Source organism: Marinobacter sp. EN3, assembly GCF_000475315.1.
Lineage (GTDB): Bacteria > Pseudomonadota > Gammaproteobacteria > Pseudomonadales > Oleiphilaceae > Marinobacter > Marinobacter nauticus.
On the sequence record NZ_AXCC01000030.1, the window covers coordinates 56,719 to 172,061 of the forward strand.

General features: G+C 57.3%; 105 protein-coding genes, 3 tRNA genes and 1 pseudogene (2 of these 109 only partly in view). 57 read left to right on the top strand and 52 right to left on the bottom strand.

Annotated features, from left to right (window positions below):
- Positions 1–984, top strand: partial view of an HDOD domain-containing protein gene (locus Q675_RS30530; RefSeq protein ID WP_014420656.1) — the 3' portion only. Its footprint begins 270 nt before the window's first position; the window shows 984 of its 1,254 coding nt (coding positions 271–1,254); its start codon lies off the left edge, out of view; its stop codon occupies positions 982–984.
- Between the two features lie 44 nt (positions 985–1,028).
- The gene (locus tag Q675_RS30535) at positions 1,029–1,610 is read left to right on the top strand and encodes an LON peptidase substrate-binding domain-containing protein (RefSeq protein ID WP_023011446.1); all 582 of its coding nucleotides are present in this window, start codon (positions 1,029–1,031) and stop codon (positions 1,608–1,610) included.
- Between the two features lie 3 nt (positions 1,611–1,613).
- Here Q675_RS30535 and Q675_RS30540 read toward each other — a convergent pair whose 3' ends face one another.
- The 3 genes from Q675_RS30540 to Q675_RS30550 are packed head-to-tail and all read right to left on the bottom strand — an operon-like array spanning position 1,614 to position 5,079.
- A complete protein-coding gene (locus tag Q675_RS30540; protein ID WP_023011447.1) occupies positions 1,614–3,065 on the bottom strand; it encodes a bifunctional DedA family/phosphatase PAP2 family protein in 1,452 nt (483 codons plus the stop codon).
- Positions 3,062–4,060 carry a GGDEF domain-containing protein gene (locus Q675_RS30545; RefSeq protein ID WP_023011448.1) on the bottom strand — a complete coding sequence of 333 codons (999 nt, stop codon included), beginning with the start codon at positions 4,058–4,060 and terminating at the stop codon, positions 3,062–3,064. Before Q675_RS30545 ends, Q675_RS30540 begins: the two co-directional genes overlap by 4 nt.
- Positions 4,057–5,079, bottom strand: a complete 1,023-nt coding sequence (locus Q675_RS30550) for a GGDEF domain-containing protein (RefSeq protein ID WP_022991970.1) — start codon at positions 5,077–5,079, stop codon at positions 4,057–4,059. The genes Q675_RS30545 and Q675_RS30550 overlap by 4 nt, the downstream gene beginning before the upstream one ends.
- A gap of 136 nt (positions 5,080–5,215) precedes the next feature.
- On the opposite strand from Q675_RS30550, the gene Q675_RS30555 reads away from it, so the two are divergent.
- From Q675_RS30555 to lipB, 10 genes are all read left to right on the top strand, one after another.
- Positions 5,216–6,472, top strand: a complete 1,257-nt coding sequence (locus Q675_RS30555) for a glutamate-5-semialdehyde dehydrogenase (RefSeq protein WP_011785876.1) — start codon at positions 5,216–5,218, stop codon at positions 6,470–6,472.
- 4 nt (positions 6,473–6,476) lie between these two features.
- Positions 6,477–7,127, top strand: coding sequence for a nicotinate-nucleotide adenylyltransferase (nadD, locus tag Q675_RS30560; RefSeq protein WP_011785875.1), 651 nt, complete (start codon positions 6,477–6,479; stop codon positions 7,125–7,127).
- A gap of 93 nt (positions 7,128–7,220) precedes the next feature.
- Positions 7,221–7,571, top strand: a complete 351-nt coding sequence (gene rsfS / locus Q675_RS30565) for a ribosome silencing factor (protein WP_011785874.1) — start codon at positions 7,221–7,223, stop codon at positions 7,569–7,571.
- Positions 7,572–7,573: 2 nt separating this feature from the next.
- Positions 7,574–8,044: a 23S rRNA (pseudouridine(1915)-N(3))-methyltransferase RlmH gene (gene rlmH / locus Q675_RS30570; protein WP_011785873.1), complete on the top strand. Its 471-nt coding sequence runs from the start codon at positions 7,574–7,576 to the stop codon at positions 8,042–8,044.
- A gap of 8 nt (positions 8,045–8,052) precedes the next feature.
- On the top strand, positions 8,053–9,951 hold the full coding sequence (gene mrdA, locus Q675_RS30575; RefSeq protein WP_023011449.1) for a penicillin-binding protein 2: 1,899 nt from the start codon (positions 8,053–8,055) through the stop codon (positions 9,949–9,951).
- Entirely contained in the window at positions 9,951–11,093 is a 1,143-nt protein-coding gene (gene rodA / locus Q675_RS30580) for a rod shape-determining protein RodA (RefSeq protein WP_011785871.1), read from the top strand. Before mrdA ends, rodA begins: the two co-directional genes overlap by 1 nt.
- A 110-nt stretch (positions 11,094–11,203) precedes the next feature.
- Positions 11,204–12,091: a septal ring lytic transglycosylase RlpA family protein gene (locus Q675_RS30585; RefSeq protein ID WP_011785870.1), complete on the top strand. Its 888-nt coding sequence runs from the start codon at positions 11,204–11,206 to the stop codon at positions 12,089–12,091.
- A 57-nt stretch (positions 12,092–12,148) separates the two neighbouring features.
- Positions 12,149–13,312: a D-alanyl-D-alanine carboxypeptidase family protein gene (locus Q675_RS30590; RefSeq protein WP_022991966.1), complete on the top strand. Its 1,164-nt coding sequence runs from the start codon at positions 12,149–12,151 to the stop codon at positions 13,310–13,312.
- Between the two features lie 32 nt (positions 13,313–13,344).
- Positions 13,345–13,623, top strand: a complete 279-nt coding sequence (locus tag Q675_RS30595; protein ID WP_394132853.1) for a YbeD family protein — start codon at positions 13,345–13,347, stop codon at positions 13,621–13,623.
- Positions 13,624–13,625: 2 nt separating this feature from the next.
- Positions 13,626–14,264 carry a lipoyl(octanoyl) transferase LipB gene (lipB, locus tag Q675_RS30600; protein ID WP_011785867.1) on the top strand — a complete coding sequence of 213 codons (639 nt, stop codon included), beginning with the start codon at positions 13,626–13,628 and terminating at the stop codon, positions 14,262–14,264.
- On the opposite strand, the gene Q675_RS30605 is transcribed toward lipB, so the two are convergent.
- Positions 14,252–15,346 (bottom strand): GGDEF domain-containing protein, encoded by a 1,095-nt coding sequence (locus Q675_RS30605; RefSeq protein WP_023011450.1) that lies wholly within the window; start codon positions 15,344–15,346, stop codon positions 14,252–14,254. The genes lipB and Q675_RS30605 overlap by 13 nt on opposite strands.
- 253 nt (positions 15,347–15,599) lie before the next feature.
- Here Q675_RS30605 and Q675_RS30610 point away from each other — a divergent pair, with 253 nt between their 5' ends.
- Entirely contained in the window at positions 15,600–17,006 is a 1,407-nt protein-coding gene (locus tag Q675_RS30610; protein WP_023011451.1) for an ABC1 kinase family protein, read from the top strand.
- Here Q675_RS30610 and Q675_RS30615 read toward each other — a convergent pair.
- Positions 17,003–17,428, bottom strand: a complete 426-nt coding sequence (locus tag Q675_RS30615; protein WP_031211453.1) for a YqaA family protein — start codon at positions 17,426–17,428, stop codon at positions 17,003–17,005. The genes Q675_RS30610 and Q675_RS30615 overlap by 4 nt on opposite strands.
- 58 nt (positions 17,429–17,486) lie before the next feature.
- Here Q675_RS30615 and Q675_RS30620 point away from each other — a divergent pair, with 58 nt between their 5' ends.
- Both Q675_RS30620 and Q675_RS30625 read left to right on the top strand, forming a co-directional pair.
- On the top strand, positions 17,487–19,613 hold the full coding sequence (locus tag Q675_RS30620) for a methyl-accepting chemotaxis protein (protein ID WP_031211454.1): 2,127 nt from the start codon (positions 17,487–17,489) through the stop codon (positions 19,611–19,613).
- A gap of 154 nt (positions 19,614–19,767) precedes the next feature.
- Complete coding sequence (locus Q675_RS30625; protein ID WP_011785863.1) at positions 19,768–20,022, top strand: GrxA family glutaredoxin; 255 nt, start codon at positions 19,768–19,770, stop codon at positions 20,020–20,022.
- Between the two features lie 72 nt (positions 20,023–20,094).
- Here Q675_RS30625 and Q675_RS30630 read toward each other — a convergent pair whose 3' ends face one another.
- Positions 20,095–21,357 (bottom strand): 6-phosphofructokinase, encoded by a 1,263-nt coding sequence (locus tag Q675_RS30630; RefSeq protein ID WP_011785862.1) that lies wholly within the window; start codon positions 21,355–21,357, stop codon positions 20,095–20,097.
- 144 nt (positions 21,358–21,501) lie between these two features.
- Here Q675_RS30630 and mpl point away from each other — a divergent pair, with 144 nt between their 5' ends.
- The 4 genes from mpl (at position 21,502) to Q675_RS30650 (ending at position 26,855) form a co-directional block, all read left to right on the top strand.
- Entirely contained in the window at positions 21,502–22,896 is a 1,395-nt protein-coding gene (mpl, locus tag Q675_RS30635) for a UDP-N-acetylmuramate:L-alanyl-gamma-D-glutamyl-meso-diaminopimelate ligase (RefSeq protein WP_023011454.1), read from the top strand.
- The gene (locus Q675_RS30640) at positions 22,889–23,512 is read left to right on the top strand and encodes a flavin prenyltransferase UbiX (RefSeq protein ID WP_014420676.1); all 624 of its coding nucleotides are present in this window, start codon (positions 22,889–22,891) and stop codon (positions 23,510–23,512) included. Before mpl ends, Q675_RS30640 begins: the two co-directional genes overlap by 8 nt.
- Before the next feature lie 122 nt (positions 23,513–23,634).
- Positions 23,635–24,774, top strand: coding sequence for an acyl-CoA dehydrogenase family protein (locus tag Q675_RS30645; RefSeq protein WP_014420677.1), 1,140 nt, complete (start codon positions 23,635–23,637; stop codon positions 24,772–24,774).
- Positions 24,775–24,920: 146 nt separating this feature from the next.
- Positions 24,921–26,855: a hypothetical protein gene (locus Q675_RS30650; protein WP_031211455.1), complete on the top strand. Its 1,935-nt coding sequence runs from the start codon at positions 24,921–24,923 to the stop codon at positions 26,853–26,855.
- Between the two features lie 149 nt (positions 26,856–27,004).
- Here Q675_RS30650 and Q675_RS30655 read toward each other — a convergent pair.
- Positions 27,005–27,091, bottom strand: a tRNA-Leu gene (locus tag Q675_RS30655).
- Positions 27,092–27,364: 273 nt separating this feature from the next.
- Between Q675_RS30655 and rnr the strand changes: the two genes are divergently transcribed.
- The 8 genes from rnr (at position 27,365) to alr (ending at position 35,474) form a co-directional block, all read left to right on the top strand.
- Positions 27,365–29,812: a ribonuclease R gene (gene rnr, locus Q675_RS30660; protein WP_011785851.1), complete on the top strand. Its 2,448-nt coding sequence runs from the start codon at positions 27,365–27,367 to the stop codon at positions 29,810–29,812.
- Positions 29,813–29,837: 25 nt separating this feature from the next.
- Positions 29,838–30,575, top strand: a complete 738-nt coding sequence (rlmB, locus tag Q675_RS30665; RefSeq protein WP_023011456.1) for a 23S rRNA (guanosine(2251)-2'-O)-methyltransferase RlmB — start codon at positions 29,838–29,840, stop codon at positions 30,573–30,575.
- A 245-nt stretch (positions 30,576–30,820) separates the two neighbouring features.
- Complete coding sequence (rpsF, locus tag Q675_RS30670; protein WP_011785849.1) at positions 30,821–31,234, top strand: 30S ribosomal protein S6; 414 nt, start codon at positions 30,821–30,823, stop codon at positions 31,232–31,234.
- A 24-nt stretch (positions 31,235–31,258) separates the two neighbouring features.
- A complete protein-coding gene (rpsR, locus tag Q675_RS30675) occupies positions 31,259–31,489 on the top strand; it encodes a 30S ribosomal protein S18 (protein WP_011785848.1) in 231 nt (76 codons plus the stop codon).
- Positions 31,490–31,514: 25 nt separating this feature from the next.
- Positions 31,515–32,378: a hypothetical protein gene (locus tag Q675_RS30680; RefSeq protein ID WP_023011457.1), complete on the top strand. Its 864-nt coding sequence runs from the start codon at positions 31,515–31,517 to the stop codon at positions 32,376–32,378.
- Between the two features lie 20 nt (positions 32,379–32,398).
- Complete coding sequence (gene rplI, locus Q675_RS30685) at positions 32,399–32,845, top strand: 50S ribosomal protein L9 (RefSeq protein ID WP_011785846.1); 447 nt, start codon at positions 32,399–32,401, stop codon at positions 32,843–32,845.
- A gap of 149 nt (positions 32,846–32,994) precedes the next feature.
- Positions 32,995–34,401 (top strand): replicative DNA helicase, encoded by a 1,407-nt coding sequence (gene dnaB / locus Q675_RS30690; RefSeq protein ID WP_023011458.1) that lies wholly within the window; start codon positions 32,995–32,997, stop codon positions 34,399–34,401.
- On the top strand, positions 34,401–35,474 hold the full coding sequence (gene alr / locus Q675_RS30695) for an alanine racemase (protein ID WP_023011459.1): 1,074 nt from the start codon (positions 34,401–34,403) through the stop codon (positions 35,472–35,474). The genes dnaB and alr overlap by 1 nt, the downstream gene beginning before the upstream one ends.
- Here the strand turns inward: alr and Q675_RS30700 are convergent.
- Entirely contained in the window at positions 35,443–35,805 is a 363-nt protein-coding gene (locus Q675_RS30700; RefSeq protein ID WP_022991953.1) for a hypothetical protein, read from the bottom strand. The two genes, alr and Q675_RS30700, sit on opposite strands and share 32 nt — an antisense overlap.
- Positions 35,806–35,974: 169 nt before the next feature.
- Here Q675_RS30700 and Q675_RS30705 point away from each other — a divergent pair, with 169 nt between their 5' ends.
- Positions 35,975–36,847 carry an SDR family oxidoreductase gene (locus Q675_RS30705; protein ID WP_014420686.1) on the top strand — a complete coding sequence of 291 codons (873 nt, stop codon included), beginning with the start codon at positions 35,975–35,977 and terminating at the stop codon, positions 36,845–36,847.
- A 30-nt stretch (positions 36,848–36,877) separates the two neighbouring features.
- Here the strand turns inward: Q675_RS30705 and fnr are convergent, their stop codons facing one another.
- Positions 36,878–37,624, bottom strand: coding sequence for a fumarate/nitrate reduction transcriptional regulator Fnr (gene fnr, locus Q675_RS30710; RefSeq protein ID WP_023011460.1), 747 nt, complete (start codon positions 37,622–37,624; stop codon positions 36,878–36,880).
- 260 nt (positions 37,625–37,884) lie between these two features.
- Positions 37,885–38,808, bottom strand: a complete 924-nt coding sequence (gene ylqF / locus Q675_RS30715) for a ribosome biogenesis GTPase YlqF (protein WP_023011461.1) — start codon at positions 38,806–38,808, stop codon at positions 37,885–37,887.
- Positions 38,809–39,044: 236 nt separating this feature from the next.
- On the opposite strand from ylqF, the gene Q675_RS30720 reads away from it, so the two are divergent.
- On the top strand, positions 39,045–39,494 hold the full coding sequence (locus Q675_RS30720; RefSeq protein ID WP_023011462.1) for a Spy/CpxP family protein refolding chaperone: 450 nt from the start codon (positions 39,045–39,047) through the stop codon (positions 39,492–39,494).
- Positions 39,495–39,737: 243 nt separating this feature from the next.
- Positions 39,738–41,792, top strand: a complete 2,055-nt coding sequence (locus tag Q675_RS30725; RefSeq protein ID WP_023011463.1) for a BCCT family transporter — start codon at positions 39,738–39,740, stop codon at positions 41,790–41,792.
- A 51-nt stretch (positions 41,793–41,843) separates the two neighbouring features.
- On the opposite strand, the gene Q675_RS30730 is transcribed toward Q675_RS30725, so the two are convergent.
- The 5 genes from Q675_RS30730 to Q675_RS30750 all read right to left on the bottom strand — a co-directional run bounded on the left by Q675_RS30730 (position 41,844) and on the right by Q675_RS30750 (position 49,368).
- Positions 41,844–44,321, bottom strand: a complete 2,478-nt coding sequence (locus Q675_RS30730) for an efflux RND transporter permease subunit (protein ID WP_023011464.1) — start codon at positions 44,319–44,321, stop codon at positions 41,844–41,846.
- A gap of 48 nt (positions 44,322–44,369) precedes the next feature.
- Positions 44,370–45,590 carry a methyl-accepting chemotaxis protein gene (locus tag Q675_RS30735; RefSeq protein ID WP_023011465.1) on the bottom strand — a complete coding sequence of 407 codons (1,221 nt, stop codon included), beginning with the start codon at positions 45,588–45,590 and terminating at the stop codon, positions 44,370–44,372.
- Between the two features lie 9 nt (positions 45,591–45,599).
- Complete coding sequence (gene lipA, locus Q675_RS30740) at positions 45,600–46,646, bottom strand: lipoyl synthase (protein WP_023011466.1); 1,047 nt, start codon at positions 46,644–46,646, stop codon at positions 45,600–45,602.
- Positions 46,647–46,776: 130 nt separating this feature from the next.
- Positions 46,777–48,054, bottom strand: coding sequence for an O-acetylhomoserine aminocarboxypropyltransferase/cysteine synthase family protein (locus tag Q675_RS30745; RefSeq protein WP_023011467.1), 1,278 nt, complete (start codon positions 48,052–48,054; stop codon positions 46,777–46,779).
- 117 nt (positions 48,055–48,171) lie between these two features.
- Positions 48,172–49,368 carry a serine hydrolase domain-containing protein gene (locus Q675_RS30750; protein WP_023011468.1) on the bottom strand — a complete coding sequence of 399 codons (1,197 nt, stop codon included), beginning with the start codon at positions 49,366–49,368 and terminating at the stop codon, positions 48,172–48,174.
- Between the two features lie 117 nt (positions 49,369–49,485).
- On the opposite strand from Q675_RS30750, the gene Q675_RS30755 reads away from it, so the two are divergent.
- From Q675_RS30755 to Q675_RS30765, 3 genes are all read left to right on the top strand, one after another.
- Positions 49,486–50,187, top strand: a complete 702-nt coding sequence (locus Q675_RS30755) for a transporter substrate-binding domain-containing protein (RefSeq protein WP_023011469.1) — start codon at positions 49,486–49,488, stop codon at positions 50,185–50,187.
- A 25-nt stretch (positions 50,188–50,212) separates the two neighbouring features.
- A complete protein-coding gene (locus tag Q675_RS30760) occupies positions 50,213–51,085 on the top strand; it encodes a substrate-binding periplasmic protein (RefSeq protein ID WP_227499565.1) in 873 nt (290 codons plus the stop codon).
- Between the two features lie 207 nt (positions 51,086–51,292).
- On the top strand, positions 51,293–52,933 hold the full coding sequence (locus Q675_RS30765) for a methyl-accepting chemotaxis protein (protein WP_023011471.1): 1,641 nt from the start codon (positions 51,293–51,295) through the stop codon (positions 52,931–52,933).
- Between the two features lie 137 nt (positions 52,934–53,070).
- Here the strand turns inward: Q675_RS30765 and Q675_RS38525 are convergent, their stop codons facing one another.
- The 4 genes from Q675_RS38525 to Q675_RS30790 form a co-directional block, all read right to left on the bottom strand.
- Positions 53,071–53,373, bottom strand: a complete 303-nt coding sequence (locus tag Q675_RS38525; RefSeq protein WP_023011472.1) for an excalibur calcium-binding domain-containing protein — start codon at positions 53,371–53,373, stop codon at positions 53,071–53,073.
- A 378-nt stretch (positions 53,374–53,751) separates the two neighbouring features.
- Positions 53,752–54,114, bottom strand: a complete 363-nt coding sequence (locus tag Q675_RS30775) for a hypothetical protein (RefSeq protein ID WP_023011473.1) — start codon at positions 54,112–54,114, stop codon at positions 53,752–53,754.
- Positions 54,086–54,628, bottom strand: a complete 543-nt coding sequence (locus tag Q675_RS38640) for a helix-turn-helix domain-containing protein (protein ID WP_081698868.1) — start codon at positions 54,626–54,628, stop codon at positions 54,086–54,088. Before Q675_RS38640 ends, Q675_RS30775 begins: the two co-directional genes overlap by 29 nt.
- A gap of 471 nt (positions 54,629–55,099) precedes the next feature.
- The gene (locus Q675_RS30790; protein WP_023011475.1) at positions 55,100–55,522 is read right to left on the bottom strand and encodes a hypothetical protein; all 423 of its coding nucleotides are present in this window, start codon (positions 55,520–55,522) and stop codon (positions 55,100–55,102) included.
- Positions 55,523–56,070: 548 nt separating this feature from the next.
- On the opposite strand from Q675_RS30790, the pseudogene Q675_RS37905 reads away from it, so the two are divergent.
- A pseudogene (locus Q675_RS37905) lies at positions 56,071–56,353 on the top strand (tyrosine-type recombinase/integrase); the annotation flags it as partial.
- Here the strand turns inward: Q675_RS37905 and Q675_RS30800 are convergent.
- The 10 genes from Q675_RS30800 to Q675_RS30845 all read right to left on the bottom strand — a co-directional run bounded on the left by Q675_RS30800 (position 56,290) and on the right by Q675_RS30845 (position 63,999).
- Positions 56,290–56,736, bottom strand: a complete 447-nt coding sequence (locus Q675_RS30800; protein ID WP_023011478.1) for a PACE efflux transporter — start codon at positions 56,734–56,736, stop codon at positions 56,290–56,292. The pseudogene Q675_RS37905 and the gene Q675_RS30800 sit on opposite strands and share 64 nt — an antisense overlap.
- 156 nt (positions 56,737–56,892) lie before the next feature.
- Positions 56,893–56,969 (bottom strand) — tRNA-Met (locus Q675_RS30805).
- Between the two features lie 91 nt (positions 56,970–57,060).
- A complete protein-coding gene (gene ychF, locus Q675_RS30810) occupies positions 57,061–58,152 on the bottom strand; it encodes a redox-regulated ATPase YchF (protein WP_023011479.1) in 1,092 nt (363 codons plus the stop codon).
- Between the two features lie 83 nt (positions 58,153–58,235).
- The gene (pth, locus tag Q675_RS30815; RefSeq protein ID WP_011785830.1) at positions 58,236–58,826 is read right to left on the bottom strand and encodes an aminoacyl-tRNA hydrolase; all 591 of its coding nucleotides are present in this window, start codon (positions 58,824–58,826) and stop codon (positions 58,236–58,238) included.
- A gap of 21 nt (positions 58,827–58,847) precedes the next feature.
- Entirely contained in the window at positions 58,848–59,486 is a 639-nt protein-coding gene (locus Q675_RS30820; protein ID WP_011785829.1) for a 50S ribosomal protein L25/general stress protein Ctc, read from the bottom strand.
- Between the two features lie 165 nt (positions 59,487–59,651).
- Positions 59,652–60,602 carry a ribose-phosphate diphosphokinase gene (locus Q675_RS30825; protein ID WP_011785828.1) on the bottom strand — a complete coding sequence of 317 codons (951 nt, stop codon included), beginning with the start codon at positions 60,600–60,602 and terminating at the stop codon, positions 59,652–59,654.
- 52 nt (positions 60,603–60,654) lie between these two features.
- A tRNA-Gln gene (locus Q675_RS30830) sits at positions 60,655–60,729 on the bottom strand.
- A gap of 22 nt (positions 60,730–60,751) precedes the next feature.
- Positions 60,752–61,615, bottom strand: coding sequence for a 4-(cytidine 5'-diphospho)-2-C-methyl-D-erythritol kinase (ispE, locus tag Q675_RS30835; protein ID WP_023011480.1), 864 nt, complete (start codon positions 61,613–61,615; stop codon positions 60,752–60,754).
- 3 nt (positions 61,616–61,618) lie between these two features.
- A complete protein-coding gene (gene lolB / locus Q675_RS30840) occupies positions 61,619–62,245 on the bottom strand; it encodes a lipoprotein insertase outer membrane protein LolB (RefSeq protein ID WP_023011481.1) in 627 nt (208 codons plus the stop codon).
- Positions 62,242–63,999, bottom strand: coding sequence for a tetratricopeptide repeat protein (locus Q675_RS30845; RefSeq protein ID WP_023011482.1), 1,758 nt, complete (start codon positions 63,997–63,999; stop codon positions 62,242–62,244). The genes lolB and Q675_RS30845 overlap by 4 nt, the downstream gene beginning before the upstream one ends.
- A 234-nt stretch (positions 64,000–64,233) precedes the next feature.
- Between Q675_RS30845 and hemA the strand changes: the two genes are divergently transcribed.
- The 4 genes from hemA to Q675_RS30865 are packed head-to-tail and all read left to right on the top strand — an operon-like array spanning position 64,234 to position 68,213.
- Positions 64,234–65,523 carry a glutamyl-tRNA reductase gene (gene hemA, locus Q675_RS30850; RefSeq protein WP_011785824.1) on the top strand — a complete coding sequence of 430 codons (1,290 nt, stop codon included), beginning with the start codon at positions 64,234–64,236 and terminating at the stop codon, positions 65,521–65,523.
- Positions 65,520–66,611 (top strand): peptide chain release factor 1, encoded by a 1,092-nt coding sequence (gene prfA, locus Q675_RS30855; protein WP_011785823.1) that lies wholly within the window; start codon positions 65,520–65,522, stop codon positions 66,609–66,611. The genes hemA and prfA overlap by 4 nt, the downstream gene beginning before the upstream one ends.
- Positions 66,598–67,455 (top strand): peptide chain release factor N(5)-glutamine methyltransferase, encoded by an 858-nt coding sequence (gene prmC / locus Q675_RS30860; RefSeq protein ID WP_023011483.1) that lies wholly within the window; start codon positions 66,598–66,600, stop codon positions 67,453–67,455. Before prfA ends, prmC begins: the two co-directional genes overlap by 14 nt.
- 11 nt (positions 67,456–67,466) lie before the next feature.
- The gene (locus tag Q675_RS30865; RefSeq protein ID WP_023011484.1) at positions 67,467–68,213 is read left to right on the top strand and encodes a HesA/MoeB/ThiF family protein; all 747 of its coding nucleotides are present in this window, start codon (positions 67,467–67,469) and stop codon (positions 68,211–68,213) included.
- 143 nt (positions 68,214–68,356) lie between these two features.
- On the opposite strand, the gene phrB is transcribed toward Q675_RS30865, so the two are convergent.
- Positions 68,357–69,748 (bottom strand): deoxyribodipyrimidine photo-lyase, encoded by a 1,392-nt coding sequence (phrB, locus tag Q675_RS30870; RefSeq protein ID WP_023011485.1) that lies wholly within the window; start codon positions 69,746–69,748, stop codon positions 68,357–68,359.
- 151 nt (positions 69,749–69,899) lie between these two features.
- On the opposite strand from phrB, the gene Q675_RS30875 reads away from it, so the two are divergent.
- The 6 genes from Q675_RS30875 to Q675_RS30900 are packed head-to-tail and all read left to right on the top strand — an operon-like array spanning position 69,900 to position 74,518.
- Entirely contained in the window at positions 69,900–70,712 is an 813-nt protein-coding gene (locus tag Q675_RS30875; RefSeq protein ID WP_014420707.1) for a hypothetical protein, read from the top strand.
- 20 nt (positions 70,713–70,732) lie between these two features.
- On the top strand, positions 70,733–71,620 hold the full coding sequence (locus tag Q675_RS30880) for a mechanosensitive ion channel family protein (protein WP_023008868.1): 888 nt from the start codon (positions 70,733–70,735) through the stop codon (positions 71,618–71,620).
- Positions 71,601–72,092 (top strand): ATP-dependent zinc protease, encoded by a 492-nt coding sequence (locus Q675_RS30885; RefSeq protein ID WP_011785817.1) that lies wholly within the window; start codon positions 71,601–71,603, stop codon positions 72,090–72,092. The genes Q675_RS30880 and Q675_RS30885 overlap by 20 nt, the downstream gene beginning before the upstream one ends.
- 2 nt (positions 72,093–72,094) lie before the next feature.
- Entirely contained in the window at positions 72,095–73,000 is a 906-nt protein-coding gene (rimK, locus tag Q675_RS30890; protein ID WP_011785816.1) for a 30S ribosomal protein S6--L-glutamate ligase, read from the top strand.
- A 6-nt stretch (positions 73,001–73,006) separates the two neighbouring features.
- Positions 73,007–74,074, top strand: coding sequence for a succinylglutamate desuccinylase/aspartoacylase family protein (locus tag Q675_RS30895; RefSeq protein ID WP_023011486.1), 1,068 nt, complete (start codon positions 73,007–73,009; stop codon positions 74,072–74,074).
- Between the two features lie 18 nt (positions 74,075–74,092).
- Positions 74,093–74,518 (top strand): secondary thiamine-phosphate synthase enzyme YjbQ, encoded by a 426-nt coding sequence (locus tag Q675_RS30900; protein WP_023011487.1) that lies wholly within the window; start codon positions 74,093–74,095, stop codon positions 74,516–74,518.
- A 3-nt stretch (positions 74,519–74,521) separates the two neighbouring features.
- Here Q675_RS30900 and Q675_RS30905 read toward each other — a convergent pair whose 3' ends face one another.
- The 6 genes from Q675_RS30905 to Q675_RS30930 form a co-directional block, all read right to left on the bottom strand.
- On the bottom strand, positions 74,522–77,620 hold the full coding sequence (locus Q675_RS30905; protein WP_023011488.1) for a type I restriction endonuclease subunit R: 3,099 nt from the start codon (positions 77,618–77,620) through the stop codon (positions 74,522–74,524).
- Positions 77,617–78,654 (bottom strand): virulence RhuM family protein, encoded by a 1,038-nt coding sequence (locus tag Q675_RS30910; RefSeq protein WP_023011489.1) that lies wholly within the window; start codon positions 78,652–78,654, stop codon positions 77,617–77,619. Before Q675_RS30910 ends, Q675_RS30905 begins: the two co-directional genes overlap by 4 nt.
- 34 nt (positions 78,655–78,688) lie before the next feature.
- Positions 78,689–79,840 (bottom strand): AAA family ATPase, encoded by a 1,152-nt coding sequence (locus Q675_RS30915; RefSeq protein ID WP_023011490.1) that lies wholly within the window; start codon positions 79,838–79,840, stop codon positions 78,689–78,691.
- A 1-nt stretch (position 79,841) separates the two neighbouring features.
- On the bottom strand, positions 79,842–81,059 hold the full coding sequence (locus Q675_RS30920) for a restriction endonuclease subunit S (protein ID WP_023011491.1): 1,218 nt from the start codon (positions 81,057–81,059) through the stop codon (positions 79,842–79,844).
- A gap of 2 nt (positions 81,060–81,061) precedes the next feature.
- Entirely contained in the window at positions 81,062–82,618 is a 1,557-nt protein-coding gene (locus Q675_RS30925) for a type I restriction-modification system subunit M (protein ID WP_023011492.1), read from the bottom strand.
- Positions 82,619–82,956: 338 nt separating this feature from the next.
- On the bottom strand, positions 82,957–83,997 hold the full coding sequence (locus Q675_RS30930; protein ID WP_023011493.1) for a threonine aldolase family protein: 1,041 nt from the start codon (positions 83,995–83,997) through the stop codon (positions 82,957–82,959).
- Between the two features lie 222 nt (positions 83,998–84,219).
- On the opposite strand from Q675_RS30930, the gene Q675_RS30935 reads away from it, so the two are divergent.
- The 5 genes from Q675_RS30935 (at position 84,220) to Q675_RS30955 (ending at position 92,591) form a co-directional block, all read left to right on the top strand.
- Positions 84,220–85,197: a TAXI family TRAP transporter solute-binding subunit gene (locus Q675_RS30935; RefSeq protein WP_022991005.1), complete on the top strand. Its 978-nt coding sequence runs from the start codon at positions 84,220–84,222 to the stop codon at positions 85,195–85,197.
- 84 nt (positions 85,198–85,281) lie between these two features.
- Entirely contained in the window at positions 85,282–87,477 is a 2,196-nt protein-coding gene (locus Q675_RS30940; protein ID WP_023011494.1) for a TRAP transporter permease, read from the top strand.
- A 107-nt stretch (positions 87,478–87,584) separates the two neighbouring features.
- Positions 87,585–89,399: a sensor histidine kinase gene (locus tag Q675_RS30945; protein WP_023011495.1), complete on the top strand. Its 1,815-nt coding sequence runs from the start codon at positions 87,585–87,587 to the stop codon at positions 89,397–89,399.
- Positions 89,396–90,748, top strand: coding sequence for a sigma-54-dependent transcriptional regulator (locus Q675_RS30950; protein WP_011785810.1), 1,353 nt, complete (start codon positions 89,396–89,398; stop codon positions 90,746–90,748). The genes Q675_RS30945 and Q675_RS30950 overlap by 4 nt, the downstream gene beginning before the upstream one ends.
- A 148-nt stretch (positions 90,749–90,896) precedes the next feature.
- On the top strand, positions 90,897–92,591 hold the full coding sequence (locus Q675_RS30955) for a methyl-accepting chemotaxis protein (protein ID WP_014420716.1): 1,695 nt from the start codon (positions 90,897–90,899) through the stop codon (positions 92,589–92,591).
- Between the two features lie 69 nt (positions 92,592–92,660).
- Here the strand turns inward: Q675_RS30955 and Q675_RS30960 are convergent, their stop codons facing one another.
- From Q675_RS30960 to Q675_RS30970, 3 genes are read right to left on the bottom strand one after another with little or no spacing between them, the layout of a single operon-like run.
- Positions 92,661–94,319: an acetolactate synthase large subunit gene (locus tag Q675_RS30960; RefSeq protein WP_023011496.1), complete on the bottom strand. Its 1,659-nt coding sequence runs from the start codon at positions 94,317–94,319 to the stop codon at positions 92,661–92,663.
- On the bottom strand, positions 94,316–95,503 hold the full coding sequence (locus Q675_RS30965) for an L-lactate dehydrogenase (RefSeq protein ID WP_023011497.1): 1,188 nt from the start codon (positions 95,501–95,503) through the stop codon (positions 94,316–94,318). Before Q675_RS30965 ends, Q675_RS30960 begins: the two co-directional genes overlap by 4 nt.
- Before the next feature lie 4 nt (positions 95,504–95,507).
- Complete coding sequence (locus Q675_RS30970; RefSeq protein WP_023011498.1) at positions 95,508–97,121, bottom strand: FAD-binding dehydrogenase; 1,614 nt, start codon at positions 97,119–97,121, stop codon at positions 95,508–95,510.
- Positions 97,122–97,211: 90 nt separating this feature from the next.
- Here Q675_RS30970 and Q675_RS30975 point away from each other — a divergent pair, with 90 nt between their 5' ends.
- Complete coding sequence (locus tag Q675_RS30975; protein WP_011785805.1) at positions 97,212–98,219, top strand: AraC family transcriptional regulator; 1,008 nt, start codon at positions 97,212–97,214, stop codon at positions 98,217–98,219.
- Between the two features lie 3 nt (positions 98,220–98,222).
- Here the strand turns inward: Q675_RS30975 and Q675_RS30980 are convergent, their stop codons facing one another.
- The 3 genes from Q675_RS30980 to Q675_RS30990 all read right to left on the bottom strand — a co-directional run bounded on the left by Q675_RS30980 (position 98,223) and on the right by Q675_RS30990 (position 100,933).
- Positions 98,223–99,608, bottom strand: a complete 1,386-nt coding sequence (locus tag Q675_RS30980; protein ID WP_011785804.1) for a PhoH family protein — start codon at positions 99,606–99,608, stop codon at positions 98,223–98,225.
- Positions 99,609–99,632: 24 nt separating this feature from the next.
- The gene (locus Q675_RS30985) at positions 99,633–100,124 is read right to left on the bottom strand and encodes an HPP family protein (RefSeq protein WP_014420722.1); all 492 of its coding nucleotides are present in this window, start codon (positions 100,122–100,124) and stop codon (positions 99,633–99,635) included.
- Positions 100,125–100,207: 83 nt separating this feature from the next.
- Positions 100,208–100,933 (bottom strand): START domain-containing protein, encoded by a 726-nt coding sequence (locus tag Q675_RS30990; protein WP_022991015.1) that lies wholly within the window; start codon positions 100,931–100,933, stop codon positions 100,208–100,210.
- Between the two features lie 137 nt (positions 100,934–101,070).
- Here Q675_RS30990 and Q675_RS30995 point away from each other — a divergent pair, with 137 nt between their 5' ends.
- On the top strand, positions 101,071–102,078 hold the full coding sequence (locus Q675_RS30995; RefSeq protein ID WP_011785801.1) for a DUF2804 domain-containing protein: 1,008 nt from the start codon (positions 101,071–101,073) through the stop codon (positions 102,076–102,078).
- 14 nt (positions 102,079–102,092) lie between these two features.
- Here Q675_RS30995 and minE read toward each other — a convergent pair whose 3' ends face one another.
- The 5 genes from minE to Q675_RS31020 all read right to left on the bottom strand — a co-directional run bounded on the left by minE (position 102,093) and on the right by Q675_RS31020 (position 104,639).
- Positions 102,093–102,344: a cell division topological specificity factor MinE gene (minE, locus tag Q675_RS31000; RefSeq protein ID WP_011785800.1), complete on the bottom strand. Its 252-nt coding sequence runs from the start codon at positions 102,342–102,344 to the stop codon at positions 102,093–102,095.
- Between the two features lie 3 nt (positions 102,345–102,347).
- On the bottom strand, positions 102,348–103,160 hold the full coding sequence (gene minD / locus Q675_RS31005) for a septum site-determining protein MinD (protein WP_011785799.1): 813 nt from the start codon (positions 103,158–103,160) through the stop codon (positions 102,348–102,350).
- 65 nt (positions 103,161–103,225) lie between these two features.
- Positions 103,226–103,975 (bottom strand): septum site-determining protein MinC, encoded by a 750-nt coding sequence (gene minC / locus Q675_RS31010; protein WP_023011499.1) that lies wholly within the window; start codon positions 103,973–103,975, stop codon positions 103,226–103,228.
- Positions 103,972–104,361 carry a HopJ type III effector protein gene (locus Q675_RS31015; RefSeq protein ID WP_023011500.1) on the bottom strand — a complete coding sequence of 130 codons (390 nt, stop codon included), beginning with the start codon at positions 104,359–104,361 and terminating at the stop codon, positions 103,972–103,974. The genes minC and Q675_RS31015 overlap by 4 nt, the downstream gene beginning before the upstream one ends.
- Complete coding sequence (locus Q675_RS31020; protein ID WP_011785796.1) at positions 104,361–104,639, bottom strand: DUF1244 domain-containing protein; 279 nt, start codon at positions 104,637–104,639, stop codon at positions 104,361–104,363. Before Q675_RS31020 ends, Q675_RS31015 begins: the two co-directional genes overlap by 1 nt.
- A 112-nt stretch (positions 104,640–104,751) precedes the next feature.
- Between Q675_RS31020 and dinB the strand changes: the two genes are divergently transcribed.
- Both dinB and Q675_RS31030 read left to right on the top strand, forming a co-directional pair.
- Positions 104,752–105,813 (top strand): DNA polymerase IV, encoded by a 1,062-nt coding sequence (dinB, locus tag Q675_RS31025; protein WP_023011501.1) that lies wholly within the window; start codon positions 104,752–104,754, stop codon positions 105,811–105,813.
- Between the two features lie 161 nt (positions 105,814–105,974).
- Entirely contained in the window at positions 105,975–107,384 is a 1,410-nt protein-coding gene (locus Q675_RS31030; protein ID WP_023011502.1) for a pectin acetylesterase-family hydrolase, read from the top strand.
- Here Q675_RS31030 and Q675_RS31035 read toward each other — a convergent pair.
- From Q675_RS31035 to Q675_RS31045, 3 genes are all read right to left on the bottom strand, one after another.
- Complete coding sequence (locus tag Q675_RS31035; protein WP_023011503.1) at positions 107,372–108,034, bottom strand: hypothetical protein; 663 nt, start codon at positions 108,032–108,034, stop codon at positions 107,372–107,374. The two genes, Q675_RS31030 and Q675_RS31035, sit on opposite strands and share 13 nt — an antisense overlap.
- A gap of 66 nt (positions 108,035–108,100) precedes the next feature.
- On the bottom strand, positions 108,101–108,649 hold the full coding sequence (locus Q675_RS31040; protein ID WP_031211463.1) for a phosphatase PAP2 family protein: 549 nt from the start codon (positions 108,647–108,649) through the stop codon (positions 108,101–108,103).
- Positions 108,615–109,862 carry a glycosyltransferase family 4 protein gene (locus tag Q675_RS31045; RefSeq protein ID WP_081432101.1) on the bottom strand — a complete coding sequence of 416 codons (1,248 nt, stop codon included), beginning with the start codon at positions 109,860–109,862 and terminating at the stop codon, positions 108,615–108,617. The genes Q675_RS31040 and Q675_RS31045 overlap by 35 nt, the downstream gene beginning before the upstream one ends.
- 104 nt (positions 109,863–109,966) lie before the next feature.
- Here Q675_RS31045 and Q675_RS31050 point away from each other — a divergent pair, with 104 nt between their 5' ends.
- The 4 genes from Q675_RS31050 (at position 109,967) to Q675_RS31065 (ending at position 114,421) form a co-directional block, all read left to right on the top strand.
- Positions 109,967–111,004: an NADP(H)-dependent aldo-keto reductase gene (locus Q675_RS31050; RefSeq protein ID WP_023011505.1), complete on the top strand. Its 1,038-nt coding sequence runs from the start codon at positions 109,967–109,969 to the stop codon at positions 111,002–111,004.
- Between the two features lie 233 nt (positions 111,005–111,237).
- Positions 111,238–111,591: a hypothetical protein gene (locus tag Q675_RS31055; protein WP_023011506.1), complete on the top strand. Its 354-nt coding sequence runs from the start codon at positions 111,238–111,240 to the stop codon at positions 111,589–111,591.
- Positions 111,592–111,731: 140 nt separating this feature from the next.
- Complete coding sequence (locus Q675_RS31060) at positions 111,732–113,945, top strand: acetyl-CoA hydrolase/transferase C-terminal domain-containing protein (RefSeq protein ID WP_022991025.1); 2,214 nt, start codon at positions 111,732–111,734, stop codon at positions 113,943–113,945.
- Positions 113,945–114,421: an FKBP-type peptidyl-prolyl cis-trans isomerase gene (locus tag Q675_RS31065; RefSeq protein WP_022991026.1), complete on the top strand. Its 477-nt coding sequence runs from the start codon at positions 113,945–113,947 to the stop codon at positions 114,419–114,421. Before Q675_RS31060 ends, Q675_RS31065 begins: the two co-directional genes overlap by 1 nt.
- On the opposite strand, the gene Q675_RS31070 is transcribed toward Q675_RS31065, so the two are convergent.
- Positions 114,381–115,088 (bottom strand): lysophospholipid acyltransferase family protein, encoded by a 708-nt coding sequence (locus Q675_RS31070; protein WP_227499566.1) that lies wholly within the window; start codon positions 115,086–115,088, stop codon positions 114,381–114,383. The two genes, Q675_RS31065 and Q675_RS31070, sit on opposite strands and share 41 nt — an antisense overlap.
- A gap of 126 nt (positions 115,089–115,214) precedes the next feature.
- Positions 115,215–115,343, bottom strand: the end of a protein-coding gene (locus Q675_RS31075; RefSeq protein WP_023011508.1) for a GNAT family N-acetyltransferase. The gene runs 633 nt beyond the window's last position; 129 of the gene's 762 nt are visible here — the last part of the coding sequence; its start codon lies beyond the right edge, outside the window; its stop codon occupies positions 115,215–115,217.

Here is a 115,343-nt window from a genome sequence, read left to right on the forward strand (position 1 = left end):
CGGATGTATGACGTTACTGCGGTCAAACCCTGCGAGTTTCTGGTGATCGAGCAGGAAGTGCTGAACCAGATGCTGAGGGCGGCGCCCATTTCCCAGGTGGAAATGGACTCGTCCGATCACGACGAAGACCAGAGCGAAGAGCACCATCTGTTGATGGAGTTCTACTCTGAGCTGCGGTCCAATCAGGTCCAGCTGCCGAGTGTGCCGGATGTGGCCTGGAAAGTCCGGCGGGTGGTGGACCGGGAGGACTCGTCGGCCACCGAGGTCGCTTCTGCGGTGTCGGCAGACCCGGCCATGGCGGCCAAGCTGGTACGTTCCTGCAACAGTCCGCTCTATCGCGGTTTCAGCGATGTCCGCAATGTGCGTGAGGCCGTGGTTCGTCTGGGCATGCGAACCACCCGGCAATTAGTGACGGTGTTCGCCATGCGCGAGGTGTTCAAGACCCGTCGGGCGCCATTGCAGAAAGAAATGGAGCAGCTATGGCGCCATTCCCGGGAGGTGGCGGCGCTGTGCTGGGTGCTGGCGGACCACGCCACACGCATTGATCCTGAGGAAGCCTTACTGGCGGGGTTGCTGCATGATATCGGGGTGGTTCCTGTACTGGTGCAGGCCGAGCACCACGTCAATCTGTTCGCCGATGACAGAAACCTGCACCATGCCATCGACGAACTCCGCGCCGATGTCGGGTGTGCGGTACTTGAGAACTGGGCGTTCCCGAAAGCCTTCGTGGAGGCGGTGCGTCATGCGGAAGACTGGCATCATGAGTGCCGGGAAACTGCGCCCCAACTGGTTGATGTGGTGATTGTTGCCCAACTGCATTCGATGATTGGCTCCAGCCAGAATGAGGGGCTTCCAGCCTTTGATCAGGTGCCGGCATGGCGCCGGCTGGGCGAGCTGGAATTGAATGCTTCCAGAAGCCTGCAACTGCTGAGTGAGGCCCGGGAACGGGTGGACGAAGTGCAGAAACTTCTTTCTATTCGATAAACCAAGCCGCAGCAGGAGCCTGGCCGGTAGTGACTGACAAACTTATGAACGTACCGCTGTTTCCATTAAATTCAATTATCCTGCCCGGGGGGCGTATCCCCCTGCAGCTGTTTGAGCCCCGCTATATCGACATGCTTACCCGTTGTCTGAAGGAGGACCGCGGCTTTGTGGTGGTTTTGTTGCGGGAAGGCGGCGAGACCGAAGCCCGGGCTTCGTTCTACGACATTGGCACCTATGTCCGGATCATCGATTTCCAGCAACTGGATAATGGTCTGCTGGGCATCACGGTTGAGGGTGATTGCAAGGTTTCCGTCGTCCGCAGCTGGCAGCAGGAGGATGGCCTCAATGTCGGCGATGTGGAGTGCCTGATTGCCGAGGCTGAGAGCGATGTGCCGGAACGTTACCACGAGTTGCCCTCGGTCTTGCGCGCGCTGTTCCGGCATCCGGTGGTCAAGGATCTGGAGATGGACGTGGATTACGACGATGCCCGCCATATTGGCTGGAGGCTGACCGAATTGCTGCCGCTGGATAAGCAGGAAAAACAGCGGCTGGCGGAATTGCAGGATCCGCTTGAACGGCTTGACCGACTGCAGCAGTTGCTGGAAGCGCTGGAGCAGGGCGGCTGACAATTATAGCTGGGGTGCGTAACTCACCACGGCTGTTTCCCAGTTACCCATCATGTACATGGCCACGAAAACCAGCCAGCCGATACCAGCGGCCCAGGTCAAGCTGTCCGGGCTCAGCGCCACCCTGTCGTATCGGCTGTAACTGGCCCGTGTCGCACCGGTGATCGCGAGCCCCAGAAACAGGCCTCCAAGCACATCCGTGAACCAGTGCACGCCGAGATACAGTCGGCTCAGCGCTACCGGTAGCAAGGGTAGTGACAGAAACAGGTAATGTTGCCAGCGCTGGTGTTTGCGGTTTTCGCCGGCGACGAAGCTGGCGGCCAGGGTAACCAGAACGGTCATACCGGCCGTATGCCCGCTGGGGAACGCGCCGGAGCTTGGTGCCGAGAGCACCTGATCTGGCCGGCTGATGCCGATGCCCGCTTTCAGCAGCCAAACGCTGATCCCGGTGATGGCTGCGGCACTGGCAATATGAATGGCGGCTGCGTAGTAGCCCCGGAACGCCAGCAACAAAACGGCAATCACGGCGGCAGCGAACAGGACCGGGGGATCGCCCAGCAAAGTGAGTGCTACCATGGGAAAATCCAGCAGGGGTTGGCGCAGAGCGCTGAACCACTGCAGCACTTGCTGGTTCATAGAGGCCAGCTCATCACTGACTCCGACCAATTGCGCGAGCCCAAGAAACAATGCGAGCGAGGAGGCCGTCATTAGCAGAGAGGGCAGAGGAAATTCCCCCTGCTGAGCCGGCCGCTCGCTGCTGTACAGACGCCAGAACCGGTGTGTTGCGTCGTATTGACTCATCCGGGATTCCAGCCATTGATAGAGCCAGCTCCCTTCACCAACGCCGAGCCGAATCCGCAAAACAATCAGATAGACAACCACCAGCGCCGCACCACTGATCGCAAGTACCAGATAGAAATGGGGTGGGGGTTTGATCTCGCTGCCCATAGCCGAGCCTACGAAAAATCCCGGCAGGATATACACCAGGGCCCAGCCCGTGGCTGATAGCAGATTGAAGGTGAGAAAACGCTGCCAGGACATGGTCAGCGCACCGGCAATCAGGGGAATGACCGGGCGTATCGGCCCAACAAAACGGCCGATGACCACGCTCTTTCCCCCGTGGGCGCGAAAAAAGCGCTCTCCGCGGGCAATGAGCCCCGGGTATCGACTGAATGGCCAGACGGTATCCAGGCGCCCCTTGAGCAGTCGGCCGATGGCGAAGCTGATCGCATCCCCTGCCACGGCACCAAGGCCGGCCCACAGCAGGGCGTCGGACAAGGGCAGGCCGCTCTTGCCGGCAAGCGCGGCAAATGCGAACAATAAAGCCACTCCAGGTATGATAATGCCGGCAACCGCCAGCGATTCTATCAGCGCGGTCAGGAACAGGGCGGCAATCAGCCAGCCCGGATTGGCGGCTACCCAGGAAGTAACGTCAGTGAGCCAGGTCGCGGTCATGCCTTGACGGGCTCTCCCGGGCTGAACCAGGCAGAATGCGCTCCTCGCTTCCTGGCTTCGAGCATGGCGGTGACGGCGCGGTCACGCAATGAATGGGTGCTGGTGTCGCCGTTGCCCCGGGTGGTGCAGCCGAGGCTGACCGAGATCTTGCCAACCTGGGCCCAGTCATGTTCGCTGAGCATTCTGCGAATGCGCTCTGCAATGACCCGTACCCCTTCCTCCGGCGTAAACGGCAGGATCAGGAAGAACTCCGATCCGTTGATACTGTAGAGCGAATCCCCGGCCCGGATGATTTCAAACAGGGTGCCTGTGACGTCGCGCAGCAGCGTTTGCAGGCCGGCCTTACCGTGCAGGTCGCGAATTTCGTCGGCATGGTCGATGTTCAGGCTGATCACCGACAATGGGTGGCCGGTGGCAATGGCACGACTGATTTCCTTCTGCAGTGTCTCATCCAGAAAGCGCGCGTTATGGGCTCCGGTGGCGGGGTCGGTAATGGCAAGATCCTGGGCCGATTGCGCCATGTGGTCATAGTGCCAGATATACAGGGCGGTCACTGCCAGAAGTGCTATAAGGCCGGCTGTCGTCATCAGGGCTGTGTCTATGGGTGTCGACAGCCAGGCGACAACCAGCACCGGAACCAGTAGCATCGCTGAGAGCATTAGCCCATGCCGCAGGGGCAGAATCAGCAGGTTCAGCGAAAGCAAAGGCATGGCCCAGTGGCTGATGCCCGGGGCATCCATTGTCAGTACCGCTGCAACCAGGCCACTGTTAAGGCCGGCGAGAATGACCAGGTGGCCGGGTGCGGAAAGCTGCTGGCGACGGCATAGCCAGGTGTAGACCAGGCCGGCAACCAGTAAGGCGGTCATGGCCAGGGCCAGATAGAACAGCTGGTAAAAGCCGTAACGCAGGTTCTGCAGTGCCAGCGCGGCGGTGAACAGCGCCGCCAGGCCGTAGCCAAAGGCGTGGGTCCAGGTTCGGAGTCGGGTCTCGGTCATTGCGCTGCCTCCCGGTCGGAAGGTTCAGCCGGCCAGCTGGCCTCTGGAGGCACCGGGTTACTGTATGTCTGGGTTCGGTTTCCGCCCTGCTGTTGGGCCCGTCGCAGGGCGTTGGCAACGCTCTGTTGCAGGCTGTCGGCATCGTCGCCGATGTTGAGCCCGGCCACGCCGGTACTGACCGTAAGCTTCAGGCCGTGCGAATCCATCAGCGTGCACAGGCCGCGGCGAACCTGTTCTGCTGTTCGGGCAGCCTCGGCAGTATTGGCGCCGGGGAGAATCACCAGAAACTGAAGGTCGGCCACCCGGTAGTACGTATCGAAATCCCGAAGCTGGGAGTGCAGGTAGCGGCCGATGCGTGGCAGAATCGCACGAATGTCTTCGTCCGGATCGACGTCGCTCAGGTGAGTATCCAGCCCGATCATCATCACCGACATGTTGGTGCCTTCCCGCTCGCTGCGTTGTATTTCCTTGTGCAGGTCGGCTGACAGGTATTCCCGGCTGGCTGCCTGGGTAAGCTCATCGGTACGGCGCAGGGGCGCAAGCTGCCGGGATTTGTACTCGCGCATGAACACCAGAATGGCTCCTAGGAGCGTGGTCAGTACCAGTGCAGTCATCATCTGGTGCCTGTCCGGGAGGGCTATCGCCCACTGGGTGCCGGCCAGCACCAGGAAAATGAAGATAACAGTAACAATGGCGGCCAGATAGACCGGCGCCATGGCAAACAGTACCAGCGGTAGGGCATAGAGCCAGTGGCTGAGTGGCCAGGGGCCCAGCCAGATGGCCGATACCAGCGCCAGAACCAGGGCTGTCAGAAAGAATGCCCGTAATTGTGGCCAGGGGGCATTTTGATGTGTTTTGCCCTGATGGGTGCCCGCAAGGCAAAGGCCAGCCGCAGCTGCAGCTGCTACTGCCGCCAGCAGTTCCCCCATGAACAGACAGAGCCCGGTGGTCAGGCCAAAGGCAATAAACCCGCTGCGGGAAAACTTGCCGGGAAGAAATTTTTCGGCGGTTTGGGGCATTGAGTCTGTCCTTTGCTGGCGCATCCATTTGAACCTGTGCAGCGCTATAATAGTCGTTTGGGGTGCGGACTTGAAACGGGAAAGGTAAAGTAACCCTCCCGTTTTGGAATCAGCTTGCAGAATTAAGGGTAAATCAATGGATGTAGCAGCCTACATGACGGAGCTCGGCCAGCAGGCCAGGGCCGCTTCCCGGGAAGTCGCCCGGTCCTCCACTGCCGTGCGGAATCAGGCACTTCTGGCCACCGCCGCCGCCCTGGACGCCGCCAGATCCGAGCTTGCCACGGCTAACAGCAAGGATCTGGAGCGTGGCCGGGAAAATGGACTCGATAGTGCCATGCTGGATCGCCTGGAGCTTACCTCTCAGCGCATCGATGCCATGATTGAGGGTTTGCGCCAGGTGGCTGCGCTCCCGGACCCTGTGGGTGTGATTACCGATATGACCTATCGCCCGTCGGGTATTCAGGTAGGCAAGATGCGGGTGCCACTGGGGGTAATCGGTATAATTTACGAGTCGCGGCCCAATGTCACGGTCGAGGCTGCCAGTCTGTGTCTGAAATCCGGCAATGCGACCATTCTGCGCGGCGGCTCCGAGGCGATCCACTCCAACCAGGCCATTGCCCGTTGTCTCAAACAGGGTCTGAGCGAGGCGGGGTTGCCGGAAACTGCAGTCCAGGTGGTCAGCACTACCGACAGGGCCGCTGTGGGTGAGCTGATTACCATGCCTCAGTTCGTGGACGTGATTGTTCCTCGCGGCGGTAAGGGCCTGATCGAGCGTATCAGTCGGGACGCCCGTGTGCCGGTAATCAAGCATCTGGATGGTGTGTGTCATGTTTACATCGACAGCCATGCCGACCCGGAGAAGGCGCTGAAGGTAGCGGTTAATGCCAAAACCCAGCGTTACGGGACCTGCAATACCATGGAAACCCTGCTGGTTGATGACGAGGTGGCGGAGGACTTGTTGCCGCTGCTGGCGGAACAGTTCCGAAGCAAAACCGTGGAGTTGCGGGGGTGCCGGCGCACCTGTGCCATTCTCGGAGATATTGTCGAAGCCACCGAGGAAGACTGGCACGCGGAATACCTTGCCCCCATTCTGGCGGTGAAGGTGGTTGATGGACTGGATGGTGCCATTGAGCATATCAATCGCTACAGCTCCCAGCACACCGACAGCATTATCACCGAAAACTACACCCGTGCCCGTCGGTTCCTGACGGAGGTGGATTCCAGTTCTGTCATGGTCAATGCCTCAACCCGATTTGCCGATGGCTTCGAGTATGGCCTGGGCGCTGAGATTGGTATTTCCACCGATAAGATCCATGCCCGTGGGCCGGTCGGTCTTGAAGGGCTTACCTCACAGAAGTACGTGGTGTTCGGTGACGGCCATATCCGGACCTGACACCATGCATGTGATCTACGGCGGCACCTTTGACCCGATTCACCACGGTCACCTCCGGCTGGCACTGGAAGTGTCCGAGGCGCTGGAGGTGAGCCGGGTACATCTGGTGCCCAGCCATATCCCTCCGCATCGGGGTAGCACCGGAGCCAGTTCAGCGCAGCGTCTGGAGATGATCCGGCAGGCCATCGCCGGCGAACCCGCGCTGGCGCTGGACGAGCAGGAGGTGCACCGGGGCGGAGCCTCATACACCGCCGATACATTGCGCCAGCTTCGGGCCGAGCTGGGGCCGGATTGTCCTCTGGTGATGGTGGTTGGTACCGACGCTTTCTCATCGTTTGACCGCTGGCGCGAGTGGCAGGAGATCCCCGGGCTTGCCCATATCGTGGTGGTGCGCCGCCCCGGCTCGGAACTGCCGGTGGGCAGCGAGGCAGCGCAGCTGGTAGCAGAGCGCTGTGTGGGTTCAGCTTCGGAGCTGCATTCGCGGCCGGCGGGCCTGGTACTGGAGCTGGCGCCGCCGTTGCTGGACATTTCCGCCACTGGTATTCGACGGCGTATCGCGGCGGGTCGGTCGCCACGCTACCTCACCCCGGATGATGTCTGCCAGAGTATCCGCGCCTGGGGGCTCTACGGTGCCCGGCCCGTTGAGGGCCAATAGGAGTTATTCACAGGCGTCTTTGATGCTACAATCGCGTTTGAATATCATTGATCGGGTGGCCATACCGGCCAGTACCCGTACTACAGGGTAATTATGCAGGCTGAACAACTGAAAGATCTGGTCGTTAACGCACTGGAAAATATCAAGGCTCAGGACATCAGTGTGATTGATGTTCGCGACCGCACCAGCGTGACCGATTTTATGGTTCTGGCATCCGGTACCTCCAACCGACATGTAAAATCCCTCGCGGATTCGGTGGTGATCGAGGCCAAAGAGCAGGGTGTACGTGCATCCAACGTTGAAGGTGAAGGCGGCAGTGACTGGATCCTGGTTGATCTGGGTGACGTGGTTGTTCACGTGATGATGCCTGCTACCCGGGAGTTCTACGATCTGGAGCGCTTCTGGCGTGATGCTCCGGATCTCGGTGCTGCGGGCAGCGAGTAGTCATGCGCCTGCGTCTGATCTGTGTGGGGCAGAAAATGCCCGACTGGGTCAGTGCGGGGTACAACGACTACGCTCGCCGGATGCCGCCCGAGTTGCCCCTTGAACTGACTGAAATCCCCATGGCCCACCGGGGCAAAAATCCCGACATCTCCCGACTGATGCAGCGGGAAAGCGACGCTATCCTGTCTGCGGCAGGCACCCGTGACCGCGTGGTGGCTCTGGAGGTGGGTGGGCGCCCCTGGTCAACGGAAAAACTCGCCTCACAGCTGGAAAACTGGCAACAGGACGGCCGGGATGTCGCTTTTCTGGTCGGCGGCCCCGACGGCCTGGCGGATGCCTGTCGACAGCGGGCGGATCAGCAATGGTCACTTTCGCCTCTTACCTTGCCCCACCCTCTGGTGAGAATCCTCTTGGCTGAGCAACTCTACCGGGCCTGGACCATCACCCGTAACCACCCTTACCACCGGGCCTAGGAACAGACATGGTCTGGGGCGAACTGAAAAATACCGCAGCGGAGCGCCGGCTGTTCCAGCGCCGGGCCATGGTGATGCTGGTGTTCGTCCTGGTGCTGATGACCGGGTTGCTGGCGCGGATGTACCAGTTACAGATCGTTGAGCACGAGATATATACCACACTGTCTGACAAAAACCGGGTTCAGGTACAGTCGGTACCGCCACCCCGAGGTCTGGTGTACGACCGGAATAACGTTCTGCTGGCGGAGAATCGCCCGGTATTCAGCCTGACGGTGGTGCCGGAGCGCGTTGGCGACATGGATGCAACCCTGGCGCGCCTGAGCGACATCCTGAGTATTGCCGATGAAGATCTGGAACGATTCCAGCGCCGACTGCGGGAGCCGCGACGTCCGTTCCAGGCGATCCCCTTGAGTTACGATCTCGACGAAGCCGAAATTGCCCGCATGGCAGTGCACCGGCATCAGTTTCCGGGGGTGGAAGTTGAGGCCGAACTGGTTCGCTACTATCCCCATAGCGAGCTGACCGCCCATGCCCTGGGGTTTGTCGGCCGTATCAATCGCGACGAACTTCAGCGTATCGATCCGGTCAATTACGCGGGGACCAACTACATCGGCAAATCCGGGATTGAGCGTTTCTACGAGGAGGCGCTTCACGGTCAGGTGGGCTACCAGCATGTAGAAACCAACGCCCGTGGCCGGATCTTGCGGGTGCTTGAGCGAGTAAATCCTGTTCCGGGCGAAGACCTCCAGCTCCATCTTGATTTGCGGCTCCAGCGTCGGGCGCATGAGCTGATGGAGGGCAGGCGAGGTGCGATCATTGCTATCGAGCCCAAGACCGGCGGGATTCTGGCGCTTGCCAGTGTGCCCGGTTTTGATGCCAATAAATTTGTGACCGGTATCAGTGTCGATGATTATCGCGAATTGAGTCAGAGTATCGATAAGCCATTGTTTAACAGGGCGCTCCGTGGCCAGTACCCCCCTGCGTCGACCATCAAGCCCATGATGGCTGTTGCAGCGCTGGACAGCGGCGCAACGGATAAAGACCGTAGAATCTGGGACCCGGGATACTTCCAGCTCCGTGAGGGCGGGAGGCGTTTCCGGAACTGGAATCGCTCTGGCGATGGCTGGGTAGATCTTAAGTACTCCATGGCGAGATCCAATGATGTTTACTTTTACGAAGTGGGCGTTGATATGGGGGTGGATGTCATGTCTTCCTATCTGGCCCGGTTCGGCTTTGGTGAGGATGCCACCCTGGATGTGTCCGGTGCTTTGACCGGGTTGTTGCCGACCGCAGACTGGAAAAGGGCCGTGAGAAATGAACCCTGGTATCCCGGAGACTCAGTCAACATGAGCATTGGGCAGGGTTTTTTGCTGGCAACGCCCATGCAACTGGCAACGGCTACAGCATTGATTGCCAATCGCGGAGCCTGGGTTGAGCCCAGGTTGCTTAAGGATGTTCACGGCGACAGTCCAGTGGAGGAGTTCCTGCCGGAGCAGACGCATGAACAGCTTGAACTGAAGGATCCTGACGATTGGGAATATGTCGTCGATACCATGGAAGAAGTGATGCATGGTGCCCGGGGGACGGGTCGAAGCGCTGGTCGAGGCGCAAGCTACCGAATGGCCGGTAAAACCGGCACGGCCCAGGTATTCAGTCTTGGTCAGGATGAGGAGTACGACGAAGAGCAGATAAAGGAACGGCTTCGGGACCACGCGCTGTTTGTCGGGTTTGCGCCAGCGGATGACCCCAAGATCGCAGTGGCGGTTATCGTTGAAAATGGTGGCAGTGGCAGCGGCGCCGCGGCTCCGGTTGCCCGCGCCTTGTTTGATGCCTGGCTGGAGGAGTTTCCGGCGGAGCAGGCAGAACCTGTGATCAGCGATTCCAGCGCGGCCGGGGGAGACAACTGATGGCCGGCAGCAAATTGTGGAGTAGTCAGACTAGGAGCGATCTGGGGCGCAACCGCAGTATCTGGTCAGCGTTGCATCTGGACCCGATTCTCCTGGGGCTTCTGTTGTTGCTCGTCGGTGGCGGCCTTTTTGTGCTTTACAGTGGTGCTGACCGGAATATTGATGTGGTCAAGGCACAGGGTATTCGCCTGGGCGTTGCCTTTGTGGTGATGTTCGTATTCGCTCAGTTGGATCCGGCGGTCTTTCGCCGATGGGCGCCCTGGCTCTACGGCTTGGGGCTGATCGGCCTGGTCGCCGTGTTGCTGGTGGGTGTCGGTGCCAAAGGGGCGCAACGCTGGCTGGCGTTGCCTGGCCTGCCCCGGTTTCAGCCTTCCGAGTTCATGAAGCTGGTGGTGCCGATGATGGCAGCCTGGTATCTGTCTCGCTATTACCTGCCACCGACCTTCCCCAGGGTGATGACGGGGCTGGTGATCGTTCTGCTGCCGATGTTCCTGATCATCCAGCAACCGGATCTCGGTACCTCCCTGCTGGTCGGCATGGCCGGCATTTTCGTGGTGTTTTTTGCCGGTATCAGCTGGAAGTTGATTGCCGCGTTCCTCGCCATGGTCTCGGTTTCTGCCCCGCTGATGTGGTTCTTCGTCATGCGGGAATATCAGAAGCAGCGGGTATTGACGCTGTTGGACCCTCAGAGTGATCCGCTCGGAGCCGGCTGGAACATTATCCAGTCGAAAACCGCGATCGGTTCCGGCGGTATGGAGGGCAAGGGCTGGTTGCAGGGTACCCAGTCACACCTGGAGTTTTTGCCGGAAAGCCACACCGACTTTATTGTCGCGGTGCTGGCAGAGGAGTTCGGTTTTATCGGTATGTTACTGCTGTTGACGGTGTACTTCCTGATTATCCTGCGTTGTCTCTATATCTCTGTTACCGCCCAGGACTCCTTCAGCCGGTTGGTGGCCGGAGCGCTGACGATGACCTTCTTTATCTATATCTTCGTCAACATCGGAATGGTGAGCGGCCTGTTGCCAGTGGTCGGTGTGCCTTTGCCGTTGATCAGCTATGGCGGCACCTCAAGTGTCACTTTGATGGCGGCGTTCGGCGTGCTGATGTCGATTCACACCCATCGCCGGATGATCACCGCCTGAACCAGTAATGATGGCTGCCCGGTAATGGTGTATACACAAGGGAACCCGTTACAATGTTGCTGGTCAGTAATGGCGGTATCAATACACAGGTTTTGGGGTAGTGAACAGACATGGTCAAGGTCTCTGACAAACGGATTCCCGCACTGGCTTTAGCTGCCTTGCTGGCCGGCTGTGCCAGCAGTCCTGAAGTTGACCACTCGTCACGCTACACCATTAAGCAGGATCGGGCTCCTTCGGGCAGCTTTGACGCCAGCGGCCTGGCCGATGCCACACCCCGTTATGAGCAGCCACGGACGGCTGGCAACAAGTCGCCCTATACGGTCTGGGGCAAGCGCTATCATGTGATGGACAGTAACGACGGCTACGTGCAGCGCGGCACCGCGAGCTGGTATGGCGAGAAATTTCACGGCCACAAGACCTCCAACGGTGAAGTGTTCGACATGTATGCCATGTCGGCGGCACACAAATCCCTTCGGATTCCGGGTTACGCGCGAGTGACCAATCTCGACAACGGCCGCTCGGTGATTGTCCGTGTGAACGATCGTGGCCCCTTCCACGGGGATCGGCTGATCGATCTGTCCTATGCCGCGGCCAAGAAGCTCGGCTATCAATCCCGTGGTACCGCCAGGGTTGAAGTGGCCGCTATTACGGTGCGTCCGGACGGCGCCATGTTTCTGGCTGGCAAGCCGTTTGATGCCGCTGGCCAGGCTCCGGTGGTTGCCTCACAGGCTTCCGGAACAACAGAGCTGGCCGCCGGTGAGGGGCTGTTTGTCCAGCTCGGCGCATTCAGTCAGCGGGATCCGGCTGAGGCCATGCGTGAGCGTCTGCTGGGAGTGCTGGATAATCCTGTGAGGGTCCGGGAGATCACCACTGATAATGGCCGGTTCCATCGGGTTCAGGTGGGGCCATTCAAGAGCGAGGGCGACGCGCGCTACGCTCAGAACCTTCTGGAATCCAGAGGGTTCCGGCAGTCCATTGTACTGACCGATTCGCACTGAACCGACTGAGTTCAGAACCAACATAAGACAAGCATCTGACGACGAATGAAACTATCCATGGCTTTCAAGACTGTAACTCGAACCCTGTTTCTGGTTTTCTCCCTGTTGCTGATGAGCGGGCAGGCCTCGGCGCAGGCGGTACTGATCCCGTCGCCGCCGCAGATTGCCGGTAGCTCCTGGGTATTGATGGATCCGCTCAGTGGTCGTGTGATCATGGAGCACAACAGTAATGAGCGTTTGCCACCAGCGAGCCTGACCAAAATGATGACGGCCTATATTGTCGAGCGCGAGCTGGATGAAGGCCGTATCTCCATGTCGGATATGGTACCTATCAGTGTCAAGGCCTGGCGCACAGAGGGGTCCCGAACCTTCGTGCAGGAAGGCACCTCGGTGTCCGTTGAGGATCTGCTCAAGGGTGTGATTATCCAGTCTGGCAACGATGCGTCTGTGGCGTTGGCCGAGTTTGTGGCCGGCAGTGAAGGGGCTTTCGTGGACATCATGAACCAGCAGGCGCAACTGCTGGGCATGAAAGATACCCACTTCGAGAACGCCACTGGCCTGCCGTCCGCAGACCATTTCTCAACCGCCTACGATCTTGCGGTCCTGGCACGGCATATTATCCAGGACTATCCGGAAAACTACCCGCTGTATGCGCAGAAGCACTTCACCTACAACAATATTCGTCAGCCCAACCGAAACAGCCTGCTGTGGCGGGATGACAGCGTTGATGGTTTGAAAACCGGGCACACGGAAGAGGCCGGTTATTGCCTGGTGGCATCGGCCAAGCGGGGTGAGACCCGGCTGATTGCTACGGTTATGGGAACCAGCAGCTCTGAGGCCCGGGCCCAGGAAGTGCAGAAAATGCTCAACTACGGCTTCCGCTACTTTGAAACCGAGCGGCTGTTCCGTGCCGGTCAGGAGCTGATGGCGTCCAGAGTGTGGGGCGGTCAGGCGGATGAGGTGTCGGTAGGCATGCCGGAGGATGTCTATGTCACCATTCCCCGTGGCTCCCGCGAGCAACTGGAATCGGTGGTCGACCTTGATTCCGTGATAAAAGCGCCCATTAAGGTGGGAGATGAGCTGGGCCGTGTTCGTGTGGTTCTGGATGGTGAAACCCTGGTGGATGAGCCGGTGCTGGCACTTACCGAAGTGCCTGAAGGCGGTTTGTTCAAGCGCATCTGGGATGCCATCAAGCTGTTTTTTGTTCAACTGTTTAACTGAGGTTGAGGCGCTGTTTGCCTTAGCCGGGAGTAATGTGCGGCATGACTGAGCCGAAAGCACCAAAAATCGAGTTTCCCTGTGACTACGTCATCAAGGTCATTGGCCATGCCGCGCCCGATTTCACCGAATTTGTGGTGGAGGTCGTTGAGCAGCATGCTCCGGGACTGTCTGAAGCGGACATCTCGGTGACCGACAGCAGTAAAGGCCGGTTTTCTTCGGTTCAGCTGAAAATTGTGGCGACCGGTGAAGATCAGCTCAAAGCACTCTTTGAAGAACTGAAGGCCAGTGGCCGTGTTCACATGGTGCTGTAACCGTGGCTGACCTCATCGTGCGGTCACTGGGGCAACAGCCCTACATGGAAACCTGGGAAGCGATGAAATCGTTCACCGCCAACCGGGACGAGACCACCGTGGATGAGCTCTGGTGCCTGGAGCATCCCCGGGTGTTTACCCAGGGGCAGGCGGGTAAAGCCGAGCATATCCTTCTGCCAGGAGACATTCCGGTGATTCAGGTGGATCGAGGTGGCCAGGTGACCTACCACGGCCCAGGGCAGTTGGTGATCTACCTGCTGATTGATCTGACCCGGCATAAACTCGGGGTGCGTAACCTGGTCAGTGCCATTGAGCAGGCGATTGTCCGTACCCTGGCCCAAGGCGGCATAGAAGCAGCACCGCGGTCAGATGCGCCGGGTGTCTATGTGAACGGCGCCAAGATTGCGTCCTTGGGTTTGAGGGTCCGCCGGGGCTGCTCCTTCCATGGACTGGCTCTGAATGTGAACATGGACATGGAACCCTTCTCCCGAATCAACCCTTGTGGCTACGCGGGCATGTCCATGTGCCAAGTCAGTGATTTTGAGGCCGGAGCCTCGGTCTATGACCTGGAGCGCCGGCTGGTGAGCGAGCTGGTCGAAGGTCTTGGCCACAGTCAGGTGGAGCAACGTCAGGGCTGGTGAAGCGCCTCAGTAGCCTGACACACGCGATTTCTCCCCAGCGTCTTGGCCTGATACAGCGCCTCATCGGCCCGTTGTAGCAGGCGATCAATCGACTCTGAGCCCTGTATACAGGCCACGCCGATACTGATGGTGGCGGTCACTCGCTTGCCCGCGCAGTCGATGGCCTGGCTCGCCACGGCAGAGCGAATCCGCTCCGCCGTGGCAGCGGCTTCGGTCAGGGCGGTTTCGGGGAGTAGTACCAGAAATTCTTCTCCGCCCCAGCGGGCAATGGTGTCCACTTTGCGGCTCTGGTCGGTCAAGGTGCGGGCAACCAACACGATCATGTCGTCGCCCGCCTGGTGACCGTAGCTGTCGTTTACATTCTTGAACAGGTCGATATCCATCAGCAGAACCGAGAAGCTGCGACCGTTACGCAGGTAGCGCTGATACTCTGTTTCCAGTTGTTCCAAACCTTCGCGGCGATTGGCCAGGCTGGTGAGTGCGTCGTGCTTGGCGGCGTACTCGAATTCTGCGGCCAGCCGGATCAAGCCTAGCTTGCTCCGCCGCCGGCTCTGGTCGAGGATGTAGCAAGTGGCCATTTCGAAAGCCAGCACGATGATCATGGAAAGCCGGAAGCTGGTACTGTAGGGCGAGTCAAAAACCATATCCCCCAACGGACTGAACAGGAATAATACGGCCAGCCATCCGCCCACACAGGCCAGTATGCCGACTCTGGCTTCACTGATGTAGAAGATTATGGGGGGATAGGCGAACAGCCAGATGATGGCCGAGCCGTCTTCAACCGCCTGAATGGCCAGGTAGGTAAACAGAGCGATAATCAGGGTAATGAATGCCCGGCGCTGGAGGGTTTTGTGGCCCAGGCTCAGAAAGACGATCGCATTAATGGCCAGAAGGGCGGCGAAGGCCAGCAGCAGCCGTGAAGTTAACGGGTCGCCGTGGCCGGACGAGCGCCAGGCGAAAAACACTAGCAACGGCACTGCCGCACAGGTGAGGCCGTTGATCAGGGCCGGTACCGGTATTTCGCCTTTAACGCGAAACTGCGACAGCTCGGCGTCTGGCGTTCTTGAAGCGGGCTGATTCATGTGTGGGTGGTATTGTTGTAGTTGATAAATATCACAGAAACCCTGTCAACCAATACTAGACCGCTTTGTGATCTGTGACTGTGTCAAAACGTAACCGATGTCACGAACTCTGTTAAATTGGTCGAAGTTTATACACATTGGCTGCAGGGGCAGCGCCGGCGCGACGACTGGGTTAGGTAGTCGCGCGCCCAGATCCGTATAATGGTCAGATGCATTGCAGGCGTTCACATTTCCTGACAGAAACAGGTCTTTCATGTCTTCCAGCCGACCCGGAAAATCCGTCTCCCGTATCAAGACCGGCAGCTTTGAGCGCAGGTTGTCGCTGACCAGAGCCGGACTGTTCGCAGGCACGCGCATGGCGTCCAATATGGCGACTAACTGGTTCAGCAACAAGGAAACCCGGGAGCAGCGGCATCGGGCAATGCTCTCCAGTCAGGCCCGGTTTCTGGTGGACGAACTTGGCCGGCTCAAGGGCAGTGTGGTCAAGATCGGGCAGGTCATGGCGCTGTACGGCGAGCATTTTCTCCCCGAAGAAGTCACTGAGGCGCTGCACACTCTGGAAGACCAGACCACCTCTCTGGAGTGGCCGGCCATCGAGCGGGTGCTCAAAGCCGAACTGGGGGAGAGCCGGCTTTCTGAACTCGATATTGACCCGGAGCCTATAGGAGCCGCCTCACTTGGCCAGGTTCATCGTGCGGTACGCCGTAGCGACGGGTTGGAGCTTGTGCTCAAAGTGCAATACCCGGGTGTTGCCGATGCCGTCGACAGTGATCTGAACGCTGTGGCTCATCTGCTGAAAGTGGCGCGGCTGGTCAGCTTCGGCCCTGAATTCAACGACTGGCTGGAAGAAGTCCGGGAAATGATGCACCGGGAGGTGGATTACCGGCTGGAGGCCCGTACCACCGAAAAGTTCCGCCAGATGCTAAGCCATGATCCACGCTTTGTGGTGCCAAGAGTGCTGGCAGAATTTTCAACGGATCATATTATTGCGTCGACCTATGAGCACGGCCATTCGGTCAGTTCAGTGGCGGTTCGTGAATTGCCACTGGAGCGACGCAGTGCCCTGGGCCAGGCAGCCCTGGAATTATTTTTCCGGGAACTATTTGAATGGGGTGAGATCCAGACCGACCCGAATTTCGGCAACTACCGGATTCGTATTGCGGGCGAACAGGGTGGTGATTCGGAAACTGACCGGATTGTCCTGCTGGATTTTGGCGCCGTGCAGAGTTACTCGTCTGACTTTCTGAAGCCGGTCATCCAGATGATCAGGGCTTCCTATGAGGAAGATCTGGAGCAGGTTGTTGAGGGCGGAATCAAGCTCAGATTCATGAGCCGGGACTGGCCGGCGGAGGTGCTGGACAAGTTTGGCAAGGTCTGTATGTCAGTACTGGAACCCCTGGCGAAGGATCGCAGTCAGTGGCCGGATTATGCCGTCAACAGCCATGGCCAGTACCGCTGGAAGCAGAGCGATTTGCCCTCAAGAGTGGCCAAGCAGGCGGCGCGGTCGGCTATCAGCCGGTATTTTCGGGTGCCTCCCAAGGAGTTTGTGTTCCTCAATCGAAAGCTGATCGGGGTCTACACGTTTATCGCGGTGTTGCACTCCGAGTTCAACGGCGAGGATTTGTTGAGAAAATACCTCTATGACGACGCCGGCGTTTAACCAGACGCGGTCAGCACTACCCAGATGACAAAGGCATAGCGAATCCCCTTGCCGATCCCCACCAGGACAATGAAATTCAGCCAGGGGACCCGCATAATGCCGCCCACCAGAGTCAGTGCATCGCCGCCAATGGGCAACCAGCCCAGCAGGAGCGACCACTGACCATATCGATTGAACCGGTTTCGTGCCTTGTGAAGTTGAAGTTCACTGACGGGAAACCAGCGTTTGTGCTTAAAACGATCCACTTGCCGGCCGATAAGCCCATTAACCACTGACCCCAGAGTATTTCCCATGGTTGCCCAGAACCACAACCAGAACAGGGGATAATTCTGGCTGACCAGGGTGCCGAGCAATATTTCCGAATACGCGGGCAGCAGCGTTGCCGCGGCAAAAGATGTCAGGAACAGGGTCAGGTAGGCCAAAAACGCCTCCATGCTCTAGGATGTTGGTTAAGCCTCACAGAAAAAGGTTTCGATGTACATGAAACAACTCTCTCTGCGCGTAAAACTCTACGCCCTGGTGATTGCACTGCTGCTGACCATGGGGGTGAGTATTGTCATCACCGCCCAGCTTTCCCTCAGTTCCATGGAGGAACGGCTGACCCGGGAAACCCGGGGCACGGTACAAAGTATCGTCATGGATCAGCTTAGCGCTACCGCAGGGAAATACGGTGAGCTGGTGACCGGGGTATTCGAAACCGCCTACCAGACGCCTGAAGTGGTTCGGAGCCTGATTACCCGAAATATCGAAGCGGACAGTTCGGGACGGATCAGCCGGCGGGATCTGCAGGAAACTATTGGCACCGTTCTTGAAGAGCAGTCCCACCTGAGCTCGATCTACGCTCAGTTTGAGCCGGATGGTTACGACGGTCAGGACATCTACTTTACCGGCGGCGTGGAAGAACACAGCAGTGATGAGGGTACGCTGGAGATCTACTACTATCGGGACCGGGCCGGCAATGTGGTATTCAGCAGAACCGAAGACCCTGCGACCAAATACCTGGACAATCGGAATGAGTTCGGCATTCGTGAAGCCGAGTGGTATTTGTGTTCCCGCGATTCTCGGAAGCCCTGCCTGATGGAGCCCTACGACTATGAGATTGAAGAGGGCTACTCCGAGCTGATGACCAGCCTGGTGGTGCCGGTGATCAATGACGGCGAGTTTGCCGGGGTGGTGGCGGCTGATATCAACCTGTCGACACTGCAGTCGACCATTGCCGGTGTCAGCGAGGAACTGTTCGACGGGCAGTCACGAGTCACATTATTGAGCGAGAAAGGCCTGATTGCGGCTTCCAGTCACTATCAGGAACACCTGGGGCGGCCGCTGCGGGAAGCTCTGCCGGATCTGGCCGGCGAATTTACGTCGCTGCACCGCAACGGAGGCAGCTTCGACAACGGTGAGATCCTCGCCGTGTCCTATCCCATCAAGGTGGCGTTGCCGGGCGCCGAGTGGTCGCTGTTGATCGAACTGCCCCGTGATACGGCTCTGGCCAGTGTGAATGAAATAACCGCTTTGCTGTCAGACGAAGTAACCAGCACTGCTACCCGCCAGACCGTGGTGGGCATTGTGGTGGTCGTACTTGCGATTGCTGTGTTGGTGCTACTGGTGCGTTCGGTTACCCGGCCGCTGGACGAAATCCGGAAGCGCATGCGCAATCTGGCCAGTGCCGAGGGCGATCTTACCCGTGAGCTGGATATCGATACCCATGCCGAGCTGATTGACCTTGCGGGCGGTTTCAATGCCTTCCTGGCCCGACTGAGGGAAATGATCAACGACCTTAAAGACGTGAATGCCCAGGTGCGGGGGCAGGCCTCGGATGTTGGCGCCATTGCACGGGATACCGATGAACAGACCGCCCGCCAGCACCAGGATATCGACAGTGTGGTGACCGCCATGAATGAAATGTCGGCGGCGGCCGGGGAAGTGGCCGGCTTTGCTGGCGAGGCAGCGGATAATGCCTGGGCTGCGCGGGATGGCATTAAATTTACCCAGGATACTCTGGGTACGGCGTTGCGGGGTGTGGATGCACTGGCCGGCGATATGGATCAGGCCAGCTCGGCCATTGGCCATGTTGCCCAGCGCAGTGAGGAAATTAACCGGATTCTGGAAGTGATCCGTGGCATTGCCGAGCAGACCAATCTGCTGGCACTGAATGCGGCTATCGAGGCTGCCCGGGCCGGAGAGCAGGGGCGTGGCTTTGCGGTGGTGGCCGATGAAGTGCGCACACTGGCGTCCCGAACCCGCGAATCTACGGATGAAATCAGTGGCATGATCGAGCGCCTGAAAGGAGACGTGGACGGTGCGGTAACGGTCATTGGAACCGGTGTCGAGCGGGCCACCAGCGCGGTAGAGGGTACCCGGGAAGCCAGTCACTCGCTGGCCACAGTGGTTGAGCGTATTGCCACGATTGTTGAGCATGTGACCCAGGTGGCCACCGCCGCTGAGGAGCAGAGCTCGGTGAGCGAGGAAATTAACCGGAACCTGACCCACATTGGCGATGCGGCCAACGACCTGCGGGAATTGGCGCAACGGGTCCGGCAGAGTGGCGATGCACTCGATGGCCAGGTCCAGGTGCTCGACCGCGAACTGGGCCGCCTGAAAACCTGAGGCTGGCCCTTCCTCGGGCGATATCGGTATCGTCAGCTACTATCACGATCATGGCGAGGATCAATTTTCAATTGGTGCTCGCCATGCCATCATTGCGACATTATAGATGCGAAGAGTGCCAGCCACTCGCTACCCTTTGAGTCAGGAGGTATGTATGGAGCAGGTCACGATTTATGGCCGTTCAAGCTGTGGTTTTTGCGTTCGTGCAAGGGACCTGTGTGAATCCAGAAACATCCCCTACGTGTGGGTGGACATGATCGAGAAAGGCATGAGCAAACAGGACATTGCCGACCGTATCGGCCATCCGGTCTACACGGTGCCCCAGATTCTGGTGGGTTCCGAGTATGTGGGTGGTTTCGACGATTTCTCGGCGTATGTGCGCCGCCATGAGGCGCAAACGGCCAGTTAGGTCGCAGCCGTTTGTAGCGTAAAAAAGCCCGGCAATTTTGGCCGGGCTTTTTTGTAGGGCTGCAGGGCAGGATCAGAGTTCGAACTCGGTCCTCAGTTTCTTCTCCACCAGCTGGTTCTTCAGCTTGGCCACCCTGGGCAGACCGTCGTCAAACGGCGGGAAGCTTTCGCCGGCGATCAGCGGCTGCAGGTAATCCCGGCAATCCTGAGTGATGCCAAAGCCGTTGTCTGTGATGTAATGGATCGGCATTTTCTTTTCCTGGTTGGCGACCTCGCTGAGGTTGGCCTCGCCGATTGACCAGCGATAAGGCTTGGCCTGATCCCGCACGATGGTGGGCATCAGAGCCTGTTTGCCTGCCAGGGCCATTTCCACCGCAGCCTTGCCAACCGCGTAAGCCTGCTCCACATCAGTGGCCGAGGCAATGTGCCTGGCTGCACGCTGCAGATAGTCTGCCACTGCCCAGTGGTATTTGTGGCCCAGGGCCTGTTTCACCATATTGGCCAGGGCCGGGGCAACACCACCAAGCTGGGTGTGGCCGAAGGCATCCTTGGCGCCGGCATCGGCAACGAAGCGGCCGTCTTCGTATTGGGCGCCTTCAGACGCCACCACCACGCAGTAACCGTAATCCCTCACGCACTGATCTACTCGCTCCAGGAATTTCTCCCGGTTGAAGGGAATTTCCGGGAACAGGATGACGTGAGGCGGCTCGCCTTCGCTCTGTCCGGCCAGTCCGCCAGCGGCAGCAATCCAGCCGGCGTGGCGACCCATCACTTCCAGAATGAAGACCTTGGTGGAGGTTTCACACATGGATTTGATATCCAGGCTGGCTTCGAGGGTGGATGTGGCAATGTACTTGGCCACGGAACCAAAGCCGGGACAGCAGTCGGTGAAGGGAAGGTCGTTGTCGACCGTTTTGGGCACGCCAATGCAGGTGATCGGGTAACCCATACGATCGGCCAGTTGGGAGACCTTATAGGCGGTATCCTGGGAATCGCCGCCGCCGTTGTAGAAGAAGTAACCGATGTCGTGGGCCCGGAACACTTCAATCAGGCGCTCGTATTCGCGCTGGTTCTCGGAAATGTTCTTGAGCTTGTAGCGGCAGGAACCAAAAGCCCCGCCGGGCGTGTGGATGAGGGCCTGGATGGCGTCGTCAGATTCCAGACTGGTATCAATCAGCTCTTCTTTCAAAGCACCGATGATGCCGTTGCGGCCGGCATAGACCTTGCCGATCTGGTCCGGATGTTTGCGTGCGGTCTGGATAACACCGCAAGCACTGGCATTGATAACGGCGGTGACCCCGCCAGACTGGGCATAAAATGCGTTCTTGATAGCCATCTCGGGCTGAAGCCTCCTGCTGGTTCAACGATGGCGCAGATGATACGCCAAACACCGCGGTTTTTCATGAGCATATGCCGGCTCTTGACCGCGCAGAAAGTATGGTAGAGGCTTGGCAGGTTTCAAACCGGAGGCACAACCTTAATGCATATACATATTCTGGGCATTTGCGGCACGTTCATGGGCAGTCTGGCGGTGATCGCCCGGGAGCTGGGGCATAAGGTGACCGGTTCGGACCAGGGCGTTTACCCTCCCATGAGTACTCAGCTGGAGGCCCAGGGCATTGCGTTGACAGAAGGTTACCGGCCCGAGAACCTGGAGCCGAAACCGGATCTGGTGCTGATCGGAAATGCCATGTCCCGGGGTAACCCGGAAGTGGAAGCAGTGCTCAACCGGCGCATTGATTATATGTCTGGCCCTGAATGGCTTGCCCGGGAGGTCCTGCGCCACCGTTGGGTGATGGCCGTAGCCGGTACCCATGGCAAAACCACCACAACGGCCATGTTGCTGTGGATTCTCGACCAGGCCGGCTTTGATGCCGGTTACCTTATAGGCGGTGTGCCCCAGGACTTTCCGGTGTCTGCCCGGCTGGGCAGCAGTGATTTCTTTGTGATCGAGGCGGATGAGTACGACAGCGCGTTCTTTGACAAGCGCTCCAAGTTTATACATTACCGACCCAATACCCTGATTCTCAACAACCTGGAATTCGATCACGCGGACATTTTCGATAATGTCGAAGCCATTGAACGCCAGTTTCATCATCTGGTGCGCACTGTGCCATCCCAAGGCCTGATCGTTCGTCCGGCTCGGGATCGGCATCTGGATAATGCCCTGGAGATGGGGTGCTGGAGCCCGGTGCAGGATACCGCCATCGGCAGCGAGATCAGCCGCACGGCGGACTGGCGGGCTGAGCTTCTGGCTGAGGACGGCAGCCGCTTCATGGTCATCCACCATGAGCAGCCGGTGGCGACCCTGAAATGGAACCTGACCGGCTTGCACAATGTACGTAATGCCCTGTCGGCGATTGCCGCTGCCCGCCATGTGGGCGTTACGCCTGACCATGCGGTGGCTGCGCTGTGCCGGTTCTCCGGTGTTAAGCGCAGAATGGAACTGGTGGGCGAAATCGGCGGTGTGCGCGTATATGACGACTTTGCCCATCATCCAACCGCGATTGCGTCCACCCTGGAGGGGTTGCGCAACCGGGTGGGGGATGAGCCAATCCTGGCCATTATCGAACCCCGCTCCAATACCATGAAGCAGGGTGTGCACAAGCAGACGCTGATTCCGAGTGCCGCACTGGCAGACCGGGTGCTCTGGGGTAACCTCAGTGATATGGACTGGCTGCCGGAACTGGTGGGGAGCTGGCAGGCGGAACATGGTGAGCTGGATCATCACAGGGTGGAGGCGTCGGTGGAGGAGCTGATTGAGAAGGCCCTGGAGGGACTGCCAGAGACCTGTCATATCGTAATCATGAGTAATGGCGGTTTTGGCGGCATTCATCGGAAACTGGTGGCGGAACTGGAGAAGCGTCGTGGCTGAACAATCACCGGTTGTTAATCTGGCGTTTACCGGCGCGTCGGGAGCCCAGTACGGGCTTCGTCTGTTGCAGTGCCTGGTAGCCAACGGTTGCCGTGTGAACGTGATGATCAGTAAGGCGGCCCAGGTGGTGATCGCGACTGAAACCGATTTTCGGCTGCCGGGTTCTACGCCTGCCATGGCAGAGGCCTTGTCGGACTTCGCCGGTGCGCAGCCCGGTCAGGTGCAGGTCTTTGGCCGGGAGGAGTGGTTTTCTCCACCGGCTTCCGGTTCCGGCGAGAAGGCGCCGCTGGTGATATGCCCCTGCAGCACTGGTACGCTCTCGGCCCTGGCGACCGGGGCCAGCAATAACCTGATCGAGCGCGCCGGCGATGTGGCCCTGAAGGAGCGCCGCAAGCTGATTCTGGTGTTACGGGAGACGCCCTATTCTGAGGTGCACCTGGAAAACATGCTCAGGCTTACCCGCATGGGTGCGGTGATGATGCCGGCGAGCCCCGGGTTCTATCACAACCCGCAGTCGGTGGATGATCTGGTCGATTTCATGGTTGCCCGGATTCTCGACCACCTGGATTTTCCGCAGACCCTGGTACCCCGCTGGGGCGAGAAGAAAGCCGACTGACCCGTTCCGGGGCGATGGTTTTGGCCAAAGCGATTGATGGTTTTCACCATTGAGCGAAACCCCGCCCCGCCACAGACTTGCTGAACACAACGATAAACCAACCCGTTCACCGAGGTTCAGCAATGATTCCACGTACTCTGTTCGATGCCGATCTTGAAGGCTTCCGGGACTCCGTTCGCAAATTCCTGGAACAGGAAGCCGCTCCGTATCACGACCAATGGGAAAAGGATGGCCAGGTCAGCCGGGAGCTCTGGAAAAAAGCGGGCGAGCTGGGGTTCCTATGCCCCATGCTGCCGGAAGAGTACGGCGGTGTGGGGGCCGATTTCCGTTACTCGGCGGTGATCATGGAAGAAATCTCCCGGGCCGGATTGTCCGGCATTGGCTGGGGGCTGCACTCCGATATCGTGGCGCCCTATATCCTGAACTACGGCTCGGAAGAGCAGAAGCAGAAGTATCTTCCCAAAATGGCATCAGGTGAAATGATCACTGCCATCGCCATGACCGAGCCTGGGGCAGGTTCCGATCTTCAGGGCGTGAAAACCACGGCCATCCGCCAGGGTGACCATTACATTCTGAATGGCTCAAAAACCTTTATCACCAACGGTCAGCTAGCGGATCTGGTGATTGTTGTTGCCAAGACTGACCCCAAAGAAGGTGCCAAGGGCACCAGCTTGTTGCTGGTCGAAACCGCCTGGGAGGGCTTTGAAAAGGGCCAGAATCTGAACAAGGTGGGCATGAAGGCCCAGGATACCTCTGAGTTGTTCTTCCAGGACGTAAAAGTTCCGGCAGATAATCTGTTGGGCAGCATGGAAGGACAGGGATTCTTCCAGTTGATGCAGGAGTTGCCGGCAGAGCGGCTTCAGGTGGCCCTGACCGCCGTCGCTGCCGCCGAGGCCGCCTGGCAGTGGACCCTGGATTACGTGAAAGAACGCAAAGCCTTCGGTAAACCGGTCATCGCGTTCCAGAACACTCGTTTCAAGCTGGCCGAGCTGAAAGCCGAAATCACGGCAGCCCGTGTCTTTACAGACCGCTGCCTGGAGCTGCACCTCGACAAGAAGCTGGATATCCCGACGGCGGCCATGCTCAAGCAGCACACCACCGACCTTCAATGCAAGGTGATGGACGAATGCGTTCAGCTGCACGGTGGCTATGGCTACATGTGGGAGTACCCGATTGCCCGGGCGTGGGCCGATTCGCGCGTGCAGCGGATCTACGCCGGTACCAACGAAATCATGAAAGAAATCGTGGCGCGGTCGTTCTGACGAATTGCCCCGATTTGCAGGCCCCGGCACATTCCGGGGCCTGCTCGTTACTAAACTTTACAATTTGCCAAGCCTGTCAAGGTCTCCCGGCGGCACATCTCCTAAAGTAGCGGCACAACCTCTAACAAGGATAAATGGTTGCCGCGATGAAACGTCTGATCAGTGTTACCGTTCCTCTGCTGTCACTTGCGATCGCCGGCTGTGGCGATGAATCCGATGAGCTGCCGGTTGATGGCCGGGAGTTCGATGGTGTTACCTACAGCGAGCGGGCGCCCTACCAGGGGCGTGTGATCGACGGATACCTCAACAATGCCCGGGTCTGGCTGGATCTTGACGACAATGGCCAGTACACCGCAGGGCCGGTGGAGATTGAGCTGGACAGCGGTAATACCCACATACTCGAGGACGGCGAGCCAACCGTGATGAGCGGTCCCGGCGGGCGGTTTTCCATGGACGTTTCCGCACTGGATGTTCCGCCATCGATCGGCGCAAACCTGGACCCCAGGGATTATCCGCTTTATGCCCTCGCGATTCCCGGCCAGACACTGGAGGAGCGTAGCTACGGCGATGAGCCGGTCAGCCGGGCGTTTTTGATGTCAGCCAGCCCCGGCGTAACCAATATTACCCCCCTGACTACGCTGGCCCGTTTCCGGAGCCTGGCCGGGCAGTGGAATACTGAAAATCCGATTCCGGATAACCGCTTTGCGGATCTGGACGGTATCAATCTGTGGAAGGACTATATCCTTGCCAATGACGACCGCGCTCACGCCTATGCCCGGGCGCTGGCGCGGTTCATGGCCAGCCAGATTCCTGATGGCTACAACGATTACCTGGCAGGGAATGGCAGTGACGGCAGCGAAGCCAGTCTGTTACCGCGTGACGGGGTGTACCTGCTTGGTTATTCGGTGGTGCAGAACGTTGATGAGGTTATTGCCATTGTCGATGCCGCTGTGTCCGGTGGCAACTACGGCAATGTGGATACCGATACGCTGGTACTGCCGGATGTTGATGTGGAAGTAAGCAATCCCAGGCTTCTGGTGAGTCAGCGGATTTCGGCACGGCCAACCCGATCAGACGTACTGCCTACCAATACCTCTGATCTCGGTGCCTCGGCTGAGCTGTCTTTTGAATACAGTGAAGGTGGCAGGCTGCTGGCCGTATCCAGCCGGGGCTGCATGGGTATCTCGTTGCCAGAGATGGCCCGCCTGTTTCAGGCCGATGGCTATATGACCAATCTGAAGACTCAGTGGCTGCCATCTTCCTCCCTTTCGCCCCAAAGTGCCGTCTGGTACGACGAGGAGGGCGTGCACGAGCGTCTGGAGTTTGCGTGGGAGAATGGCACGGCCAGTCTCGATACCGTCACTACGTGTCACGAGCAGACGCTCGGGGTAACGCCAGGGGGAACCGAGCTGGATGGTATCAGTGACATCAGCTGGGTTTGGGATGAGCAGACCGGGACTCTGCTGGAATCCGTGCCCGGCAGAGCTGATGATCGCGTGCTGACATTAGAGGAGGCCAATTCGCCAGCGGACATTCTGGATGGCGAGCAGTCGCAACGGGATCTGGTCAGTGGGTATCGGCTGACCGCGGGCGGTGGCCTGGAAGCAGCCGTTGAGTTTGCAGGTGGTGGAGCCTCCTGCGCGCCCCAGGGTGTTGCGCCTAACGATACCGAGCGCAACGGCCAGTATGCGACCCGGCTGTTTCCCTTCTCATTTACCAGTGACGTTGCCGCTTCCGATCTTTTCGGGGCTGGTGCCTATGAATACGATATTGATGAGCGTAATGGCGTCTCTTTTGCCCGCTTGCTCCGGTTCCCGTTCCTGGATCGGGCGACCGCAAATAGGCCAGAAGTGGATTCTGCGAACGGGGCGTTCCAGTGGCAGCTGTTTTACGACGCACTGAACAGCGAAGAGCTGGATATGCAGCGTCCGAACCTGCTCAAGACGGCGTATCTGGTCGATTTCGTCGCCACATCCGATTGCGGTGACGGTCCTCTCGACCGGCCGGGCCGGGCGTATTCCACAGTGGAGTACGAGTACCAGAGCCTCTCGGACTATCTGTTGGACAGGCTGTCGGAGTAAGGCGGTTTGCGGAAAGGGCGATGGATGTTCTGTCTGTCGTCCTTCCAGACAGCACAAAATGCTCGGCGTAAATACGGCGAGTTCGACGTCAGATGCTGCTGATTTTTTCGGGATTTTTAATTTCTTAGGCCATTTTCTGGGGAAGAAAATGGTGCCGAGGAGAGGACTTGAACCTCCACGGGGTTGCCCCCACTAGCACCTGAAGCTAGCGTGTCTACCAATTTCACCACCTCGGCAGGTGATTTGCAGATTCGCGTATAGTTTATTGAAAACCTAGCGTTTCTGCCAGTTGTGAGGAGTTGCCCCTCAACCGATGGCGCGTACTTTAATGATTCGTTCAGGTGCTGTCAAACATTTTTTTCAAAAAAGTTTCGGCGGCAGAGTCTGACGATTTCAGGGTATTTGTGCCTATATTGGCGCCCTTGTTAGGCAGCATTCCCATCCCAACGTTATACTGCATCAAACATGAATGATGCCGCACGGTTTGCGGTGAGACAGAAAGGATCCGAATGGTTTCCAGGAAGAACAAACAAAGTGACCCTCATGCCCAGCGTGAGGCCCAGAAATATGACAACCCCATCCAGAGTCGGGAGTACATTCTCCAACATCTGAAAGAGCGGGGCGCGCCGGCCACGCACGAGACCCTGTGTCAGGAACTCGGGCAGACGTCCGCGGAAGGGATTGAAGCGTTGCGCCGTCGTCTGATTGCGATGTGCCGTGATGGACAGTTGATCTGTAACCGCCGTGATGCGTTTCTGCCGATAGAAGAAGCGGATCTGGTCACCGGGCGTGTGGTTGGACATCGTGATGGTTTCGGGTTTCTGATCCCCGATGATGGTGGCTCCGATCTGTTTCTGACCGCCCGGCAGATGCGCCAGGTGTTCCACGGTGACCGGGTGGCCGCCCGGGTGGATCAGGTGGATGATCGTGGGCGCCGGGAAGGCAAGATTGTGGAAGTGCTGGAGCATCGTACTTCCCAGATTGTCGGTCGGTTCTTTAAAGAAAGCGGCATCGCTTTTGTGGTGCCGGAGAACGCCCGGATCAATCACGAGATACTGGTTCCGGATGAGCAGGCGGGTAAGGCGGTTCACGGCCAGTATGTTGTGGTGGAAATCATTCGTCAGCCGACGATTCGAACCCAGCCCACCGGCCAGGTTATCGAGATTCTGGGCGAGCACATGGCGCCGGGAATGGAAATCGATGTGGCCATTCGTTCCTACGAAATCCCGCATAGCTGGCCGCCCGCGGTCGGTGAACAGGCCGCCTCGATTCCCGCGGAAGTGGCAGAGAAAGACAAGGCAAACCGGGTGGATATCCGCAACATGCGCCTGGTGACCATCGACGACGAGAGCGCTCGTGACTTCGATGATGCCATTTACTGCGAGCCTCGTCCCCGTGGTGGCTATCGGTTGGTGGTGGCCATCGCTGATGTCTCCCATTATGTCCGCCCGGGGTCGCCACTGGATGAAGAGGCCATTCAGCGCGGTAACTCGGTGTATTTTCCGGACCACGTGGTGCCCATGCTGCCGGAGAAGCTCTCCAATGGCCTGTGTTCCCTGAACCCGGATGTCGACCGTCTGTGCATGGTGGCCGACATGACCATCAGTGCCGCCGGTAACATCAGCGGCTACACCTTCTATCAGGCCGTAATGCGCAGCCATGCCCGGCTGACCTACAACAAGGTCAGTGCCATGCTGGAGCATCCGGATACGGAGCAGGGCTACAAACTCAGCGCCCACTATGCGGATCTGCTGCCGCATCTGCACAACCTGTATGACCTCTACAAGTTGTTGCGAAAGGCTCGCACCGAGCGTGGGGCCATTGATTTCGAGACCACGGAAACCAAGATTGTTTTCGATGCCCAGCGCAAGATTGAGGAAATTGTTCCGGTGCACCGGAACGATGCCCACAAGATTGTCGAAGAGTGCATGCTGTGCGCCAATGTGGCGACGGCCCGCTTCCTCAAGAAGCACAAGATTCCGGCGCTTTACCGGGTGCACGACGGGCCTTCGGAAGAGCGTCTGAGCAATCTGCGCCTGTTCCTGGGTGAGCTGGGATTGCAGCTGGGCGGCGGCGACAAGCCGTCATCGGCAGATTACCAGGCCTTGCTGGGTCAGGTGGCCGACCGCCCGGATGCCAATGTCATCCAGATGGTGATGCTGCGCTCTCTGAGCCAGGCTGTGTACAGTCCTGAGGAAGCCGGGCATTTTGGTCTTGGCTTCGCCAGTTATACCCACTTCACGTCGCCAATTCGACGTTACCCGGACCTGATTGTGCATCGGGCCATCAAGTCCCGGATCCATAATCCCGAGGCAACCAAAGATCTGGTGTCCCCGAAGGTGCACGATCCCGAATTGGCTGAGTATCCCTACGATTATGCCCGTATGGAGCAGTTGGGTGAGCATTGCTCCATGACCGAACGCCGGGCCGACGATGCCACACGGGATGTCATGGCCTGGCTCAAGTGCGAGTTCCTGCGCGATCACGTGGGCGAGGAGTACGATGGCATTATCGGCGCGGTGGTGCCGTTTGGCTTCTTTGTTGAGTTGTCCGATATCTACATCGAAGGTCTGGTACACGTCTCCACGCTCAGTGGTGACTACTTCCATCACGATGCCGTCAAGCATCGTCTGATTGGTGAGCGCACGGCGGTCAGCTTCCGTCTGGGTGACGAAGTGCGTGTCCGCGTGGTGCGTGTCGATCTGGAAGACCGCAAAATCGATCTTGAGCTGGTAAGTACCCCCAGGCGCCGGAAGGCAGACCGCGATGCGCTGGAAGTGTCCAAGCGCGAGCCGCGGGGCAAGGGCAAGGGTGATCGCTCCGGTAAAGGGCGAAAAACCGGTAAGCCGGCCAGCGCCAAGGAAAAGCTGGCAGCAGAGGCTGCCCGGGAGGCCCGGTCCAAATCGGCCAAAGGTAAACCGTCAGGCTCGGGCCGTAAGCGCAAGAGTCGCAAATAACACGTTACGCAGGAATTGATTGTCAGTGTCTCAGGAATATGTATTCGGCTGGCATGCCGTAGATGCCGTGCTGAAAAGAGAGCCGGAGCGGTTGCAAAGGGTCTGGATTCAGACCGGTCGTCAGGACAAGCGGGTGAAGTCGGTTACCGATGCCCTTGACGGTCTGGGGGTGCCCTGGAAAGTGGTGCACCGGAAAGAGTTGGATGAGCGGGTGTCGGGTGTCCACCAGGGTGTTGTTGCTGCCGTTGCGGAAAGCCGGGAGTGGACCGAGGATGATCTTCTTGCCCAGTTGGCCGCCAGCGACAAGTCGCCATTCCTTCTGGTGCTGGATGGCGTGACGGATCCCCATAATCTGGGTGCGTGCATGCGTACCGCCGATGCGGCGGGAGTGCAGGCCGTGATTGTGCCCAAGGATAAATCTGCCTCGTTGACACCGGTTGCCCGAAAGGTCGCCTGTGGGGCGGCAGAAACGGTACCGTTTGTCCGGGTGACCAATCTCGCCCGTTTCCTTCGGGAGTTGAAGGACCAGGGCGTGTGGTTGATTGGTACGGCCGGTGAGGCGGATGCCACCTTGTATCAGGCTGATTTCAAGGGGCCGGTTGCTCTGGTGATGGGCGCCGAAGGTAAAGGTATGCGCCGGCTGACCCGTGAACATTGTGACCAGTTGATCAACATCCCGATGCTCGGCCACGTCGACAGTCTGAATGTGTCTGTGGCGACCGGTGTCTGTCTTTACGAGGCGCTGCGCCAGCGCCTCGGTTAAACCTTGCACAAACAGGCCTGCGGGCCTAGAATACGTCACCCCTTTTTCAAGGGGTGGTTTTTTATTGCCTGTTTCATGGCAATAAGGAGCTTCGCTTTTGATCAAGCCTTTCTTGTAAAGCCTTATTGATAAAGCAAAAAAGAAACCGGCAGCAATTGCTGTCACCTCCTTGCTTTCACGCTCCGGCCACAACCACTGGTATGGCCAGCAGGAGAAGAAAGCTGTTTAAACCGTAGGGAGAACTCATGCGTCACTACGAAATCGTTTTCATGGTACATCCGGATCAGAGCGAGCAGGTGCCCGCGATGATCGAGCGTTATACCAGCGTCATCACTGAAGATGGCGGCAAGGTACATCGCCTGGAAGATTGGGGCCGTCGTCACCTGGCTTACCCGATCAACAAGATCCACAAGGCTCACTACGTGCTGATGAACATCGAATGTTCACAGGCCGCGATGGACGAGCTGACTCACAACTTCCGGTTTAACGACGCCATCATCCGTGACCTGATTCTGCGTCGCGACGAGGCCGTTACCGACCTGTCTCCGATGAAAGCCGCTGAGTCCCGTGAGGACCGTCGTTCCGGCGGAGACGATCGTCCACGTCGTTCAGCTGACTCTGAAGAGCGTCAGAGCGCATCCCAGGACGAAGAAGAGTAATTAACCGGAGTTAGGAGTTACGTTATGGCTCGTTTTTTCAGACGTCGTAAGTTCTGCCGCTTCACGGCAGAAGGTGTTAAAGAGATCGATTACAAGGATCTGGACACCCTGAAAGGCTACATCACTGAAACCGGCAAAATCGTGCCCAGCCGCATCACCGGCACCAAAGCACGTTATCAGCGTCAGCTGGCTACCGCTATCAAGCGTGCCCGCTACCTGGCACTGCTGCCGTATACGGACGGTCACGACCACTAAGTTTTAACGGACAGGACCCGGGACCATGCGTGCACTGGCACAGTATGTAATGCGCGGTCCCCTGCAGGCTGGCGGGGTTGCAGCGGTTACCACCGCAGTACCCTTACTGTTCTGGATTGGCGCAGCGGTAACTGGCCTGGTCGTTCTTCGACTGGGCATTCGCCAGGGGCTCAATATTGGCCTCTGGGCTTTGATTCCGGCGATCGGGTGGGCCGTTTACGGCCAGGATCCCACGGCGCTGGCGGTGCTGCTGCAGGTGATGCTGATGGCATCCATTATCCGGACGACGTTGTCCTGGGAAAGAGCGCTGTTGTCCGGTGCCTTTCTGGCGATACTGACCGGGCTGATGTTGCCTATGATGTATCCGGCGCTGCTGAACGATCTGGTTCAGGCTGGTGTCGAGGTTTACGAGCAGTACAACACTGAAATGGCCCGTGCGCTGGGTGGTGAACTGGAACAGGTTATCCGGGACACCATGAACGCCAGCATGGCCGGTACCTACTTTGCCACCGCCATCGGTATGACGATGCTGGCAAGGTCGTGGCAGGCGGGGTTGTATAACCCCGGTGGATTCCGCAAGGAATTCCATGGCCTCAGGTTATCGCCGGCGGTAGCCGTAGTGTGCGCCATCACCATGGTGGTCGGCCCGATTCTTGGGCTGAATGCCATACTGCTGGCCTGGGCTGCGGGCACCCCGCTGGTTCTGGCCGGGTTGGCTCTGGTGCACGGTGTGTTTGCTCGAAAGCAGTGGAGCGGAAACTGGCTGGCAATGTTTTACGTTGCTCTGGTTCTGCTGGGTCCCAATCTGTTGATGCTGTTAGTGGTTCTGGCTTTTGTGGATAGCTGGCTGGATATCCGGGGGCGTATACCCGCCGGTCCGGCTGAATAAAGCACGAAGAGGTTAACGAGATGGAAGTTATTCTGCTCGAGAAAGTCGCAAACCTTGGCTCCCTGGGTGACAAGGTAAAGGTTAAGGCCGGTTACGGTCGTAATTTCCTGCTGCCGTACGGCAAGGCCGTTCCTGCTACGGAAGCAAACGTAAAGGCGTTTGAAGAGCGTCGCGCTGAGCTGGAAAAAGCTGCTGCTGAGAAGCTGGCTGCTGCCCAGGCCCGTGCCGAAGCTCTGGAAGGCGCTTCCTTCACCATCACCTCCAAGGCCGGTGAAGAAGGCAAGCTGTTCGGTTCTATCGGTGTTCGTGACATTGCCGACGCAGTGTCTACCGGTGGTACTGAAGTCGAGAAGAGCGAAGTTCGTCTGCCGGAAGGCCCGATCCGGGTGACTGGCGAGTACGACATCGAACTGCAGCTGCACACAGACGTTGAAGTGACCATCAAGCTGGCGGTTGTTGCCGAGTAATCGGTAGCCCAGTGACAGGTCGATTCAACCAGCACTGAAGCCGCAGGTTTCTGTGCTGAAAAACGGGCCCGAGCCGGAGACGGTTTCGGGCCCGTTGCTTTCTGGTATTCTTGTCATCTCGTTTGTTCATTTCCCTGATGTCGGTGTCTATGGCCAATCCCACTCTGAAACCTGCTTCTATTGATCCGGAAACCAGTCGCATCAAGGTCCCGCCGCATTCGGTCGAGGCTGAACAGGCGGTGCTCGGCGGCCTGATGCTGGACAACCGTCGGTTTGACGAGATCGCCGAAATTATTTCAGCGGCTGATTTTTACCGGCAGGACCATCGCCTGATTTTCGGCGCCGTGGAGCGCCTGGCCAGCGAGAGTGAGCCGCTGGATGTGGTTACCCTGGCCGAGTTTCTGGAACGGACCGGCGATATCGAGGATGCCGGTGGCCTGTCTTATCTGGCTGAACTGGCCGAGAAAACACCCGGCGCCGCCAACATTCGGGCCTATGCTGACATTGTTCGTGAACGCTCCATTCTGCGGCAGTTGGTGGAGGTGTCCGGCAAGATCTCCGATTCCGCCTTCAACCCGCAGGGGCGGAAAAGTAACGATATCCTGGACGAAGCCGAGCGCAGTGTGTTCCAGATTGCCGAGGCGCGTACCAAAGAGGGCTCTGGCCCCAAGGCCATTAACCCCATTCTGGCCACCACACTCAGCCGCATTGAAGAGCTGTTTGAGTCTGGCGAGCAGACGACCGGTTTGACCACCGGATTCCGGGATCTGGACGACCAGACCTCCGGTATGCAGCCGGCCGACTTGATCATTGTGGCGGGGCGGCCCTCTATGGGTAAGACCACCTTTGCCATGAACATTGTTGAGAACGCCCTGATCAGCACCGGCACCCCGATACTGGTGTTCAGTATGGAGATGCCCGCAGATGCGCTGGCCATGCGTATGCTGTCGTCGCTTGGTCGCATTGATCAGACCAAAGTGAGGGGCGGCAAGCTGGAAGAGGATGACTGGCCCCGGCTTACCTCTGCCGTCAGTCTGTTGAAGGATAAGCCGCTTTATATCGATGACACTCCGGGGCTGAGCCCGACAGAAATGCGCTCCAGGGCCCGTCGGGTGGCGCGGGAGAACGGCGGCAAGATTGGCCTGATCATGGTCGACTACCTGCAGTTGATGCGGGTGCCGGGTAACACTGAAGGCCGGACTGCGGAGATTTCTGAAATCTCACGCTCACTCAAGGGTATTGCCAAAGAACTGGGCTGCCCGGTTGTGGCGCTGTCCCAGTTGAACCGGAGTCTGGAGCAGCGCCCCAACAAACGCCCGGTCAACTCGGACCTGCGGGAATCCGGTGCGATCGAGCAGGATGCCGATGTGATCATGTTCGTATACCGGGATGAGGTCTACAACGAGGATACGCCGGATAAGGGCATTGCCGAGATCATTATTGGTAAGCAGCGGAATGGCCCGATCGGTACCATCCGTCTCGCGTTCATCGGTAAATACACCAAATTCGAAGACCTGGCGCACGGCGATTACAGCGATTACGGTGGGGATTATTAATGCCACGCCCCACCGTTGCCCGCATTGATCTTGACGCCCTGAAACACAATTTCCGCCGGGCCCGGGAACTGGCCGGAACCGCCTATGCCATGGCGGTGGTCAAAGCCGATGGCTATGGCCATGGCATTCGCTCGGTTGCTGATGCTCTGGCCCCGGAGACCAGCCGGTTTGCGGTGGCCTGTATCGAGGAAGCCATAGCCATTCGCGGTGCCGGCCATCGACACAGCGTGGTGCTGCTGCAGGGCACCCATCAAAAGGATGATCTGGCCGAATGTGAGCGGTCGGGTTTTGAACCGGTGCTCCACTGTCAGCAACAGTTATCGTGGCTCGGTGTGGGGCGTTCTCCCAGATTCTGGATCAAGGTCAATACTGGCATGAACCGTCTGGGCTTCCGGCCCGAAGAGCTGCCGGAGGTGATGGCCGGGCTTGAGGAAGCGGGCCTGAAGCATCTTGCGATTGGTTTTGTCACTCATTTTGCCTGTGCCGATGATTCGGACAGCGAAATGACCGGGCTCCAGACCCGGATTTTTGAGCGGGCAGTAGCCCCCTGGCCGGATTTGATGCGTAGCGTTGGCAATTCTGCGGCTCACTTTCGCCCGAATCAGCCGCTGTACGAGTGGAGCCGCCCGGGGATCATGCTCTACGGGGCGTCACCCATGGAGGGCAAAACCGGTGCGGAGCTGGGGCTTTGCCCTGCGATGACCTTGCAGGCGCCTCTGATTACCACACGCGTGGTCCCTGCCGGGGAGTCGGTAGGGTATGGCGCTTCCTGGACGGCCAGTCAGGATACCCGGATGGGCATGGTGGCCATTGGTTATGCCGATGGCTACCCGCGTCACGCGGGTACCGGAACGCCAGCCGCTGTGCGCGGCCAGCGAATCCGTTTGTTGGGGCGGGTCTCCATGGACATGCTGGCGGTAGACCTGAGTGCTGTCCCTGAAGCCCGCGAGGGCGACCTGGTGGAGCTCTGGGGCAAAACCGTGAGTGTCGACGAGGTGGCCGGTTACGCCGGTACCATTGGCTATGAGTTGCTCACCGGCGTTACGTCGCGGGTGCCTCGGGTTCATGAATGATTTCTTCGATGAAATCGAGAATCGCCGCCAGGCTGCGGTCGTCCAGTTTCTTGAGGACTTTGTGAATCACCATTTTGCTGCCCTTGAGCATGCTACTGATGCCCATTTTGGCCATTCCCATCATCATGCTGCCGGCATTCAGGCGGCGTAGTGGCTCAAGGAAAAAGAAATCCAGCCCGGATTCGGTCAGTTCAACGATGAGCTCATACAGCTGGTCGATGGCCTGCTTGTCGGCTTTGCCGCGGCCTTTGAGCTCACTGACGGTATAAAGAGCCCGGGTTCTTAGTTCATCGGGGATAGGGGCCACTATATGGCTCTGTTGTTTCAGCATTGGGATTCCCGTTGTTGTATGCTTGTCGATCCGGGAGCGTTCACCGGCTCCCCGTAAGGCTGACGTTTCAGGCTGCATGATACTGCAGTAAAGTAGTGTTCCGAGCCATTGGCCCGAGTGTTTCCTGACATCCGTCACATCAGTGATATTCCGGAGGCGTTGTTTCCACGTGCATGTACTTGTTGTTCACGACTATGGCCCGCTTGGCAAGGTGCTGTTGGAGCGCCTGCGGGAAACGCATCTGCGGATCAGTCCTTTGCTGGTCAGTGATCCTGCCAATGTCGACCTGCATGCCCTGGATAACTGGATTCCTGAAGACACTGCGCTGATTATCAATGCGTTGTGGCTCGCGGATCCGGAAAAGGCGGAGAAAAACCGGGAGGCGACTCACGAAGCGGCGTTTTCATTGCCGTTGGCGCTGGCCGAGCATGCCCGTGAGCGCAACATGGCCTTGCTGCAGCTTTCTTCGTGTTACGTGTTTGATGGTCGGAAACAGGGTGCCTACATTGCGTCGAATCCGGGGCAGCCTGTTAACGAGCTGGGCCGCTGGCAATGGGAATGTGAGCAGGCCCTGAGAACGCAGCTCCCGCGGCACATTATTCTGCGTACCGGCTGGAGCCTGGCCCGTTTTATCGGCAAGGTTCAGCGAAGCACGGCGCAAGGTGGCCTGTCTTTGCCCGGCCGCTGTCAGGGGCAGCCGGTGGCGGTGAAGGATCTGGCGAGGGTGATCGTGGCAGTGGCGCTTCAGATTGATTGTGGTGCTGAAGTCTGGGGCACCTATCAGTATGCCGGGGCAGAGGAGATCAACCTTTACGAGCTGGGGTTGGCGATTGCCGGCATGCCTGGCATTCCTGAAGGAATCAAGGTGGTGGACGAGGTGCCCGACTGGGGCCACATCGAACCGGTAAACACCACTATGGTCTGTACCAAGATCCGCAATACCTTCGGCATAAAACAGATGCCGTGGCGCACCTGGTTGTCTGAAGAGGTGGCGATGTTGAAGGAATCGAACAGCGCTGAGCGGGTTCCGGCAAATTCCTGAACCCGCTCAGGGTGTGTGACTGGTTAGTGCTTACTGGCCCTGACGGGCGAAATCCCGCGTTACCATTTGCAGCGCTTCTACATCCAGCAATTCCACTTCCCGCCCACGGGCGCGGATGATGCCCTGATTCTGGAAGCGGGTGAATACCCGGCTCACGGTTTCAACCGCCAGGCCCAGGAAGTTGGCAATGTCGTTCCTGGCCATGGGCAGGCTGAAATTGGTCGCCGACATGCGCCGGCGACGGAAGCGGCTGGACAGCGACAGCAGCAGCGCTGCAATGCGCTCTTCAGCGGTGTTCTTGCTGAGCAGCATGGCCAGCTGGTGACTGTTCTGGATTTCCTGGCTCATCAGGTGATACATGTGGTGCTGCAGTTCCGGCAGCTTGCCGGTGAGTTCCTCCAGCTTGTCGACCGGGAATTCACAGACGCTGGTACGTTCCAGTGCTTTGGCAGTGCAGGCATAGTTCTCGCTGCTCATGCTGTCCAGCCCCACCAGTTCACCAGGCATGAAGAAACCGGTTACCTGTTCTTCACCGCCTTCGGTAATAATGGATGTTTTGATGGAGCCGCTCTTGACCGCAAAGCAGGAGCGAACCGGGGTACTCTGATCGAAAATATGCTCGCCGCGGTTATAGATTTTTCCCTGCTGGACAATGTCCTCAAGGCGATCAAGATCGTTCTCTTCAATGGCCAGAGGTAGACACAGGTTGCTCAGGCTGCACTGGTGACAGGAGGCCTTGAGAGGAGATACTTGGTGAAGTCGAATTGCCTGGGCCATAGTTGACGAACCATCCGGGTTGATCCATTCAAAACCGCACCGAAGAAATGTGCGGTGCGTCCTCAGCCCTCTGCAGGCAAGGCTTTTGCCTGCGTTCGGGGCGGACACCCTGGGCGATCCGGATACCTGGGCATGCGGCGGATTCCCATGGGTGCCAATGCTGAAACATCTGGTTTCAGTCACCTTGATTTAAATCAAGTATAGCAAAAAAGGCTAGTCTTATGCCCAAACTTTAGTCTTTGCTTGTTCGCCTTTTTCCTCTAGCCTTTTCGCTTCTTGCGCTGCTCGTCTTTCCTGGCCTTTTCTTCTGCCTCGGCCTGTTCCCGGGCCCGGGTTTCAATCAGCTCCTGCTCCACCATCTCCGGTGTTTCCAGCGAGATCCGGCCTAGTGTTCCGGCCCGGAATTCATTCAGCAGCACTTCGGAAACCTTGTGCAGATCCGGTACGCCGCCGCGCCCCAGGAAGCGGCGTTTTACGGCGATGGCGTCCATCAGTGCCAGCCCGTCCGCCGGTGTCTCGTCCAGTCCGTAGCGGTTGACGACGAGTTCCGGGTAGTGAGCAATCAGATAATCCGCCTCGAACAGCGCAACATCCTCGAAATCCAGCACGGCACTGCGGATAGCACCGGTCACCGCCAGGCGATAGCCACATTGTTCCGGCGACAGCTTGGGCCAGAGGAAGCCGGGGGTATCGTAGAGCAGGACGTTGTCCGGCAGTTTGATGGCCTGTTGCGCCCGGGTAACCGCCGGCTCATTGCCGGTTTTGGCGGCGGGCCGGCCGGCCAGGGTATTGATCAGCGTGGATTTGCCGACGTTGGGGATGCCCAGAATCATCACCCGCAGGGCGCTTCTCTCCCGGTTGTGGGTCGGGGTCATTTCCCCGGCCAGCTTGAGGATGCCCAAGGCTTCCTGGCGCTGGTTGTGGGTGAGGGTGATGGCCCTCACTCCGCGTTCCTTTTCAATCCAGGCCAGCCATTGTTCGGTGATCGCCGGGTCTGCCAGGTCTCGCTTATTCAAAACCTTGATCAGCGGCGTGTCGCCACGCAGCGACGGTACCAGCGGGTTTTCGCTGCTGAACGGGATTCTGGCGTCTACCACCTCGATGATCAGGTCCATCTGGGGCATGACCTGTTTGATCTCCTTGCGAGCCTTGTGCATATGCCCGGGAAACCAGTTAATCGCCATCGGTGTTGCTCCACCTGTTGCTGAAAGGCGCCATTATGCAGGGGAATGACCAAATTTTCACATTCATCAAATCCCGCCAGTGCCGCGCCCTCAGAGCGAATCAAACTGAGAACCTGTACAAATTGAAGGGATGTCGGGGTGAAATGAAGCAGGAGAATGCTTTAGGGTGTCACTTCAAACGATTAAAGCCAATCCGTGGTGGTACCCGAGTGGCCGCCTTAATGATGGAGAACAGTATGAAGCTTGCAAAATTCATCGGTTCCGCACTTGTTGCCCTGAGCCTTTCAGCGCCGGCTCTCTCACAGCAGGCGCCGGGTGGTCAGCCGGATCAGGTTGCCCAGTTGGCCCAGATGGTGGGGCTGTCTGAAGAACAGCAAACCGAGATTCGCGGCATCATCGACGACATGCAGGGCGAGATCGGCGAACTGCGTCAGGATGCCCGCTCTCTGCAGGAAGACCTGCAAGAGCAGATCAAGCCGGATTACGACGAGTCTGCCATTCGTGACAATGCCGCCAAGCTCGGTGATGTGACCGGTGAAATTGCAGCGCTTTCAGCCCTGATGCAGGCAAAAGTGGATGCGGTGTTCACCCAGGATCAGCGTGATGAGCTGGATCGCCGCATGAAGCAGATGCAGCAGCAGATGCAACAGCAGCGTCAGATGATGCAGCCCCAGGGCCAGCAGTAAGTTAGTGCAATTCCAGTAAGTCAGGCTTGATCTGACAGGCTCCGGCTGTTCTTGCCGGAGCCCCATCTTCAGTATGTTTCCTTTCCTGTGCTCAAAATCCGACTTTTGGTTCCCCAAATTCATGCACGAATCCACTTCCTGTTCTATAGGTTTATGACACAGGTGATTGTGTGCGTGTAATCCAAATAATGCTTTTCTTCCTATATAAAATGACTCAATAACCTCACAACATGGATGACGTATATGGCTTCAGATACGAAGGCAATTCGTTCGACGATTCTGGTTCCTGTGTTCATTCCAGCGGTGGTTGTGGCATTGCTGCTGGTTGTTGGAACGATCAGTAACCCTGAGCTTGCTGGCGAAGCCTTCAGTGCCACGCTCAGCTGGATCACCGAGACATTTGGTTGGTTTTACATGCTTTCGGTGGCGATTTTCCTGGTTTTCATTGTCTCGGTGGGGGCCTCAAAATGGGGCAACATCAAGCTTGGTCCGGATCACGCAGAGCCTCAATACTCATTCCCTGAGTGGTTTGCCATGCTGTTTTCGGCAGGTTATGGCATCGCACTGCTGTTTTTCGGTGTGGCCGAGCCCGTTCTACATTACGCCACGCCACCGGCCGGCGCGCCCGAAACGGTGGATGCCGCCAAACAGGCCATGCAGATTGCTTTTTTCCACTGGGGTTTCCATATCTGGGCGATTTATGGCCTGGTGGGGCTGGTACTGGCTTATTTTGCTTTCCGTCACGGTTTGCCCTTGTCCATCCGCTCTGCCCTGTATCCGCTGATTGGCGAAAAAATCTACGGCCCTATCGGCCATGCCGTGGATGTGTTTGCCATCCTGGGCACCATGTTCGGTATTGCCACTACGCTGGGGCTGTCGGTTACCCAGATCAATGCCGGTATCAACTACCTGTGGGAAAGTGTCCCGATCAGCACCACGGTGCAGATTATTGCCATTGCGGTGATTACCGCGGCGGCGACCGTGTCTGTGGTAGCGGGTATGGACAAAGGGGTAAAACGCCTGTCTATCCTGAATATGGTGTTGGCGGTGGCCCTGCTGCTGTTCGTGTTTGTGGTAGGGCCTACCATCCATATCCTGGAAACCTTTCTGCAGAACACCGGCAGCTACCTGAGCGGTATTGTCGAGCGCACCTTCAACCTGCAGGCCTACACCCGCAGTGACTGGATTGGTAACTGGACGCTGTTTATCTTCGGCTGGACCATTGCCTGGGCACCGTTCGTGGGCATGTTTATCGCCAAGATCAGTCGCGGCCGCACCATCCGCCAGTTTGTGTTCGGCGTTATGCTGGTGCCGTCTGTGTTCACGTTCCTGTGGTTCTCGGTATTCGGCGACACCGCGCTGAACCTGATCATGAACGAAGGCCTGGATACGTTGATTGCCGATGTACAGGCTGACCACGCGGTTGCCCTGTTCCAGCTCTTTGACGTGCTGCCCTGGTCATTCTTTATTTCACTGCTGACGGTGCTGTTGATCATCACCTTCTTTGTAACTTCGTCTGACTCCGGCTCGCTGGTCATTGACTCGCTGGCCTCCGGCGGTGTGATCAACACTCCGGCCTGGCAGAGGGTGTTCTGGGCTGTCCTGGAAGGTGCGGTTGCCGCGGTGCTGTTGCTGGCCGGCGGGCTGAGTGCCTTGCAGACCATGACCATTGCCAGTGCCTTGCCGTTTGCCATCATCATGCTGGTTGCGGCAGTGGGTATGTGGCGGGCCCTGGTGATTGAAGGGCACCGTGAAACCAGCCTGCAGGCGCATATGATGAGCAGCCGGCACATGACCGGCTCCCAGTGGAAGCACCGGCTGGCGGCGATTGTGGAATTCCCGGGCAAGCACGAAGTGGAAATGTTCATCAAGAACACGGTCATGAATGCCATGCGGGAAGTGGAGCAGGAACTGAAGGCCAGGGGCTGGGATGCAACCGCCGAGTTTGATTCTGAAAACCAGCGCTCGCACCTGCAGGTGCACCGGGAGCACCATGTCGACTTTATCTACGATGTACGTCTGACCGAGCACCCGATGCCGGGCTTTGTTTATGGTGAGCTCAAGCGCGACCCGGACAAGCCGGAAGTCTATTATCGGGCCGAGGTGTACATGCGCCGGGGCGGTCGTTCCTACGATGTGTACGGCTACGATGAGCATGACATCATCAAGGATATTCTTGACCAGTTCGAGAACTACCTGCACTTCCTGGATATCTCGCCGGGCAAACTGCCCTGGGATATGGAGGAGCATGATGACATGATCAACACACCGGACGACCCGGAGCCAGGCAAGGCCTGATCCGGTAACGGCAAAAACCCCGCCCGAGCCATGCTCCGGCGGGGTTTTTTATTATGGAACAGGGAAAGGCTTGAGCAGGACAATCAGCCGGGGCAGCAGGGTCAAAGCGCCAAGCAGCGCCATGAACATGGCGAAGCCGGTGAACAGGCCGAAGTAGATCGTGGGAATAAAGTTCGACAGCACCAGAATCGAGAACCCGGAGATGATGGTCAGCGAGGTAAAGAACATGGCCTGGCCGATGCTGCGATGACAGCGGTGCATGGTGGCCAGGTAGTCACCGTCTTTGGCGAACTCGGTTTTGAACCGGTGGATGTAATGAATGGTGTCATCCACGGCGATGCCAACGGTAATGGCGGCCACGGTAATGGTCATCATATCCAGTGGAATGCCGAGCCAACCCATAAGGCCCAGCACCGAGCCTGCGGCGATCAGGTTCGGTGCCATACCAATTAGCGCTAGCTTCACCGAGCGGAACAGCAGCAGGAACATGGCCAGGATGGCGCCAAACACCACGCCGATGGTCTTGATCTGCGAGTCAAACAGGCTCTGCAGCATGTTGTTGTACATCACCGTCATGCCCGAGAGCAGGATGCGGTCCTGGGAGTAGCCGAGTTCGGTGCTCAGGTGGTGGCGGATTTTGTCCAATAGCTCCTGCCGGCGCAGGTCTGGCTGGGTTTCCAGTATGCGGATGCTGAACCGTGCCTTGTCCTGCTCCTCAGAAATGTAAGGGGTCAGCAGGATGTCCTGAAGGTCGTCCGGTACGGCGGCGGGCACAAAGGCCAGCTCGAGGGCGTCCAGGGGCTCGCCGCCGTTAACTTGGGCCAGCAGGTCCAGGGTGGTTTGGATGGACAGGACTTTGCCGGTCTCCGGCAGGCTGTGCAGGTAATCATGCACCTCACGGAGTTGGTGCATTTTCTGATAGGTGTACCAGGTATCCCGATATTCCTCGTCACCGCAGTCGTCCAAGAACGGGTCGCAATCGCTGGCGAAGGGATCGTTGCCCGGGTTCTCGGGCGCTGGTTCATCGGTAATCACCACATCCAGCGGGGTCGTGCCGCCCAGCCGGTCGTCGATGGTGATCATGCCCTGGTGGATTTCGGTGGACGATTTGAAGTAGTCGATAAAGCTGTTTTCCACCGTCAGCCGGTTCAGGCCGATCACACACAGCACGGCGATAACCGCCGAGCCGACAAGAACCGTACCACCGAAATGCTCGGTAAAGCGGGCAAAGGCGTCAGTGAAGGGCACTTTGTTTGACGTTACGCGGTTGTCCAGCGGCGGTGGCAGCAGGCTGAGCAGGGCGGGGAAGACCAGGAAGGTGATCAGGAACGCCACGGTGAGGCCCAGGGTCATCATCCAGCCGAAGTCGATCACCGGCCGGATACCGCTGAAGGTCAGTGAGCCAAAGGCGACAATGGTGGTTACGGCCATGTAAAAGCAGGGTTTGACCATGGCCATGATGGTGCGGCGCAGTATATCCCGGGGTGGCGCACCGGGTTCGTCGTGCTGAAATTCCCGGTAACGCACAATCAGGTGGATGGTGAGCGACAGGGTCATGATCAGCAGCAGGGAAATAAAGTTGGAGGAAATGACCGTGACCGGCCACTGGGCCCAGCCCAGAAAGCCGATCATCAGCCACACCGTGAAGCCGCAGCACAGCAGCGGCACCAACACCCAGCGCCACTGGCGAAAAATGATAGCCAGGGTCAGCAGCAGGAACGCCAGCACGCCCAGGCCGAAGGTAGACAGGTCGCTTTCGATAAAGCGGATCATGTCGGCCACGATCATCGGCACGCCGCCTAGATGGATGCTGGCGTGCTCCCGGTGGTTGTCCAGAATGCGGCGCACCTGCTGGATGGTGGCATCGCGCTCGGCACCCAGTTGTTCGGTGTAGTCGATGAACTCCCGGCTGACCTGTTCCAGTTGCAGTTGGACTTCGGCACTGGCATTGCCGCCAGTGGCCTTGTCTCGCAGTTCGTTGCGGCGGTTCAGCAGTTCGAAATAGCGCTCCGGTGTCGGCAGGTTTACCTGGATTGCCGTGGTGCCTGCATCTTCGCTGAGCAGCAGGTTCGGGTACATGGGGTTGTCGAGCAGGGCCTGGCGGGCGGTTTGGGGCGCTATATCATGTTCGTCCAGGGTCTTGATTTCGCTGTCGACGGTATCAAGCGTCAGGTCCGGGCTGTGCAGCAGCGGCACATTCAGAATGCTGTTGGTGGAACCGACGGCTTCAAGGGCTTGTAGCTCGTCGCGAAGAGCCCTTAACCGCGCCAGGCCTTCGGTGGTAAACAGGGGCTCGTTGGGGGTGTAGGTGACCACCAGGAAATCGTCAGAGGTGGTGAAGGTCTGGTTTACCTGTCGGTACTGCTCCAGCGAACGATCGTTTTCCAGCACCAGGGATTCTGCCGAGGCATCCAGCCGGAACTGATCAAAACGCAGCGCGGTCACTGCCAGCAGCAGGGCAAACAGGGCCAGGACAATCCAGGGGTGGGGCAGGATAAAACGGTCGTAGAAGGCGCCAAGGCGATTCATGGGTTACAACTCTGCAGTCAAAAACGAGTGCAGAGTGTGCCACAAACCTCAGCGAACTGTGACCTTTGCCGAGGCTTCTTCCAGTGAACGGATCAGTTGCTCCAGACGTTGCGTCATATCCGCGCTTTCCGAGAGCTGGACAACCATGTTCCGGGTAGTCTCCCGGATGTCCTGAACATTGGTCAGAACCTGATCGGTATCGGCGGTCTGTTCGGCAGACATATCCGCGATTTCCTGATTGGTCCGGTCGATACGACCGACCACCTCGTTAATGGCTTCCAGGGCCTGGCGCCCCTTTTCGGATTCTTCCACGCATCGCTCGGCGTCGTCTGAGCTCCCCGTCATCTGTTCGACAGCGGTATTCATGGAGGCCAACAGGCGATCCAGGGTGGTCTGGATCTGGTCGGTGGAGTCCTGAACCCGGCGCGCCAGGTTACGGACTTCTTCGGCAACCACCGCAAAGCCCCGGCCCTGTTCGCCCGCGCGGGCGGCTTCTATGGCGGCATTGAGGGCCAGCAGGTTGGTTTGCTCGGCAATGCCCTTGATTTCGGTAATGGTCTGGCCAATCTCATGGCTGTTTTCGGCCAGTGACTGTACGCTGCCAGCAGACTGGCGAACCACACTCGCCAGCATGCGAATGCTGTCGGCGCTCTGGCTGACCCGTTGGCTGCCATTTACCGCAGTTTCCCGGGCTTCTGTTGACAGGGTTTTGGCAATGCCTGCCTGTTCGGCAATGCCGACAAAGCTTTGCAGCATGGCCTCAACGGATTCGGCTGAGCGGTTGGCGCCTTCCTGTTGCCGCGTGAGGCTGTCCCTGCGTGCGGCGGCCCGCTGGGTGAGAGATTCGACCTCCTGGTGCAGGTGCTCGGTGGCCGTTTTCATGCTGCGAACGACATCAGATGTACGATCCTGCATCGCATTGAAGGCAGCGGCCATTTCGCCAATTTCATCCCGGGAGTCGACGTCGGCCCGGCGGCTCAGGTCGCCGCTGGTCTGCACCGCAACCATGGTGTTCTTGAGCCGGTTAACATGGCGTTCGATAAAGGAAATAAGCAGCTGGGAGCCGGCCATCTCCAGTGCCATGAGCACTGCCACGATCAGTGCAAAGCCCGGCGCGGTGTCTGCAAATATCTGGCTGAAGCTGGATTCTGTCTGGCCTGCGATCACCTGCATGGCATAAAGCACCAGCAGGCAGAGCACCGCAAACACGAGAATATTCAGCAACCAGAATTTGTACTTCAGCCGGATATTTCTCAACAGGGTCAGCATTGGCAGGTCTCAGTCAACGGCCTTGACCGGAATCTGCATAGCTTTGTCGGGCACGGGAACCTCCGGCACGCTCAGGCCCAGGTTATTCTTGTCGAATACCCGGTCGGCCCGATAGCTGGAGCGAACCATGGGGCCGGACGGCACTTCCATGAAACCTTTTTCCAGACCAATGTCGCGGTACCGGTTGAATTCTTCCGGGGTGACGTAGCGCTCTACCGGCAGGTGGTTCGGCGTGGGGCGCAGGTACTGGCCCAGAGTGAGAATATCCACACCTATGGCGCGCAGATCGTCCATGGTTTCCAGGATTTCTTCTTCGGTTTCACCCAGGCCCAGCATCAGGCTGGTCTTGGTGAGCACATCCGGCCGGTGTTTCTTGGCGTGGGCCAGTACGCTCAGAGTTTTTTCGTAACCGGCACGGGGGTCTCGCACACGACTGGTCAGGCGCTTGACGGTTTCCACGTTCTGGGCGAACACGTCCAGGCCGGAATCCACCACCCTTTCCACGTCGCTCATTACCGCATCAAAGTCCGGGGTCAGGGCTTCTACCGCCACGTCCGGAGTGCGTTGCTTGATGGCAGAGACACAGGCGGCGTAGTGCGCGGCACCGCCGTCGTCCAGGTCATCCCGGTCTACCGAGGTCAGTACGATGTAGCGCAGGCCCATCAGTTCCACAGACTTGGCGGTGTTCTCCGGCTCTTCCGGGTCCAGCCAGCCTTTGGGGTTGCCGGTATCGACCGCGCAGAATTTGCAGGCGCGGGTGCACACAGAGCCCATCACCATGATGGTGGCGGTGCCGTTGGTCCAGCATTCACCGATATTGGGGCAGTGGGATTCCTGGCACACGGTGCTCAGGCGATGCTCTGAGACATTGCGGCGCACTGCATCGTAGCGCTCGCCACCCGGCATGCGCGCCCGCAGCCATTTCGGCTTGCGCTCCAGGGGTTTGTCTTCCGTGTTTGATGATGAACGCTTCACGCCGTCCTTGATGGCGGAAAAACCGTGTTCGTTACGGAATTTGGAACCACTGGTAATGCGGGGCTTTGCGCTTTCGCTCATTGGCCAGGAACTCTCGGATAAGGGTGTGGTGAACCTTTAAGAGTAATCGGCAGACAGGGCAGTTACAAGGCAGGTAGGGGCAATCACGGGGTTACCGGGCACGACTTTGGTCGTACCCGGTTGAGGGAAATCAAGCCTGGGATTTTTCCAGGGCCTGAGTGATATCGGCGATGATATCGTCGGCATCTTCAATGCCGATCGACAGCCGTACAAGGTCTTCGCTGACCCCCGCACTTTTCAGCTCGTCAGCATTGAGCTGCCGGTGGGTGGTGGTGGCCGGGTGGCAGGCCAGGGACTTGGCATCGCCAATGTTTACAAGGCGCAGGATCATGTCCAGCGCATCGATGAACTTCGCGCCGGCTTCGCGGCCGCCTTTAATGCCGAAACTGAGAATGCCGGAGGCCTTGCCGCCGCAGATCTTGTCGCAGGTGGCCTTGTAAGGGCTGCTGGCCAGGCCCGCGTAGTTGACCCACTCCACGGCCGGATGATCCTGCAGGAACTGGGCAACCTTCTGGGCGTTGTCGCAGTGGCGTTCCATGCGCAGAGCCAGGGTTTCGAGGCCCTGCATGATCAGGAACGAGTTGAACGGCGACAGGGCAGAGCCGGTGTTGCGCAGCGGAACAACCCGGCAGCGGCCGATAAAGGCGGCTTCGCCCAGGGCTTCGGTGTAAACCACGCCGTGGTAGGATGGGTCTGGCTGGTTCATCATCGGGAACTTGTCGGCGCTGGCCTTCCAGTCGAATTTTCCGGAATCCACCACAATGCCCGCTACGGTGGTGCCATGGCCGCCGATGTACTTGGTCAGCGAGTGCACCACAATGTCTGCGCCATGCTCGAACGGACGGCACAGGAACGGCGTGGCCACGGTGTTATCGACAATCAGCGGAATGCCGTGCTTGTGGGCGATCTCGGCCCACTTCTGGATGTCCACCACGTTGCCGGCCGGGTTGCCGATAGACTCGCAGAACAGCGCGCGGGTCTGCTCGTCGATGGCGTTCTCTACCGCCGCGAAATCATCGTGGGGCACCATTTTGCACTCGATGCCCTGGTTCGGCAGGGAGTGGGCAAACAGGTTGTAGGTACCGCCGTACAGCTGGCTGGTGCTGACAATGTTGTTGCCCACCTTGCAGATGGTCTGCAGGGCATAGGTGATCGCGGCCATGCCGGAGGCCACGGCCAGCGCGCCAATACCGCCTTCCAGCGCGGCCATGCGCTCTTCCAGAACCGCGTTTGTGGGGTTCATGATGCGGGTGTAGATGTTGCCCTGTACCTTCAGGTCAAACAGGTCAGCACCGTGCTGGGTGTCGTCGAAGGTGTAAGAGGTGGTCTGGTAAATGGGCGTGGTGGCGGCCTTGGTGGTCGGGTCGCTCTTGAAGCCGGCGTGCAGTGCGAGAGTGGCTGGTTTCATCACAACGTTCCTTGCTGGTGGATTGTTCGTTATTGGTTTAAGGAGCCGAGTATGCCACAGGCACTCGGGCTTCGGCACAGTTCCAGCGGTTATGCCGATATACGGCAGAGTGCGGAGTCAGTCCAGGGCGCCGTATACCAGAGCTCTGAGCTCCTGTCGGATGGGGTAGGACGAAGACGGCATCAGTTGAGTCATGAAAATCACCACCAGATCTTCCACCGGGTCGATAAAGAAACTGGTGCTGGCCAGGCCACCCCAGCCGAATTCGCCTTCGGAGCCGATGGTGGCGGATTTGGCGATATCGGTTTTCACTGAAAAGCCCAGCCCGAAGCCACTGCCGGCATAGGGTGTTTCACTGAAGCCGCCAATCGACAGGGCGGGGAGATCCTGGCCGCCCGGCAGATGATTCAGACGCATGAATTCCAGGGTTTTGCGGCCGATGATGCGCTGGCCCTGATATTCGCCACCCTGGCAAAGGGCCTGGGCGAAGCGAAAATAATCATCAATAGTCGAGACCAGCCCGCCGCCACCCGACAGGAATTTTGGTTCTTTCAGATAGCGCGACCGCTCCGGATCATCCTGGAGTTTCATGGTGTTGCCGGGTTGATATAAATAGCAGGCTGCAAAGCGTTCCTGCTGGTCCGGCCGCACATGAAACCCGGTATCGGTCATGCTCAGTGGGTCAAAGATGTGCTCCTGGAAGTAGCTGTCCAGGGATTGGCCGGAGAGCAGCTCAACCAGGTAGCCCAGGACATCGGTGGACACAGAATAGTTCCACGCAGTGCCGGGAGAGAACTCCAGAGGTAACTCGGCCAGCCGGTCGACCAGCTTGTCCAGAGTCAGAATGGTACTGCCATCCAGTTTCAGCTTGCGGTAGGCGGCATCTACCTCGGTTCGCTCGGTGAAGCCATAGGTCAGCCCGGAGGTGTGGGTCATCAGATCCCGGATTGTCATGACCGAGGCCGCGGGTTCGGTCTCGAAATCCGGATAACGGCCTCCCTTGTAGACGCGTAGATTGCGCCAGCCTGGAATGTATTTGTGGACCGGGTCGTTGAGCAGGAACTTGCCCTGCTCGTACAGCTGCATCATGGCAATGCTGGTGACGGGTTTGGTCATGGAGTACACGCGGAACAGGGTGTCCCGGTTCATCGGTAAGTTTCTCTCAACATCCCGCAGGCCCTGGGCGTGACACCACAGAATCTCGCCATGCCGGGCTACCAGGGTAACCATTCCAGGAAGCTTCCCCGGCTGAAGGTAATGGGTGTCAAAGAAAGAAGCGATTGGTTCGAATTTTCCGGTATTCCGTTTTGGCATAGTCACTGTGCACAGGTATTGAAGAGGTTGGTTCCATCAGCGTGTTGCCAGCAGACTGGGCATTTCTGTACTACCCTGAAACCACCGTTCGAGTTGCACGGGCAGGGAGCAGCTGACATGGGCAGGATACCGTACTGGCTTGCGCCGGTTTTAATCTACTTTCTCACTATACCTTCATTATCGGGTGCCGTAACTGACGAGACCGTCTATCCCGTCGGTGTTTTTGAGGGGATCCCGCGGGAAATTGGCGTTGAGAACGGCTCGCTGGTTGGCCGCTTTGCCGACATTTACCGCTGCGTCTTTGATCGGGTGGAAGGGAACTTCCAGTTTATTGAGATGCCGCTGGCGAGAATTCTTTTTCAGTTGGAGAAGGGAGAATTGGCGATTGGGTTGCCTCTTGTGCAGACGGCAGACCGCGACCAATATGCCGATTTTGGTGGCAGGCTGTTCCAGACCGAATACGTGTATCTGTTTTTGGAGCAATATCCGCCTTTGCGCCAGGTGTCCGGCCTGCGTTATGCCTTTGTGCGTCGGTTCATAGGCAACCAGTTTCTTCAGGGAGACAACGCCAGTGCGGTCATGGTGGCTGAATGGAAGCAGGCCGTTGATATGGTGAAGCTTGGCCGTGCCGATGTCGTGGTTTTACCGGCGGTTCTTATCGACCATTTGATGGCGGGGTATGAAAAGCCATTCTACGTGCGAACCGCGGCGTGGGTAGATCTTTCGTTGTATGTGTCACACCGCTTCGGTGCGGGGCGATTGGCAGCGGAATTCCGTAGAGCTATTCGTGATTGCGAATCCTATGGTGACCGCGAGTAATGGCTGACCCGGATTCTATCCTTTTTTGTGGAGCAATCGTTCAAAAAGAAGTACTGTATTCGGTAGCGGCATAAACTGTTTACCGGTGGCCTATCCTTTGATATCAGACTCTATGTACCGTTTTCTCTTCTATGTCCTGCTGTTGATTCCTGGTGCAGTGAAGTCAGACACGTTTCCATTGGCTCCCCTCATTGTCATGGCGCCCGACATACCCGGGATGTCGGAGCCAGGTGAAAGTGGCCGAGATGTAGAATTAGTGAATGCTGTGCTGGAGGCCTGCGGCTGGGAAGCCGAATTTGTCTACCAGCCCTTCGGTCGCCACATCCGCACTTTTCGCGACCTGAGGGCCGCCGATGCCGTTATGACCGTCCCGCTATCGTTGGACATACCGGGGGTCTCCACGTCTGCCTATATCTGGTACCACAACGGCGCTTTCTATAACGCGTCGGTGGTTGGTCCCATAACGACAATTGATGATCTGGCAGGGTTAAGGGCGGTTACGTTTCAGAATGGCATCGACATACTCAGACTATCTGATCGCGTGGATGAGTTTGAGCTGCTGCTGGAGGTGACTGACCAGACGATCCACGCCCGAATGCAGTTAATGGGCCGCGTTGATGTCATTCTTGCCGACGGTCTTGTGGTGGCTACTCTGGACAGGCGGATCCGTTCAGACCGTCGTTTTGGGGAGAGTTGGCCAAAAGAGCTGGACGATTTTGTATTCTATCCGGTTTTCAATCCTACTCCTTACAAAATGGTTTTCCGAAGTGAGGAGCTTGCCACTCAGTTTGACGAATGCTTTGATCGCCTCAGTGCGAAAGGCCGGATCGTTGAAATCAACAGCAAACACATTGATCAGTATCAGGAGCTGCTGCTGCACCGTTATTTGGGGTTCTAGCCAGCTCGCATCGCGGTATCGTTGGTAATCTTCCAGTGTGGCGCCAGTATTATGTCGAAAAGTGCAGAGCTTCGCCTATTCGACTTCGGTGAGCTTGGGTATCAAATAAATAAATTACAAACAGTTAATCCGAATGTAATGAACTAGTGTATGATTTCAGTACTGGAAATTCATTGCGAAAGGGAGGTCGGCGCATAGCAAAGAATAATGAACCTCCTTAGTACTTTGTCACTCAAGTTGCGATTGGTTTTCTTGGTATCCATTCCCCTGGCTGCTATCGCAGGCCTTTCCATATACGCTCTCTTGGTGTTCGCTGACATTAATCGGGGCGTTTCAAGTATCTACAATGATCGAGTAGTACCGCTCAAGGATCTCAAGTTTATCTCCGATGATTACGCTGTTCTTGTCGTTGATGCAATCAACAAGGCAAATGCTGGACAAATACCGCCTCGTGAGGCGCTCCGTCAGATTGAGGAGGCTGAGTCCATCATTGAAACTAACTGGGAGCATTATACGCAGACGTCCCTTACTCCTCGTGAAAAAGAGCTGGTCAGGGAAGCCGAGTCGCTTTTTGACGCAGCGAGTCAGGGTATCGAAGAAGCAAAGACGGTCCTTCGTAGCGCTCCTTCCAATGCTCAAGGCCAATTGAATCGAATTGACGGTCCCCTCTACGAGCTTATTGATCCTGTGACTCAGATAATTGCCGAACTCATCGAGCTACAACTCGATGTTGCGGCTCAGGAACGAGAATCGGTTGGGGAACTCTACGCTCAGAGTCAGATGCTCTATCCATCGACTGCTGTCGTTGCGGCTGTGCTTTCAATTGGTGCAAGTATTCTGATCATCTTGTCGGTCACTGGTCCCATCAATGCGATGAGAAACCTGATGCGATCCGTCGCAGAACAATCAGATCTCTCCCAGCGCCTCCACGTTGACGGCAAAGACGAACTTGCCCAACTGGGGCACTCTCTGAACCATATGTTAAATGAGTTCGACCAGGTCATCAGTCGCCTCTCCGCGGTGTCTGACGAGGTGGCGACGGCTTCAGAAGAGCTTTCTTCAATAAACTCAAGTGTTGAGCGAAATATTGAATCCCAGTCTGATCAGACTGACCAGGTCGCAACAGCGATGAATCAGATGAGCGCGGCTTCCAATGACGTGGCCAGGAGCGCAGAAGAAGCCCAATCTGCTGCGCGGTCAGCCAAAGAGCAAGGCGTGGAAGGTCGCGTGCGTGGTGAAAAAGGGCGAGAAGCACTGCATCGGCTTTCTGAGGATATCCGGCGAGTCGCGAAACAGATCAGCTCCCTGGAGAACAGGAGTTTGGAAATACAGAAGGTCACGGAGGTCATCAATGACATTGCTGATCAGACGAATCTTCTGGCACTGAACGCGGCAATTGAAGCAGCAAGAGCTGGAGAGCATGGACGTGGTTTCTCTGTTGTAGCTAATGAAGTCCGCTCCCTTGCTAAACGAACGCAGACATCAACGGCGGAAATTGCCGATGTGATTAAAGGCCTGACTGAGGAAAGCAAAGCAACCGTTGCGGTAATGCAGTCTGGGCTAGAGCAAGTGGAAGAAAACTGCATGTTGATCGATGATGTGGCCGAAACTCTGAATTCGATCGGGGACGCCATTGATCACATTGTTCAAATGGGCGAACAGATCGCGAGTGCAGCGGAAGAGCAGTCAGTTGCTGCGGAGCAAGTGAGTGGAAATCTTACTCATATTGTCGATCTCTCCAGTCAGAACCTCGACGGTGCCAAGCAATCATCAGAAGCCAGTCACGAGTTGGCGCGATTGGCGGCAGAAATGAAGGATAGAGTCTCTTCCTTCAAAACAAGCGCATAGCCAATGCGGGCAAGCCTCAGGAAGCCTGGGGCTCCTTCTAAACCGCACTTTTTTCCGCCATGTCTATTCGCCATCGGATCACCTGGCGTCAGGCGGCGCGGCCGTCACTCGTTGTGAAAAGCGGTGCACTGTAGTTGTTAAAATCGGGAGTCGTTTTCACATGGGATGCCGTCATTGTCGCCGTCCATCTTCGTATTTGGGCAATACCGATTGAAGTACTCCGCCTCCGCGCGGGATGTCATTTCGCTGCAATATTCCCGACCGTCGCAGGTGAAGCGCATAGCATTGGTTGCCTCACGAGTGATTGCTTCCGGCGTTTGGTACTGGATGGAGTTTTGGGTCTCGGAATTTGACCACTCTACAACGGGAGCTGGTGCGTACTGCTGGTAGATCTTCCATCCAGTAAATGCGATGGTTACGAGGATGATGAGCTTCTTCAAAGTGATATTCCTATTCAGCGCATAGACAAAGCAGGCCCCGGCCGCTCACATTGATTGGCCATCGCCTTGGCAGGAGCTTTTTTGTTTTGATGAGGGGATCTTATCAGCTAGAGGAGGGCGGTTTGTCTACGGTGTAGTCAACTTGTAGTCAACCCATAAAAAAGGGCTACAGCGTGAGCTGTAACCCTTTGAATCCTAGTAGCAAGGGGCGGCGTCGAACCGCCGACCCCAGCATTATGAGACCTGTGTGCGCCGTTCATAAATGGGCACAGGTGTTCAAAAAACAGCTACTTGCGTAATCTGAACAGTCAATAATTGGCAAAAAGAGGCATTGCTGTGGGCAAGTGGGCAATTAGATGGTGCCCACAATTACCTATTTCAGCTTGGATTCTGATTTTTCTCGTTGTCATCTACTTCAATATTGCTCAGCATTTCCGCTAGCCGTTTTGTAGCTTCTGTTGACTGATCTTGTAGGAAGCCTTTTGATTTGGCTGCGTTTCCAATCACCATTTTTGCTATTTCTATTAATGTTTCGGTAGTTATTGATAGAGTGCAGACAGCCTTTCTCGTTTCAATGTCTAGGTTGGGGTTGTGAGGATCAATACTTGTTAGGACAACCTTCGACATCGGGTAACCGATCGCAAGTCCTGCCGCTCCATCTGCGAAGTATTCTTTATGATCTTCTGAGAACTCTACGTGTAACGGTGCCTCGTCAGTTCCGAAGTTGCGAGTATATGCCACTTGAATAATCTCCAGATGATACTATGTAGTGCTCTGATTTCTGTGTAAATTTTTGCTTTGAACTTGATGAATAGTGTGATTTGTTTAGCTTCGTAACATTTTGCTGGTTGTTTTTTACTATTATTTTTCGTTCGTTTTCAAACGAGGGAACCATTGCCTTCTCGGGGCTCCAGCTGTTCACCTCTCCAATCAGCCTAGAAAACGGAGTAAATTTGACTTCTAATCCAATATCGAGCGCATTCGCAATTTGGATTAGAGTACTTATTGAGAGCTTGCCGTACGCTGGATCTTCGTAACGCGAAATGACACTTTGCTTGGTTCCAACTTTATCAGCTAAGTCTTTCTGTGACAGTCCTCGACTGATCCTGTTTATCTTTATTTGGTGCGATAGCGCGCTAACGATATTCCGCTTTAAAAATGACTCTCTATAGGACTTACGCTGAAATTTTTTACTATTCATCAGGGATAAACGGTTTCGCATAGCTTGCGTCCCTTTCAATGTTTTCGCGTGCATTGTCTGCTCGTTGCCGCCAGGTAGAGGGCTTTAACTTGTCGCCCTTTTCTGTGGCCCAGATCAATATTGTGAACTCGCCATCTCCCGGTCCGAAGTACCCTATCGGCCGCTGCTGAGTATTGTCGGCAAAAAAACGTATTTCATAATACTCCTTAAAATCGTTTTTCTTTCCTTTCGTAAGCTTTGCGGCATGGGGCCTCGTCCAGCTCTCTTTGGCGCTTCGACAGAGGTACTCTGTCTCTACGTCGAAGCCGGCCTTCAAGTCATCAGACCCTCGGTCATACGTGTCCTGAACTTTGGATTTGTCACCACCAGGTGAGTAATAGCACTTTAGGTTCCACATTGTGTATCACAAAAATGTTATTTTCAATTGCCGCGACGTTACAGTATCGCAAAAATGAGATTGCAGGTTTCCGCCACCCAGTATCCATAGTTAAGGCGACGATTTAACCCTCTGTTGTTTGGCGGTTTCTAAGTCCCGCAGTATTCACTAACTTTTGCATTTTTTCTCTCTCCGGGTGTCTGCTGCCGCCAAAAATCACACATTTGCTGATTCATCGTGTGTTCCTTCGCGGCTCTTTGCCCCTGTACTTTGGACGCTTCAATTTCCTTTCGGTACTCCTTTTGCAGCTTAACCGATTCCTTAACAGCAATCGGCTTCCACCGCTCCCTCTCCGGCCCCTTCATCGCCCATAGCGGTACGCCCTCTGGATTAACGTAACAATTGGCGTACATCCGCAACGCTTCGGGTCTTGCGCAACGGGTCTCCCACATATTCGTCTCTATGTGCTTGCTGAAAGTTGTGGTGAGTCCGCGAACTGCGTCATTGATGGGGTCTGCCTGACCAGTGCCCAGGAGGAAAAACGAGAGTGTTACTGCGTACATTCCTTTCATGACTACTTCCCTCAGTCGTGCCGATCCTGGAACCACCTTTCCATAACTGCTTTGGTTACTGCTATCCCTCGGCTGGACTGTCTAACTTTGAGTTAATCGCATCGTACTGGCGGCTTATTTGCCCTATCTCAGGAGCAATTTCGCCGCTAATTAGCCATAGGCGGTATTGAGGAAATTCCCGCTGAAGTACCTCAAGTTCCTCTGTGCTCATTCGCACATTCTTGTATGTGACGCTAGACCATCTGCTTGCGGGTATTTCGCTTTTTCTAGCGAAATAGTCGGTACCCATCATCTTCACGACAGTTCTAGCTCTACTGAGTATTGATTCCATATTGATCTAAAAAAACCAAGAAAAACATGAACTCAATATGTGAGCTAAAGTTCTTAGTTAAGCCCTGTTTTTCGGGCCGGAAACTTGAAGACCATGATAGACGAACAACTAGCAGAGCGCATCAAGGACCTGAATTGGCCGCCCCTTATGGATTGGCGTGAGTTCGCCGACTGGGTTCGTGTAGAGCCAGGAGTGGTAGAGGGCGGGATAAAACGCGCTCCCCGGCCCAGGACTATTGTTTGGCCCTTGCTGATCGGCATTCAGGTCAGCGTATGAACGGTGTGGATTCTCTACCCCGCAACAGCTGACCCATTATCCTGCGGCACACCTTCGCCAGTCATTACATGATGAATGTGGGAGACATTCTCACGCTGCAGCGCGTCCTTGGTCACGGCAACATCACCATGAATATGCGCTATGCCGACCTTTCACCAGATCATTTGGAATCGGCTGTCAGGCTTTCGCCTTCGGCGTCCTTGTCCGGGAAGATGGTGTCGTAACACCAGGTGAAAGCAAACGCATACACTAGGTAAAACACCACGAAGGCGATATCCACAATAAGCGCTTCAACGAGGCCAATATCCATCCACCAGGCAATCACCGGAAGGAATGCCAACATCAGCCCCAGCTCGAAGCTGATCGCATGAACGAAACGAGCCTTCAGGGATTTGGATGTGGAGCCAGTCAGGCGCTTAAGGCTATGATCGAAGATCAGGTTGAACACATAGTTCCAGATCGTCGCCATTGTGGCACCGATAACCCCTAACACCCCGGTTTTTTCGAAGTCAAAGTTGAAGGCAAATGCAGCCAGGGGAACGGAAAGAAGAATGCCCATCACTTCGAAAGTGACCGCCTGTCGGATTCTGTCTTTAGTGGTTCTCATAGTAGGGAAGCCCTTAAACGGGTCGTCCCGTATTGATTTCCCAGGCTGGGCGGGGTCGTCCCCTACGGTCAGTTGACCACGAAAACCGACGATGTATTCGATTTGTAGTCAACCAACAAAAAAAGGTTACGACGTGAATCGTAACCCTTTGAATTCTGGTAGCAAGGGGCGGAGTCGAACCGCCGACCCCAGCATTATGAGTGCTGTGCTCTAACCAACTGAGCTACCTTGCCATTTCGCTTCGGGACACGCCCCAAACGAGGCGCGTATTTTCGGTATTTGGGCTCATTCTGTCAAGGCTTTACGGCCAAAAAATACCGAAAATTACACGTTGAACCGGAAGTGAATAACATCGCCGTCTTTGACGATGTAATCCTTGCCCTCCAGGCGCCATTTGCCAGCATCTTTGGCGCCGGCTTCGCAGTTGTACTGTACGAAATCGTCGTAGCTCACCACCTCAGCCCGGATGAAGCCGCGTTCGAAGTCGGTGTGGATGACGCCTGCCGCCTGAGGGGCTGTGGCGCCGATTCTGACGGTCCAGGCACGCACTTCCTTCACGCCGGCGGTAAAGTACGTTTGCAGGCCAAGCAGGCCGTAACCGGCGCGGATCACACGGTCCAGCCCAGGTTCTTCCATGCCCATTTCGTCCAGGAACATGGATTTCTCTTCGTCTTCCAGTTCAGAGATCTCGGCTTCCAGCTTGTTGCAGATGGGTACCACGACTGCGTTTTCAGAAGCGGCAATCTCACGCACCTTGTCCAGGTGGGGATTGTTCTCGAAGCCGTCTTCGTTCACGTTGGCGATGTACATGGTGGGTTTGACGGTAAGCAGGCAAAGCTCGCGAATCAGTGCCATCTGGTCTTTGTCCAGGCCCATGCTGCGCACTGGCTTGCCTTCGTTCAGTACCGGCAACAGTTTTTCAAACATTTCCAGTTGGGCCTTGGCTTCTTTGTCGCCACTCTTGGCGACGCGCTGGACGCGTTTGATGGCTTTCTCTACGGTGTCGAGATCGGCCAGGGCCAGCTCGGTGTTGATCACTTCGATGTCGGAAGCGGGATCTACCTTGTTGGCCACGTGGATGACGTTTCCGTCTTCAAAGCAGCGCACCACGTGAGCAATGGCATCGGTCTGGCGGATGTTGGCCAGGAACTGGTTGCCCAGGCCTTCGCCCTTGGAGGCGCCGGCGACCAGGCCGGCGATGTCGACGAACTCCATGGTGGTGGGCACCACCCGTTCCGGCTTGACGATCTCCGCCAGTTTGGTGAGGCGCGGGTCTGGCATGGCCACCACGCCGGCGTTCGGCTCGATGGTGCAGAACGGGAAGTTTTCCGCGCCGATGCCGGCTTTGGTCAGTGCGTTGAACAGGGTGGATTTGCCGACGTTGGGAAGGCCGACGATGCCGCAGTTAAATCCCATGGAATGCCTCTGCTGGAACTGAAAAATTTGGGCGGATTATACCGGTGTATCGGTAAGGGTGCGAGTAAGGGGATGTGCCTTGCTCAGGGCGTTGGTTTGAAGCTGTGCAAACGGTTCATGGCGGCAGCCAGTTTGCCGCTGGCGGCATCCGGTAATACCCGCATGACTTCGTCAAACACGGCGGTCAATTGTTCGGTTTCCTGTTTGCCCAGTCGGCCCAGTACAAAACCGGTGACTTTGCGGCTGTCGCCGGGGTGGCCTATGCCAAGGCGCAGGCGCTGGAAATCGTTGGTGCCCAGATGGGCGATGGTGTCGCGCAGCCCGTTGTGGCCGCCGTGGCCGCCGCCTTTCTTGAGTTTGGCCGTGCCGGGAGGCAGGTCAAGCTCGTCGTGGGCAACCAGAATCTGTTCAGGGGAGATCTTGAAGAAGTCCGCCAGGGCCTTGATGGCAGTGCCGCTGCGGTTCATAAAGGTGCTGGGGTTCAGTAAGTGCAGGTCCAGGCCCTGCCACTGAATGCGGGCGTATAGCCCGTGATACTTCTTTTCGGGACGGAGCGTCTGACCCGCTTCGCGGGCCAGCGCTTCGACGAACAGGGCGCCGGCGTTGTGGCGGGTATTCTCGTAGTCGGAACCGGGATTTCCCAGTCCAACCACCATGACAATATCCTGTGCCATTCGCCGTTGCCCCCGGAGTTATTACTCCTCGCCGCCTTCTTCGCCTTCCTCGCCTTCAGCGTCGTCCGCCTTGGCGCCTTTCGGCTTGTGGATAGAGGCAACTGGCAGGTCGTGGTCTTCGCCCTGCTGCAGAGCGGCAACTTTAACGCCTTTCGGCAGTTTCAGGTCGCTCAGGTGAACTACCTGGTCCATCTCGACTTCGTTCAGGTCGACTTCGATGAACTCGGGCAGGTTCTGCGGCAGACAGATCACTTCAACTTCGGTCATGGTGTGGGAAACAATGCCACCCTGGAGTTTCACGGCCGGAGCTGTGTCTTCGTTGATGAAGTGCAGCGGAACGTTAACGTGAATCTCGTGGTCCTTGTCAACGCGCAGGAAGTCGGCGTGAGTCAGGATGGGCTTGTACGGATGACGCTGCAGATCCTTCAGGATCACGCTCTCTTTTTTGCCCTGAATGTCGACGGTCAGGATGTGAGAGAAGAAGGCTTCGTTTTCGATGGCCTTTTTCAGCTCATTGTGCCAGATGGCGACCGGAGTTGCGTCTTTGCCGCCACCGTAGATGATGGCCGGAATCTTACGCTCTTCGCGACGCAGGCGGCGGCTCGCACCTTTCCCCTGATCGTCACGAGGAAATGCTTCAATAACAAAATCCTGAGACATGGTAATTACCTCGTTGGTCATCTGAGCGGCCCGCGACCAGGCTCTGAACAGATGAGCATTTCAAAAAGACCGGAGTTTTCCGATCGACTAAAAGAGTCGGGAGCCCTGTTGGACTCCCGACCCGGAAACTGCCTTTAAGTCTGAGGGTTACAGCGATAAGGCTGTTCAGACGTTCTCGAACATGGCACTGATGGACTCTTCGTTGCTCACGCGGCGAATGGATTCGGCGAGCAGCCCAGCCATGCTGAGGGGGCGGATTCTATCACAATTTTTGGCTTTGTCACCCAGCGGGATGGTGTCGCACACCACCAGTTCGTCCAGCTCCGAGTTGTTGATGTTCTCGATGGCCGGGCCGGAAAGTACCGGGTGAGTAATGTAGGCAACCACGCGGGAGGCGCCGTGCTCTTTGAGCGCGTTGGCGGCTTTGCACAGTGTGCCGGCGGTGTCGACGATGTCATCCACCAGGATGCAGGTCTTGTCGCGGACGTCACCGATGATGTGCATTACCTGGGAAACGTTGGCCTTGGGGCGACGCTTGTCGATGATGGCCAGGTCAGCATCATCCAGGCGCTTGGCAACAGCGCGGGCGCGGACAACGCCGCCTACGTCCGGAGATACGACGACAAAGTTCTCGAACCGCTGTTTTTCAATGTCTTCAAGCAGTACCGGGGTGGCGTAGATGTTGTCCACCGGGATATCGAAGAAACCCTGAATCTGGTCGGCGTGCAGGTCTACGGTCAGCACACGATCCACGCCAATGCTGGAGATCATGTCGGCGACGACTTTTGCACTGATGGCTACCCGGGTAGAGCGAACGCGACGATCCTGACGGGCATAGCCGTAGTAAGGAATAACGGCGGTGATTCGTGTGGCGGATGCACGACGCAGGGCGTCAGCCATCACGATCAGTTCCATCAGGTTGTCGTTGGTGGGGTAGCAGGTGGGCTGGATAATGAAAACGTCGTGACCACGAACATTCTCATTGATTTCAACGGTGGTCTCGCCATCGCTGAAGCGGCCTACAGTGGCCTGGCCCATGGGAATATGGAGTTTTCTGGCAATATCACGCGCAAGTTCGGGGTTGGCATTGCCAGCGAAAATCATCAATTTGGACACGACAGCATCCTTCTCAGTATCGGCGTTTGATTCAGAAGAAGCGGGAGAAAGGTGGCTGGGGTGGCAGGATTCGAACCTGCGCATGACGGGATCAAAACCCGTTGCCTTACCACTTGGCGACACCCCAATATCATCGTGCTTTTTTGGCATCATTTCAGCTCTGTCAGCTTTTTGTGCAGAGGTGAATGGTTCACCCCTTTAGCTACGAACCCCGTGATGCCGGAGGGTTTGCTTTCCCAGATAATCCGGGCTGCGGATTCTGTCGGGAAACGTCCAAAAATGCAAGCCCCGGTTCCGGTTAATCTTGCAGGTCCGAATTGTGAAAGCCACTCCAGGCTCTGGTTAACCTCAGGATACAGTTTTCGAACTACATCCTCACAGTCGTTTCGGTACCTCGAGGCGTCTCCCTCAAAAGCGGGGCGTATTTTGATTTTTGGTGTGTCCCTTGTCAACCCTTCGGCTGAAAAAATCTTTCCGGTGCAGATGTTGCACTCGGGTTTGAGCACCACAAACCAGTCTTCCGGCGGGTTTGTGGGGGTCAGTTTTTCGCCGACCCCCTCGCCAAAGGCTGCATGGCCACGCACAAATACCGGCACATCGGCGCCCAGGCGCAGGCCGATTTCTGCAAGCTGGTCTTCGCCCAGATTAAGTCCCCAGAGGCGGTTCATTGCAAGCAGGGTGGTTGCGGCGTTGGAGCTGCCGCCACCCAGGCCGCCGCCCATGGGCAAGCGTTTGTGGAGGTGAATGGTAACGCCGGGGAGCGTGTTCTCAGTGGTTGCGGCCAGGGCTTTGGCTGCCCTGATCACCAGGTTATCACTGTCCGGAACACCTGGTACGGGTTCTGCCAGTCGTATGCCGGGCTGCTCCGGAGTCAGTGTGAACGTGAGTTCGTCGCCATAGTCCAGAAACTGGAACAGGGTCTGGAGCTCGTGGTATCCGTCCGGGCGTCGGCCAACGATATGCAGGAACAGGTTGAGTTTGGCGGGCGAGGGCAGGGTAATCCGGGTTAACAATACTCAGTCCTCTTGTTGCCATTCGCTGATGACCACGCGTACCCGTTTGTCGCCGTTCAGGGCTGTGATCCGGGCAGGAAGCGCGGGCAGGCTGTCAATGAATGGCTGCCAGCGGTCATAGCGAATTTCCCAGCCATCCTGCCGAAGGATGGCCAGTTGGTGCTGTTCGTCGAACAGCAGGCGGAAATCACCCTCCGGCGCCGGCAGTCCTCGAACCCACCAGGCGAGGTTGTCGATGGGCAGGTTCCACCCTGTAGCGGCGGCCACCAGGGTTTCCGGGTCTGAGGACTGGTAGGTCTCACCATTGGCCAGGGTTAATTCTATGAAGCCCGGAACGCCCGTGAGTCGTGTTGTGCCCATGCCCAGGAATGAGGATGACAGCGAGAGGTCGTAGCGTTCACCCTGCTGGCGCCAGCCGTTGATAATGGCAGTGCCGCTGTCTGAGGGTTGTTTTACCGCCAGCTTTCCTCTCAGTTGCCATTGGTCAAAGCGGCTCAGGTGGTTGCTGCGCTCGGCCCAGTCGGCGGGCGGCTGGTTGGTCATGCCCTCGGGCAAGGGTTCCAGCTGGATGGTGGTACAGCCGGTTATGGCACCGGTTAGCAGTGCCACGCCAAGTAGTCTTCGGATCATTGGTCGGCCCCATCACTGGTCAGCCGGTCGATGGTTTCCCGAAGAATTTCATGGTCCGGGTTCTGGTCCAGTCCTTCTTCCCAGATGATGCGTGCCTGTTCTTCATTACCGGTTACCCACAGGACTTCGCCATAGTGTGCCGCTACTTCCGGGTCCGGGTAGGCTTCCCAGGCGCGGGCCAGAAAGTCGAGGGCCTGATTCGTTTCGCCCTGGCGAAACAGTATCCATCCCATGCTGTCCAGAATGGCTGGGTTCTCCGGATCCAGCGCGAGGGCTTTTTCAATATAGCCGCGGGCTTCATCCAGACGATCAGTGCGCACCGTCAGAATGTAGCCCAGGGCGTTCAGGGCAACGGCATTGTCCGGTTGCAGTTCGAGGATGGTCTTCAAATCCTGCTCTGCGCCAGCCGGTTCTCCCATGGTGTCCTGTAGCATGGCCCGCGCATAGCGAAGTTCAACGTTGTTCGGGTAGCTTTCCAGTGCAGCATCGGCTGCGGCAAGGGCTTGCTCATTCCGCTCCTGATCGATCAGCAGATTCACCTCCAGCAGCCAGAATTTCTCGGCGTGATCAGGGGCTCGCTCGCGCAGGTTCTGGATATGGGCAATGGCCTGGTCCAGTTCGCCGGCCAGGGCTTGCAGTTCACTGGCGCGGGCCAGCGACGGGAAGAAATAGTTTCCCCGCTCCACGCTCTGGTAGTACTCGATCGCCTGGTCGGTATTGCCGGCATCTTCCTCGATGCGTCCCAGGTAGTAGCTGGCTTCGTCTTCATGGTGGCCCTGCTCGATCAGGCGAATCAGTTCCTCCCGGGCCAGTGCGGGTTGCTGGTTTTCCAGGGCGACCAGGGCGTGTGAGAGTCTCAGCCCCGGGGTGTCCGGATAGCGTTTTACCAGCCGTTCGAATTCGTCCTGGGCGGCCTGCAGTTCGCCCTCGTTGATCAACATGCGGCCATAGAGGGTGCCCATCTGGCGGTTGGACGGGAAGCGCTGGGTATTGGTGGTCAGGTAATTCAGGGCCTCACGTTTCTGCCCGGTCTGGTAGAGCAGATCGCCCTTTAGGATGATGGCGGGCTGGAAGTTCGGCTCCTGCTCAAGCAACTGGTTAATCTGCCGGAGGGCGACCGTGGGGGTGCCGGTTATTTTCTGCAGCAGGGCAATGCTGTACTGCAGTTCGGGGTTATCCGGGTGCTTGACTGCCAGTTGACTGTAAAGCGCCAACAGCTCCTGTTGCTGCGCGGGCGGCAGTCCCGCGGCCATGGCAGCGAGGCTGTCAAAATCCGCGTCTTCTCCCTGGTCCATGATCTGCTCCATATGGAACAGGGCGTTTTCCAGTTTCTGGCGCTTGACCGCCTGAATGGCCGATATCCGATGTGCTTCCAGATTGTCGGGGTCCACGTCCAGCCAGAGTGTAGCCAGTTGTTGCTGGGCATTGTCTGCATTCAGAGACTGGGCGATCCGCATGGCCCGCTCAATCACGCCGGTGTCCCGTGAGGTTTTCGCAGCCTGGAGGTAATTGACCAGGGTGACATCGTAACGGCCACGCTGGCCTGCCACTTCAGCCGACAGAAGCTGGTAAAGCACTTCCGGTTCGAATTCGGCATAGTTGATGGGCGTGGCAGGCGGGGTAGCTGCGGGGGTATCGGTCCCGATTACCTCATCGGCGGGTTCCGGGGTACCGGAAAATACGGCGCAGCCCGGAAGTGTGACGAGAGTGAGTCCCAACAGGCAGGTAACCAGATACGGTGCGGATTTTTGCATGCAACTTCCTGTGTGCTATCGGCGATAGGTCAGTGAAAACCGTTTTCTGCCCGGTAATTGAGGCAGATCGGGTTGCGGCCACGGCCAAGGCCCTATAATGGCATAAGCGTCTGAACTTGCCCAACCTGTCCGCACTTGCCGAAGGCGACGGGTTTTCGGGTGGCGACTGAGCAGTTGCCCCGGTAGAATGGCGAGTGATTATCCATAATCTGGGCAGGGTTTTCTGTACTCCAAATGGCACTAGTAACGCTGGGAATCAACCATCGCACCGCACCCGTGGAGATCCGCGAGCGTGTGGCGTTCACGCCGGAGCGAATGGCCGAGGCCTTTTCAGAACTCCGTGCTGCCTCCGGTGCCAGCGAGGCGGCTATCCTGTCCACCTGCAACCGGACGGAACTCTATCTGGCCGGCGATGACGACTGTGCCCCCTCGGTGTTGCGCTGGCTGGCCGGGTTCCACGAGCTGGATGTGGCCGATCTTGAAAACGTTCTCTATGTGCATCGGGATTCCGACGCGGTTCGTCATATGATGCGGGTGGCCGCCGGCCTGGATTCCATGGTGTTGGGCGAACCGCAGATTCTGGGCCAGCTCAAGGATGCCTATGCCCTGGCGCGGGAACACAGCGCCACCGGTTCCTTTCTGTCCCGGTTGTTCGAGCAGACTTTTTCCGTAGCCAAACGTGTACGTACCCAGACAGCTATCGGTGAAAACCCGGTGTCGGTTGCCTATGCCTCGGTCAGCATGGCACACCACATTTTTGCGGACATGTCCCGCAACAAGGCGCTGCTGATTGGTGCCGGGAAAACCATTGAACTGGTCGCCCGACACCTGGCAGAAGCCGGTGTGCGCAGTTTCCTGGTGGCTAACCGTACGCTGGAGAAGGCCCAGGCGCTGGCAGAAGCCCACGGTGGTAAAGGCATTCTGCTCTCGGAAATTCCGGATCATCTTTCCGATGTGGATATCGTGATTTCCTCCACCGCCAGCCCCTTGCCGATTCTGGGCAAAGGCGCGGTGGAAAGGGCGTTGAAGAAGCGCAAACACCGGCCCTATTTCATGGTCGACATTGCCGTGCCCCGGGATATTGAACCGGAAGTGGCGTCACTGGCCGACGTCTACCTCTATACCGTAGACGACCTGCGCCAGGTGATTGAAGAGAATATTCGCTCCCGGGAGGGCGCGGCCCGGGAGGCGGAAAACCTGATCAGCAGTGGCGTTCAGGATTTTCTGGATCAGCTGCGTGCCCTGGATGCGGTTTCCACTCTCAAGGTGTTCCGTCAGCGTGCAGAATTGCTGCGCGATGTCGAAACCGAAAAAGCCTTGCGCGCCCTGCGCAACGGCACCGATCCGGAGACGGCCCTGCGCTCACTGGCACGGGGCCTGACCAACAAACTTCTGCACCAACCCTCGGTTCAGGTACGCAAGGCGATGGCCGAAGGCCGTACCGAAGTGACCGAATGCCTGAGGGAGCTTTACCAGCTGGACGCACTGGAAGCTGACGAGCCCACCACCACGGAAAAACTATGAAACCATCCATCCAGTCCCGCCTCGAACAGCTTGTTGAACGGTTCGAGGAGGTGAACGCGTTGCTGAGTGATGCATCGGTGATTGCCAATCAGGATAAATTCCGGGACCTGTCCCGCGAATTTGCCGAGATTGAACCGGTGGTCAAGTGTTTTCAGGCTTGGCGACAGTCTCTGGAGGACATCGATGCGGCCACGGAGCTGGCCAAAGACGGCGATGCAGACATGCGGGAAATGGCCGAAGAGGAGCTGGCCAGTGCCCGGGCTCGCAGTGAAGAGCTGGACGAAGAATTGCAGCGTTTAATGCTGCCCAAAGACCCCAATGACACCAAGAACGTGTTTCTGGAAATCCGTGCCGGCACCGGGGGCGATGAAGCCGCTATCTTTGCCGGCGACCTGTTTCGCATGTATTCCCGCTATGCCGAGAAACGCCGGTGGCAGGTCGAGGTGCTCAGCGAAAATGAAGGGGAGCACGGCGGTTTCAAGGAAATCATCGCCCGCCTCTCTGGCGATGGCGTTTATGGCACCCTGAAATTTGAATCCGGTGCGCACCGGGTGCAGAGAGTGCCGGAAACCGAATCCCAGGGCCGCATCCACACCTCGGCCTGCACGGTTGCCGTGATGCCGGAGGCCGACGAAGCCGAAGCCGTTGAGATCAACAAGGCCGACCTGCGGGTGGATACCTTCCGCTCCTCCGGTGCCGGTGGTCAGCACGTGAACAAAACTGACTCGGCCATCCGTATCACCCACCTGCCCACGGGCATTGTGGTGGAATGCCAGGAAGAACGTTCCCAGCACAAGAACCGCGCCAAGGCCCTGAGCCTGCTGGCCTCCCGCCTTCAGAATGCCGAGCTGGAAAAGCAGCAGAAGAGCATGGCGGAAACCCGCAAGAGCCTGGTGGGCAGCGGTGATCGTTCCGAACGTATCCGCACCTACAACTTCCCTCAGGGCCGGGTAACGGATCATCGTATCAACCTGACTCTGTACAAGCTCGACGAAGTGATTGCCGGAGATCTGGACGCCGTGGTGGTTCCCTTGCAGCAGGAACACCAGGCGGAACTGCTGGCAGATATGGCCAATGAGCAACAGTGAATGTTCGCTCAGCTGTGAGGCCCTGCTGAGAGAAGCGGCAGGCCGGATTGGTGGTGAATCTCCCAGGCTGGATGCCGAACTCCTGTTGAGCCATATCACCGGCCTGACCCGCACCAGTTTCCGGGCGTGGCCGGAGCGGGACGTGCCGGTGGAGCAGGCAGAGCGGTTCTTCGCGTTGGTGGGCGAGCGTGCCAGCGGCCAACCCGTTGCCTATCTGCTGGGGGAGCAGGAGTTCTGGTCTCTCCCTCTGAAAGTCAGTCCGTCCACCCTGATCCCCCGGCCAGATACGGAGTGCGTGGTAGAGGCCGCGCTGTCGCTGGAATTACCTGCCAGCGCAAGCGTGCTGGACCTCGGCACCGGCACCGGCGCTATCGCGCTGGCTCTGGCCAGTGAACAGCCTGGCTGGCAGATTATGGCCAGTGACCGTGTGGAAGACGCGGTCGAGCTGGCCCGGGAAAACAGCCGGCGCCTGGGATTGCCTGTTACCGTGGTAAAGAGCCACTGGTTCGACCAGATTCCCGCCGGAACTTTCGACCTTCTTATTTCCAATCCACCGTATATACCCGCCAGCGACCGTCATTTAAGGGAAGGTGATGTGCGTTTCGAGCCTGAATCTGCCCTTGTGGCCGGAGACGATGGCCTGGACGATATTCGTCTGCTGGTGACCGAAGGACTGAACTGGCTCAACCCCAATGGCTGGATGCTGCTGGAGCATGGCTACGACCAGGGCAGCGCTGTACGGGATTTGTTTGCCAAAGCCGGATGGCGCAACATGGAAACCCGCAAAGATTACGGCGGCAATGATCGCATGACCCTGGCCCGAAAACCGGCCAGCGACCAATAGCGAGAACAACTATGCTCAGCGACGAAGAACTCCTCCGCTACAGCCGGCAAATCCTGATGCCCCGGTTCGACATCGCCGGCCAGGAAAAACTCAAAGCCGCCCACGTACTGGTTATTGGCGCCGGCGGCCTGGGTTGTCCTGTGGCCCTCTACCTGGGCGCCGCAGGTATTGGCCACCTGACTCTGGTTGACGATGACCAGATCGAGCTGGCAAATCTGCAGCGCCAGATAGCCTTTGAGCAAAGCTGGCTGGGCAATTCAAAAGCCGAGCGTCTGGCCGAGCGGGTGAGGGCGATCAATCCGGAGATTACCGTTAATGCGGTGAATCGCCGGGTGGATGGTGATGATTTGCGCCATCTGGTGAGCGAATCCACACTGGTGCTGGACTGCACGGACAACTTCAATACCCGGTTCGCCCTGAACCGGGCTTCGGTTTCTTCGAAAGTGCCCCTGGTTTCGGGGGCTGCAATAAGAGGTGAAGGCCAGCTTTCCGTTTACGATCCTCGCCAGTCGGAAAGCCCTTGTTACCATTGCCTGTATCCTGAACAGGGCAACGAAGACCTGACCTGCTCGGAAGCTGGTGTCATTGCTCCGCTCGTCGGTATGATCGGCTCGGCTCAGGCCATGGAAGCTGTAAAGGTCATCTCAGAGGTTGGTAAACCATTGGTAGGCCGTCTGCTGATTCTGGACGCCTGGCAGATGGAATGGCGAGAGATGAAGCTGGCAAAAGATCCCGAGTGCCCAGTCTGCGCAAGTTAACTCCAGGATAGGTCAGGGTTGGGGGAGGTCTTTCCAAAACCCTGTGGAGCCATGGATGGCGGAACGGAGCCTACATGGATGTATTTACGGCGTGTTTTGGAAAGACCTCCCCCAACCCTGACCGGCAACGAGACTCCAAAGTCTCAATCCTTCAGCGCCTGAAACCTGGCGATGGCTTCTTTGCGGGACTCTTTCAGGTCCACAATGGGTCTGGGATAGCCTTTTGGGATAACACCACCCCTGGAAGGGTCATGAATCCGCTTGTTGTCGAGCTTTGCCAGCTCCGGCACCCAGTTCCGAATAAACTCCCCCTTAGGATCAAACCGCTCACTCTGGGTCACCGGATTGAACACCCGAAAGTAGGGCGCAGCATCGGTACCCGTTGAGGCACTCCACTGCCAGCCACCGTTGTTAGACGCCAGAAAGCCATCCACCAGATTCTGCATAAACCAGGCTTCACCAAGCCGCCAGTCGATGAACAGGTTCTTGGTCAGGAACATGGCAGTGATCATCCGCAGGCGATTGTGCATCCAGCCGGTGGCTTTCAACTGGCGCATGGCTGCATCCACAATAGGGATACCCGTGCGGCCTTCCTTCCAGGCTTCGAAATGCTCGCCCGGCGTATTCCAGGCCAGAGCCTCGGTTTCCTCCTTGAACGCACGCCCCATACTCACCCGCGGGTAGTGATAAAGGATATGGATGTAGAAATCCCGCCAGGCGATTTCATTGATCCAGGTTTCTACGCCTTCCCCGGAAAGGCCTGATTGCTTTGCCGCAATCAGGCACTGGCGCCCGGAGAGCACGCCATTGGCCAGGTAGGGGGAGAGCTGGCTGGTGCCATCCAGCGCCGGGAAGTCCCGGTTATCTTTGTAGTCCTTGGCGCGCTCCGCCAGAAACGCTTCCAGCTGCTCGTGAGCGGCATCCTCTCCCGTCGGGACCAGGGGCTCCGGTGCCTCTCTGAACGGCGCCGGCAGGGTGTCGGTCTGTTCGGGTTTGACCGCGTTGCCGATCGCGGCGGGCCTGGGGTGCAGAGTGGGCCGTGTTTCCTCTATCCAACTGCGCCAACGACGGGAGAAAGGCGTAAACACCGAATAGGGTTCGTTCTGCTGGGTCAGAATCTGGCCGACCGGGGCGACGGTCTGATCCCGGTACTTGCTCACCCGGATGCCGAAATCCACCAGGCGATCGCGCAGTGCTTTATCCCTGCGGCGTTCGTTAATGCCGTACTCCTCGTTGAAATGGACGTCGGCAATGTCACTGTCCTTGCAGAACTGCAGCAGTGCATCGCTGCCATCCGAAAAACGCTCGGCGTTCAGGAATGTCAGTGGAACGCCAAGCTCAGCCAGTTCCCGGGCCAGAGCGTTGGCGTGTTCAAGAACAAAGCGTACCCGGGCGGCAGACCAGTCGTGTTCCTGCCATTGCTGAGGGGTGACTACAAAACACGCGCGCACCGGTTCTACTGACTGGCACGCGGCCGTCAGGGCAGGATTGTCGGCAAGCCGAAGGTCGTTACGGAACCACACCAGTTGTGTCATCGGGTCATCCAGGTCGTTGACGGGTGCATATAAGGGTAAATACAACCCAAAAAATCATAGGCTTGTATATTCGCTGCAGCTACCGGATTGGATTATAGTTAAAACCAGCCGCCACCGAATCACGCTGACAACAAGGAGCCGTTTCGCAGGCATGACCGAGCAAACCGAAAGCCAGCGCGAAGGTGTCTGGGCGCACCCCTATCAACTGGCATCCGGCCAGACACAGCAACATCAGCTTGGACATACCCGGGTCTGGATTACCCTGCTGGATCTTGAGTGGCAGGTGCGTGAGGAGAAGCTGGATATTCATTCCGATCCCCTGCATTGGCAGGAAACCCTGGGCCATACCGTGCCATCCGCTGATATTCCGGTGCAGCGTTTTGTGCGTATGGATGATCAAGGTATCGTCCGCTTCAACCCCGCTATGGGCTGTCGTCCCACGGTTATACGGCCGTTCCAGCCTTTAACCATTCCTGCCGGTGGGCGCTGTTTGCTTTACGTGGGAACATCCTTGTGGATGAAAGTGTGTGTAGGCGATGGGCAAACAGAGCTGACCGAGATCCCGCTGGCCGTGCCCTCCATGACCTGGCTTGGCCGTAACACCATGGAGGGAGAGCTTTGCTACGCTTCCTCCACGTTTGGTCGTCTGGCACTTGAGGCGGTGCCGAAACGTCCCTGGCGGGCCGTTACTCCGGTGACCATTATCAATCGCCGTGAGCAGGCACTGCTGCTGGAAAGGTTCAGCCTGCCCACGCCATTGCTGGCCCTTTATCGTAACGAGCGTGGACAGCTGTGGACGCCGGGTGTCACGGTAGAGTGTGAAACCGATATGAACTCTGCCAGCCTGAATATTGAACAGTCGGTACCCGCCTGTGCCGGTCAATGCCAACTGGTGGCGCCGCCCCGGGAAAAGCTGGCCAAAGGGCGCCGCCTGGTGCGGGCGTTTGACCGAATGTTTGGCTGACAGAATCAGGAGCAACTCTGTTGATTGAGGCTATTGAGGCTACGTTTATTCAATTGATCAGTGGCATTGCCTGGGGGCAGTGGCTGGCGGCGGGATTTTTGCTGGTGCTGGGTATCTTCCTGGGTACCATGCTGGCCCGGAGCGTCGGGCGGCTGGTCGAAAGCCGCACTTCACGGCACCACCAGGTGCTCATCCGGCGCCTGGTGTTCTATGTGATTTTCGTACTGTTTGCTATCGCAGCGCTGCGGGAAGCCGGGTTTTCACTGGAAGTGGTGCTGGGGGCGGCCGGTATTCTCACGGTAGCCATTGGCTTTGCTTCGCAGACATCGGCTTCCAACATCATCAGTGGCCTGTTTCTGGTGATGGAGCGTCCGTTTGAGATAGGCGATGTCATCGAAGCGGATGCCACCATTGGTGAGGTGGTGGCGATTGATCTGCTCAGTGTAAAGCTGAGAACACCGGACAACCTGTATGTGCGTATCCCCAATGAAACCCTGATCAAAACCCGGGTGGTGAACCGGTCCCGGTTTCCGATCCGGCGGATCGATTTGGTGATCGGTATCGCCTACGCTGAAGATGTGGAGCGGGTGCGGGATCTGTTGCTCGGGCTGGCGGAGACCAATCCGCATTGCCTGGAAGAGCCCCGGCCATTTGTGCTGGTGACCGGTTTCGGGCCTTCGTCTGTGGATCTCCAGTTTTCCTTCTGGGTGGCCCGGGAGGATTTCCTGGAAGGTAAAGGCGGCATGATGGTCGCTATCAAGAAAGCACTGGACGGGGCTGGTATTGAAATACCGTTTCCTCACACCAGTGTCTACGCCGGCAGTCATTCCGAACCTTTCCGCATACAGCTGGTCGGGTCGGAACAACAGCAAGAAAAGGAATTACCGGATGTCGACAATAAAACCTGAAGCCATTAAAACCACTCCCCCGAAAGCCGCGGAGAACAAGGTTAGTCTGGGGTGGCGGGAATGGGTGGCGCTGCCTGATCTTGATATCCAGCGTATCAAGGCCAAGGTGGATACTGGCGCCAGGACATCCTGTCTGCACACGTTCCGAACCGAGCCCTATACCGAAAACGGCGAACGTCGTGTGAAGTTCTGGGTGCACCCGGTTCAGAACGACCTGCACCATGTGGTGGAATGCGATGCCCGGGTGCTGGATGAGCGCACGGTATCGGATTCCGGTGGCCACAAGGAACAACGGCTGGTGATTGAAACCACACTGGTACTCGGCGATCAGAGCTGGCCCATTGAAATGACACTGACCAACCGGGACTCCATGCGGTTCCGGATGTTACTCGGGCGCACCGCCATGGCGGGACGCTCGACGATATACCCTGAAGCTTCTTATCTTGCCGGCGAGCCGGCACCAAGGACCTGACTATGAAAATTGCGGTACTGTCCCGAAACCGTCACCTGTATTCGACCCGGCGTCTGGTGGAGGAAGGCATTAACCGTGGCCACGAAGTGAAGGTCATCGACTGCCTGCACTGCTCCATGAACATCACCTCTGCCGACCCGAAAATCCACTACCACGAAGAGGTGCTGGAAGATTTTGATGTTGTGATTCCCCGCATTGGTGCCTCGGTCACGTTTTACGGCACTGCGGTGCTCAGGCAGTTTGAGATGATGGGCGTGTTTCCGGTGAATGAATCGGTTGCCATTACTCGTTCGCGCGACAAGCTGCGCTCTTTACAATTGCTGGCCCGCAAAGGTGTCGGCATGCCGGTGACCGGTTTTGCCAATAAACCGGACAACGTGCCGGAATTGCTGAAAATGGTGGGGGGGGCTCCGGTGGTGATCAAGCTGCTGCAGGGCACCCAGGGCATCGGCGTGGTGCTGGCGGAAACCCGCAAGGCGGCAGAAAGCGTGATCGAGGCCTTTATGGGCCTGAAAGCCGATATTCTGGTGCAGGAGTTCATCAAGGAAGCTGGTGGCGCCGATATTCGCTGCTTTGTGATCGGCGACAAGGTTATTGCTGCCATGAAACGCCAGGGCGCTGAAGGCGAATTCCGCTCCAATCTGCACCGCGGTGGCACCGCCTCGCTGGTGAGAATTACTCCGGAAGAGCGCCGAACTGCCATTACTGCCGCCAAAGCCATGGGCCTGAACGTCGCCGGCGTGGACCTGCTGCGTTCCAGCCGAGGTCCGTTGGTGATGGAAGTGAATTCCTCGCCTGGCCTGGAGGGTATTGAAAATGCCACCGGAAAGAACGTGGCGGGCATGATCATCAACTGGACCGAAAAGAACTATAAACCCTGGAAAACCAAAACCCGGGGCAGGGGATAAGAAGGCATGGCCAGAGCTCCGTTTGAGATTGCCGGCGTAGAGGTGAAAGCCGGTACCCGGGAGACCGTGGAAGTCCCGGTGGCAAAACTCTACACCCATACCCCGCTGCATATTCCGGTGGAAGTGGTACACGGCCGCCGGGATGGCCCGGTATTGATGGTCTGTGGCGCCATCCACGGCGATGAGATCAACGGTGTTGAAATCGTCCGCCGTGTATTGAAGAACTCCGCGTTGCGGCACCTGAGGGGCACCCTGGTGGCGGTCCCGATTGTCAATATCTTCGGGTTCGTGCAGCGTACGCGCTACCTGCCGGACCGGCGGGATCTGAACCGGTGTTTCCCGGGCTCAGAGAGTGGTTCTCTGGGTGGGCGTATTGCCTATCTGTTGCGCACCCAGATCATGGAAAGCGTCACCCACATTATCGATCTGCATACCGGCGCCATTCACCGGTTCAATCTGCCGCAGATCCGCGCCGAGCTGAAAAATCCGGAAACTTCCCGCATGGCTGAAGCCTTTGGTGCGCCTATCATCATCAATGCCGGTCTGCGCGAAGGCAGTCTGCGGGCCTATGCCGATTCGCTGGATATTCCGGTGATCACCTTTGAAGGCGGGGAAGCCCTGCGTTTTGATGAAGTGGTTATCGCCAGCGGTGTTAAAGGTGTGATCCGGGTAATGCGGGAACTGGAAATGGTGCCCGCCAAGAAAGGCCCCAAGGCGCCGAAAAAGCGCTCGGAAACAGCGGCCAATTCCCAGTGGGTTCGGGCAGATATCGACGGCATCATGCGCCCGGTGGCCCGGCTGGGCCAGAAGGTTCGCAAGGGACAACGACTGGCCATGGTGGCCGATCCGTTTGGCGAGACTGAAGTGGCCATCACCTCGCCCTGTTCCGGGATTGTCATCTGCGTGAACAATCTGCCCTTGGTGAATGAGGGCGAAGCGATCTACCACGTGGCGCGGTTTGATGAGTTGGGTGAGGCCGAAAAGGCCATGGACTACTTCCGCAGTTCCTTCGAGAACGAAGTGTCGGAGGAAGCCGTGGTGCCGGTACACCCCTGGGACGAACTTCAGAAATAACCGAACGTTGGAGTACCTATGATCTGGCACCAGAACATCATTGAGTTAGCACCGTTGCCACGGGGCTTCAATCTCGTCACCAACGAGATCCTGGTCCAGGCGCCGGAGCTGACCAACTGCGAGGTGGGGTTGCTGCACCTGTTCATTCAGCACACCTCCGCTTCCCTGGCCATCAATGAAAACGCCGACCCGGACGTGCGTGGCGATCTGGAGCGTCACTTCAATGTGATGGTGCCGGAGCACGCCGATTATTACGAGCACACCCTGGAAGGCCCGGATGACACCACCTCCCACATAAAAAGCGTGATCATCGGGCCGTCGCTGACCATTCCCATCAGCCACGGCCATCTGGCACTCGGTACCTGGCAGGGGATTTACCTTTGCGAACACCGGAATCATGCCGGTGGTCGTAAGATTGTGGCGACTTTGCAGGGGCGTTGGTGAGCTCTAGATCTGCCCGCCTACGCCTTTGAACTTCTCTACAAACGCCGAAACTTTTTCAAAAACGCTTTGTTTCTTGGTGAGGTATTGCGGATTCAACGGACTCATTTTCGGCAGAATGTTATTGAGCTCCGTACCATTGTCGCTGGCATGCTCTCGTTTCAAAGACGTGGCGATGTAGCGCCTGGCCGCTTCCGCGTTAAGCTTTTCGGCCGTAATCAGTGCCTGCGCTTCTCGCTGTTGCTCAGCTCTTGCATAGGTGAAGAACGCGTCAATGACACTGGCCTTGTCAGGAATATCATCAAGATCTGCCTGGTTAATAAAGTCGACCACCAAACTCTCCTTGGCTCTATTACCCAGGCTGGCCCGAATCAGGCGGCGGACTTCATCAATCAGGTCTGACTTGCTTTTGGTTTTCTTGTTGTGCTCAAAGATCAGCTCCAGAATGTAGTCCAGATTGATTTCCTGTGACTTGAGCAGGTCTACCTCGAAGACCACATCATCCCAGTCGATGCTGGACTGGTTGTTATCGTTGCCGGCCTTTTCTCGGCGAATCCAGTCGCGTATGTCGTTGTAGGTGGAGCGGTAATCCTGAATCTTGCGCTCAGAGGGTAATCGTATGCTCTTCAAAACGGCGAGATCTTCATCGCTCAGGTAATGTTTCGCCTTGAATGCTTCCACTTCCGCAGGGTCACTAGTATCAATCGTTTGCAGGGCTTTCAGGCTGGCAAATTCATCGAAATTCTGCAGTATGTTTTCAACGCGCAGGTACTCGCCGAACAGCTTGGCAAACGCCTTCCTGTCCTTTTCTTTAACAATCTCATCCGGGGCGGGAAAGCGCTGTTCCAATTCTGCTACCACCGTCATGAAGCCACGTCGTGCTTCGCCGGTAACGAGATCGGTGAAGCCTTCCATGTATTCCTTGTAGCTTTTCTCCAGTACTACGTTCTTGGTGTTCTTGTCGCCAAACAGGGTGATGGCGTCAATGGTCGCCTTCTCCAGATCACGGAAGGTTACGATATTGCCAAAGGTTTTGGTGGCGTCATAAATCCGGTTGGTGCGCGAAAAGGCCTGGATCAGGCCATGGTAGCGCAGGTTCTTATCCACGAACAAGGTGTTGAGCACTGGCGCATCAAAGCCGGTCAGGAACATGCCCACTACAATTAACAGGTCGATGTCTCTGGATTTCACGCGCTTGGCCAAATCGCGGTAGTAGTTCTGGAAGCCGTTGCTGTCGACACTGAAGCTGGTTTTGAATAAAGCGTTGTAGTCGGCAATCGCGGCGTTTAAAAACTCCTTGGCGCTACTGTTCATAGCCGAGACTTCAAAACTCTCGTCAGCAATATCGCCAATGGCATCCTGTTCCTCGTTGGCGGCAAAGGAAAAAATGGTGGCAATCCTGAGCGGTTTATCATTCTCGGCTTGAAGTTGGTTCAGAGATTCATAATAGAGCTTTGCGGCGTCCACGCTGCTGACGGCAAACATGGCATTAAAGCCCATGGCGCCCGGTTGCAGGCGATGAGTCTTCTGTCGATAGTGATTCAGAATGTACTGCGACACTTCCCGGATACGTTCGGGGTGCAGCAAGGCCTGCCGATTTTCCGCTGCCGTCAGTTTTGTTTCGTCCTGCTCGGTTTCAATGACTTTGAACTGGGGGCGCACATCGTTGTAGTCCACCTTGAACTTGAGCACCTTTTCATCGCGAATGGCGTCGGTGATCACATAGGAGTGCAATTCACGACCAAACACGCTGGCGGTGGTTTCTGCACCGAGAGCGTTCTGGGGGAAAATGGGGGTACCGGTAAAGCCGAACTGATAGAACCGCTTGAACTTCTTCTTAAGGTTTTTCTGTGCTTCACCAAACTGGCTGCGGTGGCATTCGTCAAAAATAAAAACGACTTGCCTGGTGTATATTGGCAGGTCGTTTTCGCTCTTCATCAGGTTATTGAGCTTTTGAATGGTGGTGACGACGATCTTGTTATCTTCTTTGTCTAGATTGCGCTTCAGCCCTGCGGTGCTGTCCGAGCCGTTGACGCTATCGGGGGAGAACCGCTGGTACTCCTTCATGGTCTGGTAGTCCAGGTCTTTACGGTCCACAACAAAGAATACCTTGTCGATAACGTCCAGCTCGGTGGCCAGCCTTGCTGCTTTGAAGCTGGTCAACGTCTTGCCGGAGCCTGTGGTGTGCCAGACATAGCCGCCGCTTTCCGGCTTGCTCCAGTTCTTGCTCGCATGGGAACTTTTGATCTTCCACAGGATGCGTTCGGTCGCGGCAATCTGGTACGGGCGCATTACCAGAAGGGTGTTGCTGACATCAAACACCGAGTATTTCAACAGCACCTCCAGCAGAGTGTTTCTCTGAAAGAAGGTGGTGGTGAAATCTTTCAAATCTTTGATCAGGCTGTTGTCGGCCTTTGCCCAATGCATGGTGAAGTCAAAGTTGTTCTTGTCCCGCTGAGTGGTGTTGGCAAAGTAGCGTGTATCAGTTCCATTGGAAATCACAAATAGCTGGAGAAACTTGAACAGGGAATGCTCGCTGTTAAAACTCTCTTTGCTGTAGCGGTGCACCTGGTTAAAGGCCTCGCGAATGGCTACACCGCGCCGTTTCAGTTCCACCTGCACCATGGGCAATCCATTGACCAGAATGGTGACATCATAGCGATTGGCATGGCTCCCAGTTTGCTCAAATTGCTTGATGACCTGTAGCTTGTTGCGGGTAACGTTCTTTTTATCCAGTAGGTAAATGTTCTGGATGCGGCCATCATCGAATACAAAGTCGTGAATATAGTCATCGTGAACTTTGCGGGTTTTATCGATGACGGTTTCACTGGGCCGGTCAAGAAAAGTTTCCACAAAGCGCTGCCATTCGCTCTCGGAAAACTGCAGTTTGTTCAGGGTTTGCAGTTGCTGGCGCACATTGGCCAGCAGTGCATCCGGGGAGTTGAGGTCTGGCAGATATTCATACCCCTGGTTTTCAAGGTCGGCTATAAATTCCCGTTCCAGGTCGTATTCACTTTGATAGGTTTCACTGAGCTGAACGCACTTGGTATATCTATCCAGAACGATAAATTGATTGGTTTCGGCAATGGCCTTGTAGTCAATCACGTATCCGCGTCCTTTCTTTGAAGCAGCTTTTTCACTTCGCGATCGAAGTCTGATTCGATATGTTGCTGCTTGTTGAACTTGTCGTATTCGGCATAAGCTTTTTGCTCGGCCTGCTTTCGGCTAACGTTGCCATAGCCTTCCAGAATCCGGTACTCATTGAAGGCAAGAAATTTGTTGACGCTTTCAGCAAAGCTTTCCATCGTGAAACTGTTGCGCCGCTCGATGATGCCTTCGATATAGTCGAAAAAAGCCGAGACTGCCCGTTCGAGTTGTTTGATTTCGGTTTCGCTCAAATAATTCTTCGCGACCACAGAATCTGACTTTAATACCCGGCCAGCCGGTGCGTTTTTGTAAGTGCTCATGCCCATCAAAGGCTTACTGGCATCGGCTTTGAGTGAAATGATTTCTGCAGCGGTGTGGCCAGTAATGGCGTAATGGAACTTGTCCTGAACGTGGGCGTAGAACAACTGGGTGGTTTTCGATCTGGGGTCGTAATCAATGCTGCATTCAGCAAAAATATCGGTAATCTGCTGGTAGATGCGCCGCTCACTGGCTCGAATGGAGCGCACCCGCTCCAGTAATTCGCGGAAGTAATCTTTACCGAAGTAGCGGCCATTTTTCAGGCGCTCATCATCCATGGCAAAGCCCTTGATGATGTACTCTTTGATCAGCTGCGTCGCCCAGATACGGAACTGTGTGGCCTGTGCCGAGTTGACCCGGTAGCCAACCGAAATCACGGCATCCAGGTTGTAGTATTTGACCCTATTCGTCTGGGTTTTCCCGGCCACAGCGCCGTGTTCAGTGGTATGTTCCAAAATGGAACATACCACTGATTCCTCTAACTCTCCGCTTTCAAAAATGTTCTTCAGGTGCTTGGTAATTGCCGGGCGCTGCACACCAAACAGCTCCGCCATTCTTTCCTGAGTCAGCCAGATGGTCTCATTGCTGAGCACCACCTCTACCTTTATCTTGCCGTTGGGTGCGGTGTAGAGCAGAAATTCTGTGGTTTGATCTTCCAGACTTAGATTGGGCACAGGGTTCCTTCCTTATGCTTTAATGTCAGTGAGTTCAGTCATTGGCTTCGACCTGCTTCCAAAAGCCATATTCATTCTTCAAGTGATTAAGCAGTAACTTAACAGTCTGCTTCTCGGGCTCTGTTGGCTCGGTGACCGTGTCATTTGACAAGGTTGAATGACTGGAGAACTGGATGATGCGGTTCAAATACGCCTGCTGGTCACCCGGTAAGAGTTCAGACCATCTCGGATAACCGAGAAAGCTCGCCGTTTTCTCGTACAGGTTACGTAAGAGCGTAAAATGGTACCTTTGTACCTGGTTTTCCGCGACTGCCTGCTCAAGGACCTGTTTTAGATATAGATGGTAGGAAAAGCTCTTGTTGGAATCCCCATATTTGGTGTTCAGAAGGTAGCTGCCATTCTCAAAACGTTCCAGCAGGTAGCAGCCTTCTTTTTTACCATTTTTGTTCAAACCAAGTTCATTGTGGAGCACGTTATAAAAAAGAGGGCTGTGAGTTGTGATAATAAACTTCAGCCCAGACTGACTGGATTTGATCAAGCCCGCCAAGTTGACGGCCAACTCAATCAGATGATTTTCATCCAGTGAGCTGACTGGGTCATCAATAAAGACATATTCCAACTGGTCAAACTGATTTGTCTCACGCTCAGTGGGCTCAGCAACGTTGAGGATTGTAATAACCTGATCCAACAGGGTGTAAAAAATGCTCCAGATAAAGTTGCTCTCTTCACCTTTGGAGATTTTCAGGTTGCCGGAATGTTCGTTATCGCCACGCTCAAGTGAAAAAGTCACCTCTGTAAAATCTGCGCTAAAATGCGGGGTGAGTTTCTGATTAGCATAACGTTGGAAGTTTGTGACGATATTGAGATCCTGCCCCTGATCCTTCAAAACCCAGTCGGTAAAAGAGTTGGGTTGAATTTTCAGCTTAGGTTCTGCATCTGAGTCCAGATCGTTATCCCAATAGAACAAGTCCTCGGTGAACGCATTGTAGTAGAGGATTTTGTTTCTTGAGAATGCACTTTCACCTTCACTATTGGTGACATCTTCATCATCATTCTTTGGCGCAATCAGTTGTTTGAATTCCCGGGATAGGCGGGTTTTCCCCGAGCCATTAAAGGCATAAATCAACTGCACCCTTTTATTGGCGCCTCTGAGCTGTTGGGCTATTTCCGTTAGGGTCTTGCTCATATCAAGCCGCGACCTCTTCCGGTTTTGAGAAGCTCAGCAGAAGATCCCGATAGTATTCATATTGCTTTTGCCGCAGCTCGATCTCTCGGGGTAAGCCTTCGGAAATCGAGTCGGTAAGGGCGTTGAATTTGTCCAGAATCGATACAATACGAGCCTGTTCGTCAAGTGACTTCTCGAGATCATCCGGATAGGGGATAGGGATCGAAACCTTCGAAAAGCCGGTCATTAACAGTGTATTGACCTTGGTTCTGGCCACATGCTTCGCCTTCTCAGCAATAAACGATGCGGTTTGCATGCAGTAAGAAACGTACTTCGGGTTCATTGTATGCCGGAAAGCATAGCAGTGGTCGTGAATAGCGACTTTTCCATCGCCTAGCCATGCCACGGCTTTACCAACGTCCTCTACGGTCTCTCCCACATCCGTTATTACCACGTCACCAGGCAGCGCATAACGAAGTGTCTTCGCCATATCACTTCGGACCTGGGAGTGTGCCCTAGTCGTGAATGCTCCGTACCGGGTGTAAATCTCACCGTAATGGATAGCGCTGATACCGTCATCTACATAATCAGCTTTGGTAAAGCGTTTACCCCGAATAAATTCTCCAATCTCTCCGAGCGGCTTCCACGCTACTTCTCCATCTTCGAAACTCAACAACTTGTCGCGATAGTAGTTGTATTGCTTTTTTCTTGCGGTAAGCTCGGCGGTAAGCTCGGCGGTAAGGGAGGTAAATGCGTCAAGAATTCGGACGATTTCCGCCTGGATCTCAAGGGATTTTTTCGGATTTTCCGGACATGGGATGGGAATCTGGAATCCCTCAAGCATGGGCTTCCTTATAGAGGTTGCAGTTGCTCCAACACTTTTTGCCAGAATGTATTTCTTAAAATTTGATGACATGAAGTGATAGAGAAACTTTGTGTTCAATATGCCTGATATAACGCGAATTCTATATGCTCTCTGATGTAGGGCATATTTCCCTTCCACGTAGTGGAATATCTCACCAATTCCGCCTTCGCCGGGTACGACTATAGCCACTTCATCAAACTGAAAGGTATCTGACTTTAATACGTTCTTTGAACGAACATAGAATGGATAGATTCCATTTTCACTCTTATCTTGGCGATTTGAGCTTCCGGTGCCAATATCTGCTACAGCACCAAGGGATACCCAGTCCATATGAACGCTATCGTCCAGCTTGTCCATAAATCTCACATTGCTCATGCCTACAGCTCCTCACCTTCAATCTCCGCCACAATGGCATCAATCTCGGTGCGCAGTTGGTCGATTCTGGCCACTGTGGTTTTTAGCTGAGCATTGAGCTGGGTAATGTCGATCTGCTCGCGGGTGTCTTTGGCTTCTACGTAGCTGGTGACTGACAAGTTGTAGTCATTGGCGGCGATCTCTTCAAACGGCACGGAGCGCGCAAAATGCTCAATGTTTTCCTTGCGGTCGAACGCGCGCATGATGTCTTCAACATGCTGATCGGTCAGGAGGTTGGTATTGGTTTCTTTTTTGAAATACGCCTCGCCGCTGGCATCAATGAACTGGGTGGTTGTGTCAGTTTTGTGTTTGGACAACACCAGGATGGTGACCGCGATGGTGGTGCCATAAAACAGGTTGGGGGCGAGTGAGATCACCGATTCTACGTAGTTGTTGTCTACCAGATACTGGCGGATTTTCTTTTCGGCACCGCCCCGGTAGAAAATGCCAGGGAAGCAGACGATGGCTGCGCGGCCTTTGGCCGATAGATAGCTGAGCGCGTGCAGAACAAAGGCAAAGTCGGCTTTGGATTTAGGGGCCAGCACCCCGGCCGGGGCAAAGCGGTCATCGTTAATTAGGGTAGGGTCGTCGCTGCCGATCCATTTCACCGAATAGGGCGGATTGGAGACGATGGCGTCAAAGGGTTTTTCATCGCCAAAATGTGGATCGGTCAGGGTGTTACCCAGCTGCACGTTGAACTTGTCATAGTTGATGTTATGCAAAAACATGTTCATGCGGGCCAGGTTATAGGTGGTGTGGTTAATCTCCTGGCCGAAGAAGCCCTCTTCAATAATATGCGCATCGAAATGCTTCTTTGCTTGCAGCAGCAGCGAGCCGGACCCGCACGCGGGGTCGTAAATCTTGTTCACGCTGGTTTGCTTGTGCATGGCGAGCTGGGCAATCAGTTTTGATACATGCTGCGGGGTAAAGAACTCGCCACCAGACTTGCCTGCATTGGCTGCGTAGTTGGAAATCAGGAATTCGTAGGCATCGCCAAACAAATCGATATGGGCACTGTCAAAATTCCCAAAATCCAGGCCGGCTACACCTTTGAGCACAGCCGCCAAGCGGTAGTTCTTTTCCTTAACAGTGTTGCCGAGTCGGTTGCTGGTGGTGTCAAAATCGGCAAAAAGACCCTTGATGTCGCCCTCCGATGGGTAGCCGTTAGCGGAGGCTTCGATGGCAGCAAAGATAGCCGCGAGGTCGGTATTCAGGCTTTCGTTGTTGTTGGCACCCTTGGCAATATTGACGAACAGCTGGCTGGGGTAAATGAAGTACCCCTTGGTTTTGATGGCATCGTCTTTGATGTCTGGGGTGATGACGCTGTCGGGCAGCTCTGCGTAGTTGATGCTGTCGTCATCGGCCTCGATATAACTGGCAAAATTCTCGCTGATAAAGCGGTAAAACAGGGTGCCCAGCACATACTGCTTGAAGTCCCAGCCGTCGACAGAACCACGTACGTCGTTAGCGATCGCCCATATCTGGCGTTGCAGGGCTGCGCGTTGTTGGGTGCTTGTCATTCAGTTTTCCTGTTTAAATCCGGTTAGTAAGTCGCCGTCGGCTCAAATTTGAGGTGGGTAGTATACGAGATAAGGTGCATGAAACTCATCGTTCGTTGCCCAGGAAAGGCTTGAGTATTGTGGAGCATGAGGGGGTGCCGACTTTGTGATCAGTTTCCGAGTGCTTTGATACATCCTTGGTGAAGGATGGCGCTGATACACCTAGCTTCGCTGCAGAGGGAGCAAGGCCTTGAACGGCAAGAAAGCTGTATTGTGGGGAGGGCTGGGTACGGACTACGTTTAGCCTAGAACAGGCTGACCTTTGCCAAACAGCTCACATAGTATGCGCCTTGTCGCTTCTACCCAGGTACCCCCGCAAACTCCCGAACATCCCGCAAAAACCGATCTACCTGCTCCTCCGAGGTCGACCAGGAGCACATCAGCCGGGAACAGCCGCCAATAAAGTTGTAGAACTTCCACCCTTTCGCTCTTAGCGCAGCCTGGGTAGTTTCCGGTAAATCCACAAACACACCATTGGCCTGCCTGGGGTAACGCAGGGATACGCCGTCAATACCGCGCAATCCGTGCTCCAGCCGTTCGGCACAGGCATTGGCGTGTCTGGCATTTTTCAGCCAGGTATCGTCAGTGAGCAGACCGCACCAGGGGGCTGAGATATAGCGCATCTTCGAGGCGAGTTGCCCCGCCTGTTTACAGCGCCATTCAAAGTCTTCGGCAAGTTTACGGTTGAAGAAAATGACCGTTTCACCCAGGGCCAGGCCATTCTTGGTGCCGGAGAAACAGAGCACGTCGACACCCGCTTTCCAGGTGATTTCAGAAGGGTGCACGTCCAGCGCCGCTACCGCGTTGGCAAAGCGTGCGCCATCCATATGAATGTTCAGGCTATGGCGGTCGGCCACTGCGCGCAACGCACGGAGTTCCTCTGGGGAGTAAAGGGTACCCACTTCTGTCGCCTGGGTGATGCTCAGTGCCTTGGGTTTGGGATAGTGAATATCGCTGCGTTTGGTGACAAGGTGTTCCACGCTTTCCGGGGTCAGCTTGCCGTTGGCACCTGTACCCAGCAACAGTTTTGCCCCGTTGGAGGCGTATTCGGGGCCGCCGCATTCATCGGTCTCAATGTGGGCCAGTTCGTGGCAGATCACGCTGTGGAAGGATTGCCCGATGGACGCCAGAGCGAGGGAGTTTGCGGCTGTGCCATTGAACACGAAGTAAACGTCGCAGTCGGTATCAAATACTTCGCGTAGTTGGTCTGCCGCTTTGGCTGTCCAGGTGTCTTCGCCGTAGGCAGGTTCGTCCTTCTGGTTGGCCTGTTCCATGGCGTTCCAGGCCTGGGGGCAGATACCGCTGTAATTATCGCTGGCGAATTGCTCCGAGTCTGACATTGGTTCTCCCGAAAATATCATGGGTGAATATCCACCCATTATTAGCTTTGCTGTGGGTGGTTAGCCACCCAATGTTCTTCGTCTATTTGTCTAATAAGAAATCAATTTATTGTTTTGTAAGTATTTTTACTAACTGGCCTGGCCCTTGCTGATAGCTCCCCCAGCGAGGCCGGGCAGGCCTCATCAGCACCCAACCAACAAGATGAATCGGGAGCATTTCTTATGAAACTTCAAACCATTCTGGCGGCTGCGATCGCCTCCTCCGTTGTTGCTGGCCCTGTGATTGCCCAGGATCGTGCCGGCTGGCCCGAGAGCTTTACCGTTGGCACGGCAAGCCAGGGCGGCACCTACTTTGCCTATGGCTCCGGCTGGGCGAACTTTGTGGCGGAGAATCTGGGGGTGTCTGGTGGTGCTGAAATCACCGGCGGCCCGGTTCAGAACATGGCGCTGGTTCACACCGGAGACCTGAAGTTTGGCCTGACCACCATGGGCCCGGCCCGTGAGTCCATGGAAGGCGAGAGCCCGCTGGCCCCGGGCATGAAGATGGACAACGTGTGTGCCATGTTCCCGATGTATGAAACCCCGTTCTCCATTGCCACGCTTTCCAGCTCCGGTATTACCAGCATCTCCGAGATTCCGGACGGTGCCACCATTGGTTTCGGGCCGGCCGGCTCCACCTCGGATACCTACTTCCCGCGCATGATGGAAACGCTGGGCGTCAAGTTCGAGCGTCGTAACGGCAGCTGGTCAGACCTCGGTGGCCAGCTTCAGGATGGTCTGATTGATGTGGTGGCCTTTGCGGCCGGTATTCCCATTCCGGCGGTCAGCCAGCTGGAAGTCCAGACCGACGTTAACGTGATCGGCATGAACGATGATGAAGCCAAGAAGATCGTCGATAACTTCCCGGTGTCGGAGTTCGTCATTCCGGCCAGCACCTACCAGTCCCTGGACGCTCCATCCCGAGTGGTCTCCATGTGGAACTTCGCCATGGTGAACTGCGATATGCCGGAAAGCTTTGTGTATGAAATCACCAAGCTGACCATGGAGAACAACGACAAGATGGTGTCGATCCACAAGGCAGCGCGCCACTCCGTTCCCGAGAACTACACCAAGAACAAGGTACTGCCCTGGCATCCGGGTGCAGCACGCTGGTTCAACGAGAACGGCTATCCCATCGAAGACGCGGCCATCAAGCAGTAATGAACCAGGCCGAAGGGTCGCCTGACGACCCTTCGGCATCCGGTCGATACCGATTCACCGCCTCTCAGACAGGCAGGACTTATCATGACCAAAGAACAATCCCATGCCGGCGGCGAAACGCAGCTGGCAGAAAACCTGACGGTCAATGAAGACCATGTATTGGCCCACAATGTGGATGAAGAACCGGTAGAGGCGAACCGTCGCCTGTACACCGGTATTTTGCTGAAGTTCGTGGTGTTGCTGGCCATTGCCTATTCGGCGTTTCACCTCTACACCCTGAACGTGTCGCCCATGGAAACCTGGTCGTTCCGTATTGTGCACGTGGCCGGTGCCCTGGTGTTGGGCTTTATCCTGTTTGCCGGTGCCCGCTTCGTTTCCAGTGAAGAAGGTGCTGCGCGGCATCGCTGGACCACCTGGTTTGCAGCAGTCGCACTGATTCCAGCGCTCTATGCGCTGTACCAGACTTACGCCTTTCACCAGATGATTCTGGGTGGTACCCTGCGGATTCCCGCCGAGCTGGAAACCTGGCATTTTGGCTGGCCGCTGCTGGCGGCTTCCGGTGTGGGTATTGTCATGAGCTGGTTCCACCAGCGCGATCGTGCCCGGTTCAGCGTGCCGGATCTGGTTCTCATCATCTGCTCTGTGGCGGCTGCTGCCTACCTGCTGGTGGTGTTCAACACCTCCATGCGGATGACCACCGGCACCGCGTTCGCCCCCGTGGGTATTTCTTTTGCCGCTGTGGCCGGTACCGCGCTGATTATGGAGCTTACCCGCCGGGTAGCCGGTATGGCTCTGGTGGTGATTGCACTGGTCTTTCTGGCCTACGTCTTCGCCGGCCCCTACCTTCCGGGCTTTCTGGGGTATCCCGGGCTGTCGGTGCAGCGCTTCTTCAGCCAGGTCTATACCGATGCGGGTATTCTCGGGCCGACCACGGCGGTGTCTTCGACCTACATTATCCTGTTCATTATCTTTGCCGCGTTTTTGCAGGCGTCGAAGGTAGGTGACTACTTTGTGAATTTCGCTTTTGCGGCGGCTGGCCGGTCCCGGGGTGGTCCCGCCAAAGTCTCCATTTTCGCCTCTGGCCTGATGGGTATGATTAACGGCACCAGTGCCGGGAACGTGGTATCCACCGGTTCCCTGACCATCCCCTTGATGAAGCGGGTTGGCTACAGCAAGGAATCCGCCGGCGCGGTTGAAGCAGCAGCGTCTACGGGCGGGCAGATCATGCCGCCGATCATGGGTGCGGGCGCCTTCATCATGGCGGAGATTACCGGTATTCCCTATACCGAAATTGCCATTGCGGCGATTATTCCGGCGATTCTGTACTTTGCCTCGGTCTACTTCATGGTCGATTTCGAGGCCAAGAAGCTGGGGATGCGCGGCATGCGCGAAGACGAGCTGCCCAATTTGCGCCTGATGCTGCGCCAGGTATACCTGTTTGTGCCCATCATCATTCTGATCGTGGCGTTGTTCCAGGGCTACTCGGTGATTCGTGCCGGTACTCTGGCCACGATTTCCGCGGCGGTGGTCAGCTGGATTTCCCCCAACAAGATGGGCCTGCGGCAGATTCTGCATGCGTTTGAGATAGCGGCCTATATGTCGATTCAGATCATCGTGGTCTGTGCGGCCGCCGGTGTCATTGTGGGTGTGATCTCACTCACCGGCGTTGGCGCTCGGTTCTCAGTGCTGTTGCTGGATGTGGCGGCCCACAGTCATCTGCTGGCTCTGGTGTTTGCCATGTTTATTTCCATTCTGCTGGGCATGGGCATGCCGACCACCGCAGCTTATGCCGTTGCAGCTTCGGTCGTGGCTCCGGGCCTGGTGCAGTTGGGGATTGAGCCGCTGACGGCGCACTTCTTTGTATTCTACTTTGCCGTGGTCTCGGCCATCACGCCGCCTGTGGCACTGGCGTCCTATGCGGCGGCGGGTATTTCCGGTGCCAACGCCATGTCGACATCGGTGGCGTCGTTCCGTATCGGCATTGCGGCGTTCATCGTGCCCTTCATGTTCTTCTACAACAGTGCGCTGTTGATGGAAGGAGGGTGGTTCGAAATCGGACGGGCGCTGATTACCGCTACCTTTGGCGTGTACCTGCTGTCTGCCGGTGTGCTGGGCTGGTTCGCACGGTCGTCCGCCCCGGTTCTGGTACGGTTGTTACTGGTGGCCGCAGCCCTGCTGACCATCGAGGGTGGTTTGTGGACGGATCTGGCCGGTATCGCGCTGGCGGTAATCGCCATGCTCATCCAGCGCAAGCGTGCGCCGGCTCTGGCCGCAGCCTGATCTGGCCAGTACCCGGAGGACAACCTGCCGCTGAGCGGGTTGTCCTGCCGGTCCGGGGGCGCTAGGCTTGGCCGAAGCCCCTCTTTGATGTTTCGGAACTGAATTCCATGCTCCAGCGCTTCAGCGTCGTTGTGATTCTGGTTGTCATCATGCTGCTGTCCTGGCTTCTGGGCGGTTGGTACGGTTATCGCCAGCTGGAGCAGGAGGCCCTGCAAGAGGCTTTCCGGTACCGACAACTGGTTGCGAATGAGCTGAACCGGTATCTGCCGGTACCGGCTCTTATCGCCGAACACCCCCTGTTAGCCGACGCGCTCAAGCAACCGAATGATGCCGTGACCCTGCTTCGCGCCAACGAGCAGATGCAAAGAATGGCCACCATTGTCGGCGGCTCAGATATCTACCTGATGGATTTGTCTGGTTTGACGATTGCGGCCAACAATTTCGGCCAGCCGGACACCTTCGTTGGCAATAATTACGCGTTTCGCCCCTACTTTTCTGAAGCCGTGCAAACCGGAGATTCAGTGGCCTATTTCGCCTTGGGTTTACGGTCCCTGGAGCGTGGTCTGTACTTCACTCATCCGGTGCGCGATCAGCGGGGCAAAATGCTCGGGGTCGTAGCCATCAAGATATTGGTCCATGAGCTGGAGTCGCAGTGGCACCGGCCAGAATCGACCCAGCAGGCGCAAATGGTGGTGCTGGACGGCGACGGCATCAGTTTTCTGTCCAGTCGCAGCCAGTGGTTGTATCGGGACTTTCGGCCAGGTGACAAGGCCGAAAAAACCGCCCGCGTGCGGCAGCGTTACCCCGAGCGGGATTTAGCGCCTGTTGACTTCTCGGTCACTGGCAAGCCGTGGGGGCTGGCGGATTATTCCACACGGATTCAGTTACGGGACAGCAACAGTGTCGGCACGTACCTGACCGTCGAGGTGGACCTGCCCAGGCTGGACTGGAGCCTGATGGTACTGACCGAGACGCGATCAGTACTCTGGACCCGCGCCGGTTTCCTGGTCAGCGGGCTGGCCTTGTTCCTGGCCGGGTTCCTTACCTGGTTGTATCTCCGCGAACGATACCGGCGGGAACGTGAACTGGCCTTGAGGGGAGAGCAGTTGGAGCGTCGCGTTGCTCAGCGGACAGCCGATCTTAAACGTTCCAATGACCAACTGCTGGAAGAGATACAGGAGCGGGAGAGAGCCCAGACGGAGTTGCGTGAAACCCAGCAAGAGCTCATCCAGGCTGCCAAGCTCGCGGTGCTCGGGCAAATGTCGGCGGGTCTGAACCACGAGATCAATCAGCCCCTGACCGCTATCCAGGGTTATGCCCGCAACAGTCGGAAGTTTCTGGAGCGGGGGGCCACCGATATGGTGGATGCCAACCTGGGGGAAATTGTCGCCCTGTGCGACAAGATGGCGGAGCTCATCCGACAGTTTAAGGTGTTCGCGAGAAAATCCGAGGGCCCCCCGTCGGTGGTTGATCTCAGATTGGCGGTGGATGGAGCCCTCAAGATTATTCGTGCCCAGCACAGCAGTAGCGGCATTGGCATCGATTGGCATCGTCCGGAGCAGCCGGTCATGTGCCACGGGGATCTGATCCGGATCGAGCAGGTGATGGTCAATCTGGTGGCGAACGCGGTTCAGGCGGTTGAAGGCCGTGACGAGCCGTTGATCGAGATCATGATTGATGACGAAGAGGGGAACTGGCGTTGCCGGGTTCGAGACAATGGGCATGGCCTTCCCGGTAACACAGAGAAGGTGTTCGAACCGTTTTTTACCACCCGCTCTGTCAAACAGGGGTTGGGCCTGGGGCTTTCCATTTCCCGTCAGATCGTTGAAGCTCTGGGCGGAAACCTGGTCGGCCACAATCGTGACGATGGTCCGGGTGCCGAGTTCGTTCTCAAATTGAAACAGCGTAGGGCAGAGGAATGACAACCGCTTCAGTCATTTTTGTCGATGACGACCCGGATATCCGGCCACTGATGGAACAGACCCTGGAGCTGGAGGATATCCCGGTGGCCTGTTTTGCGGATGGTGCGTCAGCCTTGCAGGAGGTTCATCCGGATTTCGAGGGCATCGTCCTGTGTGATTACAACATGCCGGGCATGGACGGCCTGGATGTGTTGCAGCGCATCCGGCAGATTGATGAAGATATTCCGGTCATTCTGCTGACTGGTCAGGGCGATATCAGCACGGCGGTATCGGCCATGCAGCAGGGTGCCTACGATTTCATCGAGAAACCGTTTGATCACGAGGAGTTGATTGAACTTCTGCGGCATGCCCTTGAGAAACGGCATCTGGCGCTTGAGAACCGGCGGCTGAAAGCTCAGCTCCGACACCTTGCCCGCCCCGGCCCCCGGATGCTGGGCGATTCGCCGGCTATGCAACGGGTGATGGCGACCATTGATCCGGTATTGGATATCTCCGCAAACGTGCTCCTTCATGGTGAGACGGGGTCCGGTAAGGACGCGCTGGCCAGATATATCCATGAAAACAGTCCACGCAGCAGCCACAATTTTGTTGCGATCAATTGCGGCGCTGTACCCGAGAATCTGATCGAAAGCGAGCTGTTCGGGCACGAGGCCGGTGCCTTCACAGGTGCTGACAAACGACGTGTTGGCAAGATAGAACACGCTCATCGGGGAACCCTGTTCCTGGATGAGCTGGAAAGTATGCCCATGCCGTTGCAGATAAAACTGCTCCGGGTTCTTGAGGAGCAACGGGTTGAGCGGCTTGGCAGCAACCAGGTCGTTGACGTGGACGTACGTATTATCGCCGCCACCAAATCCGATCTGAAGGAACTGAGTGACAAGGGAGAATTCCGGTCCGACCTTTATTACCGACTGAATGTGGTGAAAGTGGATATTCCGCCGTTGCGGGAGCGAAAGGAAGACATCCCCAAACTGTTCCATCACTTTGTGCTGATTGCTGCCGCTCGCTATGACCGCGAGAGTGTGCCTTTGGACGCACGTCAGGCTGCCCGGCTGATGCAGCATTCCTGGCCCGGCAACGTTCGGGAACTGCGTAACCTGGCTGAGCGATATGTCTTGCTGGGCCCGGCAGCCCTGGCCGAAGGGGATTCCGCCAGCGGACCGAACATTGCCAGCCGGCAGACGTTGTCGGAAATGATGGATGGCTTTGAACGCTCGGCTATTGTCAGTGCTCTGAACGCCTGCCACGGTAGCATCAAGGACACCATGGTTCAGCTCGGGATTGCCCGCAAGACGCTGTATGACAAAATGAAGAAACACGGGCTGGACAAAGCCGAGTTCAAGGACTGACCGTTACAAAAGATAACGCCCTGGTTGCACTGGTTTTACAAACTACGAGGTTTCCTCGATAAATCTGTCGTGTGTTTTTCTGTAGGATTGCTAATCTTTTTTTAGCGGACTTCTCCGACAGTCATTCCAACCACGGAAAACACACCACATGAAGAATCTGACCATCCAGGCGAGGGTGCTGTTGCTGGCACTGGTGCCGGTTATTGTTCTGACTGCATTGCTGACCACTTACAACCTGAATCAGGCCCGCTCGATCGGAGAGCAGGCGGTTGCAAGCTTCTCGGAAGACATGGAGGCCAGCAAGCGCCAGGAGCTGCGCAACTATCTGGAGCTGGCAAAAACGTCCATCCAGCACCTTTATGAGCAGCCGGGCTCGGCCAATGATCCTGAGGTCCAGCAGCAGGCCTGGGACATCTTGCGGCAACTGCGTTTTGACGACTCCGGCAGTGAGGGCTATCTGTTCGCCTATACCACGGAAGGTGTTTCGGTGATGCATGGTGTCAATTCCGCCCTGGAAGGCCGTAACCTCTGGGGCTTTCAGGACCCGAACGGCACCTACCTGATTCGCGAACTGATCGAGGCTGCGCGCAATGGTGGCGGCTATGTACCCTATGGCTGGAAACACCCGGAAACCGGTAACGTAGCCCCCAAGTTAGGCTATGCCGAAATGCTGCCGAAATGGGGCGTGATGATCGGCACCGGATTCTGGATTGACGGCCTGGAATCTCAGGTTGCTTCCATGGAACAGCGGGTGGGCGATTCCCTGGGTGAGGCGATCATTGGCTCGGTGACCACCTCCCTGATCGCCCTGGCCATTATTGTCTTCCTTGCCCTTGTCGTGGTTCGCGGCATTATCAGTCCGTTGAAGTCGGCGGTGACGGCGATGAATGGCATTGCCAGTGGCGACGGGGATCTTACCCGTCGGCTTGACGTCTCGGGCAGGGATGAGCTGTCCCAGTTGGCCACGGCGTTCAACAGCTTTGCGGATCAGGTGCATGGGCTGGTCCGCCAGGTCCGCCAGTCGGCCGAGACATTGAATGTTACCACCGGCGAGTTGAACGAGGTCATGGTGGAAGCCGAGCAGGGCGTTGAGCGCCAGAAATCGGAAAGTGATCAGGTAGCCACCGCCATGAACGAGATGACCGCCGCAGCCCAGGAAGTGGCCGGTAATGCCAGTGAAGCGTCGGATTCGGCTGGACACGCTACCGCTCAGGTAACCGATGCCCAGGGGCTGGTCTACCAGGCCATCGAGGTGATTGGCGGGCTCTCCAAACAGGTGGAAGAGGGTGTTCAGGTCATAGAAAAACTGGGCACCGACTCCCGCCAGATCGACAGCGTGCTGGAGGTTATTCGGGAGATTGCCGACCAGACCAACCTGTTAGCCCTGAATGCTGCCATCGAGGCGGCTCGCGCCGGAGAAGCCGGCCGTGGCTTTGCCGTGGTTGCCGACGAGGTACGTACGCTGGCAAGCAGGACCCAGAAGAGCACTCAGGAGATCCAGGCGACCATCGAGCGGCTGCAGAAAGGTGCCCAGCAGGCGGTAATGCTGATCGGCGCCATCAGCCAGCGCAGCGAGGAAACCGTGGAGGAAACCCGCCAGGTGAACGAAGCGCTGCAGCGTATTTCCCAGGCCGTGAACACGATTACCGATATGAACACGCAGATTGCCAGTGCCGCGGAAGAGCAGACCAGCGTGTCGGAAACCATCAACCAGAATGTCCACGAAATCGTGGCAATCTCAGAGCAGACTGCCCAGGGTACCCGTCGCGCCGGCGAAGCGACCCAGCGCCTCAAGGCATTGGCCGGTGAGCTGACCGACGAGGTCAGCCGCTACCGGGTCTGAGCAGAATTAGACATGTGGTCAAAGGAAAAGGCGCAGTCATGAAAGTGATCTGCGCCTTTTTTGTCCGGATCAGGGCGCGATTTTCTTTTTCAGGACTTTGGTCAGCGGCCTTGGCAGGCTCGGCAGTGATTTCAGCAGCCAGGGCAGCACCTTTCTTTTCACGCCATTCAGGGATTCCGGCACCACCGCCTCAATCAGGTGCGGGCCGGGGTTGTGTTTGGCGTATTCCATGGCTTTGATCAGCTCTTCCGCGGTGGTTACCCGGGTGCCGTGCACGCCCATGCTCTGGGCCAGTAACGCGTAGTTGGTGACCGGGCCACTGATGTCCAGTTGGGATTTTGCCTTGGCTCCGGCTTCTTCGGCGCCAACCCGTTCCAGTTCTACGTTCAGGATCGAGTAGGAGGCGTTGTTGAAGATAATGGTGGTCACGTTCAGGTTTTCCCGCGCCATGGTCCACAGGGCCTGGTTGGTGTACATGGCGGTGCCGTCACCGATCAGTGCGTAAACCTGGCGATCCGGACAGGCGATGGCTGCGCCGATGGCGTTGGGCATGCCTTGCCCGATGGCCCCGCCGGTGAGGGTGATCAGGTCGTGCCGTGGCGAGCCTGCGGTCATGGCGTTCAGCATCAGGCCGGAGGTGATGGCTTCATCCACGATAATGCTGTTCTCGGGCATCAGTTCGCCCACCGCCCGGCAAACCTTTTCGGCGGTGAGTTTACCTTTGGGCAGGCCGGGGCGGCCGGGCGCCTGCAGCTTGGGTTGGGCATTGCTGGCACCGAGAGTATCGGCCAGCTTTTTCAGGCTGGCGGTGGCATCCTGCTCCGGCGTGCTCAGGGTGTGAGCCGTGCAGTTGTCTGGCACCAGGTAGCTTTGTTTGCCCGGATAGGCGAAGAAGGAGACCGGGGCCTTGGCATCCACCAGAATCAGATGGTCGAACTCGGAGAGCTGCAGGGTAGCGAGTTCTGCCAGGTAGGCAATTCGCTCCACCGGCGGCAGGCCGGCGCCCCGTTCAATGCGGGTCGGGAAGGTTTCAGCAAACAGGGTGACACCGTTGTGGGCGGCAATGCGGGCTGCTTCCAGCAGGGCGGGCTCTCTCAGAGCGCGGCCACCTAACAGCAGGGCGGTTTTCTTGCCGCTGCCAATGGCTTCGGCGGCGGCCCGGATGGCATCGTCATCGGCGGCCGGCGCTTTTGGCTGTGTCGGTGCGGCACAGGGGGTACCGCCGTTGCCCCAGGACACGTCCGCCGGCAGAATCAGAGTGGCTACCTGGCCGGGCAGGCCCCGGGCGGCGGTGATGGCTTCGGCGGCATCCTGGCAAAGGGCTTCTGTGCTTTGTGACGTGCGCACAAAACTGGGGGAGATGTTGCGAGCGACCGTTTCGATGTCAGACTGCAACTGGGCGTCGTATTTCACATGGTAGGTGGCATGGTCGCCAACAATGTTGACCACCGGTACCTTACCCTTGCGTGCATTGTGCAGATTGGCCAGGCCATTACCCAGGCCACAGCCCAAGTGCAGCAGGGTAGCAGCGGGTTTGTCCGCCATCCGGGCGTAGCCGTCGGCGGCACCGGTGACGACGCCTTCAAACAGGGCCAGTACCGCCCGCATTCCGGGTTCGCTGTCCAGGGCGGCGACAAAATGCATTTCGCTGGTGCCCGGGTTGGTAAAACAGACTTCAACACCCGAATCCACCAGGGTTTTCATGAGTGCCTGAGCGCCGTTGGTCATTGTTGTTCTCCAGCTTGGGTCAATTCGTTTGTATTGGTCCGGTCGAGATGAGTTTCGTTGATATCGGCAATTCTGGTGACGCCGGTCAGGGTCATGGCCAGTTTCAGTTCCTGTTGCCAGGTGTTCAGGAGTCGGGTTAATCCGGCCTGACCTTCTGCCGCCAGGGCCCACGCCCAGGGGCGACCAATCATCACGCCGTTGGCCCCCAGGGCGAGGGCGCGGAAAACGTCTACGCCGTTGCGGATGCCGCCATCCACCAGGATCTCGGTGTCGTTGCCGACGGCGGCCACGATATCCGGGAGTTTGCGGGCGGTGGCGGCCACACCATCCAACTGACGACCGCCGTGGTTGGAGACCACGATGCCATCGGCGCCTACGTTGACGGCTGCTTTGGCATCGTCCACTTCCAGAATGCCTTTCAGGATCAGCTTGCCGGGCCAGCGTTCCCGCAGCCATTCGATGGCCTGCCAGGTGACGGAAGCGTCGAACTGGGTATCGACCCATTGCTTGAAGGAATCCAGGTTACTGGCCTCTGGCACCGCGTCGCTCAGATTGCCGAAGGTGAGGGGTTTACCTTTTATCGCTACCTGCCATAGCCACCCGGGCCTGGATAGCAGTTGCTGCGCTTTGAGCGCAACGGAACGGGCGCCGGCGCTGTTCAGGCCGTTGCGGGTATCCCGATGCCGGGGGCCGGGCAGGGGCAGGTCGATGGTAAATATCAGCGTCTGGCAGCCGGCATCCCAGGCTTTTTTCAGCAGGGTGTCTACGTAGTCCCGGTCACGAATCATGTACAACTGGAACCAGAAGGGCGCCGTGGCGGCTGCTTTCACTTCTGCCAACGGGCATATGCCAACGGTGGAGAGGGTGAAAGGCACCTCGGCGGAGTTGGCTGCCTTCACAGCCTGGGCTTCTCCCCGTTGTGCCATCATGCCGGCCAGCCCCAGAGGCGCCAGGGCGACAGGCATGCTGCAGGATTGCCCGGCCAGCTCGGTGCGGGTGTCCACGTTGTCGACATCAATCAACACACGCTGGCGCAGGGCGATATCCTGCCAGCCGCGGACATTGGCCCGCAGGGTGTGTTCTTCGGTAGCGCCGCCGTCCAGGTAATCTGCCAGAAACCGGGGCAGTTTACGGCGGGCGAGTTGCTGGTAATCGGCGGCGGTGGCCGGATAACTCAGGGGCATGGTCTCAGTTTCCCTTGGTGATGGAGCGGGCGGCAGCCCGCGCCGTCAGAATGCAACCGGGCAGGAAGGTGCCTTCGAGTGACCGTTTGCCATTGCTTCCACCGCCGCCAAAACCGGCCGCTTCGCCGACACAGTACAGGCCGCGGATGGGTTGCCCGCTGGCATCCATTACCCGGCTTTGCAGGTCGGTGCGTAGGCCACCCAGGCTCTTGCGGGTAGTCAGTTGCATGTGAATGGCGATAAACGGCCCGGCGCCTGGTTTCTGAAGAGGTGCCGGTTTGCAGGTGCGCAGCCGGTCCGGGCCCCACTGGCGGGCGTGGCGGATCATGCGGATTTGGGCATCGTTGTTCAGTTGATCGCCCTTGCTGAAATTGGCATCGAAAGCATCGGCAGTGGCCTGCAGGGTGGCGGCGTCAATGTCCAGAGAGCAGGTCAGGGCGTTCATTTTCTTCGCCAGCCCTTCCAGGGTGTCATCCACCAGGAAGTGACGGCTTTCGTTCTGCATCTGATTCACCAGCGGTTTGTTGCCCAGCAGCAGTTCTTTCAGGAACAGCGGGAATTGTTTGTCCCGGATGCGGGCGTTGTGTTCAGCGCCGGAGATGGCAAATTCTTTCAGAGCGATGCGCCGGTTCAGCAGGTGCCAGGTCCAGGGTTTTTCCTGATCGGCTACCCGTTGGCACAGCCAGTGAGTATCAAAGCCGGTCACCAGGGGCTCCGGCCCGATACGTTCGCCCCGGTGGTTCAACCAGAGTGCGGATTTACACGGTATGGTAGACAGGCCGTGGCCCGGGAAATGCGGATAGGGGTGGGGAAAGCCCGCGGCATAGTTCCACATTTCGCCGGCGTGAGTGATGCGTGCGCCCAGGTGGTCTTTGGCCCAGTGATGCAGTTTGCCATCGGCAAACGGGTGGGCACCGTTAAGCATGGTGGCCGGTTGCGGCCGATGTCTGGGCCAGTTGGCCCGGCACTCGGCGTGGCTGCCGTTGATACCGCCCATAGCCAGCACCACGTTCGGAGCCTCAAACCGCACTTCTTCGCCGGTTTCCTCGTTGATGGCAACGGCGCCGCAGACCTCACCGGCCTGATGGTCGAGTGCGGTCATTCGGTGCCGGTGATGAATGGCCAGTCTGCCACTGGTGTTGGCTTCGTGCAGGGCATTGACCATGCAGCGCACCAGTTCCCGGGAGGTGCCCCAGGTGATGTGGTACCGGGGCACGCTGTTGCCATCGCCAAACCGGCCTCGCTCCACCCAGTTCACCGCCGGCATGAATTTGATGCCCTCGTTTGCGAGCCAGTCGTGCACCTCGGTACGGGAATGCTCAACGTAATAGCGGGCCCACTGCACAGGCCACTCATCGTTTGGGTCCAGTTCGCCGAAACGCAGCCAGTCGTTCAGCGCCAGTTCCGGCGAATCGGCGATTCTCATGCGCCGCTGCAGCGGCGTGTCAATCAGCATCATGCCGCCAAAGGCCCACAGCGCCAGACCTCCGAAGCGTTCGGGGCTGTCACGATCAACAATGGTTACGGACTTGCCAGCCCGCAGCGCTTCCAGGGCGGTGACAATGCCCGCCAGTCCGCCGCCGGCAATCAAAAGGTCTGAGCTAACAGGTTTCACCATGGTGCGTTTCCGGATTGTATTTTTGATTTTGTTGTTACAGACCATATAACGCTATGATCGGTTCTGAATTGACTTCAGAGGCCATAATAATTGACGTTAGAAGCCACCGTATCGATGGGCTGGGTCAATACCGTGATCGATGCCGCGAAGAATCTGGGCGTTCCTGAGAACCTGTTGCTGGAAACCGCTGGTCTGCCGGCCGGGGCCCTGTCTCTCGAACGATGGCCCATCGACTTCATTACCCGTCTCTGGCACGCCGCGGAGCAGTGCACGCGGGATCCCGGGTTTGGTCTGAAAGTTGGCGCCGGGGTGCGGCCGGCCAGTATTGATGCGGTCAGTTTCGCCATGCAGAGCGCCGCCACGCTGCGCGAAGCCATCACCCTGGTCCAGAAATACCAGCGGCTGATCTCTGATGGCGGTCGCTTCCAGATGATACCGGGTAGCAGGGGCACCTGGATTGTCTACCACCCCCGGCAGGGGCGTCTGGCGTTCAGTCCGCATCAGATTGAAGCCGTGCTGTCGGCCGTGGTCAGCCTGACCGACTGGATTGCCGGTTCTGCGGTTGGGCCTGTGCGAGTGCAATTCAGTCAGGCTCGTCTGGGGCCACTCTCAGGGTACCGGGAGGTGTTTGGTTGCCCGGTGGAGTTCGAGCAGGCGTTCAGTGGTTTGCTGGTGGGTAATGAGGTGCTGGACAGGCCTTTACCACAGGCAGATCCGGCCCTTGCCCGTGTACATGAACAGTACAATGCAGGGCGGCTGGCGGCGCTGGAAAAGGGCGCTGTGTCGGCAGAGGATCTGCGACAATGGCTGGTCGCCCGGATGGGGCCAAACCTTCCACGACGGGCAGAAGCGGCCAGGATGTTGGGCCTTAGTGAACGCACGCTGGCCCGTCGGCTGGAGGCGCAGGGCTATACGTTCAACAGCTTGCTGGACGAGGTGCGCCGGGAGCTTGCCCTGGCGGCGGTGCGGGAATCGGGGTTGTCACTGGCGGAGATCGCGTTGTCGCTCGGGTTTGCAGAGGCCAGTACCTTTTACCGGGCATTCCATCGCTGGACTGGCATGCCCCCGGCTCGCTGGCGCAAACAGGGGGCGCACTGAAACCTACAGATTGGCTTCGGCAAACTCTGCCAGTACCGAACGGGGCACGCCTTGCAGATGGATGTGACCGCCGTGGCGGAAGCCCTTGAAGCGCTCAGTCATGTAGGTCAGGCCGGAACTCAGGGGGCTCAGATAGGGGGTGTCTATCTGCGCCAGGTTGCCCAGGCAGATCACCTTGGAGCCGTTACCGGCCCGGGTGATGATGGTCTTGATCTGGTGCGGGGTCAGGTTCTGTGATTCATCGATGATGATGAGGCTGTGCTGGAAGCTGCGGCCCCGGATGTAGTTCATGGATTTGAAGTGCAGAGGCACTTTGCTGAGGATGTAGTCGACGCTGGCGGTCATGTTCTCATCGTCTTCGTGCAAAGCTTCCAGGTTGTCCACGATCGCACCCAGCCAGGGTTCCATTTTCTCGGCTTCGGTACCGGGCAGGAAACCGATATCCTCATCCAGGCCCTGGGTAGAGCGGGTCGCGATGATGCGTTTGTAGAGTTTGCTGGCCACGGTCATTTCAATACAGGCGGCCAGGGCCAGAATGGTTTTACCGGAACCCGCCGAGCCGGTCAGGTTCACCAGGTGGATGTCGGGGTCCAGTAACAGGTTCAGGGCCATGGCCTGATAGATATCCCTGGGCACCAGGCCCCAGACTTCTTCATTCATCAGGTCATGCTGGTGCAGATCCTTGAGCACCAGTTGGTCCTCGGAGATATCAACTACCTTGCCGATGAAGCCCTGCTCGTCAATCACGAACTCGTTGATGTTCAGTTTCGCCAGTTCCCCTTCGCGTTTGAGCAGGTGCTCGGTCACCCCCTCCCGCTGGATGGTTTCCACCTTGGCGATACCGTCCCAGAATGAGTTGGGGAACTCCTTGTAGCCTTTGGGCAGCAGGTCAATGTCGTCCAGCAACTGGTCGTTGTGATAGTCCTGGGCTTCGACACCAAAGCCGCGGGCCTTTAACCGCATGTTGATGTCTTTACTGACCAGGATGATATCCCGTGACTTGTGGCGTGCCTGCAGGGCGGCGAGGGTGTTGATGATCTTGTTGTCGTTCAGGTGCTCCGGCAGGGAATGATTGCCGGCACCTTCGGTGCTCATGATGATTGAGAGGGTGCCCAGTGGGTCCGCTTTCTTGCCGCGCAGAATCGGCACGCCTTTCTCGATGTCCTTGGGGCTGGCATCACCCAGCAGTTTGTCGATGTTACGAATGGCCTGGCGGCAGTCGGCAGCAACCGTCTGTTTGCCGGATTTCAGGCTGTCGAGCTCTTCGAGGACGGTCATCGGAATGATGACATCATGTTCTTCAAAGTTCAGGAGGGCATTCGGGTCGTGAATCAGGACGTTGGTGTCGAGGACATACATTTTCCGGCGAGCTTGCGGTGCTCTTGGCATAGGGGGCGCTACCTCTCTGGTGGCTCAGTCGGTCTCGGCGCAGCGTTGCGTCAGGTCTCTGTCGGAGATCAGTTTCAGCATGTCATAAGTGGTTATGATACCGGTGATTTTTGAATCCCGGGTGACAAAGATCCGGTGCAGGTGCTCTCGCATCATGATATTGGCAATGTCTCGCACTGGCGTGTCTTCGTCAACCGACAAAACAATGGGCGTCATGATGTCCCGGACCTCAACCGGAACCTTGCCCATCTCTTCGAAGATGACCATACGCAGACGCCGGGCCTCTTCCTGCTCCTCTTCGGTCAGCCTGGGCTGATCGCCGGAACGGGAGGCATTCCAACGGAATTCGGTAATGTCCTTGAGGGTGGCTATGCCGATGATGTCGCCGTTGTCGTCGGTAACCGGGCTGCCGGTGATTTCGTTGTCGGTGAGGAACCTGGCGAGGCGATCCATAGTCCAGTTGTGGGGGACAGCCTTGATGGTCGGGGTCATGATCTCATGGGCGAGAACACTCATGTGCGGGCATCTTCCGTTTGCTGTGCTTTTGATGAAGCTTAGCCGTTCCGTGGCCTGCCGTCACCCCTGCATTGTGGGTCGGGTTAACGGGCTTCCGGGCTTACGCCCTGCAATGTGCCGTCTTCGCCCCATTGCAACTGGTAACCCTGATAGCGATCCTGTTTGGCGACGGCTTCCAGTGCGAGGATGGATTTGACCGGTATATCGACAATCAGGCTATTGACCAGCCATCCGGGCAATGCGCCGTTGGGTTCGGTGTGCTGCACCCAGACCATTCGGGTTCGGTCGCCCTCCGGGGTAAACCGGTAGAGTGTGTCGGAGCGGTCCACCCGCACGCGACTGTTGAACTCGGCCCGCATGTTGGGAGTGGCGTTTAGGTCCATGATAATCTCGCCGGTGGACGCGTCGCCGCGGGTACGGATGCGCAGTACATAATCACGGTCGGCTACCGGCCACGGCATATCGTTGACCGAATAGGCATAGCGATCGTGGAAGTCCCCCTGGCCAAAGGCATGGGATTCGGTGCAGTTGTGTACCCATTCCTCACAGGATTCCGGATTGACCATGACGGCCATCAGGTTCTCGATAGGAACGTCCAGTTCCGCTACTGCCTTGAAAGCCTCGAACCCCGAGCCTTCCCGCGCCATGGTGTATATCCGCACATTGTCCACTTCCTTGCGCAGTGACCAGGCCTCGGCATCTTCCGATGGCAACGGGACGGTTTCACTGGCGGACACAGACAAGGTCATCAACAGGCCCATAATGCCGGAAATCAGGCGGCTAACGCCGTGGGCTCTGGTTGTGGTCATAGGCTAAACTTCCGTTGTAAGAGTGAGCCGAGTCTACCACGGGGCGCAATGGCCCCCGCCTGTGAATGCGGGGGTTTGTGAACCAGGTAGCTTAGTTACACAACGCACACCACGATTGGCCTGATCTGACGAACATTATGACAACACAGAAACTGGTAGATGCCCGCGGACGAATAACGCCAGGGCTGATGGAGCATCCTGTCGACACCATCAACTATCTCGACTACGACCTGCGCACGGTGATGGACAAGCCTCGGACCCGCCTGGCCAGACACTGGCGTTTCAACCAGTTCCAGTTTGTCAGTGCGATGGCACCGGGCTGGGTGTTTGGCCTGGCTATTGTGGATCTGAACCTGGTGGGTAATGGCTTTTTCTATCTGTTCGATTTCGAGAGCGGACAGATGTTCGAGCATTCGTTTTTGCAGCCTCTGGCCAGGAACACGAACATAGAGCCCTATCCTGAACGCGGTCACGCCCGGTTCCGCAAAGGCGACTTGAGCATGGCCATTGAACCGGCCACCGGCGGTCGGAATGTGAGAGTGAGCGGACCCGGTAATATCCGGGTGGATCTTGAGTTGCGGGACACCGAACAACCCTTGCGGCTGGTGTCGCCGGCCGGATACAACGGCTGGGTGTTCACCCGGAAATCGGCCGGGCTGACGGTGGACGGTGAAGTGCGCCTGGGCGATGTGGTCTGGCGTTGCGATGAGTCTACCCGTGGGTCCATCGACTGGAGCTGCGGCTTCATGCGCCGGGAGACTGCCTGGAACTGGGCCAGTCTGGCTGGGGTTGCCGACAATGGTGTTTCAGTGGGGCTGAACCTGGCCGCTGGTGTGAACGAGACCGGGATGACCGAGAACGCGCTCTGGCTCGACGGACGTCGCATTCTGCTGGGGCCGGCCCGATTCGAGTTTGATCGCTATCAGCCCGGGGCAGACTGGCGGGTCACCACCGACGATGGCCGCGTTGACCTCCGTTTCGTGCCCGCTGGCGCGCGCCGGGAAAAGCTCAACGCCTGGGTTATTGCCTCCAATTTCCGTCAGTTTGTGGGCACTTTCCAGGGTACGGTTGCGGATGAAAGCGGCAAAAAAATCCCCGTAAACGGGTTACGGGGATTGATGGAAGATCACTTTGCCCGGTGGTAAACCGGGCGTAGCCATCACTTTTCGGGCAGGGTGACGTTCAATTCCAGCACGGAGCAGTGGTCATTGCGATCCACCTCCACCTGTACCATGTCGTCGCTGATCTGAACGTACTTGCGGATCACCTGCAACAGCTCCTGCTGCAGCTGGGGCAGGTAGTCCGGCTGTTCACGCTGGCCCCGCTCATGGGCCACGATAATCTGCAGTCGCTCCTTGGCGACACTGGCCGTACTGTTTTTCTTGCTTCTGAAGTAATCGAAAAAACTCATCCCTTAGCCCCCTTTGAACATCCGTGAGAAGAAGCCTTTTTTCTGGGACGTCATGAAACGGTGTTCCCGTTCCTCGCCCAGCAGCCTCGCAACGGCATCTTCATAGGCCTGGCCGGCATCGCTTTGCTCCTCCAGAATGACCGGCAGGCCCTGGTTGGAGGCATTCAGTACGATCTGGCTCTCGGGAATCACGCCCAGCAGGGGAATGGCCAGGATTTCCTCAACATCCTGTACCGACAGCATCTCGCCTTTTTCTACCCGGTCCGGGTTGTAGCGGGTCAGTAGCAGGTGTTCCTTGACTGGGTCCTGCCCCATTTCCGCTCGCCGGGATTTGCTCTGCAGTATGCCCAGGATGCGGTCTGAATCCCGTACCGATGAGACTTCCGGGTTGGTTACGACAATCGCCTCGTCGGCATAGTAGAGCGCCATCAGGGCGCCATGTTCGATGCCGGCCGGGGAGTCGCACACGATGTAGTCGAAGGTTTCGGACAGTTCGTTGATGACCTTCTCCACACCATCTTTGGTGAGAGCTTCCTTCTCGCGGGTCTGGGAGGCAGGCAGGATGTAGAGCGTTTCTACCCGCTTGTCCTTGATCAGGGCCTGGTTGAGAGTCGCTTCGCCCTGAATGACGTTAACGAAGTCGTACACCACCCGGCGTTCGCAGTTCATGATCAGGTCCAGGTTGCGCAGACCCACGTCGAAATCAATCACGACGGTCTTGTGGCCACGCTTTGCCAGACCAGTGCTGATGGAGGCGCTGGTGGTGGTTTTGCCCACGCCGCCTTTTCCTGAGGTAACGACAATGATTCTAGCCAAGGTTCAGTTCCTGTTTCTCGGTGGATTCGTCATGGTTTCAACTGTTGTTATCGGTTGTCACAACATCAGGCCTTGTCCAGTGGCGTCACCACCAGCACATCGTCCCTGAGCTGGATCTGCACAGCGCTTTTCCAGCCAATGTCCTGAAGATCTTCGGAGATTTTATAGTGTCCGGCGATGGACACAAGCTCCGCCTCAAGTGACTGGCAGAACACCCGGGCAGACTCGGCACCGTGAATGCCGGCCAGCGCCCGTCCGCGTAACGGGCCGTAAACATGAATATTGCCGGCAGCCAGAACTTCGGCTCCGGCCTGCACCGGCGCAAGGATGATCAGATCGCCTTCCGGCGCGTATACCTGCTGGCCCGATCGAACCGGCTGATTGACGATTTTCGCCGGTGCGGGTTCGTTTGCAGGCTCCGGTGCGGTTGCCGTTTCCGGTTCTGCTTCTGCCGGGGCTTCCGGCGCCGGCCTTTCTTTCAGGCTGCCGCCGGGCAGCAATGCCAGCGAGGCTCCCCGGGCAAGCCGGCGCTGATCGTCGTTGGCGGCACGTACGCCAATCACATGGATGTTGTGGCGGCGGCAGGTCCCGATCATCTTGAAAAAATCGAGTTCGCTGTCCAGGCCTTCATATTTCTCCAGGCTGATAATCAGCGGGATGTCTTTGAAGAAGCCCGGCGCCTGGCTGATCTTGTCCCGAAGATTGGCTTCAAATTCGTCGTTGTCGAAGTAGTAAAGCTCAAGGGCGGTCAGGGAAACACTGGCACTCTTCAGTTGAAAGCTCTGTTTTTTGTCGGTGGCTGCGGAATCGCTCATGGATGGACCTGTTCTCCGGTGTCTGAGGCATGGGCATCTCCGAGGGCGCGCAGCGGAGGGGCATCGAAACGGATGCCGGACCAGCCCGTGCTGATAAACTGGCGAATGTTACCATGGCTGTCCCCGGCCGGGTCGCTGAGCACCTGCTCGTAGTGTTGGGCGAACAGGCGCAGGGTGTCGGTCTCGCTCAGATTACAGTACTGACCCAGGCCGAAGACCCGGCAGGAGCCAGCGTTTTCGCCAGTCTCGTTGCGAAGCGGGCCGTTGCTGAAACCGGTGGGCCGAAATTCGAAATACTGATTGATCAGTTTCAGGGTGTCGTCGAAATCGGCATGACCGGCCTGCACTGAGGCCAGGTGGATACGAACCGCTTCATTAACATTCATTATTTGTGATCCTGCTTGGGGCCGGTCTGGTAGTTGGCTTTCCATTCTTCGTACGGCATGCCGTAGATTTCTTCCCGGGCGTCCGGATCTGAAATGTCGAACCCCCGCTCTCCCGCTTCGGCCCGATACCATTTGGACAGGCAGTTGCGACAGAAACCCGCCAGATTCATCAGGTCGATGTTCTGGACGTCGTTGTTTTCACGCAGGTGCTGCACCAGGCGCCGGAAGGCGGCGGCTTCGATTTCGGTGCGTTCAGACTCGGGAATCGGGTTACTCATGGGGCCTCGCTGTTGCTTGCCGGGACTATCGGGATTTCCTGACATTCTCGGCATGTTACCGTAAGATACAAGGCTGTATAAACGTACAGATTGTTAACGTGAGCCCGCCCCTATGGCCCAGCGCAAGATCATTCATGTGGACTGCGACTGCTTCTATGCCGCCGTCGAGATGCGTGACGACCCAAGCTTGCGGGATGTTCCGCTGGCGGTGGGTGGCGAGGGCGGCCGTGGTGTGGTGACCACCTGCAACTACCGGGCCCGGGCTTTTGGCGTGCGTTCGGCCATGCCCGGCAGCGAAGCCCGGCGGTTGTGCCCCGGCCTGGTCACGGTACCGCCGGACATGGGCCGTTACCGGGCAGTTTCCCACCAGGTGATGGCGATACTGCGGGAGATGACCGATCTGGTTGAGCCCTTGTCCCTGGATGAGGCGTTTCTGGATGTGACCGATGTTGACGCGTTCAAGGGCAGTGCCACCTTGATGGCGCGGCACCTGCGGGAGCGGGTGAGCAGGGAAGTCGGCATTACCATTTCCGCCGGCGTGGCCCCCAACAAGTTCCTTGCCAAAATTGCCAGTGACTGGCGCAAGCCCGATGGTCTGTTTGTGATTACGCCGCCGGAGGTGGCCGACTTTGTAAGCGAGCTGCCGGTGGAAAAGCTCTTCGGTGTAGGGCAGGTGACCGCGGCCCGGCTGCACGCCCTGGGTGTGAAAACCTGTGGCGATATGCAGGCGCTGGGTGCCGACGTGTTGATCGAGAAGTTTGGCAAACAGGGCTATCGTTTGTTTGAAATGGCCCATGGCCGGGACAATCGCCCCGTTGTGGTGTCGCGGGTGGCCAAGTCGGTGAGCGTCGAGCGCACCTTTTCCCAGGACCTCCCTGACCGGAGCGCCTGCGATACCGTGATGCCGGCCCTGGTGGCCGACCTCAATCTTCGCCTCTCGCGCAAGGGGCAGCACAAGCCGATACACAAGCTGTTCGTGAAAATCCGCTACAGCGATTTTTCCACCCACACACTGGAGCGGGTTCGGGAGTCCGTTACCGAGCCGGCCCTGGTGGATTTCCAGCCACTGCTCGAAGAGCTGATGCCCAAAGACCGCCCGGTTCGCCTGCTGGGAGTGGGAGTCCGGTTCCGCAATGACGATGCTCCGGTCACCCAGTTGCGCCTGTTTGACTGACTTCGGTCCCCGCGGGCATATCCGCCATTTTTTTAGTTTAAAACGGTATGGCTGCCGCTTTGACGTGACAGTGTGTCACCTCTAGCTTTTAGGTGACGCTATCCTGCTGTAGGCGTTGCGGGCCACGCCCGCCCCGAAACAACAATCGCAGGAGAACAAGAATGAACAAAGCTGGCTGTTGTGGCCCCTGGCGCTCCGGTGCGCTGGCGGGCTTGTTGTTATTGTTGCTGTCGGCTCCGGTATCGGCGGAGCTGGGGGATTATGGATTCTGGCGAACCCTGGGTAACCTGGCGTCGCCGCCCGGTGCCGATAATCCGGTGACATCGGATCAGCGCCAGGGTGCCTACCCTTTGTTGGCCAATCCCGATGGCTACGAGAATTTCTCGGCGGGGGCCTACTACCAGTGGCAGACCATCGCACTGGCGCCGGAAACCGGCGCTGTATGCGGTAACGGTTCGGAGTACAAGTTCTTCGTGAACCGGGTGCCGAACACTTCCAATACCGTGGTTTATTTTGAAGGTGGCGGTGCCTGCTGGGATTACGAGAGTTGCAGTGGCCAGACCGGGATCCGGGGAGCTCGTAATCCCGATGGTATCCCGGATGATTACATGTCTCTGTTGAATCCCGGCGCCAGCCTGGTGAGCCCGTTTGTGGTTCGTCTGCATCCCTGGACCCGGGTAAAAACCCAGAACTGGAACATGGTCTACGTACCCTACTGTACGGGGGATATCTATTCCGGTGACCGGGTGGCGGTGTATGAAGATCCTGAAGGCGAGGCGGAACCTCTGATCTGGCATCACAACGGCCTGAGGAATACCCGGGCGGTGATCAGCTGGCTCAAGGACAACCTGCAACGCCCCGGGCAGATGCTGGCGACCGGTTGCAGTGCTGGTGGCATTGGTGGCCTGACCAACTATCACCCAACCCGGCGGGACATGGCGCCGACTCGAAGTTTCCTGATCAACGATTCAGGCCCTGCCTTCAGTGCGCCGGTTGGCGCCGACCCTCAGCAGTATCCTTCGGTGCTGCTACAGAGCTTCATCAGGCAATCCTGGGGGCTGGACCAGCCGGGCGGCCCGCTGGATTACCTGAAGTCCGGTTTACCGGCACTGAACCTGAATGACCTCGGCAGCCTGTATCCTGCGCTGGCGACGGCGCTGCCACAGGACCGTATGGGGCATACGCATTTCTGGCGGGACCTGAACTACTCCTCCTATTCCTATGAGCGCTTCTTCCCGGAGATCGAGAATGCGCCGGATCAGGCCACCAAGGAGGCTTTGCTGCATCAGAAGTGGGCCGTGGATACCGAACGGTTGACGCAGACGCTGGCCGGGCTGGATAACTTCGGCTATTACCTGCCCATGTTTCGGGACGTGAATGAAAGTCACTGCACGTCCATTATCGAGTTCGCCAATTCGGATATTCAGGAGTTGGGCCTGGAACTGGGGGATTTCGTCAATAACGTGATGAATGGCAGCGGTGCGGTGATGCAGGCCTCGGAGACCGATACGGTGGCCGATTACAACAAACCGTTCAACCTGTTGTACTGGTCGCTGGATCAGTTGCTCTGATTATTGCCGGCGGACCGGCCCATGGCCTCTACCCGAGCTTCCTGAAGGCGCTCACGCAGGTATTGGTCCCGGGTCAGTCCGCCGGGAATATCATCCATGGCCATCACTTCTTCCACAATTGCCTTTTCCCGGGCCTTGTAGCGTTCGAAGTCCGGCCTGGGTTCCTCCAGCCAGGCCTGCAGTCTGGCTCCGGATTCAGCCCGGTACCGGTCCATGAGTTGCTGTGCGGCGGCTTTTGCTGCCTCCTCATCCGGCTCCAGAATCTGGATCATCGCCAGTTGAATCAACGCGGCTTCCGGAGCACTCATCTGCGCAGATCCTTCGTATTCGTTCATACGCTCTTGCAGGGCATCGGCCTGGGCCCGGCGCTTCTGTTCGGGGAGAGATGGGGCGTTGGCAAAGAAATCGTGCAGGTCATCTTCAAATTCAAGCCGCTGGGCGTAGGCCTTGACCTTGGGGTTGTCCAGCAGCGCCTGTTGTTCTGGTGACAGGGCATCGGAAGAGGGCGGGGGGGGCTCGGCCGGATCTGAAGCGGTATCCGGAGCGTTTCCGGCTGGTGGTAACTCGGGTGGCGGGGTATTGGTCGGCCACAGGAGCGCCAGCGCCAGAATAATTGCGGCCCCGGTGACCAGCAGGATCTTTGTGTTCATGACTCACTCCGGCAGGATTCTCCGGAATCAGTGTAGACCAGAATGCGGCAACTGCCTGGGTTGGGCTCAGCCGGCCAGCCACTGCATAGAGGCCCAGCCCATGGTGCCACCAATCAAGGCGCCGGCCAGGACATCGCTGGGGTAGTGGAGCCCGAGAATGACCCGGGATGCCGCCACTGACAAGGTGAATGGAAGCACACACCAGGCCAGGGCCGGGAGCGCAACGAACAGCATGGCCTGAAAACACACCGCGTGCAGGGTGTGGCCGGAGGGAAAGCTGTACCGGTCCAGTGGCGGCGTTGCACAGTTAATAACCGGAAACGAAATAAAAGGCCGCTCGCGGATCAGCCAGCGTTTGAGGGCCTTGTAGGTCAGCGTGCAGGTGAGCCCGGTAAGCGCCATTTGAAGTGCCAGGGCCGGGCCAGAGTCCCCGGCGTAGAAAGGCAGTAAGAGAATCAGCGCGTACCAGAACCAACCGTCGCCAAGTCGGCTGACGACTCGGAAATACCCCAGAATCGGCCGGAACCGTACGCTGCGATTAATGGCCTGGCAGACCGCGAATTCTCGCTGGTCTGCCAACTCAAAGAAGCGAGATGCCTTGCTTGTTAATGCCATGGTATCGGGCCTGTGCAGTTTGGTTTAAAACCAGCTGTTCAAACTGGTCGATCTGGCTGCTCCAATTCAATTCAAGAGCGTCCAGGCGAGCCTGGGCGCGGACTCGGTTCAACAGTGAGGGCTGGTCGGCCAGTCTCAGGGCGTGATTGACGAAGGCTTCGTCGTCTGTCAGTTCAGCCTTCATGCCGTTTTCGTCATGTCGGATATGTTCTGCGGCTGCAGCATCGTCGAAGGCGACGATGCCCAGTCCGCTGGCCATGGCTTCCAGCACCACGTTGCCGAAGGTGTCGGTTTTACTGGGAAACAGGAACAGGTCACCGGAGGCATAGTGCCGGGCCAGATCTTCGCCCCGTCGTGTGCCACAGAATATGTAGTCCGGGTGCCGGTCTTCCAGGGAGCGGCGCATGGGGCCATCCCCTACCAGCACGAAGCGGGCATTAGGATGCAGGCCGCGGATACGCTCGAAGCAGGCAACAGCCATGCGCAGGTTTTTTTCCGCAGCCAGGCGCCCGACATAGAGTACGGCACGTTCGTTGTCGTGCAGCCCCCATTGCCGACGCAGGGATTGGTCGCGTTTGTGGGGGGTGAAGCGCTGGCAATCCACGCCCCGGCTCCAGAGGCCGGTGCAGGTGATCCCCATGTCCCGGGTCACCCGCTGCATGCGACCGGTAGGCACCAGGGTGATGGCTGTTCTGTTATGGAACCAGCGACCGTAGGCACACAGTAACCGTTCGAGCAGGCCCGCTCCGTAATAGCGAGAATACTGATGGAAGTTGGTATGGAACCCGGAACTGACAGGCAGGGCGAGGCTGCGAGCCGCGTTCACGGCCGCCACGCCGAGAGGCCCCTGGGTTGCCACATAGATGCCGTCGGGCCGCTGTTTCTGCCAGAGCTTTTTCAGGCTCGAGGGGCGGGCGGTACCGAAGCGCAGATCTGCGTAGCCGGGAAGAGGCAAGCCATTAACCACCAGTTCGGTGGAAAACAACCCGCTCCCGGTACTCTCAAACAGTCCTTTCTGTTCGTGGGGCTGCCGGGGGCGCACCACGGTTACATGGTGGCCCCGTTGCATCAGCCCCTGACACAGGTGCCGCATGGTGTTGGCAACACCATTGATTTCCGGCGGAAACGTCTCGGAAACAATGGTAATGTGTTGCGGTCGCCGTTCGGTCAACTGGGCTTCGGTCACGGGGGTTCCTGAAGGTTCTGCTGTCATGCCTTTACTATGGAAAGACGCCATGACAGAAATGCGACAACTCCGTGACATTCCGTTTACGTGTTTATACCCCGTCTCTTATCGACCTATTGCAAGGAGATTCCATGCAAACGCGAAAACTTGGCTTTACAGATATCGAGGTCAGCCTGATCTGCCTGGGAACCATGACCTGGGGCGAGCAGAACAGCGAGCAGGAAGCCTTTCAGCAGCTCGACTATGCCATGGAGCAGGGCATCAATTTCATCGACGCCGCTGAAATGTATCCAGTGCCACCCAGGGCAGAAACCCAAGGCCTGACCGAGCAGTATCTGGGCAACTGGCTGGCCCGCCGTGGCCAGCGTGATGACCTGGTGATCGCCAGCAAGGTGGCCGGGCCGGGTAATGGCCTCGGGTATTTGCGCGGTGGCCCGAGGCTGACCCGGGAGCATATCCGCTCTGCCTGTGAGGGCAGCCTTAAGCGCCTGCAGACGGATTACATCGATCTTTATCAGGTGCACTGGCCGGACCGGAGCGCCAATTTTTTTGGCAAGCTCGGTTATGACCGCAATCCCGATGAGCAGATGACGCCCATTGAGGAAACACTGGAAGCGCTGGATGAACTGGTGCGTGAAGGAAAGGTCAGACACATCGGGCTTTCCAACGAGACACCGTGGGGCACGATGCAGTACCTGCGCCTGGCGGAGCAGCGTGGCTGGCCCCGGGTGGTCTCTATCCAGAACCCCTACAACCTGTTGAACCGTTCCTTTGAAGCAGGCCTGGCGGAGTTCGCCCATCGTGAAGGCACCGGCCTGCTGGCCTATTCACCACTGGCCTTTGGCATGCTGACCGGCAAATACCTGGGGGGAAAATGGCCGGAAAAGGCCCGGCTGACTCTGTACGAGCGGTTCAGTCGCTATACCAATGACCGGGCGGCGGACGCCACGAGGGCCTATGTTGAGCTGGCTCACCAGCATGGTCTCACGCCGGCCCAACTGGCACTGGCCTGGGTGAACAGTCGGGAGTTCGTAACCAGTAACATCATTGGTGCAACCACCATGGAGCAGCTCAGGGAGAACATCGGGGCAGCCAGTGTGACTCTGAGCCCCGACCTCGTGTCCGCCATCGAGGCGATCCATGCCGAGTTCACCTATCCCTGCCCTTGAAGACTGTATGCATAAGGGCTTGCAGTAGCCAGGTGCGATCCTGCCGCTCCGACCAGCGGCAGAATCGTTACATACTGCAATATAAGTGATCATTTATTGACAAAAAAGCTGGTGCCAGGCGACGGAACGCTGGCGAAATTGTGTGCAAAATCACACCAATCTTCGTCGCAATCATTAGACTTTGGTACTGTGAATTAAATAAAGCCAATGTCGATACCGGATTTCCTGTTGCCATGATTCTTCGCCTGTTCGTCGTCCTTCTAGCCCTGAATAGCGTCGCCTTTGCGATGCGGGCTGACGCTGCGCAGCCCATGTTGTCGGAACCGATGCTTTCCGAGCGCATGATGGCCGAGCGCGACGAAATGACGACAGCGGAGGAGGTATATGAACTTCAGGAATGGATGTCCGGCGATTATGAAGACGACCGCAGCGATGCACTTACCGCTATCGGCTCCCGTCTGCTCAGCCTGAGCCTCAGCCGCTCCCGCACTGCTGAAAAGACCTATGCTTCCGATCCGGCTCAGCCTGACCACGGCATCGCCCTGTTGAACGAAGGTGCCTGCCTGAACCTGCGCTGGAAGTTCTGACCGCTGTTCCCTGGCGTGCCCGCCATCTTTCTCCCGACCTTCCGCTTTGTCAAAATGTCATGACCTGACGCATTGTCAGCTTGAATCTGCCGTGTGATCATCCACCTTAATTGAGATTCTCAAGCGACGAGGAGCCGGTAATGGCAGCAGAGAACGGAGTCTATTGCGACGACGCAGAACGGTGTGTTGATCGGGTGATTGAACGGGTTGGCAAGCGCATTACCCTGGGCTTGCCGCTTGGTCTTGGCAAGCCGGTGAGGTTTGTGAATGCGCTCTATCAGCGTGCCAAGGATGATCCGGACATTGAGCTGCATATTGTGACCGCGCTCTCCCTGTTAGCGCCTGAGGGCAGTTCTTCACTGGAAAAACGTTTCATGGGGCCCTTCGCCAAGCGCCTGTTTGGCGATATTCCGGAACTGGCCTATGCCCGTGATGTCGCCAATAACCGCTTGCCAAGCAATGTCCAGGTGTCTGAATTTTTCTTCAAAGCTGGCAGCTACCTGAACAATCGCAACCAGCAGCGAAACTACGTATGCACCAATTACACCCATGCCGTTCGCGACCTGATGGCGCAGGGTGTGAATGTGGTGGGGCAGATGGTTTCCCCAGGCGAGCCCAATGGCTTTCCGGGCCAGGTGAGCTTTAGCTGTAACCCGGACCTGTCACTCGATATCCTGCCGCTGCTGCGGGAGCGTGAACAGCAGGGCGTACCGGTGGCCATGGTGGCTGAAATCAATCAGTACCTGCCCTGGTTTGGCCATCATGCAGCCGTCGAGGAACAGCAGTTTGATCTTCTCTTCAGTCATCCATCGACAGACTATCCGTTATTCTCGGCTCCTCAGATGGCCATCAGTCCGTCTGATCACCTCATCGGATTCTACGCCAGCTGCCTGTTGAAGGACGGCGGAACCCTTCAGGTTGGCATCGGTTCACTGGGAGCCTCGCTGGTTCACAACGCCATTCTGCGCCACAAACACAATGATGCCTGGCGCGCAGTTTATGACCACCTGGATGTGGGATCCAGGTTCCCTGTGGTTGACAGCTGCGGCGGTACCGGTACGTTCGAGACCGGCCTGTATGGCTGTAGTGAAATGATGGTGGATGGCTTCCTGTATCTGATGCAGGAGGGCATCCTGAAGCGGGAAGTATTTGATCATGCCGGTTTGCAGACTCTGATCAACCGGGGCGAGATTACCCTGACGCCGTCGCTCGACATGCTGGATGTGCTGGTCCGGGAAGGGCTGATCGACTCGCCATTGCGGGCGCGGGATGTCAACTGGCTGATTCAGTACGGCATTCTGCGGGACACAGTGGAATTCCGTGGCGGACGCCTGCGCCTGAGTGAAGATCACGCTGTAGAAGCAGACCTCAGCCAGGATCAGACCCGTGAGGCGCTGGCGGCCCTGGGTCTTGGTTCAAGGCTCACCGGTGGTATTGCCATGCACGGTGGCTTCTACGTGGGGCCGGAGGCCTTCTACCAGGCTCTGAGAGATCTGTCGCCAGAGCAGCGTGACAAGATCTGCATGACCAGTGTCAATTTCATCAACCATCTTTACGATCACCGGTTCGGAGATCAGAAGCTCAAAGCCGCCCAGCGTTTGCACGGTCGGTTTATCAACTCTGCGATGATGTACACCCTCAATGGCGCGGCAGTGTCAGATGGGCTGGATGATGGTCGCGTGGTCAGTGGTGTGGGGGGGCAGTACAACTTTGTTTCGATGGCCCATGAGTTGCCCGGGGCGCGCTCCATCCTGGCTCTCAGAGCCACCCGCATGTCGGGTGGGCAGGTAGTGTCCAACATTGTCTTCAACTATGCCCATTGCACCATTCCAAGGCATCTCAGGGACATTGTGATCACGGAGTACGGCATTGCCGATTTGCGGGGGCGGTCCGACGAAGATGTGTTCCTGGCGCTGATCCGTATTGCCGATTCCCGTTTCCAGGCGGATTTGCTGAAACATGCCCAGAAGGCGGGCAAGGTCCGTGACGATTTCCGCTTGCCTGCGGACTGGCAGAACAATACGCCGGCGTCGGTTCGCCAGGCTTTGGCTGCACCCGGTAAGGGCGACTGGTTCCCGGCGTTCCCGTTCGGCCGGGATTTTACCGATGAGGAGCTGACCCTGGGGAAAGCCCTTAAAGGACTGAAAGCCGCAACCGCCACTCCCCGTGGTAAACTGGCGACCCTTTGGCAGGCCATCCGGGCTGAAGACGATACTGGCCAGTACGCGGTGCTGCTCGAACGCATGGGGTTGAACAACCCCTCAGGCATTCGGGAGAAGCTGGATCGCAAACTGGTGATACATGGCCTGCAGCAACTTGAACCCGCGACAAAGACAGGAAGCGAAAACAGCTGATGCAAGCCGATAACCCGAACACCCGGCCGGATGTTTTTACCGTCCATTACGTGCTCAAGAACCGCATCGGTGAGCTGGTGGATACGTCTGAAGGCAGCGAGCCTCTGCACTTTATCTACGGCAGCCCCGATATCATTGCCGGCATTCAGGAGGCGGTGAAAGACCGAAACGTAGGTGATTGCCTGGAAGTGACCGTGCCACCGGAGATGGCCTACGGCGAATACCGCGAGGACCTGGTGCGCAAGGTGCCCCGTTCCCTCTTTGAGGGCGTTGAAAACCTGGATGTGGGCATGAAATTCCAGACTAACTCCGGTGATCAGGCCCAGGTGGTACAGGTGGTGGCGATCGACGGCAACCTGGTCAAAGTGGATGCCAATCACCCTCTGGCCGGTTTCACTCTCTATTTTGATCTGGAAATCGTGGGTCGTCGCGAGGCTACTGAAGACGAGGTAGCTCAGGGTCGCCCGCTGTTCTGAGAGGGCGTTCGGGTACCTGGTCGAACTCGCCCGAGTGAATGCGGGCGAGGCCCTGGCTGATCTGCTGGTGTATGCACCCGGTCAGCTCATTCAGGGATAGATCCGGATCCGGTCCAAGGGGCGGATGCAGTATTACGATGATCTGCCCCGTTGGCTGCCGCAGCAGCCTGAACAGATGACAGTGGAAACTGTCATCGCCCACAAAGGGCGCCAGTGAGTCAGGGCGCCGTTCTCGCCGATAACCGATGGACACTGGCTGTATGGCCGTGTTGCTGTCCCGGGCGGCGCTCATCAACAGTCCGTGCATGGGTAATACGGCTACCCCGGTGCTGGTGGTTCCCTCGGGATAGACCATCACCGATTCTCCAGCCTGCAGGCATTGCGCGATACTGGCTTTGATAGCTCTGGCCTGACCGCCGCCACGTTTGATAAACAGCGTGCCGGCCTGCCGGGCCAGCCAGCCGATCACCGGCCATTGACCTACTTCCGCTTTTGACAGAAACCGCATGGGCGTGATGCTGCCAAGAACCGGGATGTCTGACCAGCTGATGTGGTTGGCGACAAACAGGGCGTTTTCCGGGCAGGGCTGGCCATAAACCTGAACCTGCCAGCCCAGGCACTGACATGCCTTCCGAAAACAGATTGTTGCCCATGGATTCCTGTCCACCGGTCTGGTCCTGGCCAGATCGGAGATCCGGAGCAAAGCCGCCAGCGCGCAGGCTCCGACAAGGAAGCCTGCAAACATTGCTAAGCGAAAGCTCAGTCGAAGCCAGCTCATCGGCAATCCTCCGAATCAGGCGGGGCGACGCAGAAAGTGCCGGCTGTAGCGGCCGGCCAGGTTACTGACCTCCAGCAGCACCAGCATGTCGGCACATCGGAATTCAGGATCCCAGCAAGGCTCGCCACAGACCCTTGCGCCCAG

Bases quoted from the DNA above. Each gene is read 5' to 3' on its own strand.
- Q675_RS30535 (WP_023011446.1), top strand. From the start codon at position 1,029: ATGAACGTACCGCTGTTTCCATTAAATTCAATTATCCTGCCCGGGGGG.
- Q675_RS30540 (WP_023011447.1), bottom strand. From the start codon at position 3,065: ATGACCGCGACCTGGCTCACTGACGTTACTTCCTGGGTAGCCGCCAAT.
- Q675_RS30545 (WP_023011448.1), bottom strand. From the start codon at position 4,060: ATGACCGAGACCCGACTCCGAACCTGGACCCACGCCTTTGGCTACGGC.
- Q675_RS30550 (WP_022991970.1), bottom strand. From the start codon at position 5,079: ATGCCCCAAACCGCCGAAAAATTTCTTCCCGGCAAGTTTTCCCGCAGC.
- Q675_RS30555 (WP_011785876.1), top strand. From the start codon at position 5,216: ATGGATGTAGCAGCCTACATGACGGAGCTCGGCCAGCAGGCCAGGGCC.
- nadD (WP_011785875.1), top strand. From the start codon at position 6,477: ATGCATGTGATCTACGGCGGCACCTTTGACCCGATTCACCACGGTCAC.
- rsfS (WP_011785874.1), top strand. From the start codon at position 7,221: ATGCAGGCTGAACAACTGAAAGATCTGGTCGTTAACGCACTGGAAAAT.
- rlmH (WP_011785873.1), top strand. From the start codon at position 7,574: ATGCGCCTGCGTCTGATCTGTGTGGGGCAGAAAATGCCCGACTGGGTC.
- mrdA (WP_023011449.1), top strand. From the start codon at position 8,053: ATGGTCTGGGGCGAACTGAAAAATACCGCAGCGGAGCGCCGGCTGTTC.
- rodA (WP_011785871.1), top strand. From the start codon at position 9,951: ATGGCCGGCAGCAAATTGTGGAGTAGTCAGACTAGGAGCGATCTGGGG.
- Q675_RS30585 (WP_011785870.1), top strand. From the start codon at position 11,204: ATGGTCAAGGTCTCTGACAAACGGATTCCCGCACTGGCTTTAGCTGCC.
- Q675_RS30590 (WP_022991966.1), top strand. From the start codon at position 12,149: ATGGCTTTCAAGACTGTAACTCGAACCCTGTTTCTGGTTTTCTCCCTG.
- Q675_RS30595 (WP_394132853.1), top strand. From the start codon at position 13,345: ATGTGCGGCATGACTGAGCCGAAAGCACCAAAAATCGAGTTTCCCTGT.
- Q675_RS30605 (WP_023011450.1), bottom strand. From the start codon at position 15,346: ATGAATCAGCCCGCTTCAAGAACGCCAGACGCCGAGCTGTCGCAGTTT.
- Q675_RS30610 (WP_023011451.1), top strand. From the start codon at position 15,600: ATGTCTTCCAGCCGACCCGGAAAATCCGTCTCCCGTATCAAGACCGGC.
- Q675_RS30620 (WP_031211454.1), top strand. From the start codon at position 17,487: ATGAAACAACTCTCTCTGCGCGTAAAACTCTACGCCCTGGTGATTGCA.
- Q675_RS30625 (WP_011785863.1), top strand. From the start codon at position 19,768: ATGGAGCAGGTCACGATTTATGGCCGTTCAAGCTGTGGTTTTTGCGTT.
- Q675_RS30630 (WP_011785862.1), bottom strand. From the start codon at position 21,357: ATGGCTATCAAGAACGCATTTTATGCCCAGTCTGGCGGGGTCACCGCC.
- mpl (WP_023011454.1), top strand. From the start codon at position 21,502: ATGCATATACATATTCTGGGCATTTGCGGCACGTTCATGGGCAGTCTG.
- Q675_RS30645 (WP_014420677.1), top strand. From the start codon at position 23,635: ATGATTCCACGTACTCTGTTCGATGCCGATCTTGAAGGCTTCCGGGAC.
- Q675_RS30650 (WP_031211455.1), top strand. From the start codon at position 24,921: ATGAAACGTCTGATCAGTGTTACCGTTCCTCTGCTGTCACTTGCGATC.
- rnr (WP_011785851.1), top strand. From the start codon at position 27,365: ATGGTTTCCAGGAAGAACAAACAAAGTGACCCTCATGCCCAGCGTGAG.
- rpsF (WP_011785849.1), top strand. From the start codon at position 30,821: ATGCGTCACTACGAAATCGTTTTCATGGTACATCCGGATCAGAGCGAG.
- rpsR (WP_011785848.1), top strand. From the start codon at position 31,259: ATGGCTCGTTTTTTCAGACGTCGTAAGTTCTGCCGCTTCACGGCAGAA.
- Q675_RS30680 (WP_023011457.1), top strand. From the start codon at position 31,515: ATGCGTGCACTGGCACAGTATGTAATGCGCGGTCCCCTGCAGGCTGGC.
- rplI (WP_011785846.1), top strand. From the start codon at position 32,399: ATGGAAGTTATTCTGCTCGAGAAAGTCGCAAACCTTGGCTCCCTGGGT.
- dnaB (WP_023011458.1), top strand. From the start codon at position 32,995: ATGGCCAATCCCACTCTGAAACCTGCTTCTATTGATCCGGAAACCAGT.
- alr (WP_023011459.1), top strand. From the start codon at position 34,401: ATGCCACGCCCCACCGTTGCCCGCATTGATCTTGACGCCCTGAAACAC.
- Q675_RS30700 (WP_022991953.1), bottom strand. From the start codon at position 35,805: ATGCTGAAACAACAGAGCCATATAGTGGCCCCTATCCCCGATGAACTA.
- fnr (WP_023011460.1), bottom strand. From the start codon at position 37,624: ATGGCCCAGGCAATTCGACTTCACCAAGTATCTCCTCTCAAGGCCTCC.
- ylqF (WP_023011461.1), bottom strand. From the start codon at position 38,808: ATGGCGATTAACTGGTTTCCCGGGCATATGCACAAGGCTCGCAAGGAG.
- Q675_RS30720 (WP_023011462.1), top strand. From the start codon at position 39,045: ATGAAGCTTGCAAAATTCATCGGTTCCGCACTTGTTGCCCTGAGCCTT.
- Q675_RS30725 (WP_023011463.1), top strand. From the start codon at position 39,738: ATGGCTTCAGATACGAAGGCAATTCGTTCGACGATTCTGGTTCCTGTG.
- Q675_RS30730 (WP_023011464.1), bottom strand. From the start codon at position 44,321: ATGAATCGCCTTGGCGCCTTCTACGACCGTTTTATCCTGCCCCACCCC.
- Q675_RS30735 (WP_023011465.1), bottom strand. From the start codon at position 45,590: ATGCTGACCCTGTTGAGAAATATCCGGCTGAAGTACAAATTCTGGTTG.
- lipA (WP_023011466.1), bottom strand. From the start codon at position 46,646: ATGAGCGAAAGCGCAAAGCCCCGCATTACCAGTGGTTCCAAATTCCGT.
- Q675_RS30745 (WP_023011467.1), bottom strand. From the start codon at position 48,054: ATGAAACCAGCCACTCTCGCACTGCACGCCGGCTTCAAGAGCGACCCG.
- Q675_RS30750 (WP_023011468.1), bottom strand. From the start codon at position 49,368: ATGCCAAAACGGAATACCGGAAAATTCGAACCAATCGCTTCTTTCTTT.
- Q675_RS30755 (WP_023011469.1), top strand. From the start codon at position 49,486: ATGGGCAGGATACCGTACTGGCTTGCGCCGGTTTTAATCTACTTTCTC.
- Q675_RS30765 (WP_023011471.1), top strand. From the start codon at position 51,293: ATGAACCTCCTTAGTACTTTGTCACTCAAGTTGCGATTGGTTTTCTTG.
- Q675_RS38640 (WP_081698868.1), bottom strand. From the start codon at position 54,628: ATGCACGCGAAAACATTGAAAGGGACGCAAGCTATGCGAAACCGTTTA.
- Q675_RS30790 (WP_023011475.1), bottom strand. From the start codon at position 55,522: ATGAAAGGAATGTACGCAGTAACACTCTCGTTTTTCCTCCTGGGCACT.
- Q675_RS30800 (WP_023011478.1), bottom strand. From the start codon at position 56,736: ATGAGAACCACTAAAGACAGAATCCGACAGGCGGTCACTTTCGAAGTG.
- ychF (WP_023011479.1), bottom strand. From the start codon at position 58,152: ATGGGATTTAACTGCGGCATCGTCGGCCTTCCCAACGTCGGCAAATCC.
- pth (WP_011785830.1), bottom strand. From the start codon at position 58,826: ATGGCACAGGATATTGTCATGGTGGTTGGACTGGGAAATCCCGGTTCC.
- Q675_RS30820 (WP_011785829.1), bottom strand. From the start codon at position 59,486: ATGTCTCAGGATTTTGTTATTGAAGCATTTCCTCGTGACGATCAGGGG.
- lolB (WP_023011481.1), bottom strand. From the start codon at position 62,245: ATGATCCGAAGACTACTTGGCGTGGCACTGCTAACCGGTGCCATAACC.
- Q675_RS30845 (WP_023011482.1), bottom strand. From the start codon at position 63,999: ATGCAAAAATCCGCACCGTATCTGGTTACCTGCCTGTTGGGACTCACT.
- hemA (WP_011785824.1), top strand. From the start codon at position 64,234: ATGGCACTAGTAACGCTGGGAATCAACCATCGCACCGCACCCGTGGAG.
- prfA (WP_011785823.1), top strand. From the start codon at position 65,520: ATGAAACCATCCATCCAGTCCCGCCTCGAACAGCTTGTTGAACGGTTC.
- prmC (WP_023011483.1), top strand. From the start codon at position 66,598: ATGAGCAACAGTGAATGTTCGCTCAGCTGTGAGGCCCTGCTGAGAGAA.
- Q675_RS30865 (WP_023011484.1), top strand. From the start codon at position 67,467: ATGCTCAGCGACGAAGAACTCCTCCGCTACAGCCGGCAAATCCTGATG.
- phrB (WP_023011485.1), bottom strand. From the start codon at position 69,748: ATGACACAACTGGTGTGGTTCCGTAACGACCTTCGGCTTGCCGACAAT.
- Q675_RS30875 (WP_014420707.1), top strand. From the start codon at position 69,900: ATGACCGAGCAAACCGAAAGCCAGCGCGAAGGTGTCTGGGCGCACCCC.
- Q675_RS30885 (WP_011785817.1), top strand. From the start codon at position 71,601: ATGTCGACAATAAAACCTGAAGCCATTAAAACCACTCCCCCGAAAGCC.
- rimK (WP_011785816.1), top strand. From the start codon at position 72,095: ATGAAAATTGCGGTACTGTCCCGAAACCGTCACCTGTATTCGACCCGG.
- Q675_RS30895 (WP_023011486.1), top strand. From the start codon at position 73,007: ATGGCCAGAGCTCCGTTTGAGATTGCCGGCGTAGAGGTGAAAGCCGGT.
- Q675_RS30900 (WP_023011487.1), top strand. From the start codon at position 74,093: ATGATCTGGCACCAGAACATCATTGAGTTAGCACCGTTGCCACGGGGC.
- Q675_RS30915 (WP_023011490.1), bottom strand. From the start codon at position 79,840: ATGAGCAAGACCCTAACGGAAATAGCCCAACAGCTCAGAGGCGCCAAT.
- Q675_RS30920 (WP_023011491.1), bottom strand. From the start codon at position 81,059: ATGAGCAATGTGAGATTTATGGACAAGCTGGACGATAGCGTTCATATG.
- Q675_RS30925 (WP_023011492.1), bottom strand. From the start codon at position 82,618: ATGACAAGCACCCAACAACGCGCAGCCCTGCAACGCCAGATATGGGCG.
- Q675_RS30930 (WP_023011493.1), bottom strand. From the start codon at position 83,997: ATGTCAGACTCGGAGCAATTCGCCAGCGATAATTACAGCGGTATCTGC.
- Q675_RS30935 (WP_022991005.1), top strand. From the start codon at position 84,220: ATGAAACTTCAAACCATTCTGGCGGCTGCGATCGCCTCCTCCGTTGTT.
- Q675_RS30940 (WP_023011494.1), top strand. From the start codon at position 85,282: ATGACCAAAGAACAATCCCATGCCGGCGGCGAAACGCAGCTGGCAGAA.
- Q675_RS30945 (WP_023011495.1), top strand. From the start codon at position 87,585: ATGCTCCAGCGCTTCAGCGTCGTTGTGATTCTGGTTGTCATCATGCTG.
- Q675_RS30950 (WP_011785810.1), top strand. From the start codon at position 89,396: ATGACAACCGCTTCAGTCATTTTTGTCGATGACGACCCGGATATCCGG.
- Q675_RS30955 (WP_014420716.1), top strand. From the start codon at position 90,897: ATGAAGAATCTGACCATCCAGGCGAGGGTGCTGTTGCTGGCACTGGTG.
- Q675_RS30960 (WP_023011496.1), bottom strand. From the start codon at position 94,319: ATGACCAACGGCGCTCAGGCACTCATGAAAACCCTGGTGGATTCGGGT.
- Q675_RS30965 (WP_023011497.1), bottom strand. From the start codon at position 95,503: ATGCCCCTGAGTTATCCGGCCACCGCCGCCGATTACCAGCAACTCGCC.
- Q675_RS30970 (WP_023011498.1), bottom strand. From the start codon at position 97,121: ATGGTGAAACCTGTTAGCTCAGACCTTTTGATTGCCGGCGGCGGACTG.
- Q675_RS30980 (WP_011785804.1), bottom strand. From the start codon at position 99,608: ATGCCAAGAGCACCGCAAGCTCGCCGGAAAATGTATGTCCTCGACACC.
- Q675_RS30985 (WP_014420722.1), bottom strand. From the start codon at position 100,124: ATGAGTGTTCTCGCCCATGAGATCATGACCCCGACCATCAAGGCTGTC.
- Q675_RS30990 (WP_022991015.1), bottom strand. From the start codon at position 100,933: ATGACCACAACCAGAGCCCACGGCGTTAGCCGCCTGATTTCCGGCATT.
- Q675_RS30995 (WP_011785801.1), top strand. From the start codon at position 101,071: ATGACAACACAGAAACTGGTAGATGCCCGCGGACGAATAACGCCAGGG.
- minE (WP_011785800.1), bottom strand. From the start codon at position 102,344: ATGAGTTTTTTCGATTACTTCAGAAGCAAGAAAAACAGTACGGCCAGT.
- minC (WP_023011499.1), bottom strand. From the start codon at position 103,975: ATGAGCGATTCCGCAGCCACCGACAAAAAACAGAGCTTTCAACTGAAG.
- Q675_RS31015 (WP_023011500.1), bottom strand. From the start codon at position 104,361: ATGAATGTTAATGAAGCGGTTCGTATCCACCTGGCCTCAGTGCAGGCC.
- Q675_RS31020 (WP_011785796.1), bottom strand. From the start codon at position 104,639: ATGAGTAACCCGATTCCCGAGTCTGAACGCACCGAAATCGAAGCCGCC.
- dinB (WP_023011501.1), top strand. From the start codon at position 104,752: ATGGCCCAGCGCAAGATCATTCATGTGGACTGCGACTGCTTCTATGCC.
- Q675_RS31030 (WP_023011502.1), top strand. From the start codon at position 105,975: ATGAACAAAGCTGGCTGTTGTGGCCCCTGGCGCTCCGGTGCGCTGGCG.
- Q675_RS31035 (WP_023011503.1), bottom strand. From the start codon at position 108,034: ATGAACACAAAGATCCTGCTGGTCACCGGGGCCGCAATTATTCTGGCG.
- Q675_RS31040 (WP_031211463.1), bottom strand. From the start codon at position 108,649: ATGGCATTAACAAGCAAGGCATCTCGCTTCTTTGAGTTGGCAGACCAG.
- Q675_RS31045 (WP_081432101.1), bottom strand. From the start codon at position 109,862: ATGACAGCAGAACCTTCAGGAACCCCCGTGACCGAAGCCCAGTTGACC.
- Q675_RS31050 (WP_023011505.1), top strand. From the start codon at position 109,967: ATGCAAACGCGAAAACTTGGCTTTACAGATATCGAGGTCAGCCTGATC.
- Q675_RS31055 (WP_023011506.1), top strand. From the start codon at position 111,238: ATGATTCTTCGCCTGTTCGTCGTCCTTCTAGCCCTGAATAGCGTCGCC.
- Q675_RS31060 (WP_022991025.1), top strand. From the start codon at position 111,732: ATGGCAGCAGAGAACGGAGTCTATTGCGACGACGCAGAACGGTGTGTT.
- Q675_RS31065 (WP_022991026.1), top strand. From the start codon at position 113,945: ATGCAAGCCGATAACCCGAACACCCGGCCGGATGTTTTTACCGTCCAT.